The organism is Priestia sp. 10L35 (assembly GCF_056395685.1).
In genome coordinates this window covers 804551-919893 of the sequence record NZ_JBFTKA010000002.1, presented here as the reverse complement: position 1 = coordinate 919893, position 115343 = coordinate 804551, and the positions used below count along the sequence as shown (strand labels likewise).

The window sequence follows — 115343 nt, the reverse complement described above, 5'->3', positions numbered from 1 at the left end:
TCCATTGCCTATTGAACAAATTGTCCGTTATTGTATGAAGCGTATAGAGGAGATCGTAATCGAAGTAGCAGAACAAAAAGAACAGTTATTTAATCCTTCCGTTTACTCTGCGGTATTTAATGAGAAAACAGAAAGTCATTTTTCGACTGAGCTTACGCGCGTAACCGCGAAGTTAAAACGGGTGATTGAAAATAAACTAACAAATGAAGAGGAACAAAAGAAGAGTCTTGAATTTGTGACGTTTATATCTGATGAATTACTGCAAAATGATACGGAGCCTCGCACATTTATTATTCAGAGCTCTCTTTTATCGCTAGAGAAAATCAATACTCTCGCACAGACCAAAGAGTTAGAGGAATATAAGGAAGTCGTAACTACTCTGACAAGACATGCTTCATAATTTAAAAAGCACATGAGCTAAACTAACAGTCAAGGCTCTGCGCCGTCTAAGAAAGAGAAGGTTACCTATAAAACATATAAGCAGCCAGTTGCCGTTATGATAGGTGACTGGCTGCATGGGATGAAAAAGGTGAGGGTGGAGACAGACATAATACTCTTGTTAAAACTGTTTAAATTCTTTCCCTTTGATAGAAAATAGCTCCTTCATTCTTAAAATCAAACGTGATATAGTTTACTAACCTTTGCATTCACTTAACTAACTTATAGGGGTAACACTTAAGAAAGAATCAACAACGATGGAAACAGCTCCTAAAGCAGGTGCATTTTTTCCTAACGAAGAAGGCAATAGTTCACATTTATTGTCTAAATGAGAATGGACTCTAGAAGAAACTTCGTTTTTAATTGTATTTAAAACAATGGGATGAGATTCAATTATATGATTTCTCAAGATAACAGCTTCTACATCAAATGTATTAAGAATATTGGTTAATCCAATCCCAATATAAAAGCCAAAGTTTTGAAGTGCATTTAACATTTCTACATCATTTTTATTTGCGCGTTCCACAATCTCTTTTCGAGAAATATTCTTATCTTTTTGAGAGAGCGAAGCCAGTAATGCTTTTTCAGAAGCATATAATTCCCAACAGCCTCGATTTCCACAGCTACATTTTGGGCCATTAAAATCTATCGTCATATGACCCATTTCCCCAGAAAAACCCTGAACACCTTTATACAATTCGTTGTTAATAACAAGTCCAGTTCCAATTCCGACATTAATACTGATGTAAACGATGTTTTCGTAGTTTTTTGTCATACCAAACACTTTTTCACCGTATGCTCCTGCATTAGCTTCATTTTCAACAAAAACCGGAACATTAAACTCACTCTCAATTAAAAACTGCAAATCTTTGATATTCCAATTTAAGTTAGGCATAAAAATAATTTGCTGATGACGATCTACAAGACCTGGAACACAAATCCCTATTCCCACTAGACCATAAGGGGACTCAGGCATATGGGTTACAAAACCATGAATAAGTGCAAATAAAATCTCTTTTACTTCACTAGCGGAAGAACTAGACAAGTCAGAAGTCTTCTCGAGAATAATATTTCCTTCTAAGTCGGTTAGAATTCCATTAAGATAGTCGACTCCTATATCGATACCGATCGAGTAGCCTGCATTTTTATTAAAAACAAGCATTACAGGTCTTCTGCCGCCTCTGGATTGCCCTGCCCCAATTTCAAAAATAAAATCTTTTTCAAGCAGTGTATTTACTTGAGAGGAGACAGTAGACTTGTTTAATCCTGTAATCTCAGAGAGAGTTGCCCTGGAGATAGGGGAGTTCTTTAAAATTTCATCTAATATTAATTTTTGATTCATTTTTTTTACTAAAGCTTGATCTGCAATTTGAATAATAACCACTCCTTTGTTTATCTATCGAACTAAGTTGGTGTTTTTTGAAGCTTAAATTAGATATTTAAAAGTATCATATCTAATATTATAACTAAATTTTCTAAAAAAAACATTGAAATAAACATTTATTTTGTATATGATGAAATAAAGTTAGTTTATTGGATAAACAAACTAACTGAATCAAGATAGTTAATGGATAAACTTGTTCACTTAAATCGAAGGGGGAAATGACAAATGGTCCAAACTAGTACTAATAAAATTAATTATTTTGAAAGCGTAAACAAAGTTTTATACGAAGGTAAAGATTCTAAAAATCCTTTAGCTTTTAAATACTATAATCCTGAAGAAGTAGTAGGCGGTAAAACAATGAAAGATCAGCTGCGTTTTTCTGTTGCTTACTGGCACACGTTTACAGCAGATGGTACGGATCCTTTTGGTGCAGCTACTATGCAAAGATCTTGGGATAGATATGATGGAATGGATTTAGCAAAAGCGAGAGTTGAGGCAGCTTTTCAACTTTTTGCAACATTAAATGTTCCATTCTTCGCATTTCATGATCGAGACATTGCTCCTGAGGGCAGTACGTTGCAAGAAACAAATAAAAATCTTGATGTTATCGTCACTATGATCAAAGAATATATGCAAACAAGTAACGTAAAGTTATTATGGAACACAGCGAATATGTTTACAAATCCCCGGTTCGTTCATGGTGCAGCTACTTCTTGTAATGCAGATGTATTTGCTTATGCGGCGGCTCAAGTAAAAAAGGGGCTTGAAACAGCAAAAGAATTAGGCGCAGAAAATTATGTATTCTGGGGCGGCCGTGAGGGATATGAAACACTGCTTAACACAAATTTACAGTTAGAGTTAGATAACTTAGCTAGATTTATGCATATGGCTGTAGATTACGCAACCGAAATTGGATATACGGGGCAGTTTTTAATTGAACCTAAACCTAAAGAGCCTATGACACATCAGTATGATACCGATGCAGCAACAACTATTTCATTTTTAAGACAATACGGATTAGATAAATACTTCAAACTTAATCTAGAAGCTAACCACGCAACGTTAGCTGGGCATACATTTGAACACGAATTACGAGTAGCTAGAGTACAAGGCTTCTTAGGATCAGTGGATGCAAACCAAGGTGACCCTCTTTTAGGCTGGGATACAGATGAATTCCCAACGGATTTATATTCTACAACGCTAGCAATGTATGAAATCCTGCAAAATGGAGGGCTGGGAAGCGGAGGATTAAACTTTGATGCCAAAGTACGCAGAGGTTCTTTTGAACAAGACGATTTACTCTATGCTCATGTAGCAGGAATGGATGCGTTTGCTCGAGGGTTAAAAGTAGCACATAAATTAGTAGAAGATCGTGTTTTCGAAAATGTTATCAACGAGCGCTACAGCAGCTTTAAAGAAGGAATTGGGCTTGAGATTGTGGAAGGAAAAGCTAACTTCCATACACTGGAGCAGTACGCGTTTAAAAATCCGAATATTGTGAATAAGTCAGGAAGACAAGAACGATTAAAGGCCATTTTAAATCAATATATTTTGGAAGTTTAAAGGACAAACGAGAGTAGAAACAATTCTACTCTCGTTTATAAACGCGGAGGTATCAAGATGAAATATGTAATTGGAATTGATCTAGGAACAAGCGCCGTAAAAACGATTTTAGTTGATACAAAAGGCAAGATTTGCGCTGTGGTTTCTAAGAATTATCCTCTCCTTCATGAAAAAACAGGGTATAGTGAACAGAATCCAGAAGAATGGGTTCAGCAGACGGCTAGTGCTTTAAGTGAATTAATTGCTAACGCTAATATAAAACCCGAAGATATAGAAGGAATTAGTTATTCTGGACAAATGCATGGCCTTGTGATGCTGGATGAAAACTATAACCTATTACGTAACGCCATTTTGTGGAATGACACAAGAACAACAGAACAATGTCATCATCTTTATAAAGTCATTGGAGAAAAACGTCTTTTAAAGATAACAAAAAACCAGGCTTTAGAAGGATTTACTCTTCCTAAGTTATTGTGGGTAAAAGAGTATGAACCGGCTATATTTGAAAAAACAGCTGTATTTATGCTGCCTAAAGATTATTTACGCTTTAAAATGACCGGCTTTATTCATAGTGAATATTCAGATGCTGCCGGTACATTATTATTAAACATCAGCAAGAAAAAATGGGATGATGAGCTTTGCCAATTAACAGGAATCAATATTAATCTTTGTCCGCCACTAGTTGAATCTAGTGAATGCATAGGCAATATTAGTGAAGCGTTCTCTCAAAAAACGGGATTAGCCACTTCAACGAAAGTATTTGCAGGTGGAGCTGATAATGCTTGCGGAGCAATTGGCGCCGGCATTTTATCATCAGGGGAAACACTATGTAGCATTGGGACATCAGGTGTTGTTCTTTCTTATGAGGAACGAAGCGATAGAGACTTTGATGGAAAAGTCCATTATTTTAATCATGGAAAAGAAAATGCCTTTTATACGATGGGTGTTACGCTATCTGCGGGGTACAGTTTAGGCTGGTTTAAGGACAATTTCGCAAAAAACGTCACGTTTGAAGAATTATTGGCTGACCTAAAAAATGTCCCAATCGGCTCAAACGGCCTTTTATTTACCCCTTACTTAGTCGGAGAACGTACACCGCATGCAGATGCTACGATTCGCGGAAGTTTTATAGGAATGGACGCCTCTCATAAAAAGAGAGACTTTACGCGAGCGGTTATTGAAGGTATTACGTTTTCTTTAAATGAGTCAATTGAAATCTTTCGAGAAAGCGGAAAGGAAATTACGTCTATTGTATCAATTGGCGGAGGAGCAAAAAATGATCATTGGCTTCAAATTCAAGCAGACGTTTTTAATGCAAAAATCGTAAAGTTGTCTACTGAACAAGGCCCAGCGTTAGGAGCAGCCATGCTAGCAGCTTATGGCTGTGGCTGGTATAACTCATTGGAAGAGTGTGCAAACGTATTTATTACCTCGTCGAAAACATATTATCCTAATGCAGAACATGTACAAGTCTATAAACAGCTTTATGAATTATATAAAGAAGTCTACCTTCAAACAAACGACTTAAGTAAAAAGCTAGGCGAATTTAAAAGGAAATAATAGGTTGCAAAATATGCAACCTTACTTTAAAAAGAAACTTCATATGAAAGTAGCTTGTATCAATTGATTATGGTTGTATATCGATATACCTGACACAAAAGGAAGTATAGAAAATGCTGTAGTAAGATTTGATTCACTAGAAAAATACGTACATTGGAGGGGAGGATAAGAGCAGTTAGTCGAATAGACGACGAAAATTTCTTTTGTGTTCCAAGAATTTGAAAACGTATTCAAATAAGTGCGAACTCAGTTAGAAATAGAACTTCTACTGTTACTTTTAACTAACTGCTTTTAACAACGCATGAAACAAAATCGAAACTCATTATATATTTTTTCTATTACCTTAGTTGCCGCTATCGGAGGGTTACTGTTTGGATATGATACAGCTGTAATATCTGGAGCTGAAGAATCATTAAAGGTGTATCTTATTGACAGCTTAGGGTTAGGATCTTTAGCACATGGTGTTACTGTATCAAGTGCTTTAATAGGATGTATTATTGGAGGATTGGTATCTGGTTATTTTGCGACGAAACTAGGACGCAAACAATCACTTATACTAGCAGCTATTCTTTTTATAGTCTCAGCGTTAGGCGCTTCTTATCCTGAGTTTTTATTTTTCACAAAAGGGGAACCGACACTCTCTTTGTTACTTGCTTTTAACTTCTACCGCATTATAGGTGGGATTGGTGTTGGCTTAGCATCAGCCATTTGTCCCATCTATATAGGAGAAATTGCACCGGCAGATATTCGCGGCAGATTGGTATCGTTCAATCAATTTATGATTATTTTTGGAATGTTAGTCGTTTACTTCGTGAATTGGGGTATTGCAAATGGGGAAACCTTAGAATGGATTAATGATGTAGGTTGGAGATACATGTTTGCTTCAGGAGCCATTCCAGCTTTACTCTTTGTAGCACTCTTGTTTTTAGTTCCTGAAACGCCTCGCTACTTAGCTATACAGAATCAAGATCAAAAAGCTTTAGCCATACTAACTAAAATTAATGGATCTTCAGAAGCGAAATCAATTTTAGAAGATATTAAACAAACAATTTCTACCAATGTTTCGTCTGAAAAATTATTGGCATATGGAAAATTAGTTATCGTTGTAGGTATACTGCTTTCTGTATTTCAACAGTTTGTAGGAATCAATGTAGCTCTATATTATGCTCCGCGTATTTTTGAAAGCATGGGAGCAGCTAAAGGTTCTTCTATGCTGCAAACTATTATTATGGGATTAGTAAACGTTATTTTTACAGTAATTGCAATTTTGACGGTTGATCGTTTGGGAAGAAAACCTTTATTAATAACAGGGTCTATCGGAATGGCCATTGGAATGTTCGGTGTAGCAAGCATGGCTTTTTCAAACATCATTGGTATAGGGACGCTTGTATTTATCATTATTTATACAGCTTCCTTTATGATGTCATGGGGACCAATTTGTTGGGTGCTCATTTCAGAGATTTTTCCTAATAAAATTAGAGGTCGTGCTGTAGCTATTGCCGTAGCTGCTCAGTGGGCGGCTAACTATTTTATTTCCTCTACATATCCCGTGATGATGGAATATAGCGGAGGATTAACATATGGTTTTTACGGTTTAATGAGTATACTTTCTGCTTTGTTTGTCTGGAAATTTGTTCCTGAAACAAAAGGTAAAACTCTCGAACAAATGGAAAATATGTGGAGAAAAAAACTAGGGGCTTCAAAGAGTAAGAAGGCCATATAACCATTGAGCTTTTACTTAGAGAATAGATGAATATAAAAATTTCAAAAACACCTAAACTATCTTTAGGTGTTTTTAATATGTAATCTTTATGAAGAAAGTGGATAGCTTTTTTAAAAAATATTGCTATAGTGATAAGTCTCTTTGAAAATAGAAATATAGTTTTCTTTATGAGGAGTGTTTCATCGTAAATATAAATAACGGTGCAATGAATTTACAAAAAATCTGGGGGTATCCGCTATATACGGAATATCCTAAAGAATTAAAGTATGATCATGCTTCCTGGGTTCCCGCGTATCAGAATCGGAAAATGATTGATTGGATGTTTCAGCAGGTCAAACAAGCAAATCAGTAAGTGTTAAAGCTCAATACTTCATCTAGTACTTATAAAAAACTCTTTCAGTTAATAAAAACTGGAAGAGTTTTTTCCTTTTATTAGGATAGTCACAAGGCACCTTTTATTCCCCACAATTACCCAAATATGTGACGAATTTATGGTAAAGCCATTTAAACTAGATAAAAAGCGCTTCAAGTGTGATGAATATCACACCTTTTAATGATACAACATGATAATTTTTTAGGAGTAAGCAATATGTCATGACAAACTTCAATATGTTAGGAGGTTATTAGCCTTTTGATCTGTTGAGATGCATCTCTAATATGAACGTTTATATACCATTATTATGTACAGAGGTTTAGAAGAAGGGAGCCTGAGCTTAGGTGAGAAAGCAAAAATCAATGCATATTGGCAAGTTAATCATTCTCTCCGTATTCATCACAATTTTTTTAGCAGGCTGTGATAGTCGTTATTTGATTTTAAATCCGCAGGGGGCGGTGGCTCAAAAAGAATACCAGTTAATTATTTTTTCTATAATTTTATGCACAATTGTTGTTATTCCTGTTTTAGGTCTGCTTGTGTATATCGTTTTACGCTACCGTGATAAGCCTGGAAACAAGGCTTCGTATCGGCCAGACTGGGACGATAGTAAGCGTCTTGAATTTATTTGGTGGGGCATCCCCATTATTATTATTAGTATTTTAGGTTTCGCTACGGCCAAGACGACGTATGACTTAGTAGATCCGCCGAAAAAAGATGTAAAGCCGCTAACAATTGAAGTAACATCCCTTGACTGGAAATGGTTATTTCAATATCCGGATCAAGATATTGCGACAGTGAACTATGTCAACATTCCAAAAGATGTGCCCGTTCAATTCGTGCTAACGTCAGATGCACCTATGAATTCTTTTTGGGTACCCGAGTTGGGAGGACAATTATATACCATGCCGGGAATGGCAATGGGGCTTTGGCTGCAAGCTGATCACAAGGGAGAATATTTTGGTTCGGGTGCTAATTTTACGGGTGAAGGGTTCGCTCATATGAACTTTAAAGTTAAATCTACATCGACAAAAGAATTTAATCAATGGGTAAAGCAAGTGAAAGAAACATCACCAGCTTTAACAAAAGCTGATTATAGCAACCTTGCCCAAAAAGGTCTTTCTCTAGAAAAATCGTATTCTACCATTCCTAAAGGCTTATTCCAAGAAATTGTCATTAAAAACGGTGGTCAATATTATAGTCAGCATCACCATATGAAAAATGAAGACATGAAGACTATGAATGTGGCTTCTGAAGAACAAGTACATGCACAGCATGAGCACCAGGAAGGAGGAAAATAAGTTGTTAGAAAAATTAAAAGATTTTTCATCTCATTTTTTTGTGACAGGAGAACCGATGATTTACGGAGCAGATGTCGCCATTTTATTAACATTAGCCGGTATTATTTTTGTTCTTACGTATCTTAAAAAATGGAAGTGGCTATGGCGTGAGTGGCTCACAACGGTGGATCATAAAAAAATTGGTATTATGTATATGCTTTCTTCATTATTAATGCTGTTTCGAGGCGGAGTAGATGCATTATTAATGCGTATGCAACTAGCATTCCCTCAGTGGCATTTTCTAGATTCTAATCATTACAACGAAATTTTTACTACGCACGGAACCATTATGATTCTATTTATGGCAATGCCGCTTATGTTTGCGTTCTTTAACATTGTTGTACCGCTTCAAATTGGAGCAAGGGATGTCGCCTATCCTTTTTTAAACGCGGTAAGCTTTTGGCTATTTTTCTTTGGCGCCATGCTTTTCAATTTGTCGTTTGTAATCGGCGGCTCGCCAGATGCAGGATGGTTGAGTTATCCTCCGCTTTCTGGCATGCAGTTCAGTCCTGGACCAGGTCAAGATTTTTATATTTGGGGCATTCAAATATCAGGTATTGGCAGCTTGGCTTCTGGAATTAATTTTATTATGACTATTTTAAAAATGCGTGCACCGGGCATGAAACTTATGCATATGCCCCTATTCACGTGGTCCGTTCTAGCAAGCTGTATTATTATCATTTTCGCGTTTCCTGTATTAACCGTAACGCTTGCTTTATTGTTTATTGACCGCTTCTTTGACGGACACTTATTTACTATGACCGGCGGAGGAAATCCGATGATGTACATTAACTTAATTTGGATGTGGGGACATCCTGAAGTGTATATCGTTGTACTTCCTGCATTCGGCATTTTTTCTGAAATCGTTGCAACGTTTTCTCAAAAGAAGATATTTGGCTATAAGTCTATGGTTTTTTCAATGATGATTATTAGCGTTCTATCGTATTTCACATGGGTACATCATTTCTTTACGATGGGTGCAGGTGCTAATGTGAATGTGTTTTTTGCTATTACGACGATGGCTATCGGAATTCCAACGGGTGTTAAAGTGTTCAACTGGTTATTTACGATGTTCCGCGGCCGTATTCAAATGACGCAGCCAATGCTATGGACAATTGCTTTTATCCCGTGTTTTGTTGTGGGAGGAGCAACGGGTGTTATGCTTTCAGCAGCTCCCGCAGACTATCAGTATCATAATAGCTACTTTTTAGTTGCACACTTTCACCAAGTGTTAATTGGAGGCGTTGTATTCGGCTTTTTTGCAGGTTTGTACTATTGGTGGCCAAAAATGTTTGGCTTTAAATTAAATGACCGTCTTGGTAAATGGGCGTTTTGGACATGGAACATTGGTTTTTATGTATGCTTCATGCCTCAATACGCATTAGGGTTTATGGGAATGACGCGCCGTATTTATACGTACGACTTTGACATGGGATGGGGACCGCTGAACGTTATCTCTACAGTCGGAGCTTTCTTTATGGGCATAGGGTTTATCTTTCAAGCATGGCAGATTCTTCATGGCATTAAGTACGGAGAACGAGATGTAACAGGGGATCCTTGGAATGGACGTACATTAGAATGGTCCATCCCTTCACCGCCGCCGCACTACAATTTTGCAGTGATTCCAACAGTAACGGGGCAAGATGCGTGGTGGACAATAAAAGAAGAAAGAAAAAAGAAAAAAGCGAAGGAAACAGCTGCTTTCTCTCCGATTCATATGCCTAAGAATTCAGGTATTCCATTTATCATGTCGGTTTTCTGGTTCATTGCTGGTTTTGGCTTAACGTTCCACTGGGTGTGGATGGCGATATTCGGTTTGACAGGAGTCGGAGCTTGTTTACTAGTTCGTTCTTTTCAATACAACTCGGACTATTATATTCCGGTGGATGAAATTCGACATACAGAAGATTCAGTAGGGAGGGTTGGCTGACATGGCTTATGCGACAGCGCACCACGAAGAACATCATGATGAACATGATGAAGGAATCAAAGTTATGGGTTTTTGGCTTTTCCTCGTAACGGACTGCATCTTATTTGGAGCATTATTTGCTACGTATGCCGTTCTTGTTAATCATACTGCGGGAGGCCTTACAGGAAAGGAATTTTTTGAAGTTCCAGGATTTGTTTCTGAAACGTTTATCTTATTAACGAGCAGCTTTACGAGCGGATTAGCTGTGCTGAGCATGCACAAGGGAAAAATAAAACCTTTAATTGGCTGGCTAATCGTAACTCTGCTTTTAGGTATGTGCTTTGTGGGCCTTGAAATTCATGAATTTCAAACAATGGTTCATGAAGGAGCAACCATTTCCACCAGCGCATTTTTTACAGCTTTCTATACGCTAGTTAGTACGCACGGGCTGCACGTTTCTGTCGGCATCATTTGGATGATTTCAATTACAATCCAATTAAAACGATATGGAATTACCTCTGTAACAAAGCGAAAAGTGACGATTATCAGCTTATACTGGCATTTTCTTGATGCTGTCTGGATCTTCCTTTACACGGTTGTGTATTTAATGGGGGTGATGTAGATGGAGAACCATGGATCGTTAAAAGCTTATACAATAGGATTTATTTTCTCGATTATTTTAACCGTTATTCCTCTGATGCTGGTATTAAACCAAGTATTTGCTAAAAATATATTACTAGCTAGCATTCTAGGAATGGCCGTGCTTCAATTTTTCATTCAACTGTTTTTCTTCATGCATATTAAAGACGGAGAGAAGCCCCGTTATAATGTGATGGCTTTAATACTTGGAATCGTTTTTGTTATTACGATTGTAGCAGGATCGATTTGGATAATGACTTTTAACTCTCAAGTTCAATAAAAATGGAGCAAGGAAAGTTCTTTATAAACGAAAGACAAAGGAGAGATTATGATGAATATGGCTTATCGTAACATCCTCGTAGCAGTAGACGGTTCTGTAGAAGCAGAGTGGGCATTCAAAAAAGCAGTTAACAGTGCGAAAAAAAATAACGCTCATTTAATAGTTTGTCACGTTATCGACATACAGGCGTTAAGTCCATCACCTTATGCATTCTATACAGATACACGCTTTCAAGATGCAGAGAAATTTGCTGAAGAACTTTTGACCAACTATAGTAACCTAGCTCTTAAGGCTGGAGTAACGAAAGTCGAGACATTAATTGAACACGGTTCTCCTAAAACAAAAATATCTAAAAAAATTGCTCCCGATAAGCACGTTGATTTAATTATATGCGGTGCGACGGGGCTAAACGCCGTAGAGCGCATTTTAATCGGAAGCGTATCTCAGCATATTTTACGCTAGCCAAATGTGATGTGTTAATTGTTCGCACTCCTAAAGAAGCCGAAGAAGAATCAAAGCCTTTACAAGTGGAACTAACAGAGTAGCAGAACAGAAGAAAAAGAACGCTTATTGTTCACAGTAAAATACAAAGCTCTCACCATTTATTTAAAGAGGGGGGGATAAATGTATCTTAGTTAAAAGAAGATCTGAACGAGGAATCGAGATTCTTAATAAAGAATTCGACTCGTTCGGATTTTTTTATTGTGATGGTAAACGTAGATTTCAGGTATGCAGCTGTTTTTAGCTGTTGATTGAAGGGGAAAGGTAATGAAAGAAAAGTGAGGATAATAGAGCACATCAAGCATGTTTACTAAAGAAGAGGACGGGAAGAACAAGTATATAGAAAACTTTTCCTTAGTTGGTTAAGGATTCATTCATAAAGGAGTCATAAAGGAGTGACGAATATGTCAAAACTAAATAATCCATTAACTCAATATTTCCATGAAGACTATCCAAAACAGTATCAAGAACCGCCCGGTGTACAAAAAGAAATGAACGTCATCCCGGACTGCGGGGAAAACAGTTACATAGGTGCAGGTAAATTAAAAGGCAGAAAAGCTCTTGTGACGGGCGGAGATTCAGGTATTGGCCGGGCAGCAGCGATCGCTTACGCAAGAGAAGGTGCAGACGTTGCGCTTAATTACTTGCCACAAGAGCAAGCAGATGCAGAAGAAGTACAAAAGCTTATTGAAGCAGAAGGAAGAAAAGCCGTTCTCATACCTGGTGATGTAGGCGAAGAATCTTTTTGCAAAGAGCTAGTAGAAAAAGCTTATAAAGAATTAGATGGTTTAGATGTTCTAGCGCTCGTAGCTGGCAAACAGCAGGCAGTAGAAGATATTGCTGATTTAGAAACGGACCAACTGCGCAAAACCTTTGAAGTAAATGTATTCTCTTTATATTGGACCGTAAAAGCAGCGCTGCCTTATTTACCGGCAGGTGCTTCTATTATTACAACAAGTTCTGTACAAGGCTATAGCCCAAGTCCTAATTTATTAGACTATGCAGCTACAAAGTTTGCCATTAACGGATTCACTCGCGGACTAGCCAAGCAATTAGCTCCAAAAGGTATTCGCGTCAACTCCGTTGCTCCAGGACCTATCTGGACGCCGCTGCAAATTTCTGGAGGGCAGCCAAGCGACGCTATTCCAGGCTTTGGACAAGATACACCGTTGCAGCGTGCTGGTCAGCCAGTAGAGTTGGCAAATGTATACGTATTTTTAGCTTCAACGGATGCAAGCTACGTAACAGCTCAAGTTTACGGGATTACAGGCGGAATAGAACTAGCTTAACTCAAAAAAACACGTGCAGTTATGAACTGCACGTGTTTTTTTGAGTTATGGTCTTTTACCTTTTAAAGTCTGTACACAAATGTAGCTAAGCGTAGCGAATAACGCTGTAATAAATGCTGAGTGAGACAGTGTAGCAAAGACATTTAAACGAGACATGACAACAAAGATACCGCTGAATACTTGAGCAATGGTTAAAGCAACCGCAATGATGGACGCGTAATAAATATCACGGCGGGTTTCTTTGTACTGTTTGATGGCAGATACCATAATCCAAATGATAAGAACAAACAGTACAAGAGCAGCAAATCGGTGGGCAAAATGAATACCTGTTGTTCCTGAAAGTTTTGGAATAAGCGTATTGCCATAACAAGCAGGAAAGCTTGTACATGCTAAGCTTGCACCTTTGTGACGCACATATGCACCTAAATAAATATCGCAATAGATAAATATAAGCGTAAACCATGCGAGCCCTTTAAATTTGCCTGTGACCGCTCCTTTAATAAAATGATCCGAACGGTCTTTTTGAATAACAAACATGGAAAGCAAAAATACGCCGGTAAACGCAATAAGCGAAAGACCGAAATGAAGCGCTAGCGCTTCAGCTGACTGAGGCCAGATAACTGCAGAAGCCCCGAGTAATGACTCAATAACGATAAATGCAATACTCATAATCGCTAAAATTTTCACTTCACGGTTTCTGCGGTAACGAATCCAAGCCCAAATAGAAAATGCCAAAACAAGAAGACCTGCAAATGCCGTAATCAGACGATGCGTATATTCAATCATTGTTGCTACCGCGTATTCGGGTATTAACTGCCCGTTACACAGCGGCCACTCGTTTCCGCACCCTAATCCAGATCCTGTGGTTGTGACCAGACTGCCGGCAATCATTAAAATAAACATAACAATCGTTGTAAATATAGCTGTTATTTTAAATAAATTTCTCATACGTTGACTCCCTTTGCTGAGTTACTAATTATGACTATAGATTTGATGAATACGATAGTCAAGTAGTAGAGCGTAATTAACAAATAACTGTCACAAACTCGCACATGTTTCCCTTAAAATTTATGTCAGAAAAGCTTTCTTCATTAAATTTTGTAATGGTTTTTTCCTTTTAAACGATGCAAATATGGTTCCATACATAAGATATAAAAAAATTATATTAGTGATTTTATACAATTTGCAAAAAAAACTTTAGAGAGAATGGAGATACAATCATATTCCAAAAGTGATAATATAAATATAAATTAAACGATGTTATAAAACCTATCATTTTATGTAAGGTATAAAATAAACTTTTATCACGGAGAAACTTTATTGAAAGGAGAGATAGCGATGAGCTTAGAAGCTTTAAATAAAAGAGTAGAAACCGATCTGTCTTACCTTTCCTTCAGGAAACCAACAGAAGCACAGCCAATCATCCCTAAGAGCGGACACGTATACGACGTAATCATTATTGGAGGAGGTCAAAGCGGTTTAGGAACGGCCTTTGGCTTGCTGCGAGAACGCGTGTCGAATATTCTTGTTATTGATGAAAATCGTTCGGGTTTAGAAGGTCCGTGGGAAACGTACGCGCGAATGATTACGCTAAGAACGCCCAAAAACTTAACGTCTGTCGATTTAGGAATTCCTTCACTTACGTTTCAAGCGTGGTGGGAAGCGAAATTCGGCTCAGAAGGCTGGGAAGCTCTTGACAAAATCCCAAGAGGAGAATGGATGAATTATTTGCGCTGGTACCGGAATATTCTTAACCTTCCTGTGGCAAATGGAATAAAATTAACGTTAATTGAGCCTGCAGAAACAGGTATCCATTGCTTGCATGTTGAAGGGAATGGAGCCGTGTGTCCTACACTGATGGCACGTAAAGTTATACTAGCTACAGGAATTCAAGGAGGAGGAGAATGGCATGTCCCGCCTATGATTTCTGAAAAATTGCCGCCTCATCTTTATTCTCACACTTCACAAACCATTGATTTTACTACGTTGAAGAACAAAAAAGTAGCTGTTTTAGGAGGAGGAGCATCCGCGTTTGATAACGCCAACTATGCGCTTTCCGAAGGGGTTGCTGAAGCTCATGTATTTGTTCGACGAAAAGAACTTCCCCGTATTAATCCAATCAGACAAATGGAAGCTTCAGGAATGATTGAACGTTTCCATGCTCTGTCAGATGCTGAAAAATATGAAGTGATGGCTCATTTTTTCGAATACAATCAGCCGCCTACGAATGATACATTTGGACGCGCTTCCTCATGGCCAGGTTTTCATTTGCACGTACATGCCCCATGGCTCGACGTCGAGGAAAAACACGACAAAGCAGTTGTAACCACTCCTCAGGGAACGTTTACGTTTGACTATTTAATTATTAGCACCGGACTTCTAACAGATCCGGCTCTGCGTCTAGAATTGCAACTTGTTGAAAAACACATCGCCCGCTGGAACGATCATTACAAAGCACCGCATGAAATCGCCAACCCAGTATTGGATGCCCACCCTTACCTTAGTAACGGCTTTGCTTTTTTAAGTCGTAATAGGGACGGTCAAAAAATGGTATATGGCCTTTTTGCTTTTAATTATTCCGCTTTAATTAGCTGTGGAATTTCTGCATCCGCTCTTTCAGGGCTGAAATATGCGATACCAAAGCTCGTCTCAGAAGTCGCCAATCAGCTTTTTATTGATAATCGCCATGAGAATTTAACTAATTTCTTTGACTATGATGAGCCTGAATTTGTCGGCAGCTGGTCAAAGGACAATAATCAAGTGAAAACAATATAGCAAAAACATATTTTTAACAATGAAAAAGGTGAAGCATATGGAGCCGATCTCTAAAAAGAAGATAGCTACTTTGTATACTCAAATTAGCCAAGAAATTTTTAATGTAGGTGTGAATACTCAAAAAATAGACATTATTGATAATAAAATTCTTATACTAGCTCAATCAAAAAGAATGCCGGCACTAGAAGCACTTAGTGAAGAATATAGAGAATTAGTGATGTCTCTTGATGCCGCTTTGTCGACTAAATATAAAAAAATGCTAAAGCAAAAAGTGGAGCTTTTATTTGATATCCAGGTCACTTCTTTATTTAGAGACTATGATCCTGTTACAGAGAATTCTTGTACGGTTATTTGCTTTAAATAACTTCTCTATATAAATTGCAAAACGTTCGATGAAATCGTTTGTTGTGCAAAACACGTAAAAAACGGATGCTTATCTTCTGTTTACAGAAGCAAAGAGCCGTGAAAACAGAAGGATTCCCTTCTGTTTTCACGGCTCTTTTTATAGATATTTTCATAAAAAAAGAGAGGGGGAATGGTTAAAAAAACACTGTTTTATAGAGGAGCTGTAAAAGCGAGTTAAAAGAAGATGAATCGAATATTAAAGGAGTGAAAAGCAAGTGGCGATAAATGAAAAAGTTGAAGCTCAGCATATGGAACTTATAAAAAAATCAGCACCTAATCCTTCATGGTTAGATAAGCTGTTTCATTTAACCGAACGCAAAACAGATGTAAAAACAGAAATTCTTGCTGGAATTACTACTTTTGTGACGATGAGCTATATTATCTTTGTTAATCCGACTATTTTAGCAGATGCAGGCATTCCAAAAGAAGCGGCAATTGCAGCGACGATTTTTGCCACTGTCTTTGCTACTCTTTTGTTTGCATTATGGGCGAACATACCTATTGCAGTAGCACCAGGAATGGGGCTGAACGCCTTTTTTACGTATACAGTGGTATTGGGTGAAGGGCTAACGTGGCAAACAGGTTTAGGAGCCGTATTTATTTCAGGGGTTGTATTTTTTATTTTAACGATAACAGGCTTACGCAAGAAGATTATTGAAGGGATACCCGCTATTTTAAAAAGTGCTATTTCAGTTGGAATCGGTCTATTTATTGCTTTTATCGGTTTTAAGCAAGCTGGCATTATTGTAAGCAACAAAGAAAATTTAGTAGCCCTTGGTCAGCTTACAAAACCGGGCCCATTCCTTGCTTTATTAGGTTTTATCGCGGTAACTGTATTAACTGCTCGAAAAATTAAAGGAGCTGCCCTGATTAGCATTTTGCTAGTATCAATTGCCGGGATGGGGCTGGGCATAGTAGAAGCACCTAAAAGCATCAGCAGCGTGGTGTCATTTTCAATGCCGAGCATGTCGGAAACTTTTTTACAAATGGATATTAAATCCGCTCTTCATTACGGTCTTTTTTCTATTATTTTTTCATTTACACTTGTGGAGCTGTTTGATAATTTAGGATCGATGATTGGATTATCTAAAAAAGCTGGATTAATGGATGAAAAAGGTGAAATTAAAGGGTTAGATAAAGCGCTTATGGCAGATTCTCTTGCGACAGTAGCCAGTGCTGCTATGGGATCTACCGCAATGAACGCGTATGTAGAAAATGCTGCGGGAATTGCAGAAGGAGGCAAGACGGGCCTTAAAGCACTGGTCGTTGCCATGTTGTTTTTAGTGAGTCTTTTATTTACGCCATTAATTAGCATTATTCCTGCTTTTGCTACAGCGCCTATTTTAATTATGGTTGGAGCTCTCATGTTAACGGAAATCAAAAACATCCCTTTAGACGAGATAACAGATGCTGTGCCTGCTTTTTGTACCATTATTTTGATGCCATTAACGTTTAGTATCGGAGAAGGCTTAGCGCTAGGGTTTTTATCTTATACATTCGTTAAATTGTTAGCCGGTAAGGCAAAGGAAATTCACTGGATTATGTATATCATTAGCGCCGCTTTTATTATCAACTTCGTCTGGGCTGCTTGAGGCATGTATTTACAGTAAAAAAGACTTCTCAGCTGAGAAGTCTTTTTTACTGTTCGCGTAGATTTTAATTTTTCTTCCCTTACATAAATAAAAGATAGCGAAGGAAGATATATAACGTTGAAATTAAAAGAGATACGAGCATGATTGGAGCTCCAATTTTCAAAAAATCCATGAACGAAAATTTATGTCCTTTTTTTACAGCCATGCCAGCTACAATTACATTAGCAGACGCTCCAATTAACGTACCGTTTCCGCCCAAACATGCTCCTAGTGCCAGTGACCACCATAGTACATTGATTTGAGCAGAATCAGGACTCATTCCCATTCCATGAGCCATATCTTGAATAAGTGGAATCATTGTAGCAACAAAAGGAATGTTGTCAATAACAGCTGAAGCAATTCCACTAATCCACAAAATGAGATAAGCTGACAGTGCGATGTTGCCGTCTGTAACGTTTAAAGCGCCAGCAGCCAGTTTTTTGATGATGCCTACATCGATTAAGCCTCCGACAAGAACAAACAAACCTGCAAAGAAAATAATGGTTGTCCATTCAACAGAATCAAACGCGCTTTCTACTTCATCATGAGTTCTTAATCCAATTACCAATAGTACAGCAGCACCTGTAATGGCTACCATAGCCGCATCAATATGCAAAACGGAATGCAGGGTAAAACCTAGAATCGTTAAGACTAGTACAGTTAACGATTTTTTCATTAAAACAGAATCTTGAATATAATCTTTTTCATTTAAACTCATTAGCTCTTGTTTTTTGCTATCTTCTACTTTTAATTTTTTGCGATAGATAAGAACAAGAATCCCCAGCGTAACAACACCGATAATTAGCACTGCAGGAGCTAAGTTTAATAAAAAAGCGTTAAAATCAAGATGAGGATTTGCTGCTCCAATCATGATATTAGGCGGGTCGCCTATTAAAGTAGCCGTTCCCCCAATATTTGAAAACAGCACTTCTGATATAAGAAACGGAAAAGGATTAATATTTAAAATAGTAGTAATTGAAAAAGTAACGGGAACAATTAATAAAACCGTCGTTACATTATCTAAAAAAGCAGATCCGACGCCTGTTAAAATTGATAAAATAACTAGAATTCGAACTGGATCACCTTTAGCGATTTTAGCAGACTTGATGGCTGCGTATTGAAACACGCCCGTTTTATTTGTAATGCCGACTAGAATCATCATACCCATAAGAAGGACAATCGTTTCCCACTGAATGTGTTCGGTAATAGCATTATTAAAATCAACAATGCCTAACAAAATCATTAATATAGCACCTAAAAGAGCTGCTGAAGCGCGATTGATCTTTTCAGTCATAATTAAAAAATATGTAATGATAAATATAATAATGGCTGCGTATACATGAAAATTTGTAATGTGTTGAATTGCATTGTGCATAACAGTAACCTGGCGATATGTCATCTAGACATCACGAAGTGTAGATGACAAAAACTTTGGATGTTTTCCAGGTTTTCACCTCATCTTTCATTGTTTAATTTACATCCAACTTTACGGTAAAACTTCTATAAAGCCCGTTTTTCTTTAACCGACCTCCTTTAAAAGCCTTGGTGTTCCTCAAAATTAAGACGATTCCTTCAGCATTATATCATATTTACATAAAAGCTTTCTCGCTAATTATTCAATGTGATTTTCAACCCACACACTTATTATGCACCTTAAATTCAGTTTACATAATTGATTCCTCTAAGATTGGACAAAGTTAGACAAAGTTGGAACAGTGTCCAATTTTGTCTAACTTTATGAGGCCAAATACAATAATAGATTGCTAGTATAAAGGGATTTTACTATTGGCACGGTACTTGCAATAGTAGTTAAGTGAAGTTTGATAATCAAATGAGGAGGCTTACCATAATGAAAACTGCTCAAAACAAAACAGAAAAGCTTACGAAAGAAAAAGCCAGCTGGATGTATCAGAAAATGGTAGAAATTCGAAAGTTTGAAGATGAAGTACATCAAATTTTCGCAAAAGGTGTACTGCCTGGTTTTGTTCATCTGTATGCAGGTGAAGAAGCGGTAGCGGTTGGAATGTGCGCTCATCTTAATGACAGTGACAGTATTACAAGCACTCATCGCGGACACGGCCATTGTATTGCTAAAGGCGGCGATTTAGATGGAATGATGGCTGAGCTTTTTGGAAAGGTAACCGGGTTAGGCAAAGGAAAAGGCGGATCCATGCATATCGCGGATTTAGATAAAGGAATTTTAGGGGCAAATGGAATTGTAGGAGGAGGCTTTCCGCTTGCATGCGGTTCTGCTTTAACTGCTAAGTATAAAAAGACAAAAGATGTAAGCGTTTGCTTTTTTGGAGACGGAGCGGGCAATGAAGGGACGTTTCATGAAGGAATTAACTTAGCAGCCATTTGGAAACTCCCGGTTGTTTTTGTTGCTGAAAATAATGGCTACGGAGAGGCAACTCCATTTTCTTATGCTTCGAGCTGCAGCGCGATTGCAGACCGTGCCGCATCTTATAACATTCCAGGGGTACGAGTGGATGGAAAAGACGTGATGGCAGTTTATGAAGCAGCTGCAGAAGCTATTCAACGAGCCCGCAGAGGGGAAGGGCCAACGTTAATTGAATGTGTAACGTATCGAAATTACGGACATTTTGAAGGCGACGCACAAACGTATAAATCAGGAAATGAAAAGAAAGAACATCTCCAGGAAAAAGATGCTATCGCTCTTTTTGAAAATTACTTGCTTTCAGAACAAGTAATAACAGAACAAGAGCTTAGAGAGATTGAAGGTGAAGTAGAAAAAGCAGTAAAACGCGCAGTTGAGCTAGCAGAAACAAGCGATTATCCTGATGCTTCGGAACTATTAACGGATGTTTATGTATCTTATTAATTAAAGGGGGAAAAGGAAATGACTAGAAAATTAAGCATGTCTGAAGCTATTAATGAAGCTATGAAACTAGCGATGCGAAAAGATGAGAATGTGATTCTTTTGGGAGAAGATGTAGCTGGCGGAGCGGAAATTGACCACTTGCAAGATGATGAGGCGTGGGGCGGGGTCCTTGGAGTGACAAAAGGGCTTGTGCAAGAATTTGGACGTGAACGAATTCTTGATACGCCGATTTCAGAAGCAGCTTATATAGGAGCTGCAATGGGAGCGGCAGCTACAGGGTTAAGACCGGTTGCAGAATTAATGTTTAATGACTTTATTGGCTGCTGTTTAGATCAAGTGCTGAATCAAGGCGCAAAATTTAGATACATGTTTGGAGGAAAAGCTGAAGTGCCCGTCACGATTCGAACGACTCATGGGGCAGGGTTTAGGGCTGCAGCTCAGCATTCTCAGAGCTTGTACGCTTTATTCACTAGCATTCCTGGCATTAAAGTAGTGGTGCCTTCTAACCCTTACGATGCAAAAGGATTATTGTTAGCAGCTATTGAAGACAATGATCCGGTTATCTTTTTTGAAGACAAAACATTGTACAACATGAAAGGAGAGGTTCCTGAAGGCTACTATACAATTCCGTTAGGGAAAGCTGACGTGAAACGCGAAGGAACAGATTTAACCATTGTAGCAATTGGAAAACAAGTAAATACTGCACTTACGGCAGCAGATCAATTGTCTCACAAGGGAATTGATGTAGAAGTAGTCGATCCGCGAAGTCTATCACCTTTTGATGAAGAGACCATTCTTTCTTCTGTAGAAAAAACGAATCGATTAATTGTCATTGACGAAGCCAATCCAAGATGCAGCATCGCAACGGATATTGCTGCGCTAGTTGCTGATAAAGGATTTGACATGCTTGATGCACCTATTAAACGAATTACAGCACCACATACACCTGTGCCGTTTTCGCCTCCATTAGAAGATATTTATCTGCCGACACCACAAAAAGTAATTGAAGTTGTATCGGAGTTACTAGGAGATAAATCGCTTCTAAGCGTGTAATTAAAGAAAAGGAGGAGGAAGCAAATGGCTGCAGAGGTTGTAATGCCAAAACTAGGTATGGCAATGAAAGAAGGAACTGTTTCGACGTGGAACAAAAAAGTTGGAGACTCCGTTTCAAAAGGAGATATGATTGCAAGCATTAATTCTGAAAAAATCGAAATGGATATTGAAGCGCCGCAGGACGGTGTGATTCTTGATATTCTTGTACAAGAAGATGTAGGAGTGCCTCCTGGAACGATTATCTGTTATGTTGGAAAGCCAAACGAGCAGCTCACTGAGCAAAACAGTTCAGCAAATGAGCTGCAAGCACCTAAAAACGAGGTAGCGGCTGCTATCTCTTTAGAAGAGCCACCAGCAAACGCAGCTCCATCAAAAAAGAGGAAAGAAACGGTGCTTATTTCACCAATTGCACGGAAAATAGCAGAATCTGAAAACCTTAATGTTGAAACGATTAAAGGCACAGGACCAAAAGGAAGAATCACCAAAGCAGATGTAGAGAAAGTGCTGGCGGAAAGAGCTTCAGAAGCGAGTCGTCCACCAGCAGAAATAGATAAAGCTATACAAAAAGAAACGCTTCCAGTAGCGGGCATGAGAAAAGTCATTGCAAGTCGAATGCATAGTAGTTTATTAAACAGTGCCCAATTAACAATTAATATGAAAGCTGACGTGACGGATTTGCTGTCTCTTCAACGGGAAATCAAAGATGTGATCCAACAACGCCATAAGGTGAAGATATCCCTAACTGATTTTATTGCTCGCGCTGTTGTTCTTTCACTTCAAGAACATAAACAAATGAACAGTGCCTATATAGATAACGAAATTCATCTCTATAACCATGTTCATCTTGGAATGGCCGTAGCTTTAGAAAATGGGTTAGTTGTCCCTGTTATGCAACATGCTGAAAAGATGTCGTTAGTTGAATTAGCTGCAGAGATCAAAACACGAGCAGCAGATGCTCGGCAAGGTCAGCTGGGCACTGATAGAATGCAAGGTTCTACATTCACTATTACTAATCTCGGTGCTTACGGAGTAGAGTATTTTACACCTGTATTAAACCCGCCTGAAACAGGAATTCTTGGTGTTGGAGCTACTGAAGATGTACCGATGTATAAAGGAGACGAATTACAAAAAAGAAACTTGCTGCCTTTAAGCCTGACGTTTGATCATCGCGTACTGGACGGAGCACCTGCAGCTAATTTCCTTGGAACTATTAAACAATACTTAGAACAGCCTATTTTACTACTCTTATAGAAAGGGGTGCATTCCGTGAAACCTTTAGTTGTGATTGGAGGCGGTCCAGCAGGATATGTGGCGGCAATCACTGCCGCCCGGCAAGGAAAACAAGTTACGTTAATCGAACAAAAAGATTTAGGTGGAACCTGTTTAAATGAGGGCTGTATGCCAACAAAGTCGCTATTAGCAAGCGCGGAAGCCTATGAGAAAATTAAGAAAGCTGAGCAATTCGGCATCAATCTTCCTTTAGAACAAGTGAAAATTAACTGGGATGGCGTTCAGCATCATAAAACAACCATTGTTAAAAACTTGGTCAGGGGAATCGGCTATTTGATGAAAAAGAACAGTATTAAAGTCATAAAAGGAGAAGCTTCTTTTTTGACAAATCATTGTCTAGCCGTGCGAAACGAAAATCACGTAGAAGAGATAGAGGCTGAACAGTTTATTATTGCTGCGGGTTCAGAACCTGCTAGCCTGCCATTTGCTCCTTTTGATGGAAAGTGGATCATTCACAGTAAACAAGCAATGTCGCTGCCTGCTATCCCTTCATCTCTTTTAATAGTAGGAGGAGGTGTAATTGGATGTGAATTTGCAAGCATTTACAGCCAAATGGGAACAAAAGTAACGATTGTGGAAGCGGCAGATCAGCTGCTTCCTGGTGAAGATGCCGACATCGCATTGACGTTACAGGAAGAATTAGAGAAAAAAGGCGTAGGGATTTATACATCCGCTTCGCTAACGGAAATGAAGCCAGAACATAAAACGGCTCTATTTAAACATAAAGAAGAGCTGCATGAACTGCAGGCTGAGTATGCATTAATTTCAATTGGCAGAAAACCTAGAGTGCTAGGTTTGGGTTTAGAACAGGTTGACGTACATTTTTCAAAACAAGGAATTGATGTTAATGAGCATATGCAAACGAATATACCTAATATCTATGCTTGTGGAGATGTAGTTGGCGGAATTCAGCTTGCTCATGTCGCCTTTCATGAAGGCACAGTTGCTGCTTTGCACGCATGCGGAAAAGATAAGAGCGTAAATTATCGAGCTGTACCCCGCTGCATTTATACTCACCCTGAAATTGCAAGTGTCGGTATGACAGAAAAGCAGGCTCGAAGCGAATACGGCGATATTCGCGTCGGAGAATTCTCGTTTACGGCAAATGGTAAAGCAATGATTGCAAATGAGTCCGTTGGAAAAGTGAAAGTAATCGTAGAACCGCAGTTTAATGAAATTATTGGGCTTTCCATTGTAGGTTCACATGCTACAGAATTAATTGGACAAGGAACCATTATGATGCACGGAGAGTTGACCACAGATATAATGGAAGACTTTATCGCTGCCCACCCTACATTATCTGAAGCCATTCACGAAGCTCTTTTGCAGTCGGCGGGTCAGGCCGTTCACTCCTGATTACGCAGGTGTCCAAGTTATTAAACTTTTTGAGGATAAAAAGTAAAAATGAATGATTCAAAAAGATAACTAGAGGATGAAGGAATCACGGAAGCGGTATAGTAGTTTTCCTGCATCCTCGTCTAGTTTCTTTATTAATTTTTACATAACGTGAGTTTAAAAATCTATCATTTGGTAATGATAACGTTTTCTTTGTGATTTATAATAATGGTAACAAGCCTTGATTTACTATATTCAATTAAGTTTATAGGGGAGAGGTAAAAAATGGAATCCACACTTTCTTTAAACACATGGAAACGTTTTGTAAACGAAGGAGCACTTGAACCTTCAAGGTTAAACGACATTATTGTAAAGTCGTGGCATCGTTGTAAAAGCGCAGATGTTAATCCTTACCTAGATAAAGGCAGATCGATTTTAAGAAATGAAGACTTTCATTCTCGAAAACAAATGAACTCTTTATTTCTTGAGACGGCTTTGCCGCACTTAGAAAGAATCAGACAATCAGCGGCGGACTTAGGAATGGTTGCTTTATTAATTGACCCAGAAGGCTATATTTTATCTATTACAGGAAATAGACTTACACTGAATGAAGCAAGGAAAATTAATTTTGTGGAAGGTGCCTGTTGGACAGAAAAAGAAGTAGGCACAAATGCAATCGGTACGGCTCTGCAAACGGAAGAGCCCATTATGATAACGGGTACAGAACATTATTCGATTGCTTCGCATCAATGGAGCTGTTCGGCAGCGCCTGTTCGAAATGACGACGGAAATTTAATTGGGATTATTAATATTTCTTGTCCTGTAAACAGAGCTCACCCTTATACACTTGGAATGGTTACGTCCATTGCGTATACAATTGAGCGGGAGTTAAGCATTCGAATGCACAAAGACGAAATTGAGTTGGTTCACGCTTCTATGAATTTTGTTGATAGCAAACAGCTCTTGCTGCTTTGCAATTACAAAGAAGTGATTGTGGGAGCAAGCAAAACCTTGCGAGAATGTATACCAAAATGGTCAGGTCTGCAGTTAAATACGATTGTACAACAGGGGTTTCGTATAGTGATGGAAGTGCCTGTAATTTCAAAAAGACACGGTCATTCTATTGGAAAGATTATTTATTTATCAGAAGAAGCGCACCACAACCAAACAACTACACAGATCCCTGCTCAATCATTTTCTTTTAAAGGGGAAGCAGGCATAAGCCGTTCCTTTCAGCAAACACTAGAAGAAATAAAGCATGCGGCTCCTACGGATACAACAGTCTATATTTTAGGGGAAACAGGTACCGGAAAAGAAGTAATAGCTCAAACAATTCATGAAAACAGCTCGCGTAAAAACGGGCCTTTTATTGCTCTTAATTGTGGTGCTATTCCGAAAGAACTTATGGAAAGTGAATTATTTGGCTATGTGGAAGGAGCATTTACAGGAGCACGGCGTCAAGGATATCAAGGAAAGTTTGAGCAGGCTAATCACGGTACGATTTTTCTTGATGAAATAGGTGAACTTCCTCATTCTATGCAAGTTTCTTTGTTAAGAGTATTGCAAGAGCGCAAGGTAACGCCTGTTGGAAGCAATCAGGAAATTCCGGTAGACATCCGTATTATTACCGCTACTCATCGAGATCTTCGTCAACTTGTCAGTGAAGGGAAGTTTCGAGAAGATTTATATTACCGGCTTCACGTGTATCCCGTGCATGTTCCGCCTTTGCGAGAAAGGAAAGAAGATATTCCACATCTGATGCGCTACTTTTGTCAAAAGAATGCTTGGAATATGAATTTCCCCAAGGAATTAGTAGATAAACTAATAGATTATCAGTGGCCCGGCAATATTCGAGAATTATTTAATGTACTTGAACGCTTGAAGATCTCGCTTAAAACAGAAGCAGAAAAAGAGAAGATATTGAATTATTTGAGTTCTTTAAGTCTTGGTGGCCAAAAGAACATCTCTAACTCTGATACTTCACAAGAAATAGAAGACAATGATTTTACGTCCCCCCCCGTACTCACATTTCGTGAAAAAGTTCAAAAAGACTTAATGATGGATGCTTTACGTAAAACACAGGGAAATGTGTCACTTGCCGCTAAGCTGTTAGATATACCAAGAAGTACATTTTATAACAGATTAAAAAAATTCAATTTGTAAGCTGAGAGTTCGTAGCTGTTTTAAATTTTTAAATAAGGATAGGAGCTGAGTAGAATGAAAGCATTAAGATGGCATGGCGTTAAAGATGTAAGGTTAGAATATATTGCAGAACCTACTGTCTCTCAAGGAAAAGTGAAAATTAAAGTAGAATGGTGTGGAATTTGCGGAAGTGATTTGCATGAGTACACGGCAGGACCTATTTTTATTCCTACAGAAGAACCCCATCCATTAAGTAAAGATAAAGCGCCGGTTGTGCTGCGACATGAATTTTCTGGACAAGTTGTAGAAATCGGAGAAGGTATTACGAATGTAAAAGTCGGAGACAGAGTAGTGGTAGAACCTATCTATGCATGCGGAGAGTGTGAAAACTGTAAACAAGGAAAGTATAATCTTTGTAATAAAATGGGGTTTTATGGTCTTGCCGGAGGTGGCGGAGGTTTTTCTGAGTATGCCTCTATACCGGTAGAAATGATTCATAAAATACCAGAAGTGGTGTCTTACGAGCAAGGAGCTCTCGTAGAGCCTTCAGCTGTGGCTCTTCATGCTGTGCGTCAAAGCAAACTAAAGGTAGGAGATAAAGCCGCCGTATTTGGGACGGGGCCAATCGGTTTGCTAGTTATTGAAGCGTTAAAAGCATCGGGTGCATCTGAAATTTATGCGATCGAACTATCGGAACAGCGCAGACAGAATGCTGAAGAACTTGGGGCGATTGTGATTAACCCGCAAGAATACGATCCCGTAGCAGAAGTACATAAGCGCACAGGCGGAGGTGTAGACGTTTCCTATGAAGTGACAAGTGTTCCCTTAGTTTTAACTCAAGCCATTAATTCTACCAAAAGTGGCGGGGAGACAATGATTGTTAGCATATTTGAAAAAGAAGCGTCCATTCATCCCCAAACAATCGTTTTACAAGAGCGTACAGTAACAGGTATTATTGGCTACCGCGATGTATTTCCAGCGGTTATTAGTTTAATGGCAAAAGGCTATTTTTCGGCTGATAAACTGGTGACAAAACGTATCAAGCTAGAGAATGTAATTGAAGAAGGTTTTGAGACATTGTTAAAAGAAAAGGAACAGGTGAAAATTTTGGTGAAAGCTGAATAAAAAAAGAGGCTGGGACAAAAGTATTTTAGGCGAAGTAAAAAACGAACCATTGATCAAAATTTTTGATTAGTGGTTCGTTTTTTTGTTAGCGTGAGCGTATGTTCGGTTTGTTTAGGCCCTTCTAGCAGTCGATTGCAGGGCAAGACGAGGACTCCTGCGGGAAAAGCGGAAATCAACTGCCGTGTCATAAGCGGTTCAGCTCATCTATCCTATTTGTTCGTCTTTAGATTGGATTCATTTCGTTATGTCTCAACCTCTTTAAATTGAATAAGGTAAGTATGGTTATTTTATTATCAGATTATTCTGTACTATATACAGTATATTGTATACAATATATAATCTAATCATTATCTAATTAATAAAATCAGAGGTGATGAGTGAATGACAGACAAACAGTTTAAAAATGTACAAGACGGAACCAAAGCGGTATGGGCGGGAGAAAAAGAATCCCTTGCTTACAATGCCACTCAAGTTCCTGTCGTCTTCAGCGTAGCTTACAATTATGATGATGTAGACGAATGGCAAGAAGTTGCGTTAGGAAACAAACCAGGCTATACGTATAATCGCATGAGTAATCCTACAGTTAAAGCTTTTGAAGAAAAAGTAAGGATACTTGAAGAAGCAGAAGAAGCGGTCGCATTTTCCTCCGGCATGGCGGCTATTAGCAGCACTTTATACACGTTTTTAAAACCTGGAGACCGCGTCGTATCGGTAAAAGATACATATGGAGGAACAAATAAAATCTTCACTGAGTTCCTTCCTAACATCGGAGTGGATGTAACCTTATGCAATACGGGGAATCATGAAGAAATTGAAGCGGAAGTAAATAAAGGATGTAAAGTGCTATATTTAGAGTCACCTACAAATCCTACGATGAAAATTATTGATATTGAAAGAATAGCAAAAGCAGGAAAAGCAGTAGGGGCAGTCGTCATTATTGACAATACGTTTGCGACACCTATTAATCAAAACCCTCTTCAATTAGGGGTGGATCTTGTCATTCACAGCGCAACAAAATTTTTAAGCGGACATGCGGATGCCTTAGGAGGAGCAGTATGCGGCTCTAAAGAATTAATGAAGCATGTGTATCACTACCGTGAGATCAATGGCGCGACCATGGATCCCATGTCAGCGTATCTTATTTTAAGAGGAATGAAAACGTTAAAATTACGTATACGTCAACAAGAGCGAAGCGCTTTGGAAATTGCTAAATTTCTTCAAAAGAAAGAAGCGGTTGAGGCCGTCTATTATCCTGGATTGGAAACACACCCTCATCATCATATTGCCAAAAAACAAATGAAAGGCTTTGGCGGGATATTAAGCTTTGTTTTAAAAGGAGAAATGGAAGCTATTAAAATTTTGCTGCCAAAGTTAACGTATGCAAATAAAGCCGGCAATTTAGGAGCGGTTGAAACAATTTATGGACCAGCAAGAACGACTAGCCACGTAGAATGTACGCTTGAAGAACGTAAAGCTCTTGGAATATCCGAAGGACTGGTTCGCATATCTGTAGGAATTGAAGATACGGAAGATTTAATTGCAGACTTAGCACAAGCATTTACTCACTTGGAATCCGCATCATCTATTAGTAATTAAAAAGACGCGCATTACTTTTTTTAATAAAAATAAAGTAAGTACCTCTTTTTAGTTGGTAGACACGTCTTCAGAATTATAGAAATTTTGTGGAATAAAGCTGATAAATTAAACTGTACGTGTATTTTTTCGTCTGATTTTGTAGGTATACTGATAAATTAGATGAAATAAAAATGTTTTTACGCGTTTTAAAAATAAACTAACTTACAACAGCCTACAAATAAGGAATGATAGTATGTCGAAACAAGAACAAGAAAGTGAATACACAATAAAAGATGCATCATTGTTTGGATTAAAATTAATGCAGGTAAGTAAAGCCATCTGGAGAGCTGCGGAAGATGACTGGGAGCAATGGGTGAAACCTTATGGACTAAACGTAAATGAGCATCATATTTTATGTTTAGCTAGTAACACGGGAGAAATCTCTATGTCAGAGTTAGCTAATTTAGGAGCTATGCATATCTCTACAGCGTTTAATTTTTCAAAAAAATTAGAAAATCAGGGATATCTGCATTTGTCCAAAAGAGAAAATGATAAAAGAAACACCTACATCAAATTGACTGAAAATGGCGAACAATTATTGCTTGATACGCTCAAAGGGTATGAACCACATAACAGTAAGATATGTAAAGGCGCACTTCCTTTAAAAACGTTATACGGCAAATTCCCCGCTTTTCCAGAGCTAGTAACCGTTGTTCGCCATGTTTGCGGCGGCGAGCTTGTGACCGTTGCTGATCAACCTTTTGTGAATATAAAAGAAGCGGGAATAGAAGAAAATGAAGATAAGAAAGAAGTCCAGCTAACTAGTAATTGAACGCAGTGAATAATATGCAGACAATAGGGCTTCATGAAAATAAGTGAATAACAGGCGAGCTGTTTTATACGTGAGAAATACGACGTATAAAACAGCTCTTTTTTATTTTTCGAATAATGATTCTCCATTATATTATGAGAAATTTAGGATAAGCTACCAGTAGTAAATTTTCTGAAGAGAAGGAGTGATTACCATGAATAAGTCAGACTCGATTTCTGTTTTTCAATTGATCCTTCTTTCAATGATGTTTATTGGCTTAAAAACTCATGTGATGCTCATATCTCCATTAATTAAAACGGCAGGACGAGATGCTTGGATCACCGTTCTTCTTACTTGTCTTTTAACACTCATATGGGTTCCTTTACTCGTATATGTAAATAAAAAAACAAAAGGCGAACATCTTTTTCAATGGATGAAAAAGCATGTGAATAAGTCATTTACCAATGTCGTTATTTTTCTTACAATCGTTTATTTGACCCTTATGGAGATCGTCACTTTACGAGAGACGATTACGTGGATTAATATTATTTTTCTTCAGCGAACACCTTTAATTATTCTCGTTTTACTATTTGGTTTTACCTGTTGCTTACTTGCCGCTACGAGTATTAGAACGATTAGTATTGTAAACGTATTTCTTTTATTTTTTATTGTAATATTAGGTTTCTTTGTTTCTTTTACAAACTTTCAATTTAAAGATTATTCTTTATTGCAGCCTGTTTTAGAAAATGGCTATTTTCCTGTTATTAAAAGTATTGTATTTCAAGGATCAGGGATGGTAGAGCTGCTGCTGCTGCTCTTTTTGCAGCACAAAGTACCGCAGCCTATACGCTATAAGCATTTAGCGGTGGCTGCAATTCTCTTAACAGGCCTTACGATTGGACCTCTCATTGGAGCAATTACTGAATTTGGCCCTGTAGAAGCCTCTAAGCAACGTTTCCCTCCCTATGAAGAATGGGGAATTGCATCGCTTGGAAAGTTTATAGAACATATCGACTTTCTATCTATTTATCAGTGGTTGTCGGGTACCTTTATCCGCATTTCGACCTTTCTTTTTATTATGAAAGAATTAGTTTCGTTTCAAAAAGGCCAAAAAAGGTTTCTTTTACTCATTCTAGTGGTTATTACTGTATGTACGCTGGCTCCTATAACGGACTTTGCTTTTTCAAATCTTTTATTTTTTACAATCATACCGGCTACTTTCTGGTTATTTGTTGCTTTCTCTCTTTTCTTAGTAGTCATAGTCTTTCTATTTTCTCATAAAACAAGGAGGGATAAGAGTGGAATTTTTTAAGAAGAAAAAAGACTACAGCTCTAAAAAACAAGAGGCGGAAAGTCTTTTAAAAGAAAGTTCTTCTCGCGCTCAGATAATCAATGAGTGTACGTTAAGAGATTTATTTGGAAAATGCAGCGATATTAACTTCGAGACCGTTTATTTTTATAACAAACGAGTGCTTATGATTTATTGTACCGGTCTAGTTAGTACGGAAATGCTATATGAAATGATTCCTAAAAAATTAGAGGAATGCTGTGCTAAGTTAGAGGGTGAAGTAGAAGGAGACAAGATCATAAAATTATTAAATCTTCCCTCAGTTTCCATCGTTCAAGATGAAGAACAGGCAGTTTCAGAAATTTTTTCCGGGAAATTATTCATTGATTTTGGATCACCACAATCAGTTGTTTCTATCGATATTTCGGACCGTCCTCAAAGAAGCCCAGAAGAAACGAAAAATGAAGTAACCATATTGGGTCCTAGAGATAATTTTATTGAAGACTTACCTGTCAATATTGCTTTAATTCGCAAGCGTCTTAAATCAGTTTCCTTGTTAACAAACTCTTTAGAGATTGGAAAACGAACAAAAACAAAAGTAAGCATTTTATACATGGAAGATGTAGCTGACAAGAAGATACTTGACGAAATTATGGAAAAGTTAGGAGATATCGATATCGACGGTATTTTCAGCGGAACACAGTTAGAAGAGCTCATTAATAAAAATCCGTATAGCTTTTTTCCTCGCCACGCTTATACAGGGAGACCTGATTTTGCGGTTCAATCTCTGTTAAATGGCCGGTTTATTATATTAATTGATGGAACTTCATATGCGTATGTTACACCCATTAACCTTTTTTACTTATTAAAGGGATCTGAGGATAAAGAAAATACATATTTATACAGCTCTTTTGAGCGTATTCTTCGAATCTTCGGGCTTTCTATCGCTGCTTTTTTGCCGGGTTTTTGGGTTGCAATGACGGCTTTTCATCAAAATCAGCTTCCGCTCAGCCTGTTAGCTACGATTGTTGAAGCAAGAAGAGGTGTTCCGTTTCCTACCTCTCTTGAGGCAATATTAATGCTTCTTTTATTTGAATTGTTTCGAGAGGCAGGGTTTAGACTGCCGACTTCTGTCGGGCAGACCCTCAGTGTAATTGGAGGGCTTATTATCGGTGATGCAGCCATTAGAGCCGGTTTAACCAGTCCTGCCATGCTTGTTGTCATTGCAGGTTCTACAATTGCTACGTTTACGCTAGCGAATCAGTCTCTTATAGGAACAATTTCACTAATCCGCTTTTTTTGTATTATCTGTGTCAGCATCTTAGGTTTCTTTGGATTTTTTATTTCCATCTTTTTAGTCATGATCTATATTACAAACATCAGAACGTTTGGTGTGCCATATTTTGAGTTAGCAACCCGTTTAGACGTGAAAAATATTTTAAAATCTCTCTTCCGTCTTCCCGAAAGTAAAAAAGCAACAAGAGCTAGTATGCTTAACCCAAGCGATTCCACACGCGAAAAAGGAGAAAGTTAGTGAAAGGGAATATAAGGAATTTACTTATACTTATTATGAGCTCTTTTTTATTGTTTCTTTCGGGATGCTGGGATACGAATGAACCGGAACAAATGGTATATGCACAAGGAATGGGGGTAGATTTTAAAGATAACCGTTACGTTCTTTACCTGCAGACCATCAATTTAAGTTTGTTAGCAAAATCCGAGGCAAGCGGTGCTGGCGCGGGTCAAGTCAAAGTAGAAGTTGGTTATGCAACAGGGAAAACCATTGATGAAGCTATTTTTAGATATTATCAAATTTCTCAGCGCAGAATCTTTTTTGGGCACTTAGCTTTCCTTGTTTTAACGGACGATGCGTTAAAGCATGGCGCTGTCAAATCGGCAGTAGATTTTTTAGATCGTTATCGGGAAACGAGATACAACATCTGGATGTATGCTACGAAAAGTCCTTTGAAAAAAACGTTGTTAGCTACGCCTATGTTCGAAGTATCGAACGCTCTTTCTCGCTTGAGCGATCCTAAAGTGATTTTTAAGCAAAACTCGTTTATTCCACCAATCGATTTAAGAGAGCTCATTATCCATCTTAATGAACCTAGTCACGAAGTAAATATTCCTCTCGTTCAGACTAAAGAACATTTAACAACGGATCAAAAAAAAGAAACAGCTATTCAAGTAAACGGAGCAGTGGCTATTACATCATCTGAATTAAAAGGAGTTTTTTCAGAGAATAAAATCAAAGGACTTAGATGGATAACGGATGAATTTGTACGAGCTGGTTTACGGGTAAGGCTCCCTGATCATTCCGATATTGATCTTGTGGTAGACAAGAAAAAAGTAAAAATTGAACCTGTTATAAACGGTAGTAATTTAACATTTAATATAAAAGTTCGTGCAAAAACAACGATTTTAGTTATGCCGCAGCACGAAAAACTATCGACTATAAAAAAAGAAGCTGAACAGAAAATTAAGAAACAAATTATGGAAACGTACGCGCAAGGCTTAAGTATAAACAGCGATGTTTACAGGCTTTCTCATGTTCTTTATAAAAAAGAACTGCGTAAATGGAAGGCTGTTCAAAGCAACGGGGCAATTCCTTTAACAAAAGACTCAATAAATGTGAAGGTCAACGTACAGGTTAAGCATGGAAACAAACAGCGAATAGGTCCGACTATAGATTAACATACTGAAAACCTGCACACCTCACCTGATAATGTTAACTCATTAAACAAAGGACAAAAGTGGAGGAATAGATAAAATAGAAAAGACCAACCTAAGAACAAATCGAATTAGGAGATTATAGATGGAAACAATCAAACCAATTAAAATAGGTTCAAAAAAAACAAGCGTGCAAGAGAAATTAACAGCCCCCGAAATGGGCAAACTTTGGGCAACCTATATGGGCAACAGCATGTCTTCGTATATTTTAAGTTATTTTCTTGAACACGTTGAAGATCCAGATATAAAAAAGCTGTTACAGCATGCAAAAGGTTTAACGGAAGAATTTCAAAGTAACGTAAAAGACATTTTTACAAAAGAGAATGTGCCAATTCCATACGGATTTACGCAAGAAGATGTGAACCTAGGCGCTCCAAAGCTGTTTGAAGATGAATTTTACGTGCATTATTTAAAATATGCTGCTAAAGCTGGATTAAGCATTTACAGTATCGCACTGCCTCTAATGTATAGAGAAGATGTAAAGACATTTTTAACGTATTGTATGAAAGCAACAATGGAACTGATGGAGCAAATAAAGGCAATCTTAATGGATAAAGGATTTATTATTAAGCCGCCACTTATTCCTGCACCAGAAAAAGTGAACATCGCTAATACTCATTATTTAAGCGGTTTTATAGGAGATGTTCGACCTTTGCATGCATTAGAAATTGCTCATCTGTATGATAACATCGAAAATAATGTGACAAGCAAAGCCTTAATTTTGGCATTTAGTCAAGTTGTTAAAAGTGAAAAAATCCGTACGTTATTTGTAAAAGGTGAAGATCTGACAAATAAAGCGGTAGAACGCTATATTGAAAAGCTTCATCGAGATAATTTACCAGCGCCATCCTTTCTTGATCATTTAATTACTACTTCGACTTTTTCACCGTTTTCGGATAAATTGATGCTGTTCCATAAAATGGATATGTTCTCGATGAAAATGAGGGCTTTTGGAAATTCAGTAGCCGTCAATGGAAGACATGATTTGGCGCTGTTATATGGAAAATCAATGACAAATATCTCGAAGTTTGTAAAAGATGCAGCGGATATTATGATGGAAAATGGATGGATGGAAACACCACCGGAAGCGGTAGATAGAAATCATTTAAACTCCAACTAATTAAATAATTTGCCTTTATAGCTCTAATGAATAAAAAACACACAAAATAGATGTCAGATTTTGTGTGTTTTTTTATTTGAAGAGAGAAAAAGCTGTTAATCCTGCCTTTATATTTGATAGTCATTAAACTAACCCAACTTATGATTACAATTTGTATAGGAGCTTAATGTCTCCATGTATAAAAAATATTATTTATTTGCTGCTCATTATTTTATAGAAATTACTAGACATTTATAAGACATTAAAAAGAAATTAAAGAAATTATAAACATTGCTAAAACTTATATGGGTAAAAGCCTTCTGCTGACTGAGGTTAAAGGGAATAAAGCAATCAAAAAAACTGCAGTTTACTACAAGAATTTTCACGAAAAAATATAGGATTTTTTTATAACGGCCATATTTTCTACGCAGTAGTTCGGAAAATAACGTTTATTTATTGTGTTTTTTGTTCATTTAGTTGATTTTTTTCACGAAAATGAAAATCATTATCATTTAAAGGGATTTATCGTAGCTCACAGACGTGTATGTTTGAGTAAGTTAAAGAGAAAGAAAGAATGGAAGGAAAATAGAGTAGAAATGAGTAAAAAAAGGCATAACAAAAAAGAGTATTATAGAGCGTTAATTTTTGCCTGATAATACCCGTTGGCAATTTTGCGGATATACGTAAAGAAGTTTGACTCCATTTCATGCACAAGAGGTCGAAATGCATCCATACTTTCTTCTATGTAAGTTTGTTGTAAGTGACGCTGAACGGACGTTAATGATTTTTCGATTATATCTAAACCAAACTCATGTACAATGGAATGAATATCTTCTTTTTTAATTGAATAATGGCCAAAAGATTTAAAGAAATTCTTAAACTGAGCAAATGTATGCTCTCCACGAATTTTTTCGATTTCTTTTTGTTTTTTACTATCATGAGCACCAGTTAAATTAAAGCTTAAAATAAAACCATCCTTGATTTTTTCAATAATTGATTTTCTTGGCTGCTTTTCTTCTAATAATGTTTTGACACAATCATCTTTTTCTAGCACATCGATACGGAAAATTGTACTCAATTTACTAGCCATTTCTTTAATAGCAGCTTTATAGCCAATGTATTTTGGAAGAATGTGTTTTACCTCAGTGTAAGATAGAAGCGCTTCTGAATCTTTCTTTACGTTTACATCAGATTCGTATACGTACAACGCACGTAAAGCCAGACGCAGCATGTTGATATTTTTAATAGCCAGCAATTGATAAATCACTTCCATCGAAACAGAAGTATAACCACCTTTTGAAGTATATGTATTGTTATCTTCATCAAGCATTTCAGGATTATATGATATGTTTTGAACATCAGCAGCTTCTTTTATATGTAAATCTAAAAAATCCTCTAAATAGTTGTTTAAAGAAACTTGAATATAGTCTCCCCATAAACGATCCCAGCGAATGATGTCATAGTCTTCTAAAAGCTTATTATTATTTTGAACGGTCCGAACGGAACATTGGATTGTATTAGCCAGTTCTTGCTCAGAAATAATTGAAATATGACCCTGGCTGTTACATTTGGCTACGTAAGCTAAAATTTGCTTCATCAGAGAACCCGTCCACTTTATATCTACAAAGTTTTTCGCAAGACCAAATGAATGTTTTTCATAGTAATAGCTATTGCCTCGTTTCGTGTTTCTATTTAAGCCGCTCATGACAATCAGCAGTTTATTTGCTACAAGGGTGTGCCGTTTTAGTGCCAGCTTTTGTATACTCATGTAGTGACCTCCTTTCCAAAACTATATACGTCGTCTTTTACAGTATAGACACAGTCATATAGGCTGTAAAATGACATATTTGCACGGGGAAATGGTGCATTTTTTTAAAAGACTAGTGATAGCAAGGGACGAGACATCTATTTAAAAGGTGACATATTTGCACGGAGATGTGGAGCAAAAATAGCGTTATATTTCATAAACGTTGATAAAACAGCATTCTTAAGCTAAATGTCGTATTATGACGGATGAAATACACAAAATGCGACAAATTCAAAAAAAATTTGATGTAAAAATGACATATTTGCACGGAGAATAGGAGCAAAAATGATAAAAGTAAAGATTCAGGCAAGGAAGTGACACATTTGCACGGAAAATAGGAACAAAAAAAAGAAAAATGCCCTTTTTGAGACACAAAAAGTTCACATTTTCAAAGTGGAAAAACAAACATTTGCAGCAAAAATAGTGTTTTTTTAAGAAAGTGGCATGTTTGCACGGAAATCTGGAGCAAAAAACACTTTTGCACGGAGATGTGGAGCAAAAATTGAAGGAAACGAAGAGGGAAAGTCGCTATCACAAGAAAATTTATGTAAAAGTGGCATATTTGCACGGAAGATTGGAGCCAAACTTATAGTAAATGCAGTATAGAAAGAAAAACGACACTTTTGTACGGAAATCTGGAGCAAAAAACAATTATAAATACTTTTTTAGACATAAAAAGTTCACAAAAAGATAAGAAAGGTGAAGTTTAATAGCTATATTAGCAGGGGAAACAATATGTTTACATGGAGAATTGGAGCAAAAAAACACTTTTGCACGGAAATGTGGAGCAAAAAATGCAGTGATTAATAGTACATAGATAAAAAGAATGCCCTTATAAAGATTATAAGGGCATTCTTTTTTAGCCTATAGAACTTGTTACGTTTTGATAAATAGAAAGGGGAGCATATTCGTAATCGCCAGCTAGTAAGTCTTTTACTTCACTTTCTCCCACAGGAATAAAGGTAATCTGAAACACTTGGCCCACTCTTTTATAGGATTGGACAGCTAGTTTTTGTTCGACTAGCTCATCTAAGGCTGTTTCTATTTCGACAAGGTTTTCTTTTTTTCGTCTTTTTCGAAAGCGGACTCTTGTCGAAAAATATAAATAATCTCTTGTGACATTGTATGAAGATTTTGTTTCATAGCAAATGAGACGCTCTTTTTGCATAACGAATAGCAAATGATAAGCGGCGTCTAAACTTAATTTTTCTACTTTGTTTTTATAAATACGCACCGTTTGGCGTTGAATATAGTCTCTATATATCACTTCATTGACGTGAATTTCAGCAATTCGCGTTCCGTTTGGCATCGTAGTAATATCCACAAAGTCAAAAATACCGTAGGCAATTTTCTTATTATGCTGTACTTTTGTCATGCTGTAGTGCTTCATTTTTGTAATTCTTTCTTCTATCATCTGATAGTTGCGCTTACTGTCTGTTTTATAGAGTGCTTTCACAAGATCACCAATTTTTACGTTAATAATTTTTTGTGTAGCGAACAATTCGTCGCGCTGGCTCATGATCTCTAAAAACACTTTATAATCAAACCGATCTAAATCACTAATTTTATTTCCATTTTCTTCAGCGTATTCTTTTTCTATTAACAATTCGTAATCTGTCCCGTCTTCAGAGTTATAAGTACTTAAGAAATATTCTTTTCCTTCTTTCTCTAATAGGGGTTGCTCGACGAGAAGCTTTGCTCTTGAGTTAGAGAAAAAAGGATTCTCTACAGTTGAAAAAGGGCTCTCAATAATACTATGATTTCCGTTTTGGAAGCTTGGGTCCAGTATAGTAAGCCCAATAATAATAGATATATCCGTATGGATTGCTTTTTCTCGCTGGGTCTTGGTTTTTTGATGAATATAAGGATAATCCGTTAAGAAGAAGCTATCTTCTTGACTCCATTCACGTAGGATACCAATTCGTTTATCAATGACTTCTTCCGGAGATGATACGTTTTCAAACTGTTTGCAAAAGAGTTCTTTTCCATTCGTTTTATAATAAGCTGTTAGCGCTTTGTATTCGCCAATCAGCTCTTTATTCTTCTTAGGCTTTTTTTGCTCATAGTCGCGTATAGCAGCATCTAACCATCTGCGTTTCGTACGATTGAGAAAGTCTTTTTTTAAAATCCTCAACGCTTCGTTTACATCTTTATTTTCAAAGTGCTGCTGATAAAGAGGGAGGATGGTGCTTTCTAAATCACCTTTTATACTTTCATTATAAACAGATAAGAGGCGTAATTTAGATACTCTATCAATGACTTCGCGTATGAGTAAAGATGAATAATCCATACACATCTAACCTCCTTAACCTTAAGTTATTCATTTTAATTCTTAGCTGGATAGTGGCTTTAAATCTATTGTAATGCACGAAAGTTCGATGCTACAAACAAAAAAAGGCTACTATCTATAGTCTATTTTTCATTATACACGTGCAAAGCAGAGGAAGGGGGAGATTTTCTTATTTTCTTTTTTAGTAATCTACATTTGGTCATGTAGCATATATATTTGCCGTGTAGCTTATGTATGGAGGATAACCGTGTCTGCAAGACCGCTAATTCTGCCACCGAGTTTAATGGACTGATAGAAAGTATCTCAAAATAAAAGGATATCAGCGATTAAAAGAGAATACGTTGTAAAACTACTAAACCCATACCGGAGGTCATAAATGAACCCTATATTAAATGAAGTAGGCACGGTTTTTATTCCTGTAAAGGACATAAAAAAAGCACGAGATTGGTATTGTGACATACTAGGTTTGATAGCAGATGGAGACATTTTATATGATCATTTATATGTGATACCTATGAATGGAACAGGGATTGTATTAGATAGCAAAACTTATTCAAAAAATACGCTTTTGAAAACGCCAGCTTTTCATTTGAATACAAATGATATCAAAGAAGCTTATGAATATATGAAGCAGAAAAAAGTAGAGCTAACGACAGGAATTCAACACAATCATTGGTTTACATTTAAAGATCCGGATGGAAATCACCTGATGGTGTGTCAGTGCTGAACCCATGGGAAGATAAAAGACATTAGGACATAAAGAAATTACCCCAATCTAAAGACGAACAAATGAGATAGAGGAGCTGAACCGCTTGTGACACCGCTGTTGAGTTCCGTTGAAGACTTCCGCTTTTCACGCAGAAGTCTTCACCTTGCCCTCCAATCAACAGCTAGAAGCAGCTGCACAAACCCTATGTTCAATATGACAACAAAAAATCCGAACTATTAATCAGATTAATAGTTCGGATTTAACTTCAACTAAAATGCTTTTTTATCAGCTTCTATTGGATTGCCTCGGCATTTTATAATTTGACAGATTTGTTTCTGAATTGAATCATTCTTACAATATTTATCACAATTGTTTTTGTTACAGCATAAGCCGGAATCGCTAAGATCATTCCGAGTATTCCTGCAATATTACCAGCAACAAGCAATAAAATAATAATTGTTAAAGGATGAGTGTTTAATTTCTTTCCAATTACCAGCGGAGAAATAATGTTCCCATCTAGCTGTTGAACGATTACGACGACGATAATTACTAATATCGCTTTTGTAGGAGAGTATAATAAACCTACGATTAAAGCAGGTGCTACGCCAATAAAAGGGCCGACGTACGGGATAATATTAGTAAGGGCTCCTATTAGTGCGAGTATCAATGCATAGGGTAACCCGATGATGAGGTAACCAATGAATGTACTAATACCGACAAATAAACAAACGAGCATTTGGCCTTGAATATAAGTAGCTAGCGTATTTGTTGTTTCTTTCATTGTACGTAACGTTTCTTTTCGGTAAGAAGCAGGAACTATACGCAGCGTATTTTTACGAAGTTTATGGCTGTCTTTAAGCATATAAAAAAGAATGAAAGGAACGGTTACAACCGTAAGTGTAATATTTGTTACGACGCTTAAAACAGATGAAATACTGTTTGTGAGATTCGTAGGTAAAGTAGACGCGTAGTTTAAAAGTGACTCTTCAATATGATCGAGGGACACATATTTTTGTTCAACGAGCCAGTTAAACCATCTTGAGTTAGATAAATCATTTATGTACTCTCTCGTTTCTACAATATAAGACGGAATATTTTTAGCCAAATCAGTTAATTGTTTAGATAAAGTAGGTCCCACACCGCCTATAATAGAAGCAATTACGCCGATAAAAACAACGTATAATAATAAGATGGCCAGTGTTTTTGGCACTTTTTTTCTTGTGAGAAATGACACAATTGGTTCGAATAAAAAGAAAAGAAAACCAGCTACGAGAATAGGGAAAAACAAAGTGGAGATAAACACACCGATTGGTAGAAAAACAAACGAAATATGTTTACAAATGTAAATCAGTAAAGCAATCATTAATAGTTCTAATGTCCAAAAATGCAGTTTCGATTTAAACAAAAAGTTACCCTCTTTCTTTACTATTTTTTACTATCATACATCAAAAAAGAAACCCACTGCACGTGAAAAGTGGGCTTTTTAGTCTGTATAACTTTTATTTACATAAAAATTAGGATTTTTCCTCTTTATTTTCAGTGGTATCCTCTGGAGTTTTTTTGTCGTCATCCTGTATAATTCCTTCCGCTGCATTTTTAAATTCTCGCAGGGAATGTCCAAATGCTCGTCCTATGTCCGGCAATTTACTCGGTCCAAATACAATTAAGGCAGTAATTCCGATTACGACCATGCTTGTTGCTCCTGGCATGATATCCTCTCCTTTAAAAGCAATGAATATATGAAAATTAAAAAGAGATAATAAATAAAGTGTATGTTTATACTATTCACTTTTCTCTTTAAAATTCCTTTATTTTAAATGATACGAAAATAAGGTGCAGCGGCTATGTATGATTTAAATGCTAGTAGTGATATTTTGCATACGAAAGTTATTATAGCATTAAAGACAGCCGTTCGCCTTATTACCCTTGTATAAGCCCTATGTAAGTGTGAAGAGCTTTGTATAAATGGAAGCTGCATGAACACAAACCGGTAAAAGGTGTGTTTATAATCAGCTGCAAGTAAAAGGCGGAACAAAAATATTTTAGCCCAAGAAGTATCCGCACAATTAATCGAGATTATTGATTAATTGTGCGGTCTTTTTTTGTTGGGATGGTGAACGTAGGTTTAATGTGTTAATAATGGTAAAAACCTGCTCTGTAATTTTTACTATTTTATAGATAGGTCAAATGATTCTTACTAATTGATAGATAACATGGATGAAAGAAATAACTTTTGACGCTTGTTTTCCAAGCAATTTATTACCTAAATGTGGATGTGGAAAGTGTGAGGGAAGATATATATAAGAATTATAAAAACATTTGTCTTTGTAAGCGTTTTATTCTTTATTTTAATAAAGAGCAAAAAAAGGATGTTTTTCTCTAAATTTTTACCATTGAATATTTTGAATAAAGTTCATAAAATAAACTTGTAAGCGTTTTAAAAGATTAGGAAGTATGTATCTTGAAAGTTGAATAGAAATTTATTTATGAAGAAAATAAATATGATTTTTTTGCTTTTGATCACCGTTTCCGAGTAGAGCTTAACAAGTAGCAGCAAATCGTTCATTTAATGAAATAAAGAAATAGATAGGAGTAGAGAAAAATGTACATCGGTGTCGATTATTACCCTGAACATTGGCCAGAGAATATGATAGAAGAAGATATCCAAGACATTAAAGAGCTAGGATCAAACATGGTAAGAATAGGAGAGTTTGCTTGGCATCTAATGGAGCCTAAAGAAGGTGAATATGACTTTTCCTTTTTTGATAGCGTTATCAATAAGCTTAAAAAACAGAATATTGATGTTATGTTTGGTACGCCTACTGCCACTTTTCCGGCTTGGCTTGCGAAGCAGCATCCTTCTATTTTATCGAAAGATGAAAACGGGGCGGTCAGAGCCTTTGGAGGAAGACGTCAATATTGTTTTAATTCGCCTCTTTATCGGAAGTATAGCGCTCAGATTACAGAACAACTCGTAAAGCACTACTGCTCAGAAGAAGCAATCGTAGCATGGCAAGTTGACAATGAATTTGGCCATGAAGGCAGTGACATGTGTTACTGCGAACAATGTCATAAAGAGTTTCAGCAGTTTTTGGAAAGAAAATATAAAGATATCAATGAGCTAAATGAAAAGTATGGCACTATTTTCTGGGGACAAACATATAACGAGTTTACTGAAGTGCCTATGCCCGTAAAAACAATTACGACACACAGCCCTTCGCTAAAGCTTGACTGGGCGCGCTTTCGTTCTTTTTCGTTAAACAGATACGCTCACGAACAAACGGCGATTGTGAAGAAATATAAAGGTGATCACCAGCTGTTGACAACGAACGTATCAGGGGGCTTTTTTGATAAATGGTTTGATCATGAAGAAAATCTAGAAGTAATGGACTTTGTATCTTATGACAATTATCCGGTATGGGGCGGTCAAACAGAGCCCATTACCCCGGCTCATATTGCACTAGGGCATGATTTTAATAGAGGTTTGCTACATAAAAACTTCTGGATTGTAGAGGAATTAATGGGCGCCCAAGGTCATGATATCATCGGTTATCTTCCGCGACCTAACCAAGCAAAAATGTGGTCTTATCAGGCGTTTGCTCATGGATGTACGAATATGCTGTATTTCCGTTGGCGCGGAATGACAAGAGGAGCCGAGCAGTACTGCTATGGAGTTGTAGGTCACGATAATCATTATGGAAGACGCTACAAAGAAGTTCAGTCGTTATTTAGTGAAATCGTTCATTACGAACATGTACTGAAGTCTGATATTAAATCGGATATTGCCGTTTTATATGACTATGAAAATATATGGTCATGGCGCTTTCAGCAGCAAAGTGAAGGATTTGACTTTACGCAAGAGCTGCTTCGAGGATATACACCGTTTTATAAGTTGAATACACCTATTGATGTTATTCCTGCTTCGAGAGATTTTTCAAGCTATAAAGTACTGGTTGTTCCGGCTTTGCAGATCATTGATGAAGAACTAGGTAAAAGATTTACTGAATTTACTGAAAACGGCGGCGTCATCATTTTTACGTTTAGAACCGGCATTAAAGACAAACAAAATAATATTCACTTTAAACAGACGCTGCCCGGATATGTAAAAGAAATAACGGGAATTGAAATTCAGGAAGTGGAAGCACTGTCTTCTACTCAAAAAGCAGCTATTAAAGGGGTAGGACCGTATGAAGGAGAGCAGTCAAGTGCGTCCGTGTGGAGAGACATTGTCACACCTGTAACAGCTGAAGTGCTGTATGAGTATGATGATCCATTTTATAGTCAAGCCGCTGTAACAAAAAATCAGTTTGGTCGCGGAACGGTTTATTATGTAGGCTGTGGAATTGAAGGGCAAACGTTTGAAAAAATTGCGCTTGATATTGTAAAACAGCAGCATATTGAGCATACGGAAAGTGAAGAGGGGATTGAAGTATATCCTCGCAAGCTTGGAGAGAAAAGTTATTACTTCCTTATGAACCATACGCCAGAAGTAAAAGTATTTAAAGATATTGTTCTGCAGCCTTACGAAAGTCGAGTTGTGGAAAATATGCAGCCGTAATAGAAGACTAGAATCTCATATAGTAATGAGATTCTAGTCACCAATGATATGAAAGCGTTTTATAGGAGAAGGGAGTTAAGTTATATGAGCATGGGGGTACAGTCAAAAGTTTCTCTAAAAACCGTATTATCATACGGAATGGGGAGTTTTGGAAACAATATTATTTATGCATTAACAAGTACATATTTAATGATTTTTTATACGGACAGCGTAGGATTAAATGCCGCAGCTGTAGGAACTTTATTTCTTATTGCGAGGATATGGGATGGGATTGCAGACATTATTATCGGAATGATTGTTGATAACACAGAAACGAGATTTGGTAAGTTTAGGCCTTATCTTTTAATAGGGGGATTTTTTGCAGCCGTTGCTACAGTCGCGTGTTTTATTAGTCCTGATCTTTCTCATACAGGAAAATTAATTTACGCTTATATCACCTATATTGCGTGGGGAACAAGTTTTGCCATCATGGATATTCCCTATTGGTCGCTTTCAGCAACGATTACACAAGATGTAAAAGAACGAAATAAAGTAGTAGCTTTTCCTAGAACCATTGCAGCAGTAGGGTCTTTATTTGCTAGTTTATTAACTCTTCCACTAGCTCATTATTTTGGAAACTGGTTTATGCTTAGTCTTATTTATGCGTGTATCTTAATGATTACAATGATTATTACATTTTCAGGAGTAAAAGAAAACTATACCGTAAAAAGACAGGAAAAGCAGACGCCAAAAGCAGTTTGGAACTTATTTATTCAAAATAAACCGTTGCGTTATCTAATTTTCTCGATGCTTTTAGTTGAAACGATTTTAACAATTCGAACTACGTTTTCTATTTACTATTTTAAATACAATTTAAATGCAGAGAATATCGCGTCTCTTTATTTAACCTTATTTTTTACAGCACAAATTGTAGGAGCGATCGCGTCTCCTTTCATTTCAAATAAATTTGGAAAGAAACGTGCAGCAATAGGGGGAATTGTGCTAAATGCTGTAGCCACTCTTACAATGTTTGTAACCGGTTTTCACGTTATGCCGGTAATGATTTTAAGCTTTTTAGCTTCTTTCGGCGGTGGAGTTAGCAACATTGCTCAAACATCTATGCTCGCTGACTGTGTAGAATACGGCGAGTGGAAAACGGGGAACCGAGCGGAAGGAATGGTGTTTTCTACGAATATTTTCAAAACAAAGGTTGCTTCAGCAGTGGGTGGAGCAGTAGGCGGGTACATCCTTTCAGCGGTGGGCTATGTGCCAAATCAAATTCAGTCACACAGCACACTCATTTGGATTGCTTTAATCTTTACGATCATTCCAGGCATCCTTTGCTTGTTGTCACTTGTTCCACTCGCAAAATATGAGTTGACGGAAAAGAGATATCTAGAAATTTTACAGGATATGAAAAAACGTTCGAGCCGCATAAAAGAAAAACCGGCTATGAAGGTGTCTAGCTAATTAAATTTAGCATAAATATTGTACACAAAAACAACAAGAAAAAAAGACTGCATTTTCTCAGCTCCTCTTGCTATCATGTCAGGTAGACAGATATCAATGTAAAGAGGAGTTTTGTTTATGTTTATTAATTTTTCAAAAGAAGATAAAGATAAAATGCTGAATGAAATTCAAACGTTTTTTTATAACGAACGAGATGAAGAAATCAGTGAATTTGCTGCAGAAAATGTATTAGAGTTTATTAAAGAACATATCGGTCCTCACTTTTATAACCAAGCAATTAAAGATGCAGAAGATATTATGAACCAAGTCATGCTTTCTGCAGAAGAAAATTTACATGCATTAAAAAAACCAATCGAAAAGTAGGTCAAAAAAGAAAATATGAAGTAGAACAAAAGCGTTTTATGTACAAAAACATAAAGCGCTTTTGTTTGTCTATGAAACAAATTATTTGTTCGCCCAAGTGATATATGATACATTCGTTTCAAGATATTATTAACGTTAACGTAAAGGTTATATTTGAGGTGTTTTGATTTAACTCGATGAGGGCATAACTTCAGCAAGCAGGGACATAATGAGGTAATTATAAGAGGAAAGAAGGGACTATACGTGAGCAACATTACGAAAGATCAGCTAACAAAATCTATTGTGAAAGCAAATGAAAATCGTGTAACGGATAATAGTGATTTTGATATCTATCAAGAGCTGGAAAATGTGCTTCAAGCGGTCGGTTTATCAGCAAAAGACAGCGGAGGAAGCATTACGTTTTACGGAGAAGATCCGGTTGTTCCTAGTACGCTGCGCCTTGCCTCAGCAGCAGCCATTGCACTAGTTGCTAAATCAGTAGCTGTCTCAAAAATTTGGAGAATACGCGGAGGAAAAGGTCAAGATATTCATATGGATTTACGAAAAGCGATCCGAAGATTATCACCTTTTTACGATAAAAAATGGGAAAAGCTTAATGGGTACGCACCAAGTAAAGCAAATGATCCATATAACCCATTAGGCTTTCGCTTTTATCAAACAAAAGATGACAAATGGGTGATGCCGCTGAATCCATATCCACGCTCTAAGCATGAAACGCTAAAGTTGTTAAATTGTATAGAAGACCCTGATGCAGTGGCAAAAGCAATTCGCGGTTGGAATGCAGAAGAATTAGAGAAAGCTGCAGCGGAGCGAGGAGTTATCATGCCTGTTGTGCGGACAATTGAAGAGTTTATGAATGAGTCCGTGTATGAAGAAATAGCGCAGCTTCCTTTAATTGAAATTGAAAAGATTGGAGAAAGTGAGCCGATTCCTTTTTCAAAGAATCCTAAAACGCCGCTAGATGGTGTTCGAGCATTAGGCCTTGGTCATGTTATTGCAGGAGCAGGATTTGGTAGAGCACTCGCTTTACACGGTGCGGACGTGTTAAATATTTGGAAGCCAACGGACTGGGAGCATGATACGATTTACGCTACGTCTAATGTCGGTATGCGCTCTTCAACGCTGGATATTGGTGAAAAAGAAGGAAAAGAAAAAATGGTTGAACTTCTACAAGGAGCAGATATCTTTTTTGCGAACCGTCGATACGGATTCCTAGAGAGATACGGTCTAACCGCTGAAGAGTGTGCAAAATTAAAACCAGGAATCGTCCACTGCACCGTTAACCTGCATGGAACGCAAGGAGAGTGGGCAAAAAGAAATGGATTTGACCAAACAGCGGGAAGCGTAACGGGAGTCATGGCGTTAGAAGGATCGCCAGAAAATCCTAAGCTGCCTCCTATTGTAGTTGTCAATGATTATGCGGTTTCTTGGCTGCTTGAAGTCGGTGCTTTAATGGCACTGGAAAGAAGAGCAAAAGAAGGAGGCAGCTACCGCGTGCGTGTATCATTGGATCGCGTATCTTTATGGATTTTATCAATGGGCATCTATGACAAAGCGTACGTTCATCAAACAGCTGGTTCATCAGAAAAGCACGAGTACATTGCACCGGATCTCTTTACAGCCCCAACACCTTTAGGGTTGTACCAAGGGCTTACAGAACAAATCGAAATGTCGGAAACTCCAGGGGAATATAAGACGGTTCTGGTTCCTCGAGGTTCTTCACGTCCAGAGTGGTTGTGATATCAAGAGGCTGAGACAAAAGTATTTTAGTTGAAGGACAATCCGAACGATGAATCGAGATTCTTGATAAAGGATCCAACTCGTTCGGATTTTTTCATGGTGATGGTGAACGTGGATTTTGTATCTTCTGTTGCTTCTAGCTGTTGATTGGAGGGCAAGGCGAAGACTCCTGCGGGAAAAGCGAAACAGGTGAGACCCCGCAGGAGTGTAAGCGATGAGGAGGCTCACCGGACGCCCGCGGAAAGCGAAGCCCTGCACGGAAATCAATTCAATTCGCTCGCCTTTGGATTAAAATGATTTGGGCATGTCCAAACCTCATTTTTAGAGGCACATTTAAAATGAAAAATAAGAAAAAATATTTGAATAATTATATGATTTCTTATATAATAGCGAAAAGGATGAGGAGTTGACTTGTAATGGAAAACTATACGTCCCGCAAAATGACACAAGAAGAAGTAAAAGTATCAGACGCTACAGCAGCTCAACTAGTGCTAAACAAATCTCTTCGTGACTTTAAAAAAGCACAGCTTTTACTGCAAATTGATCAGTCTTTAGAAAAAAGAGATAAAGAAACTTTTTTACGTTTAACTGAAGAGTTAAAAGAAGTTTGTTAAATAACCTACTAACATAAACAATCAGCCTTTGCTTCTAGTGAGCAAAGGCTTTTTATATGGAAAAAAACGGATAAATGTTTTGTTTTTCTGAAAGCGGTAAAAGTATAGTATGGGTGATAAAGCAAAAATCAAGAAGTCTCTTACTTTATTATTTTTTGCTTTATCATCTAAAGCATCTAGATGACATCGCATCACGAAAGAACAAAAAGAGAGAGGGTTCTTTATATGTATAACAAAATTTTAGTCGCCTTTGACGGTTCGGCACCTTCTATTCGTGCTATTCAACATGCAAGTAAACTAGCTAAAAGCGTAAATGCTAATAAGCTGACAATTGTACATATTAAGGAAAGAATTCACTTGCAGCAGCCTGTTTTTAGCGTTGACTTAGACGCACTGATAGAAGAAGAAAACCGCGATATTTTATCTGAAGCTCATAATCATTTAACTCAATCAGGTATTCCATATGAGGCATACGGTTTAGAGGGCACCGCTTCAAAGAAAATTATCGAATACGCACATGGCAATCAACAAGACGTCATTGTAATAGGAAGTCAAGGAAAGGGCTTTGTGAAAGAGACATTTTTAGGAAGTGTAAGTCACGAAGTTGCTCAATCTGCAGAATGTCCTGTTATCATTGTTAAATAAAAAGAGACTGGGACAAAAATATTTTAGTTAAAGGAAAATCCGAACGATGAAGTGAGATTCTTGATGGAGAATCCAACTCGTTCGGATTTTTTGTGGATTTTATTGATATGGTGAACGTAGGTTTCCTGTATATAGGTGCTTCTAACTGTGGATTGGAGGGATTTCGTTATGTCTCCACTTTTTTTGCGTTTGGATTATGTAGTGCTGCGTGCTTAGTGAGCTCGAAATTTACGGTATGATAAACGTACTTTATACGCTAAGCTGTCAGATACCTGTGGTAAACTGTCAGAGAATAATAGTTATTCAATCATATATGCTTTATTCTGCACAGTTTCTTCAATTATTACTTTTATAATGAAAGCAAAGGATGTGAATAAATGAATCGAATTTCTATTAAGCTTGGACTCTTATTTTTAATGTTCATTTTACTAATTGAAGCGGCTCTCTTTTTTTACTTATATAGCGGTCTTGCCAACACACGAATTTCGGAGGAATTAGAAAGTTTGCGTTTAAGAGGAAATAGTCACCGGGAAGTATTAGAGAAGCATCATGATTCGGCTACGCTTAACCATGTTGCACTGATGGAATCTGAAGCAGAAACTGATGTTGTCATAACAGATAAAACAGGAAAAATTATCAGTTCGTCTAGGCCTTTAATTCAAGGTGCAAGAAAAGCAGTAGAGAAATGGAAAGGGAAGTCTCTTACATACAAAGGTGAAATTATGCAAGGCGACTGGAAAAGAAAACCTTATATCGCCACAGCATCACCTATTGAAAAAGGCCGTCAGCAGTTCGGAACGGTTTATATGTTCAAAAACACAAATGATATTCACGAAATGATTGCGAGACTACAGCATCATTTTTACGTAGCGGGAGCTGTTTCCATTTTATTTTCGATTGTGACTATTTTTGCTCTGTCTAAATTTATAACCGCTCCTTTAATCAAGATGAAAAAAGCAACAGAGAAGCTGAGTCAAGGGGATTTGTCTGTAAAGCTTGGTGCTCATTCAAGAGATGAACTTGGACAATTGGGAATGTCCATTCAGTCGCTAGCAAATGAGCTACAGCGGTTACGAAAAGAGAGAAATGAATTTTTAAGCAGCATTTCACATGAACTTCAGACTCCTTTGATGTATTTAAAGGGATATGCAGACGTTGCGAGAAGGCCTGCTAATACACCGCAAGAACGTGATAAATATCTTGCTATTGTGGAAGAAGAAGCGGAAAGAATTTCACAGTTAGTCAAAGATTTGTTTCAGCTGGCGCAGCTGGATCAGCACACGTTTTTTATTCAAAAACAAAAAGTAGAACTGGCTACGTATTTGCACACCATATGCGCGCATTTTCATTTAGCTTTAAAAGAAAAAGAGATGGAGCTTGACATAAGCTGCCCTCAAAGTCTTTACATTTCACTAGATCCTGAAAGATTTCAGCAAGTGATTATCAATTTACTTGATAACGCAATGAAATATTCAAAAGAAGGAACTAAAATTGAGGTAATTGTAAAAAAATCAGTTGAATCATTGACAATAACCCTTAAAGATCAAGGAATAGGCATTCCAGAACAAGATCTGCCTTACGTATTTGACAAGCTGTATCGAGTAGAAAAATCTCGCTCGAGAAAAAGCGGAGGATACGGATTAGGCTTATCAATTGTAAAAGAGATTGTAGAAGCTCATGGAGGAGAAATAACAATCATAAGCGAGAGGGGAAAAGGAACGGCTGTAGAGATTGCATTAAGAGAGGATGGATAGGATGGCCACTATTTTATTAGTTGATGATGAAGCAAGGATGCTGGATTTACTAGAGCTTTATCTGCTGCCAAACGGATTTACATGTATAAAATTTGAAAAAGGCACAGAAGCGCTGCGCTATCTTTATGAAGGTAACAAAGCAGATTTGATGTTATTAGATATTATGATGCCAAGCGAAGATGGGTGGGAGATTTGTCAAAAAGTAAGAAAAATGTCTGATCTACCGGTCATTATGCTCACAGCCCGCAGCCAAACGTTAGATGTAGTAAAAGGATTAAATATAGGAGCAGACGACTATATTACTAAACCGTTTAGCGAAGAAGAATTGGTTGCACGCATCGGCGCGGTTCTTAGACGTTCCTTAAAAGAAAAGAATGAAATCACCTATAAAGGCTTAGTATGGAGCAAGGAAGACCACGTATTACAATATAAAAATCATTACATTCAAGTGACCCCTAAAGAGTTTGAATTAGTGGGATTACTTCTTCAGCATTTAAATCGTGTGTTCAGCCGAGACGACTTGCTTGTGTTAGTGTGGGGATATGAGGCTGAGATTGGAGATCGTACTATTGACTCCCATGTGCGAAATGTTCGGGATAAGCTTAGAAAAGCGGGTTTTCCTGTAGACGAATACCTGCAAACCGTATGGGGAATAGGCTATAAGTGGGTTGATGTTAGTTGAAAATGATATGAGCATAGCTATCGGAATTGGTGGAAAGATAAAGTAAGCGACCTTTTCCCTTTACATAGGGTAGGGGGGTATAGTATGATGAAGTCATGAAGGGAGGATGTTAGATGGTCGAAGCGAATCACATGAACAGTGAAGAAAAATGTTGTATGATAAATAGTGAAAGAAAAAGTCACCATTCTCCAGAAGTGAAAAAAAATCTAACAAGCCGATTAAATCGAATTGAAGGACAAATTCGAGGAATTAAAGGATTAATCGAGAAAGATACGTATTGTGACGACGTGATTACTCAAATCGCAGCTGCGCAGTCTGCCTTAAATAGTGTAAGTAAAATTTTGCTTGAAGGTCACTTGAAGCATTGCATTGTAGAACGTGTGCAAGATGGTGATGAAGAAGTAGTAGATGAATTATTAACAACCATTAAACGATTAATGAAATAAAGGAGATGCTAGAAATGGAAAACGTAACATTATCAGTACAAGGAATGTCTTGCGGTCATTGCGTCAAAGCTGTTGAAGGCGGTGTAGGCGAACTTAATGGCGTTAAAAGCGTAGAAGTAAGCTTAGAAGATGCAAAAGTAACAGTTGCATTTGATCCAAGTCAAGTAACGGTCGAAGATATTAAAGAGGCTATTGATGACCAAGGTTATGACGTAGCATAAACAGCATCGCGTGCGAATACCTTCGCACGCTTGATTTAGGAGAAAAATATACCCCTTGTAGGTATATAATAGGAGGCGAAACGCGGTGAGTGACAAACAAAAAGAATCCACCTTGCAAATTACGGGTATGACATGTGCAGCGTGTTCAAATCGAATTGAAAAAGGATTAAAAAAAATAGAAGGTGTAAAAGAAGCAAACGTGAATTTGGCTTTAGAAAGATCTACTATCATATTTGATCCGTCTAAAACAAGTCCACAGGCCTTTGAAGAAAAAATCGAAAAGCTTGGATACGGAGTTGTAAATGAAAAAGCCGAATTTGCTATTACTGGTATGACGTGCGCCGCTTGTTCGACTCGTATTGAAAAAGGGTTAAACAAATTAGAAGGCGTGACAAAGGCAAGTGTTAACCTTGCTTTAGAAACGGCTTCTGTTGAATACAGCCCTTCTCAAATAGCTCCGCAAGATATAACGCAGCGAGTTGAAAAACTTGGATACGGAGCAAAGCTAAAGTCGGAAGAAAGAGAAGAAGAGCAAAGCTACCGAGAAAAAGAACTGAGTAAACAAAGAGGAAAGTTTTGGTTTTCGTTTATTTTAAGCGTACCGTTATTATGGGCAATGGTTAGTCATTTTACGTTTACGTCGTTTATTCCTTTACCTCATATGCTGATGAATCCATGGGTTCAGCTCGCTTTAGCTACGCCTGTTCAATTCGTGGTAGGGAAACAATTTTATGTAGGTGCATTTAAAGCTCTGCGTAACAAAAGTGCCAACATGGATGTTTTAGTAGCACTAGGCACAAGCGCAGCTTATTTCTATAGTTTATACTCTTCTCTTAAATCGCTTGGCTCATCTGTTCATACAGCTCAGCTTTACTATGAAACGAGCGCTATATTAATTACGCTGATTCTTTTAGGGAAATTATTTGAAGCCAATGCCAAAGGCCGTTCTTCAGAAGCGATTAAAAAGATGATGGGCTTACAGGCTAAAACGGCCGTTGTCATAAGAGACGGAGCGGAAGTTGAAATTCCAGTGGAAGAAGTCCAAAAAGGCGAAGTTATTTTTATTAAGCCTGGTGAAAAAGTGCCTGTAGACGGAGAGATTATTGAAGGGCAATCGGCCTTAGATGAGTCCATGCTGACAGGTGAAAGCGTACCGGTAGATAAAAACATTGGAGATAAAGTCATTGGGGCCACACTTAATAAAAATGGTTTTCTAAAAATAAAAGCTACAAACGTTGGCAGGGAGACGGCGCTTGCGCAAATTATTAAAGTAGTAGAAGAAGCGCAGGGTTCTAAAGCGCCTATTCAGCGATTAGCTGATTATATCTCAGGTATATTCGTGCCAATTGTAGTCGGAATTGCACTTCTTACTTTCTTTGTTTGGTATATTTGGATTGCGCCTGGCGAATTTGCACCGGCTTTAGAAAAGCTCATTGCCGTACTAGTGATTGCATGTCCATGCGCGTTAGGCTTAGCTACTCCAACTTCCATTATGGCGGGGTCGGGCCGCGCAGCAGAATTTGGTATTTTGTTTAAAGGCGGGGAGCATTTAGAAGCAACGCATAAAATCGATACGATTCTTTTAGATAAAACGGGAACTGTTACAAATGGAACTCCCGAGTTAACCGATGTACGTATTGCACAAGACTACGAAGAAAATGAGCTATTGCAGTTAGTTGCATCGGCTGAGCGTTTGTCGGAGCATCCTCTCGCTCAAGCACTCGTAGCAGGTATAAAAAATAAAGGTATAGAGATTCAAGATCCGTTATCTTTTGAAGCTATTCCAGGGTATGGAGTGAAAGCAACTGTACAAGAGCGAGAGCTGTTAGTGGGAACAAGAAAGCTTATGAACCAACATAAAGTGAATATTGATACAGCCTTAGAAGAAATGACAAATTTAGAACGAGAAGGAAAAACGGTTATGCTCGTTGCTCTTGACGGAAAATATGCCGGCATGCTTGCTGTTGCAGATACCATTAAAGTGACTTCTAAAGAAGCAGTTTCCAGGTTAAAAGAAATGGGTTTAGAAGTGATGATGATTACAGGTGATAATCGTCAAACAGCTCAGGCTATTGCGATGCAAGCGGGTATTGAGCACGTTATAGCAGAAGTGTTGCCAGAAGGCAAAGCAGAAGAAGTAAAAAAGCTTCAGCAGCAAGGTAAAAAAGTCGCAATGGTAGGAGACGGTATTAATGATGCTCCTGCACTTGCGTTAGCTGATATTGGAATGGCCATCGGAACAGGAACGGATGTAGCGATGGAAGCCGCTGATATTACGCTGATGCGAGGAGACTTGATGAGCATTGCAGATGCGATTGAAATGAGTAGAAAAACGATTTCTAATATTAAGCAAAATTTATTCTGGGCAATGGGCTACAACACGCTTGGTATTCCAATTGCAGCAGTTGGGCTGTTAGCCCCTTGGGTCGCTGGAGCCGCGATGGCCTTTAGTTCTGTATCGGTTGTATTAAATGCACTGCGATTGCAGAGAGTGAGGCTATAAGATATGAAAAAGTGGATCGTCTCAGCTATTTTGTACGTGCTCGCAGTCATAGCAGTATATGCTATGTGGGCAATATAAACTAAAAAATATTAGAGTCATCGAGTCATTCTCGGTGAAAGTGATCTAAAAGCAAAGCTGCTAAAGAATATTCTTTAGCAGCTTTGTTAGGTGCAAGGAATTTTTTTGATTCAATTCATACCCTTTAAGATGAAGGTCTTCTGGGTGTTTTTGCTGAGCAATTAGCACATCACGTCCATCATCCATAATCCAAATGAAATAATGACGGCTAGAACCATTTCCATAGGTAATGGTCATTTTGCAATCGATGCTCCCAGCAGATTCTTCATCTAAGAGAAGTTTCATATGCTGCGCTTTTTTAATACTGTTAGTGAATGCATTCATATCTTGTTCATCGATAAATGTTTTGAGCGTTTTCATTTTAATGGACGTTACTTCTATTTTTTGTACGCTAGATGAGAGAGTGGAGTGTGCGGAAGCAAAAGGGGCTCCAATCACCAAGCTAAACGCAAGTAACAGTGAGGACAGAGCAAAGCGTATTTTTAGCATGTTTCTTTCCTCCTTTTATTTTTATATTTTTTCCTTGTGGTAAGTGATTCATACGAGGGCCTTTTTTAGGCACAGGAATTATTCGTGCCCAATTACCTTCATCTTCACAAAATCTGCACAAATTCTGGCTACAATAAAGAAAAGAAGAAGAGTAGGCAAAGATAAGTTGTTTCTAATGATTAAATGATTTTTATTTTAAAGTTTATTATGTGGAAAAGAGGGACTGTTATGAAAAAACAGCTATTTATTCTTGGGGCATCTGTCATTATTGGACTAAGCGGATGCGGAAACGATTCTAGTCATGAAAAGCCTTCAGCTGACAAAAACGAATCCATGCACGATCACTCAGAGATGAATCACTCTAGTTCAGGAGAGGTTCCAAAAGGATTAAAAAAAGCAGAGAATCCAACATATAAAGTTGGAGATAAAGCCGTTATAAAAGCAGATCATATGAAAGGCATGAACGGGGCTGAAGCAACGATTGCTGGTGCTTACGACACTACGGCCTATACCGTTTCGTATACGCCAAAGACTGGCGGGAAAAAAGTAAAAAATCATAAGTGGGTTATTCAAGAAGAAATAAAAGGTGCGGGTAACGAGCAGTTAAAGCCAGGTAGCGAAGTAACGCTTGAAGCAGATCATATGAAAGGTATGAAAGGGGCAAAAGGAACGATTGATTCAGCCGAAAAAACAACGGTATACATGGTAGACTACGCACCGACTACAGGCGGAGAGAAAGTAAAAAATCACAAGTGGGTAACCGAAAGTGAACTTTCAGCCAAATAGACTGTTAGCGAAAAAAGAGGCTGGTACAAAAGTATTTTAGGTGAAGGAAGATCCGAACGATGAATCGAGATTCTTGATTGAGAATCTCGATTCATCGTTCGGATTTTTTCATTGTTATGGTGAATGTAGGTGGTTGCTTCTAGCTGTAGTTTGGATTGATTTAGTTATGACTTAATCTCTTTTTGTTTACTTCTTGTTTTATGTTTTATCATGAGGGATTTCTTGCATGATGGATGAAGAAAACGTATGTTTCTTTCAAAAGAAGTTGTGGTATTAAGTAGAATGCTACGGTAATAAAACGAACAAACTACTGATGAAAGGAGCTAGCTATGAGTGAACATACAGTAAAGCGAACAGGACGCACACGATGGTTCATTTCATCTTTGTTAAGCAGTATGATTATTTTAAATTATTTTGATCGTGTAGCGGTGTCAGTGGCCGCTCCTGCAATACAAGATGCATTTCACTTAACGGGAACAGAGCTCGGAATTGTCTTTTCTATTTATACGTATTCTTATACGATCATGCAAATACCTGCCGGAAGCTTGCTTGATCGGTTCGGAGTAGCATGGGTAACAAGAGTGGGTATGGTGATTTGGAGTTTATTAACGATGTCGATGGCATTTTTGCAAGGAAAACTTCTTCTCTATATCGTTCGATTTTTAATAGGAATAATGAGTGCTTCAGCTTTTCCAGCAGCGTCAAAAGCTACATCTCTATGGTTTCCTCCAAACGAAAGAAGCTTGCCAAATTCTTTGTTTGATTCAGCAGCCAAATTTTCAAATGTACTTGGCGCGCCTCTTGTAGCATTTCTCATCACTAAATTTGATTGGCGCACAGCATTTTTATCCATTGGAATTATAAACGTGCTGTTTACGCTGCTGTTTTGGTTTTATTACGAAAAACCAGAAAAGCATAGACGCATATCAGATGATGAGCTGAAGTATATTCAAGAAAATAATTTAAATGCGAACGATGAACAAACATCAAAATTTTTACATACCTTAAAAGTATTATTTACGAATCGAAAAGTTTGGGGGCTAATGATTGGGTTTACAGGCTATGGATATACGTTTAATTTACTGTTAACGTGGCTGCCAACTTTTTTAAAAGAGAAATACGGTATGGATATCATGTCATCGGGTCTGCTTACGGCAGTCCCTTGGCTAATTGCTACATTTGCTGGCATTTTAGTTGGTGGTTGGCTTGTTGATTACCTCATAAAAAAAGGATATAACAGTCAAAAAGTATATCGCACGATCATTGTTGTAGGATTATGCTTAGGGTTTGTTTTTTTAGGTTCTATTTTCACCAATAGTGTTGTAGTAGCGATGATTTGTATCTCGATTGGACTGGCAGGTATATCTGCAACGGCACCAATCGGCTGGTCAATTTCTGCTGAAATTGCGCCTGCAGGCTCCATTTCTCTTCTCAGTTCTATTGTTAATTTAGCTAATAATTTGTTTGGTGGAATTATAGCTACAGCTTTAACGGGATATCTTTTGGATAAAACCGGTTCTTTTAATCTAAGCTTTATTGTAGCGGGAATTGTATTGTTGCTAGGCTTAATTTTTTATATTTATGTGTTGGGAGATATTAAACAAATTAAAATTCCAAAAAACCAACGTACGAAGTAAAACCCCATGACTCGCTATGGGGTTTTACTTTTGATTATAAATAACGACCTTGCTCATGCACTTAGTGATGTGAAAAATCTAGTCTTCTGATCTGACGCTATTAAAAGGAGAAACAAGATGAATTTGTTTATTTGAAACATGTGCTAGGGGCTTGTTTTAAAATAGCATTGTTGGTATAGCATGTTCTTAAAAAGGTTAAGATGGTTTTTATGAAGAAATTCTGTGTCTATTTTTGTGATTTCAGCAGAAGTAGATATGAACCGCACTATAAAAAATAGAAAGGCAGAGGAACATGAATCATAAAGAAAGTGAAAACAATACTGAGTTAAATCAAAGTCATTTGTTAAAGGAGCCTCAACGTATAGAATTATCTAAGTATCAAATTTTAAAAGCACTGATACCTGTTATTATACTTGGGATTGTCGTTTTAGTTGCCGTATTACAAAATGATGGTCTTCTTAATTGGATTTAGGCATGTAAAAGGGGTCTGTAACGTACAAACAGACATCGCAATCAGTAGAAATAATGGATTGCAACTTAGGCATGCAACAAAAAAACTGCATAGAGTGTAATTCAAATCGCTTGGATACAGTAGAGGGAAAGAGGGAGATATATGCCAAGAGTAACCGTTTTAGGATACGGAAGTTTTGAAGTGGCAAAAGGAAAAAAGCTTGTCTTGGCACTTGAAGACAACGGTATAAATATTCTTCATCGGTGCGGCGGGAAAGCCAAATGCACGACTTGCAGGGTAGAAGTGCTCGAAGGTGAATATTGTGATTTAACACACGCGGAGAAAAATGCATACTCAGAAAGTTCAATTGAAGATCATTTGCGCTTATCGTGCCAAATTCGTGTAAATGAAGATGTCACCGTTCGGCCAATACTAACGGTAGAAAGCTCAGGACGAGAAGCAGGACCTCGACCCGCAGAGTAGTCATGTAATTGCAAAAAGCAGCGTGTGGAATGTTTACATGCTGCTTTTTGTATGTTTACTTAAAAAAATAACAAGAACAGCTACGGGGAGTAGCAGCTGTTCTTGTTCAAGTAAAATACCTACGGAATGATTCCTTTAAATTTTAGCATTCTGTAAGGCGGGCAGTAAATCACTCAAAAGAGTGATTATAAAGGCTTTTTTCGAACGGTTATCTGCAAATAGATTTAATTGGATTCTTCAATCACATCTCCACTTTTGTAAATATGATACCAGCCTATGGTACCTGATCCCCCTTGATCCATCCAGTCTTTATTTTTTGCTACGAATCTATAGTAAGCTTTATCGTTGTTATCTTTCCGTAAGCGGTCGTCTGTACTGAAGACAATGTTGTCACCTAGTTCTTTTTTACCGAATGCAATAGCCGTGCTGACAGGAAATTGCTTTCTTTCTACCTTGTTCTCATCTAAAGCTGCCCATGTTAAGGGGCCAACAATACCATCTGGAGACAAGCGGTGATCGGTTTGAAATTCTTTTACTACATTTTGCGTTCGCGTACCGAAAATTCCATCAACTGATGTGTTATACTTCACATCCTTTAAACTTTGCTGTAAGTCTCTTACGTAGCTAGAGTGGGAACCTTTACGAAGCGTAGGCCTCGTTTCTGCTTTAGCTTCAATTTTTTGTGAGTAGGCATCTTTAGCAGCTGCTTCAGTAGTTGGAGTGCTGAATGCTACGCATGTTGTTGCAAGCGTAAGAGTAGAAAGCATGACAAGTGTTTTTTTCGTTAACATGAAATAACCTCCTTGTTTTTAGCAACTATTTGTCGCTTTTCATGAGCTTTATAACTAATTAGTAGCTATAAATTCAACTTATTATAGCGCAGCCAGTTTTCTATTTGTTTTTATATTCCTATGATTATATAAGATAGTCATAAAAAACTAGTGAAGTAGATAAATCGTTCTATGTTTTCACTATAATTTCATTTTTCTCTGATACAGTACGGAATGAAAAATAGCAGGTGGAGTGTCTTGCATGATCATAGTGTGTTTTGCTGTATAGCACCCATAATAAATAAACGAATGAAGAGACTGCAAAGTGTCTTAGATCTCTTTGCAGTCTCTTCATGTTCAAGAGCTCTGCGTTCAAATAATAACTAGAAAGGAATTATGTGATGTCACCTCTGTATTCCCAGCATATAAGGAATCTTTTTTCGAAGCAAAAGTTTAATAAATTATCGCGTAAACAAATCTTTCTCTATATACTAGGAATTTGCTGTTTGTGTATAGCGCTAATAGTAACAAACCACAATTATTCGCTTTATAAAAAACCGATAGCGGAGGTAGTGAAGACGAATGTTGTAGAACAAAATAAATCTACTGATTTAAATCACAACAAAGATACCGTATATTCTCAAAAAATTGTTGCTAAAATCATGAACGGAAAATACAAAGGGAAGCTTATTCATTTAGAGAATACGTACTCATACTCAGGTGCTTATGATCAAAAGTACACTGTCGGAACAGATCTTTTTGTCTCCTTAGAAAAGAATTCACAGCATGCTTTAAGTGGCACGATTGAAGGAGTGAAGCGGGACACGCAGGTTACCGCTGTCGCGGGTTTATTTATATTAATTTTGCTGGCGATTGGAAAAAAACAAGGTTTTTATTCAATCATTAGCTTATTTATTAATATTGTACTTTTAATCGGGGCTCTCAATGTATATTTAGCACTAGGGAATGTGAGCTTGCTAGCTGTATGTATTGTTGCGGTCGTTCTTTTTACAGTTATTTCTTTATTATTAGTAAGCGGTAATCAAGAAAAAACGCATGTAGCAATTATTTCAACTTTAATAGGTACGTTTGTTTCTCTATTAATTGCGTACATCGTCATGCAGCTAACAGATTCGAACGGTCTTCATTATGAAGGAATGGAGTTTGTGACGATTCCTCCTCAAAAAATATTTATGAGTGAGGTACTAATAGGATCATTAGGAGCTGTGATGGATGTAGCTATTACGATTACTTCTTCTGTTTATGAACTATATGAAAAGAATAAAGAGATAGCGCACAAAGACTTACTAAAATCGGGCAAGGAAATTGGCGGAGACATTATGGGAGCCATGACGAATATTTTATTTTTTTCATATATAAGTGGAACAATTCCAATGGTCCTTCTTTATTTAAAAAACGGTTCTCCTTTAGGATACACGTTTTCAATGAATTTCTCGTTAGAGTTAATCCGTGCTCTTACTGGCAGCATTGGCATTGTGCTAACGATTCCAATTACACTCTATCTTTCGATTCTTTTTATTTTTAGGAAGGGGTACAGAAAGTGAACGTTTTACTGTTGCTTGCTCTTATTTTATTTATTTTGATGAGTATGGTGGGCGGAAAAAAAGGAATTAGATCTTTCCTTGCTTTGTTCTTGAATTTTGGCGTTATTTTTCTAACCATTCTCTTTATGCTGTCTATAAAAAATACGATTATTGTTACGTTGATCGCTTGTACAATCATTAGCTGTATTAATTTATTTTATATTAATAAATTCAATCATAAAACGCTTGCTGCGTTTGTTTCAACGATTATTACCTTAGCCGTTTTAGTACTCTTTATTTTTATCATTGAACATCATGCCATGATTCAAGGGTTTGGAGAAGAACAAGAAGAAGAAATTAACGCTTTTTCACTTTACGTTGGAATTGACTTTGCTAAAATAGCCATTTGTACAATTATTATGGGAGCCATAGGAGCGATCATTGATATTTCGCTATCTATTTCATCTTCTATGAATGAATTATTTGTTCATGACCCGTCCGTAACTAAAAAAAATCTATTCAATTCAGGACTGAAAATTGGAAGAGATATTTTAGGCACTACAACCAATACACTGTATTTTGCATTTGTAGGGGGATATTTGACTTTAATTATATGGTTTAAGAGATTGTCGTATTCGTTTGGAGATATTATCAATTCAAAAACCTTTTGTGCAGAAGTCATTTCTATCTTAAGCGGAGGCATTGGTGTAGCCATTATTATTCCAATTACTTCATGGATTAGTGCCTCTATTTTTTTACAAAAAAGAGAAAAAGCGAACCATATGTACAAATAAAAAAAGAAAAAATTTAAGAAAATGCCCATCCAACTGGTAGTCAGTAATATTTGGATGGGCATTCACATTATTGGTGGAATGTTGAAAAGAAACTTCATGTAGGCTGGAAGTTATAGTTGAACGAAGGATTATTCTCTATTTTTCTCACTGATAGATAATACGAAAAGGCCAGGAAGCAGAATTTACAGGAGAAGCAGCTTTTACAAGGACGGTCTCACCGTTTGCTGGAAGCAGATTTTTAAACACATAAATTCTACGCTCACCTCTTGGAGATCCAGGTCCTCTGGAGGTTTTTTGGTGTATAATATTTCGTTCATTTTTTGGATCGAGTACCCAATGTGCGTACCAAACCTGCCGTAAAAATTGTCTATTTGTACTTTGCGAACGTTCATCAATTAAACGATTAAGAAATCTTGTTTGAGTAGTATTAAGCATAGAAGGGTGGCTGAGGAATACAGGGATTTTAAAAGCTCTGTCGGCTGTATTTTTCAAAGGAATTTTAGGGGAAGCAGAGGGCGATACTTTATTGTCTCTAAGAGAGTAAGGCTTGTCTACATAATATTTACCATCTTGAGGGTTATAATAGGAATAATGTTTTTTTATCATAATCATCCTTTCTTATTTTTCTCTATATTTTATGCGGATCGACAAAATAAGTATGTATGTTTGTCCAAGGACATTAGGAGCATTTTTAGGAGAAAATATACCTATAGTATTATGTGCTAGATTTTGTTTAGATTAGTAGGGGAAAAATAACTTCTTTAAATCCTTAGACAACTACTAAATCACTTTTAGTTTACTAAAAAATTGTAAAACATTTAGAAATCAATTATAGTAATGAGCATTAATACATAAGCACATTATTATCTATTAACTGAAAGGGAGTAGGAGGTATTCATTAATGAGCACAAAATCTATAGATAGTATTGAAAAGGCAGCCCAAATCTTAAAATTATTGGGAGATAAAACAAGGCTTTCGATGGTTAAATTAATAGAGAACAATGAATGCTGTGTTTGTGAGTTCGTAGATATCTATCAAGCTAGCCAACCTTCAATTAGTCAGCATTTACGAAAATTAAGAGATGCTGAACTTGTGAAGGAAAGAAGAAAAGGGCAATGGGTTTTTTATTCTCTTAATAAAGAAAGCCAGTACTATGAGTTTGTTCTGGGCATACTTGAATCTGTACCAAGTCAGGACGAACGTTTAAAAGAGCTGGAAAAACAAGGACTGCGTATTAGTTGTTGTGAATAATTGGAGGTTTAAAAAGTGGCATCAGTTGTACTAGCATCATTGATTTTTTTAGTAACATTAATTTTTGTCATTTGGCAGCCGAAAAATTTATCAATCGGCTGGTCGGCTTGCGGGGGAGCTATGATTGCTTTACTGGCAGGCGTTGTTGATTTTCAAGACGTTCTTGAGGTAACCAGCATTGTGTGGAATGCGACTCTTACGTTTATTGCTATTATTATTATTTCTTTAATTTTAGATGAAATTGGTTTCTTTGAATGGGCAGCGCTTCATATGGCTAGAGCTGCAGGAGGGAACGGCGTGCGTATGTTTGTGTACGTGTCTCTTCTTGGAGCCGTTGTAGCAGCGCTATTTGCTAATGACGGAGCAGCGTTGATTTTAACACCCATTGTACTAGCCATGGTTCGGGCATTAAAGTTCGACGATAAAATGGTTTTTCCGTTTATTATCGCAAGTGGATTTATTGCAGATACAACGTCGCTGCCCCTTGTTGTTAGTAATTTAGTAAATATCGTATCAGCCGACTTCTTCGGTATTAGCTTTTCTGAATTTGCATCACGCATGATTGTTCCAGATTTGGTTTCTCTGTTTGCAAGTATTATGGTCTTATATCTGTATTTCCGCAAAAGAATTCCTAAGAAATACAATGTAGCAGATTTGCAGAAGCCAGTGGATGCCATCAAAGATGAAAAGATGTTTCGGTTATCTGGAATTGTCTTAGTTTTATTAGTGCTAGGCTATTTAATTGGAGAATTCTTTAGCGTCCCTGTTTCGATTATTGCAGGTCTTATTGCTATTCTGTTTTTGATGATGGCTAAAAAAAGCCGAGCGGTTCATACAAAAAAAGTGTTACGGGGAGCTCCATGGGCGATTGTCTTTTTCTCTATCGGCATGTATGTTGTTGTATACGGCTTGCGTAATGCTGGTTTAACAGAAATTCTGGCTGACGTGATCCAAGCAACGGCCAGCCATGGACTGTTTGCAGCAACAATCGGTATGGGATTCACTGCGGCTATTCTTTCATCGATTATGAACAATATGCCAACCGTGATGATTGATGCACTAGCAATCGATGCCACGCACGCAGCAGGAACAATCAAGGAAGCGCTCGTTTATGCAAATGTTATTGGATCGGATTTAGGGCCGAAAATTACCCCGATTGGCTCTTTAGCGACGCTTTTATGGCTTCATGTTCTGTCAACAAAAGGCGTGAAAATTTCCTGGGGAACGTATCTTAAAACGGGTATTATCTTAACGATTCCGACATTGTTTATTACGCTTGTTGGTTTGTATGTTTGGTTATTGATTATTTCATAACACGTCCAGATTTGTTTTAGTCGATATGATAATGGCTGTTGCCAGAAAAATTCAGATATGTATCAAAGCTGTAGAAAATAATCTACAGCTTTTTTGTTGAAAAATTATAACGGACACTGACACGCTTTTAAAATGGAATATGTATTTCTCATTGAAACTACTTTTCTCCTCATTCATACTCCAACAGCTCTTTCTATGATAAAATAATAAAACTGACTAAGTTTCACATGGAAATTTGAAATGTAAGGTGATTAAATACATGAAGTTAATTATTGCAGAAAAGCCGGATCAAGGGTCGACGCTCGCTTCACAGTTTAAGCCGAAGCGTCACGACGGCTATTTAGAGATTCCACCGAATGAAGTGTTTACAGACGGAGCATATGTGACGTGGGCAGTGGGGCATTTATGTCAGCTTGTAAGTCCGGAAGATTATAAGCCGGAGTGGAAAAAGTGGTCAATTGACACGCTGCCGATGATTCCAGACCGCTTTCAATATGAAGTGACGCGCTCAAAAGCGAAGCAGTTTCAAGTGGTAAAAAAACTGCTTAAAAAGCCGACGGTCACAGAAATTATACATGCGGGAGATGCGGGGCGAGAGGGAGAATTAATCGTTCGCAATATCATTCAGCTGTCAGGCGTGCATAAGCCGATGAAACGATTGTGGATTTCTTCTTTAACGCCAAAGGCCATTTATGATGGGTTTCAACAGTTAAAAGACGAAAGCGATACGCGTAACCTTTATTATGAAGCCTATACAAGAGCATGTGCGGATTGGGTCGTTGGGATGAATGCTTCACGGGTGTATAGCATTTTGTTAAAAAAGCACGGCATGTCAGATGTTTTTTCAGCGGGGCGCGTGCAGACGCCAACGCTTGCTTTGATCGTAAAGCGTGAAAAGGAAATTGATAACTTTAAATCAGAGCCTTTTTGGGAAGTGCTTGCTAAGTTTGATATTGAAGGAAAGAAGTATGAAGGCAAATGGCAACAAGACGGAGAATCACGTCTCAAAGAAAAAGAGATGGCATATAAAATTGCTCAGTTTTGCGAAGGAAAAGACGCGGAAGTTCATGAACTCGTAACGGAGCGAAAAGAGTTCCAGCCGCCTTTATTATTTAACTTATCATCACTTCAAGCAACGGCGAATAAAGCGTTTAAGTTTTCTCCTAAAAAGACGCTTGATGTGCTGCAAGGGCTGTACCAGAAAGGAATTGTTTCTTATCCAAGATCGGACTCAAACTACGTAACAGAAGGAGAAGCCGAAACGTTTCCTGAGATTTTAGAAAAGCTGAGTGCTTTTTCTGAATACGAACATTTATTTCCGCTTCCTTACTCTTCAGTCCTGGGAAATAAACGCTATGTAAATGCAAAAAAAGTAAGCGATCACTATGCGATTATTCCAACGGAACAAGTGAAGGACCCTAGCAAACTGTCAGGAGACGAACAGAAAATTTACGACTTAGTCGTAAGGCGTCTAATTGCGGCACACTATGAAAAAGCGATTTTCGACTATACAACGATTACCACACTCGTGGAAAAGAGAGCAGCTTTTATTTCAAAAGGAAAGCAGCAAATTCAAGAAGGCTGGCGTAAAGTAATTTTTCAAAACGAGAAAGACGACGACGTTATTCTTCCGAATGTCCAAGAAGGGGAAGAAGGAAAAGTTGTTAAAGTAGACGTAAAAGAAGGTAAAACACAGCCTCCAAAACGCTACACGGAAGGTCAGTTGATTACGCTGATGAAGACAGCGGGTAAGCATTTGGATAATGATGAGCTGGAGAAAATTTTAGCAAAGTCAGAAGGGTTAGGGACTGAAGCTACGCGTGCGGGAATCATTACAATGCTTAAAGACCGTAAATATATTGATGTGAAAAAAAACCAAGTGTTTGCGACTGATAAAGGAAAGGTATTGATTGACGCGATTGGCGATAAAATTTTAGCTTCACCAGAAATGACGGCTAAGTGGGAGCAGCGTTTAGCTGAAATTGGAGAAGGAGCAGCATCGGCCGCTGCTTTTATGGAACAAACAAAAAAGCTGTCAGCTAAAATTATCGAAGACGCTGTCGAAGCAGAAAGTAAGTGGAACTTCAGCGGATACGACACTGAATCCATTCAGCGAAAAGGAAAAGGTAAAGGTAAAAGCTTCTCTTCTAAATCGTTTGGTTCGTGTAAGCTTTGCGACGGAAAAGTAGTGGATAAAGGCTCCTTTTACGGATGCTCAAACTATGCAAAAACAAAATGCACGTTTACCGTATCGAAAAAGATTTTAGGTAAAACAGTCACTCAAGCTAATTTAAAAAAACTGTTAAGCGAAGGACAGACAGATTTGATTGAAGGCTTTAAAAAAGGCGATAAAACCTTTAATGCCAAGTTAGAATGGAAAGAAAATAAAGTACAGTTTTTATTTGAAAAATAGAGGGATAAAAAGCGTTTGCTAAAGAGCAAGCGCTTTTTGCATGCGAAGAAACAGGATTTCTCCAGCTTTTCTAGAAGTTCTTACATAGTTTATTTATGTAAAGGATGAGATTGATGAAGCGAACGAATAAAGGAATGATTCCGTTTTGGGATTATATTGGTATTGAGGAAACGCTGCTTGAAAAAGGATATGCGGAGTTAAAAATCACGATTCAGCCGCAGCTTCTGCAGGGAAGAGGAACGGTTCATGGAGGCGTTATTGCCACGCTTATTGACGCGGCAGTTGGTTCAGCTGTCCGGTCTTCTCTTTCTGAGGAAGAAAGTGCCAGTACAGTTGAATTAAAAGTAAATTACACAAGGCCGGGTATAGGTGAGTATTTAGTTGCTAAATCCACACTGTCTCACCACGGTAAAACGCTAGCTGTCGGAGAAGTGAAAATTGAAGACAGCAGCGGCAAGCTTGTTGCACTTGGCAGTGCAACATATATGATTTTTTCAGCAGAAAAAGCTTAGGATTCTAAGCTTTTTCTGCTGAATGCAGCTGCTGGCTAATGAATGCAATGATCGTTTTATAGTAAGCTTTGGGATGAGGAGCAAATTCACTTTTATGTGCTGTACGGTGAATAGGCTCTTTTTTATTTGTTATCCCTTCAATGATCAGTTCTGTTTGATTTCCAAGCCAGAGTTCGCAAAAGTGAGAAAACGGCGCTTTTACAAGCCCTGATACTTCTTCTTGCTGCAACGTAAAAGCAGTGAGCGGATGAGAGCTGTAATATAAAAATATGTGTGCGAATTCTTTGTCAATATAGTGCGGCTGAGATACTTCATATTTAAATACATCTAAAGGAAGCAATTCATCAAATGAAATGTTGACGCCGAGCTCTTCGTGAATTTCTCTTACACCGTCCACAGCGGTTTCTGTATGAAGCAAATGTCCGGCAGCTGTAATATCGAGCGCACCCGGATAATCTTGTTTTTGTTCGCTGCGAATTTGAAAATAAATATAGTCTGTATCATTTTCGCGGCTGACAAACCAGCAGTGAAATGCTTCATGCCAATAGCCTTTTTCGTGAACTTCTTTGCGAGACGCTGTTCCTATGCGCTCCTGTTGGTCGTTAAATACGGTTAGCACTTCATCGTTCATCATAAAACCCCCATTTGTTTCCTACTTCTTTCTACTCTAACCCGCCGTGAAAGGTATGTAAATAATGGAAGATGAAAATCTGCTTTGATCCATATAAATATGCACAAAATAAAAGATACATCAATTTTAGTAAAGAAGGTGCATATGGTGAATCATTGGATGGAAGTGGTACTTCGTTCAGTGCTGATTTTACTTGGCTTGTTTTTTATTACAAAGCTGTTGGGGAAAAAACAGTTATCCAAACTTTCTTTTTTTGAATATATCGTTGGCATTACAATTGGAGATATTGCAGGAACAATTTCAATGGATGTAGATTTACAGGCAAGTCACGGGGTAGTCGCGATTTTAGTGTGGGCATCCTTTCTTATTTTTGTATCAAACGTATCGTTAAAAAGTATAAGCTTTCGAAACGCGGTGGAAGGGACGACAACGATCCTCATTAAAGAAGGAAAAATTCTTGAGGGAAATGTAAAAAAAGAAAAATATACAGTAGATGAGCTCATGGAGCAGCTTCGGAAAAAAGACATCTTTTACGTAGAAGACGTAGCTTTTGCTATGCTCGAAACCAACGGGGAATTAAGCGTGCTGTTAAAAAAAGAAAAGCAAAACGTTACGAGAGAAGATTTATTAATAAAAGGAGAGGAGACACGATTACCTCAAACGATTATCATGGACGGAAATATAATGAAAGAAGCCGTTCATGAGCTAGGGTATAGCGTAGCGTGGGTTAAAGAGCAGCTCAAAAAGAAAGATGCTGCAGCCGATAAGGTATTTTTAGGCCAAGCAGACTCAGCAGGTCATTTATATCTTGATTATTATGAAGACTAAGGCTGAGAGAAAAGTATTTTAGCCCAAGTGAAAAACGAACCATTAATCAACATGTTTGATTAGTGGTTCGTTTTTTGTGATGGTGAATATAGTTTTATTTGTTTCGTTCCTTCTAGCAGTTGCATGGAAATCAACTGCGGTGTAATAAGCAGTCCAGCTCATGTATCTCATTGATTTGTCTTTAGGTTGGATTCATTTAGTTATGTCTCAACCTCAGCGAGGATCTACTTCTTGCCCAGATTTTATGTCGATTACTTTAAGGTTATTTTGAGGTGCTTTAATATCTTTACTTGCAGGCGCTGCTTTTTTATTTTCCACCCAGTCTACTAACAAATCAAAAGATTGATGAGCATATGGAAGCAGAGGCTGAAGCTCTTGATTTGGATCCGTTTGTTTATTCCATACTAAGCTGTCAACGTGATTTCCGTTTTTAACGGTATAGAGACGATGAAGATTTGCTTTGCCAGCTTTTTTAACGAGTTTTTCATAGCCTTCCGCGTGAATAGACGGGAAGATAAGTGAATCGAGAGAGCCAGCCATACTGATAAGAGGTACATCGATATCGCCCGTATTTTCTACTTTTGCTACATTTTCTTTTACGCTTTTTGGACGGGTTTGATAGCGATAATTTTCAAAGATATAATCCCATGAGCGATCACGTAGACCTGCTGAAGTAAAGTTTAAATAGTTGTGCCAGTTTGTTCTTCCTGGAGCAGTTGGATCAAAGTGATCACGGTAAATGTTTAATGTGACCGCCCAGTACACTTGATCATGATAATTCCACAATTTTTCAGATCCTTTTGGAAGACCTGCTTTATACATTTGTTTCATGGCTTTTTTCTGTTCTTTTCCCGTTCCGTACAGCGCTTCTTCTGCGTTGTTGACAACAGGTGTTAGTGAGCTAATTAAATTTGGTGCTTTCGAACTCCATAATACGCCTTCCCAATCGACGCCTCCATCAAATAAACGAGGCTCTTTTGTTTGTTTTGGATCATCGTGTTCAAGTGCGTATCTGACGACGTATCCACCGTTTGAAATGCCAATTGCATACGTTGGTACTTTATGATCGTTTCGAATCAAATCGCTTGCAGGATTTTTTTGATTGGACGGGTTGATTAGCTTGTCTGAATAATGAGTAGTCAAGTATTGCTGGGCAGCTTTTGTCAGCTGACGATAGCGCATATTCCATTCTGCTACGCTGTCGTCATCGTTAGCGAGTGCATTTTTTACTTTAGCAAAAGGATCGTTAGGATCACTTTCTCCTTGTGTTCCTTTATCGGTGGCTGCAAACGCATAGCCTTTTTTAAGAACGTAATCGCTGAATAATAAATCGGTGGACGTTTCGTTGCGCGTGGCAGGAATGCCGGCTACCACCAGTTTTCCGTTCCAGTTATCAGGAACACGGATAACGAACTGAGCGTCTTCAAAAATGCCATTTACTTGGGTTCCTTTGACCGCAGCGGGCTGATTGATTCGATACCAGCCCGATCCATCTTCAGGTTTCCCCCAGTTATAAGGAGTAAGCCCAATATTGCCATAGAGCGTAGCCTGCTGATATTGAGCGGTGTTTTTAGTGGTGAGCCAATTCCCGTTCGCTCCGTCAAAATAGGTTTCTGCTGACTGATCAGCATTTGGGATTACATCTGTGTTGGTAGAAGCTTCAGCAAGAGATCCTGAAGCTGAAAAACAAAGAGCAGCAGAAAAAGTAAGCGCTATCATTTTTCGTTTCACATTTCTTCCTCCTCATAAAAATACTCATACCTTTTAAGTAAATTCCATAAAAAAGAAAAATGTCCTGTTTTAAAATTAGTTTGGAGGAAAGTTTTTTCATTTGTTTCTAAGCTGTTTTTGTCTAACAAACAGGTAAACTGCATCCAATTCTCTAGTTTCTTTTTAGGCTGCTTATATTATAATGAAACAAGGATTAAAAAAGACAGGGTAAAACAATCGATTAAATAAGTATAAAAGAGGGCAAGGGAGTAGGTCTATGAGCAGCTTTAACAGTCAGTTTTTGTATTCCGTTACAATTATTCTATTAGGATACATACTAAAACGAACAAACCTCCTTCAGCAAAAAGACGGGGAAGCTTTAGCCAGAATTATTTTTAATATTACAATGCCTTGCTTGATTATTGTCACATTCAGCAGTATTAAAATTGATGGATCGCTTATCTTACTATTAGTTATTGGGATTGTCTATGGCTTGCTGTTAGCTGCTGTAGGGGTTTTTGTTTTTCGAAAAGATGAGCGAAAAGTGAAAGGCATGCTGACGATGATGATTCCAGGATTTAATATTGGAATGTTTGCTTATCCACTAGTAGAAGGTATCTGGGGAAAAGAAGGACTTAAATACTTTGGTATGTTTGATGTCGGAAATGCCTTTGTTATTTTTGTTTTATGCTATGTGATTGGCAGCTACTACTCTGGGGATGATATTGACATTGAATTTAAAAAGATTTTATATAAAGTATTAAAATCAATGCCGCTTCTTACCTATGTAATCATTTGTCTTCTTGCGATTATAGGCATTCATTTACCATCATACGTATTAGACGTTTCAGGCATTATCTCGAAAGCGAATATGCCGCTTTCTCTTTTGCTTTTAGGCGTATACTTAAATTTTTCATTCCAAAAAAGCTATTTAAAAAAAATTATCATGTTTTTAAGCATCCGCTACGTGATTGGACTTGGCGTAGGGATTGCGCTGTTTTTCTTACTTCCATTTGAAGATATGTTTCGTTATACAATTTTAGTTTGTTTCATTCTACCAGTAGCGGGGTCAGTTTTACCTTACGCAGTAGAATTCAAATACGATCAAAAATTTGTCGGCACCGTGTCAAATATGACGATTCTGCTGAGCTTTTTACTGCTGTGGGGAATGACAAACATTTTAATGTAAATAACTGAGGACGCTCACACTTTTGAGCGTCCTTTTTGATGAAAAAAGGATATTCCCAAATAAACAGAGGTAAGCTAGGAGAAGAGAAAATCCATCATACATACAACCTGACGGGAGGAAAAAAAGTGGAGTCCTTAACTTTTGTTTTATTTGGCGCAACGGGTGATTTAGCAAAAAGAAAAATCTTTCCTGCTCTTTATAATTTATTTACAGACAAAAAGCTCCCTGATACTATTTCTATTATTGGATCGGGGTACGAGCAGATGTCTCATGAGGATTTTAAAGAGCGCGTAAAGCAATCTATAAACGATTTTTCGAGACGGAAAATGGAAAGTAACGAAGAAGATTTTTTGTCTCTGTTTCATTATCAAGCAGTAGACGCAAGCAAAACAGAAGATTATAAACAGCTGCTAAAACTTGTGAATGAGCAAGAAACAACTCATGTAAGTAAAGGGAATCGTTTGTTTTATTTGTCGGTAGCACCCGAATACTTCGATGTAATTGCTCTGCATATAAAAAAAAGCGGCTTGGATCAAACCAGCGGCTGGAAGCGTCTTATGATTGAAAAGCCGTTTGGACATGATCTTGTTTCAGCAAGAGAGCTTAATGAAAAGCTAAGCAGTACGTTTAAAGAAGAAGAAATTTATCGAATTGATCATTATTTAGGTAAACCGATGGTGCAAAATTTAGAAGCGCTTGAATTTACGAACCCCGTGCTGCAATCGCTGTGGAATAACAAACACATTGCAAATGTCCAAATTACGGCAAGTGAAACAGTCGGTGTTGAAAATCGTGCAGGGTATTATGATCATACGGGGGCCATACGCGACATGATTCAAAATCATATGCTGCAGGTTCTCATGATGACAGCTATGCATCTTCCAAAACGAATTTGCTCAGAAAACATTTTAGAAGAAAAGCAAAAAGTAATGGAGTCACTGAGGAAAATTCAAGCGGAAGAAGTAGCTCGCGATGTTGTACGAGGGCAATACGGAAGCGGAGAAATCGATCACAAATCTGTTAGAGGATACAAAGAAGAGCCTGGCGTAGAAGCAGACTCTAAAAATGATACGTTTGTGGCAGCGCGTTTATGGATTGATAATCCATTTTGGAAAGGCGTTCCTTTTTATATTCGAACGGGCAAACGAATGAAAGAAAAATCAACTCGCATCGTCGTAGAATTTAAAGATTCTTTAAAAGGTCTGTATGAAACTCCTTATGACAAAGTAGCACCAAACTTATTTATTATTGAAATTAGTCCAAGCGAAAACGTCGCTTTGCAGCTTAACAGCAAAAATCCATTAAAAAATGGTGTTATTGAACCGGTTCGTATTACGTTTTCAAGAGAAGAAGGAAATGTACCGGAAGCATATGAACGAATTATTTACGACGCATTAATCGGGGACTCCACATTTTTTGCTCATTGGAAAGAAGTAGAGCTGTCTTGGCAATGGGTGCAGCCCGTATTAGATGCATTTGAAGCTGATATGCTGCCGCTTTATGAATATCCATCCGGCTCACAAGGTCCTGAAGAAGCACAAAAATTAGTTGCACAAGAAGGCTTTAAGTGGTGGCTCGATGACGATGAACATGGGGAAGCACCTGGAGTGTTTTTGCCTATTTAAAAAAAGAGGCTAGGACAAAATTTTTTTCGTTGAAGAAAGATCCGAACGATGAATTGAGATTCTTGATGGAGGCTCTCAATTCATCGTTCGGATCTTTTTATTTATGTATCTCATTTGTTCGTCTTTGGATTGAATGAGTTTAGTTATGTCTCAATCGCTTTTGGTGTTTAATCGTTTTTGTAAATGAACAAGATCATGATGTAAATGTTTTTGCATATGTTCAACAGCTTTTAAACTGCGTTTTTTCATAAAGGTGAACACTTGCTGATGCTCATCTAAAATCTCAGCAGCGCGTCTTTTACCTTTAAAATTAAGCACCCGACAAAAATAAATCAATACATTTACGCTATCGAGCTGTTTTTTTAAATGTTTATTGTGACTGTATTGAAGAATCAGCTGATGAAAATGTTCATTTAGCTCAATAAGTCGAGAATCCTCGGCTCCTTGCTTTATTTCCTCAGCGGTTCTATCTAACAGCTGCTCAATGAAAAGAAGCTCTTTATCAGAAGCGCGAGTAATACACAGCTCAATGGCTAAAGACTCTAAAGCCGTACGAATTTGATAAATTTCTTCTACGTCTTCAGGAGACAGGGAATAAACAATAAAGCCTGTTTTTTGATCTGCAACTAAAAGGCCGTCTTTTTCTAATAAACGCATTGCTTCTCTTATGGGAGAGCGGCTAACCCCAAATGCTTTAGCTAGCTGGGTTTCATTGATTCGCTGGCCCGGTTTATATTCACCGTTCACAATCATTTGCTTAATTTTTTCATAAAATTGAAGATAGTATGGTAACGGCTTATGTAAATCAAAATTGTTCATTGATATACCTCGTTTATTTATAATCATTTATTTCCTAATTATAATACGCTTGTTCATAAGAGTCATAATAATTTTGAATTTTTGAAGAAAATGAATATATTCAGAATTTTCTTGATGAAAGCGTTCTTTTTACGTATAATCAAATAGATAATATCAGTCGACGGTCGACCGATAGGTTTTTTACATAAAAGACGCAGGGGGATTTTTGATGAAAACGTTAAAAATAGCGAACATACCAGGAGATGGAGTAGGAAAAGAAGTTGTGCCGGAGGCGGTTAGGGTCCTTCATACGATTGCAGATCTTCACGGGGGATTAAAATTTGAATTTACAGAATTTCCTTGGAGCTGTGATTATTATTTGAAATACGGACAGATGATGCCGGAAGATGGGCTAAAGCAGCTTCAACACTTTGACGGAATTTTTTTAGGGGCTGTAGGAAATTTAAATCTTGTGCCAGATCACGTGTCTCTATGGGGTCTGCTCATTAAGATTCGTCGAGAATTTCAGCAGGTAATTAATATTCGTCCAGCCAAGAGGTTAAAAGGCATCGCATCTCCACTAACGAACCCAAAAGATTTTGATTTAATTGTTGTTCGTGAAAATAGTGAAGGAGAATACAGTGAAGTAGGAGGCCGGATTTATCAAGGAGAAGATCAAATTTCTATTCAAAATGCGGTTTTTTCTCGAAAAGGAACAGAACGAGCAATGCGCTACGCCTTTGAATTAGCTTCTAAAAGAAAAGCAAAAGTTACAAGCGCAACGAAGTCAAATGGAATTGTTCATTCCATGCCGTTTTGGGACGAAGTGTTTCAAGATGTTGCCAAGAGTTATTCTCATATTGAAACAGACTCACAGCACATCGATGCGCTGGCGGCTTTTTTCGTTACAAATCCAAGTCGTTTTGATGTAATTGTGGCAAGCAATTTATTTGGAGATATTTTAACAGATATCGGAGCTGCTATTATGGGAAGTATTGGCGTTGCTCCCGCTGCAAATATTAATGTGAACGGAAAATATCCTTCGATGTTTGAACCGGTACACGGGTCTGCTCCTGATATTGTCGGAAAAGGAATTGCAAACCCAATGGGACAGATTTGGACGGCTAAAATGATGTTGGATCATTTTGGTGAACAAGAATTAGGCAGTCATTTATTAGAGGTTATCGAGCAAGTGACAGAATCGGGCATCATTACACCAGATGTTGGAGGCAGCGCAACTACTAGTGAAGTAACGGATCAAATTATTTCTCATTTAAAGAAGTGAAGGTTCTAAAAGAGGCTAGGACAAAAGAATATTAGACGAAGTGAAAAACGAACCATTGATCAAAGTGTTTGATTCATGGTTTGTTTTTTTTATGGTAAACGTAGGTTTCATGTGTGTAGGTCTTTCTAGCAGTTGGTTAGAGGGCAAGGCAAAGATTCCCGCGAAAAGCGAAGCCTTGGACGGAAATCAAAATCGATAAATACATGTTGACACTTACATATATGAACCCTATAATAGTTTGAGTTGAGATAATTCGTATACATATTATTTCTAGACTATGATTTAGTTTGTTTTAATAAATAGATACGAATAAACAAATAAAAGGAGGAAAATCATGCAGAAATCGAAATTATGGACAAAAGATTTTTTAGCGGTTTCATTGACCAGCTTTTTTGTTTTTGTCATTTTTTATATGTTAACTGTCACATTGCCGCTGTTTGCAACAGATGAACTTCATGCAAGTAAACAAAGCCTAGGGCTAATTGTGACAATCTTTTTAGTGTCCGGTATTGTGTTCAGACCGCTAGCCGGTAAGTGGATGACAACATTAGGACAAAAGAAAGTACTATTAATAGGTGTCTTTATCTTTTTAATTGGTTCTATTTTATATATGAATATTCACTCATTATCTGCGCTGCTGTTGCTGCGTGTGCTTCATGGTATTGGTTTTGGAATGAGCACAACTGCTACAGGAGCAATTGTTGCAAATGTAATCCCAGAACAGAGAAAAGGCGAAGGGATGGGGTACTATGCGACGTTTATGAACTTAGCAATGGTAGTAGGTCCGTTTGTAGGCTTAACGTTAACAAATACTTTAAGTCATACAGCGGTTTTTACCGTTGCGGTTGTATCTTCTGTTTTAGCAGTATTATCCAGTCTAGTACTTCGTGTACCTGAGGTGCAAGCTTCCTCTGCAACAAATGAAATACAGCCAGCTAAAGGTCTTGCGGCGTTTTTTGAATACCGTTCGCTGCCTATTTCTGTTGCTGGCCTTGTGGTAGCTTTTTCATATGCAAGTGTTATTTCGTTTGTGTCTATTTATGCAAAAGAAATGGGCTTTACGCAAGCTTCAAGCTTTTTCTTTGTTGTATACGCGGTGTGCTTATTAGCTTCTAGACCTTTTACTGGAAAATGGTTTGATCAATACGGAGAAAACAGCGTGGTATATCCGTCCATTTTATCTTTAGCTATCGGTATCTTTTTACTTAGCCAAGCGACAACAAGCTGGGTGTTTTTATTAGCTGGAGCATTGATTGGATTAGGCTTTGGAACGATTACATCAAGTTTTCAATCCATTGCTGTAAAAAAAGCTTCTCCTCATCGCCGAGGTGTCGCCACAGCTACGTTTTTTGTGTTTTTTGACTCCGGAATGGGCTTAGGGTCCTTTTTATTAGGCATTTTATCCACAGCAGCCGGGTATAAAGGAATGTATGTATTCTGTTCCATTGTTGCTCTTTTAGCTATAGCAGTATACCTTGTATTGCACGGTCGAAAAAGTCAGAAACAGCGCATTATTTCTCAAAATGAATCATTAGGAAAATAACATAAATAAAAAAAGGCGTGCTCAAGGGGAGCATGCCTTTTTTATTTATGGAGCTCTAAAGAAAACGAAAACGGCTGTGAGCATATCGATATAGAAGCCTCCTGATTTCTTTAGAGATTTCTTTTATTCCACTTCTTCTTTTGTAATCCACTCACTGGACCATGTCTGAATTTCCTGAATTACCGGCGCTAGTGCTAATCCTTTGTCGGATAATGAATACTCGATTCGAACAGGAGTTTCTGGAATAACCGTACGAATGACGATTCCTTCCTGCTCTAATTCTTTTAAGCGCTCGGACAAGAGCCTTCCGCTTACTGGAAGTGCTTCTTGCATTTGAGAAAACCGCTGTGAGCCGGAAAGCAGCTGAAAAATGATCAAACTCGTCCAACGTTTCGTTAGTATAGTAACAGCCTTTTCAAAACGTGGGCAGAGTGCTAAACCGTCCATGTTATTACCTCCATTCTCTTCCTATATTATAAAACAAAGTCAGCATTTTATCTAGTGTTATGTAATTTAATTACTTAAAGATTATAAATTACTTTACGTATTTATATTTTGATTATATAATTTATATAATTATAGAAGTTAATTACTAAAAGTAACAAAAAGAGCATAAAAGCTTTACAAGATAAATGTATCGTCATATAATACTTTAAGCAAGTAAAGTTACTTACTTTTAGTAAGCTGATACATCAATTAAAAAAGATAAATGTAGTGAAGTGCTAAAAAAAACAGTTGTTCATGTGAGAGATTGAACACAATGTGAAAATAGTAGATAAGTGAGAAGACGCATAAGAGGAGGAAATGACTGTGATTAACCAAAAAGTTGTTTCAATTTTAAAAGATAAAATTAACGTAGTAAAAAATGATGATCATTTTATTTATATAGTAGGACCTATCACGCTTCCTGTGAATCTGGATGGCGAGACACAAGTATTTAGTTGGTATTCATGGTTGCGTTCTGATAATGTAAAAGAAGGATCTTTAAGTACGGAAGAGCTTATTGAAAAAATGCAAGGAGCTAATTTAGCTGACATGCAGCAATCTAGTGTTCTTGTGTACGGAGATTTTCAAGAATCGCATGAGGCACTCATTCGTATGCACAGTATCTGCCATACGGGAGATATATTCGGAAGCAAACGCTGCGACTGCGGTTTTCAATTAAAACAATCAATGAAAATGATCGTCGAAAATGGGAGCGGGGCGCTATTTTATTTAGCAAATCATGAAGGACGCGGCATTGGCCTATTCAGCAAAGCAATGGCATACGTTCTTCAAGAAAACGGATTTGATACGGTAGAAGCGAATGAAGGGTTAGGATTTGAAGATGATACTCGCAGCTATAGTGATGCCATCAGCGTGTTAAAAGTGCTGCGCCAAAAACCGGTTACGCTGATTACCAATAATCCGAAAAAGCTAATCGCGCTTGAGAAAAACGGCGCACTTTTATCAGGGCGTGTTCCACTTTGGGGAGATGTATCGCAGTTTAATGAAAAGTATTTGGATACTAAAGTTAAACGTTCAGGACATTTAAAAGAGGAGGTTCTTCTTTGATCAATCACGAATTTTATATGAATATAGCTTTACAAAACGCAAAATCAACAAAAGGACAAACAGAGCCAAATCCGCTTGTAGGATCGGTCATTGTAAACGATAATCGAATCGTTGGAATTGGTACGCATTTAAAAGCTGGCGAACCGCACGCTGAAATTCACGCGCTGCGAATGGCTGGCGAACAAGCAAAAGGAGCGACTGCTTACGTAACGCTAGAGCCTTGTTCACACCACGGACGTACAGGTCCTTGTGCTGAAGCGCTAGTTGAAGCCGGTGTAAAAAAAGTGGTCATAGCAACTTTAGACCCGAATCCTTTAGTAGCAGGTAATGGAGTCGAAATTTTAGAAAACGCAGGCATTGAAGTTATAACAGGTGTATGTGAAGAAGAGTCACGTCAAATGAATGAAGTCTTCAATAAGTATATTGTAACGAAGAAGCCGTTTGTTTCATTAAAGTCAGCGATTACGTTAGACGGTAAAATAGCAACTGCTTCTTCTCACAGCAAGTGGATTACGTCTGAGGAAGCTCGTTTGGATGTACATCACCTGCGTCATGAAACAGCGGGTATCTTAGTAGGGGTGAATACGGTCATTAAGGACAACCCTGAGCTGACAACTCGCATTGAAGGCGGCCGCAGTCCAATTCGTATTGTGATGGATTCAAAGCTGCGCATGCCGCTTGAATCTAAGCTAGCAACGGATTCTTTAGCTCCAACGTGGATATTTACAAGTCAGGGCTATTCAAAAGAAAAAAAAGAACAGCTCGAAAAGCAAGGCGTCGAAGTATTTGTTACAAGCGGTGAGGACAAAGTAAATCTTGAAGATATGCTTTCTATACTAGGTGAGAAATTTGTGTCGTCTCTTTTAATTGAAGGAGGGGGCGAAGTGAATGCCGCATTCCTAGAAAATCGTTTAATTGATAAATTGGTGCTGTATATGGCTCCAAAGCTTTCAGGAGGAAAAGAAGCTCCTACTTTCCTAGAAGGAAAAGGCGTAGAAAAGATGTGGGATGCAGTGGACGTGGAGCGTCTTTCTGTGACGTCAATCGGTAAAGACTTTAAATTTGTTGGATACCCTGTTTATAAATAAAAAATGTAAATGAGGCTGGAACAAAAACATGTTAGCTGAAGGAAGATCCGAACGATTTATCGTTCGGATTTTTTGCTGTTATGGTGAACATAGCTTTCATGTATGCAGGTGCTTCCAGCAGTTGATTGGAGGGCAAGGCGAAGACTCCTTCGGGAAAAGCGGAACAGGTGAGACCACGCAGGAGCGTAAGCGACGAGGAGGCTCACCGGCCGCCCGCGGAAAGCGAAGTCTTGCACGGAAATCAACGGAGGTGTAAAAAGTAGTCCAGATCATTTATCCCATTTGTTCGTCTTTAGATTGGATTGATGTAGCTATGTCTAAATATTATTTTTTTTGCAGGATTTTTTAGAGAAGATGAATAATACACTATTTTACTCTTATAGATTAATTTGCTATTATAGGGAATGGTCAATTTCGAAACAGTGTATAAATTTTTAACATGTTTACAGTTGACTATCTAAATAAAAGCACTATATGTTTATAGAGAGAATATATTATGTGAAAGTAAGGGTGAGAAAAGAGATGAGAGAGTATAGAATTGGGAGTGTTATGAGAGACCTTCGCAAAATGGCAGGGTTGACACAACAAGAATTATCAAGAGACATTTGTACACAAGCGCAAATCAGCAAAATTGAAAATGGTGAAGAATATCCATCAAGCATTACCCTCTATAAAATTTCTAAGCGCCTTGGCGTAGATGTTAACTACTTTTTTGATAGTGTAGAATCACCTCGACTTGATTACGTAGATGCGGTTCAATCGTTAATTCGTCAATATATTCGTCAGAGAGATTATGATGCTATTCATAATATCATTGTAAAAGAAAAAGAAAGTCCCCTGTTTCAAAATCCGCTGAACAAGCAATTTTTAATGTGGCACGAAGGTATTTGCGTGTATTACATTCATCATAATAAAGAAGATGCGCTGTCTAAAATGTACCAAGCGATCGAGCTTACTAAGCAATCGGCAACGTTTTATAAAGAAAGAGAAATTGAAATTTTAAATAGCATTGGAATTATTCTTTATGAAGAGAAAGAGTATGAACAGGCTCTAGATACATATCAAACAGCACTCAAAAGCTTAAATGAGCTGCCCCAAACAAAAGACGAAAATATAAAAATTAGAATTTTAAATGCACTTGCCAAAACGCTTGGAGATATGAGTAACTATGATGAATCATTAATATATAGCAACCGAGGAATCGATTTGTGCATTAGTAATGAATCAATGTATTTATTTGGAGAACTTCATTACCAAGCAGGAGAGAGCTTAATCAAATTAGGTAAAATTGAACAAGGTAAAGAATATATGGAAAAGTCTATGACCATTTTCACCTTGCAGCGAAACGAGCGATTCGTCAAGCTAGTAGAAAAAGAACTTGAAGCTCTATTTGTTTAAAATATTCCTATCATTATAATTTTTGAGAAATTTCTATCAAAATGGAGGAAATCCATGGTTTTAAGGTGATAAATGCTGATAGAAAGGAATTCATCTACTTTTATCCTGTGATACACTAGAGTCAAATCAAAGAAAGAGGAGGAAATAATTATGAAAAAAGTATTAGTCGGTATGGCATTAGCGTTTACATTAGTAGCAGGTGTTGCTTCAGTTGGAACAAGCGTAGCAACAGGAGATTTTTCAACATTAGGTCTTCCAAGCCAACATTAATAAAAAAAGCCGTGCTAAAAAGCACGGCTTTTTTTATTGTGTTTTACTTGACTGATCTTTGTTGCGTTTGTTTCCTTTTGAATTATCCCCGCTTGAAATTTCTTCACCCATTTCTACAAGGTGGTGCTGCGTTTTTGGATTACTTTGATTAGCGCTTCCTTTGTTGTTCTTTTTAGTCATCTTCATTCTCCTTTAAAACGATGGCAATGCATCGAGATTATTTGTTTTGTCATGATCAGGAATGCTGCGAATATACGTACCCCCGTCTTTCCCTACAAAGGTACTAACATGCTCAACGTCCCCTGCTTCTACTTTCTTTAAGGCTTCTTCATAGGTTAAAACGTCTCCTGAAGCTGTTTGGAATTCTAAGAGGTCACCGTCTGCATTTTTACGTACTGCAACGAAACGTTCTTTCATACAAATAAACACCTTCCTTTACATCTATATGGTTGCTGAAATAGTCGTTTTTATTCATTGCAAAAAGTGATAAGGTAAAGAAAAGAGTGCAAAGGGGATAAAAAATGACAACATTTAATTGGCATGATCAAGCTCAAGACGAGTGGAACCAAAAAGTATCATTTTGGAATAGCCGAAGTGAAGAGATGTGGAAAAACGGAAGTCGGAAAACAGTGATTCCATTTATTCAAAAACATCTTAAATCAGGTGGTATGGTGGCAGACGTGGGCTGTGGTGATGGGGTTGGGACATCTCTTCTAGCTGCTTCTGGCTATAAAGCAATCGGTCTTGATTTATCGGAAGAAATGATTCAAAAAGCATCCCAGCTGCATAAAAGTGAAAATTTGTCGTTCGCTCAAGCTGACATAATGGAGCTGCCGCTTTCTTCTGAATCAGTAGAAGGGGTTATGGTAATCAATGCGTTAGAATGGACTGAGCATCCTCGATTAGCTTTGAAGGAATTGTACCGAGTTGTAAAACCAGGAGGATATGCATGCGTAGGTATTCTTGGGCCAACTGCTCAGCCTCGTACCAATAGTTATCAAAGACTATATGGGGAAGACGTTATTTGCAATACGATGATGCCATGGGAGTTTGAACAGCTTGCAAAAGAAAATGGATGGGAAGTAATCGATGGCGAAGGTGTATATAAGCGAAATGTTACTGATAAGCTGATTGGACAGCTCCCAAATGAATTAAAGCAAGCCTTAACGTTTCTATGGCTATTTATGCTCAAGAAACAATAAAAACAGCACACCTCTCCTTATATGTAGCTGTACAAAGGGTACACTACAAATTGGAGGTGAGTGACATGAGTAAAATTAAAAAAGACCGCTCAAAATCAGAGCTAGGTTCACCAAATGTAGAAGGACAAGGGACGACCACTTCTGAACAAGGTGTTCAAAGCAGTTCAGCTAACAAAAAGCAGAAGCGTTCATAACAAAAATAAAACGAACTTGCAGTGAGAACAACGAGCTCACTGCAAGTTCGTTTTATTTATGGTGTCATCTTTATAAGTAAGAAGGTGTTGTGTGCAAGATTATAGATAGCTTATAATAAAATCTGAGCCAATAATTGTAATTTTATACAAGTTTGGTTTACAGTCGATGTAAAGTGGAGGTGTAATAAATGGTAAATAAAAGATGTTTACCGGATACTGCAGCGTCTCATGCAAAGCCTGATATTAGAGAGGCGATACTTTGCATGGGGTGGACGGTTTAGTAATAGACATCGCCTAACCGCGCATATCTCATTTCTAATATATACGGCTTTGCCCCTTATTGTATAAGTAAAACCACATAAGGAGCTGGCAGAAATGACGTATGTAAAAGCAACAAATATTTTACCTGAAGAGCTGATTAGTGAAATTCAAAAATACATTCAAGGAGAAACCATTTATATTCCAAAGCCGCAGAAGGCAAAAAGAAAATGGGGAACTTGCTCTGGTGGAAGAAAGTTGATTGACGAGCGAAACGAACGGATAAAGAATTTGTTTAAAAAAGGAACTTCAATTGAAGAACTAGCCTGTGAATACTTTTTATCAACCGAAACCATCAAAAAAATTGTATATAAAAAGCAACGGTAAAAATCAAGCGCTGGCGACTGAATGCCCGCGCTTTTTTAGGTAGAGTTTATTTCTGATTTATTTTTTACATTTCGTAAAAGGAATCCATACGGTAAAGTAAAAAGTAGCTGATTAAATAAAGAAGGAGTGAAGAACGTGGAAGCGTTTATAAGAAATGATCAATATAACTTTATCAAAAGCCAAACGCAAATCCTTATCAATGGGCATGGAACAGTGAACAATTCCGATGTGCTGCAGGCTTTAAAAGCTCTTGCAAAAGAAAAAGTATTAAATGTGTTTGATGTTCTTAACGAGGAACAGGAAGAATTACTGCTGTCAGTTGCTGAAGTTAAAAATAAAGAACAAGCAGAGGTGTTTTTAGAAACGATAAAGCCTTACGTGATTCCATTTAAATCTTTTACAGAAGCTGGCGTGAAAAAATTGTTTCCAAAAGTGAAAAAGTTAAAGATCCCTTCTGCTGATAGCATTGATCTAGGGAGCATTTCATATGTCAGCTGGATCGATAAAGGCTCAAACAAAAAGTTTATCGTAGCGCAGGATCCCTATACGGAGAAGCTAAAAGGTATTCAAGGAACGTTTAAACCTATTAACCAGAAGGGAGTATGCACACTTTGCCACAGCTACGAGGAAGTCGGTATGTTCACTGCTGAAATCAAAGGAACTGTTCAAGGGACATTTACACAACGCGGAAATTATATTTGTCAAGATAGCGAAGCATGTAATCAAAATTTGCTTACCTTAGAGCGGCTTCATGATTTTATGTTAAGGCTCAGCAAATAACATGCGGCTAATAAGAAGAATACAAAAAAAGAAGGTTCAGTCCCTATACTTTTGGTGAGACTGAGCCTTCTTTGTCTATCTGTTTTTCTCGATTGGATTGTCACGATAGCTAATCCAATCGCTCCAGCTGCCGGCATATAATTTTACATTTGGAAAACCTGCTGATTTTAAAGCTAAAACGTTAGGGCAAGCAGATACACCCGATCCGCAGTATACAATGATTTCAGCGTGAGAATCAATAGCAGAAAACATCTCCTTCCACTCTTTATCTGTTTTCCATAAACCTTCTGAAGTTAACACATCTTGCCAAAAAGAATGAATGGCGCCTGGAATATGTCCTGCTACAAAATCAATGGGTTCTTCTAAGCCGAGATATCTCTTTTTTTCACGAGAGTCGACAAGAACAACATTAGGGTTATGAAGATTCTCTTTTACGTATTCAACTCCTGCAAGTCCCCAATCTTGTTGAACGAAAGGTACAAAAGTTTGAGGAGAAGCTGCTGGAACGCTCTTAGTTATTTCATATCCCGATTGTTTCCAGTTAGTAAAACCTCCATTTAAAATTTGTACGTATTCAATTCCTATATATCGCAGTAGCCACCATGCTCTTGAAGCCATCATCCCGTTTTGTTCATCATAAACGACGACTCTGGAATCAGCATTAATTCCTAAGCTGCCGAGCTTCTGAGCTAGCTTTTGAACATCGGGCAGCGGGTGTCTGCCTCCGTGGGAAGTAGCCACAGAGGACAAATCTTTTTCTAAATCCAAATAATGAGCATCCGGGAGGTGCTCATTTTGATAAGCATCTGCGCCTGCCTCAGGCTTTCCAAGAGTAAATCGGCAGTCGAGCAAAACAATGGAGTGTTGGGGTTGCTGTAATGCAGTATGTAAGTCAGCCGGTGAAATAATAGTGTTCATAACATTCACATCCTTTTACCAAAATTCTAGTTGAAATAAATAAAAATGAAAAGCGTTAAATATAAATTACGGCAAAGGTATGCTGCTTTCCTTCAATTATTCCCCATAGAATAATTGACCATTTTAGCGCTTATCTGATGCAGAGTGAAATGCTCCTGTGCTACAGTTATAGTAAGAGTTACATAGTATAAGCCAAATGCTCAGCGTAATGTCATACTTACTATTGATGAGAAGGAGAGAGAAAGATGCAAACAAATGAAAAGAAAGAATTTAAACTGATTGCACTAGATATGGATGGAACCCTGCTGAACAATCAGCAAGAAATTTCTGAAGAAAATCGTGCGGCCATTGCTAAAGCTCAAGAACAAGGTGTTCATGTGGTATTAAGCACGGGGCGATCTCTTTTAACATGCCGTGAATATGCGCAATCTCTTCAGCTGTCTTCTTACCTTATTACAGTAAACGGAAGTGAAATTTGGGATGAATCTGGACAGCTTGTAGAACGAAAGTTAATTGATGCTTCACACATCGAGAAAATGTGGAATTTAACGCAAGAGCATAAGCTTAACTTTTGGGCTGTGACTACGGATAAAGTATGGAGAGATGAATTTCCAGAAGATATTGCTTCACAGGAATGGCTGAAGTTTGGCTACGATATTCCAGATGATGCTTTACGAGAAGAAGTGCTGAAACAAATAGCAGGCATTTCAGATTTTGAAATCAGCAACTCTAGTTTAACGAATCTAGAAATTAATGCACTTGGTATTAACAAAGCAAAAGGGATCATGACTGTATGTGAACGTTTGGGCATTTCAATGGATGAAGTCATTGCAATGGGAGACAGCTTAAATGATATGGCTATGATTGAAGCGGCAGGTTGTGGAATCGCCATGGGAAATGCTCAGGAAGCTGTAAAAGAAGCAGCGGACTGGGTGACAGATACAAATGTCAATAACGGAGTAGCGAAGGCTATCAGTCACTGGGTACTGAAATAACAGCAGCTCTACATGTTGCACAACTTGACTACTTCCCGCATAAACTGATACTGGATGCCTCCCTTAGAGTTCGTCTTATACGTATATATAAGGAGAAGCCATCTAGTTAAGGAGTGGGGAGTATGAGTGATTTATCATTAGACAAGCTGTTACAAAAAGCAGAAAATAAGTTGCAGAATGTACATGAAATAGTGCAAGAAAAATCGTACGAGCTCATTAGGCAAGCATATAAAGAAAGCATATTTGTTGTGATCACTGAAGGATTTAGATCGATAGAGCATCAGCAAAGACTATATTCACAAGGCCGAACAACACCAGGAAGTATTGTCACTAATGCCAAAGACGGCTATTCTTATCATAATTATGGACTAGCTTTTGACATTGCGCTGCTTGATAACGACGGAAAAGTTGACTGGACCATTGATCGAAGATGGAACAAAGCGGGAGAGATAGGAAAAAGGATTGGGTTGGAATGGGGAGGAGATTGGACAAGCTTAAAAGATTACCCTCATTTTCAATATACATTCGGTTTATCTTTGTCGGAGCTTCGAAGTGGAAAAGTACCTAAAAAACAGACGCCAAAGGCTTCAAGCATGTTAATTAAATACGGAGATCGAGGAAATCACGTACAGTTAATCCAGCGTATGCTTATTCACTTAGGCTATTCTCTTTTTGGAGGCGCAGACGGTATATTCGGGTCTTCCACTTTCAAAGGGGTAAAAGCTTTTCAACAAACACTTTATCTGCAGGTAGATGGAATAGTTGGACCGAAGACACTCGAAAAACTCTATAGCAATTTTAATAAAACTATGTTCTAAATAAACATAAAAATATGAGAACGAGAAAAGGAAGAAAAGAGATGGATGGAAATCGTCTCTTTTCTTCCTTTTCTGTAGTTATAGTAGAAAAACTGAAATTTATAAAGAAATAAAAAGGATTTTCTAAGCGTAAGAAACGTTCACGTGATCTAACTGGATAACATTGCTCAACAACACGATATCTTTATATATTTCACTTTTTACAGAGGCGTTTGAACAGTTTTGATAGTCTTTCAACAAGCGGCCAAGTTCTTTAATAAATAACAACGTCTCTTGTTCATTAATCATAGTCAAAACTCCTTGTTTAGAAATGAATCCAGGTCATTATATAGGAATTCTATCATATCTATACGCACCTGTTGACAAAAAAAGTTCGTCAATTTTTTTGTGAGAAGAAGAAATTTAGGGATATGTGGAATGCGTTCGACTCTCTCATTTTATACATATGCAGCTTGTCTAAAAATATGAGAGTAGTTATAGTAATATTTACTCCTAATCATGCAACTTAAAACCTATTTTAGAGGTTATCCGTAAATTCCCTCTATTGTAGAGCGATGGAACAAAAAAAGAATGCCTCATTTTGTATCTTTAGTATGATAACGTTTTGAAGAAATAAGGCATATTTTTGAGTTTTAAGATGGATTTGAATTAGATCTTTTGACACGCTCTTTTTGTAGGAGGGGCATATTAACTTTCTATTAAGGGAAATCGTAAAGCTCCAACGAGTTTCTGATTTAGAAACTCGTTGGAGCTTAATTTTTTGGATAAGGGATGTGCAAAAGTTCTGGGACGGTCACAAAATGATATCCTTCTTGTTTAAGTCTAGGAATGATGGTATCCAGCGACTTTGCGGTGTTGGAAAGGTCCATGGTCCAATGGCCTCCGTCGTGCATCAAAACAATTGTTCCGGCGTGCATGTTCTTAAATACATTCTTGGTGATTTCTGCTTCTGGGATTTGCTTCCAGTCTAATGAATCAGAAGACCAGTTAATCGCATAGACATTTTCATTTGGCAGCTCGCTGATCATTTCTTGCGTTAAATTTCCATATGGAGGACGAAACAGCTGTGTTTCAAAACCGGTAATGTTTTTAATAATAGCCTGAGTTTTGGCAATTTCCCAGTGAAACTTTTCAGTCGATTCTTTTAGTAAATTGGGGTGCCAATAGGTATGAATCCCAACAGCATGACCTTCAGCTACCATTCTCTTCACCAGCTCAGGATGTTCGTGAGCTTTTGCTCCAATAAGAAAAAAGGTTGCTTTAATACCATGCTTTTTCAATTGATCCAATACATGTGGAGTAAAGCGCGGATCCGGTCCATCATCAAATGTTAGGGCGGTTTGCTTTAGGTGGTTATTACCTTGATAAAGCAAACGGTCACGCACAGCTACATTTTTTACTTGTTCCGCTTTACATAGTGCAGGAAGAGCTCCATTAAATAAGAAGCACAGTGTGAAAAGCAGTATACTAATTCTTCGTATCATGTACATGCACGCTCCTTTCTAGGGCAAAGTATAACGTTATGATACCCGATTAAAAATTTTGTATGAAGCTGAATTTCCCTTTTGTGTCAAAGCGTATGATATGCATGAAACAGCGCACTATAATAAACAGTTACTATTAGGTGAAGAAAGGAAAAAGCAGATGAAAAAAATAATGATTGCCGTAGCATTGATTTTTTCGCTAAGTTTATCTCCCTTAGCTGAATATATTTCCTATCACGACGACTATAACGTAAGTGCAAGGTCGTATCGTTCGGGGAAGCGGTCGTTTAATAGACAGCCAAGCGTTAGACAAAATGAGTCGAGATCTAATTTTTCAAATCGCAGAAATGGAACTGTAAATCGAGGCGTTACCCGTTCAAAACGAGGAGGATTCGCCCGTGGACTTCTGTATGGCGGTCTGGCAGGGATGTTATTTGGCGGTTTGCTTGGTCATATGGGTGCACTGGGCGGGATTTTCGGGTTATTAATTAACATTTTGGCTATTGTACTTGTCATTAATTTAATTCTGCGTTTATTCCGCCCTTCTCGTCGCGACAATAATTGGAGATAGACCGTAATTGCTGTCATAAACTAATAAGAAAGCTCCATATAAATAAGAAAACGCTTTCTATGGTTAATCGAAAGGATGAAACGTATGTCAGCAAACAGACAGCGCAGCAAATACCTGGCGTTTTGCACAGAATGCGGTCTCCCAAACAGGTTAACATTGTTTCTTTTAAGACAGTACGTTGCGACAGACGAATATAGCGGATTTTATTGTGGGAATTGCGGAATTCGAAACGAATTTCCAGATTCGGTCATTGAATATATTAAAGAGCTATAAAACACAATCTCTTAAAAGATTGTGTTTTATTTTTTAGTAAAACTATGTTCTAAATAAAAATTAAAAAGAAAAACATAGCTGTGTACAAAAAAGAAACGATGACTAAATACTTTTCTTTATCCAGGATAATCGAGAAATTCCCCATTTCAAGCTTGCTAATTAGGGGTAGTGCAAAACGGCTTATGAGAAGAACATATAAAATTAGTGACTGTAGAAATGACTAACATTTTTAACTGCAGAAAATCGATTGAACCATACTTTAAAAGGACGCATATACTACATTAAAATTTTAGAAAACGGAGGAATTAACTAATGCCTGTTTCCGTCATTTTCAACCAAATAAACGTGGTCAGTATGGTTTCCAATTCAGTAATTGCTTCGGGTCAAAATAGCCAGCCAGATTGGAATTCCCAAGGGAAATTTAACTTAGGAAACGGATTTGCTGTAAATTCAGCTATACTAGGCAGTACAAATATCATTAATGATCAAGATGTTTGTGACACGCCAATTACCCAGCCGGAAAATATTAATCCTCAACCAGTCTCTCAGTTCTAGGGAAAAAGAAGATGAAAGAAGATGAAAAACATTGATTATAAAATTTACTAATCTTAATGTTACGTCTATCTCTACTAATTCAGGTATTTTTACTGGAGAAAACACCCAATCAGATTGGTAAGTCAATTGGAAAAGTAACACGGGGTTCGGTGAAATAATCGGCTATCATAACTTTGCTTCTCAAATGGTAAACATCATTAATGATAACGACGTCGTTGATTCCTATTTTTCTGAACATATAGATTTCAACAATGCTCCTGTTACACAAAGTTAAAGAAGTAAACCAAACTAGGTATTCTATCTATTAATTATTTTGTCAGAGTGGCAAGGATATATTGGTAATATATTTAAACCATCTTTTATACAGATGGTTTTTTGCTAGCTTATTTTAGAGAGGTAGCTGTTAATATAGATTAAAAGGTAATGACAGGAATACTTTTATAGTAAATGGAGTAAGTATCATAGAAAAGACGTAAAAGCTTAAATGATTAAAGAGACGTTCGATTTGAGGCAAACAGATAAGAATTTGAAAAAAATGGGTAATGTATTTTCAGTTTTATATTGAACTAGATGAAGTAAACTTCTGTCTGTGAGGTGTTATTTATGGTCAATATTCACTATCATTCGATTAATGTAAATAAAATTCAAAACAGTTCAGGCCTATTTTATGGCATTAATATTCAATATAAATGGAATCATAAAAGTCGTATTTCTGATGGTTTCGGAAAAATAGTTGGTGATTCTAATAGAATTTCAAATAACACCACCATTGCGAAAATCCCTAAAAAGAATGATGAATAGAAGCGTAGAGTCAAGCTTCCTTTGTGACTTGCTCAAAAGAATCATTTACATCATCTTCACCAAGAACGAGGTGTGTGTTATAGGATATTTGATTATCATCTCCCGCAATTGTGCCGAAACCTGAATTACAGCTGCTGATTGTAGTTTCCCAATTTTGTTGAACATTTTTTCCTATAAAAACTCCCGCGTTGTTTTTAACCGCATTTACGGTGAGATCATCAAAAATGATTTGAGGAGAACTGAGATCTATTTTCATAATTCCTCCCTATACACATGAGACATTAATAAAAATCATCTAATACACTATTATATGTTGTAGATGGGCTAAAAGTGTTAAATCAAATAAGGGGTCAAACTCTATGGATGAAAAGGTGCTGAATATACTCCAAAATATTGAAAAAAGGCTCACAAGTTTAGAAAAAAACGTAAATGAACTTTCCGATAAAACGGTACATTCCCTGCATTTAGATATAAGGAACGTTCAAACACTAAACTTGGACGAACTATCTTATTATTTAGAACATATTGATGTAAAGGAACTCAGTGGAACGTTGAATATTGGTAATACTTTTCCTTCGCAAACGAATCAATATCAAGAGCCGAGAAAGAAAGGAAAAACAACAACAAATGGCTCTAAGGGCAATCAAAAATCGGGTAGCCAAAATAATAAAGCAAAAGATAAAGAAAAGGGTCCTTCTGAAATTTCAGTTAAAATTAATGAAAGAATCGTTCCTTACAGACTAATCCATACGGAAGAAATGAGGGAGCCTAGTCAAGCTCTACAGTCAACTTTTAGCATAGGGGACATTCATATTGGCACAATTGAAGATGCTTCAGCTGTGAATTTTGGAAATAACTTTCCGACCAATTTCAGAAGTCATAAAAAAGTGAATCAAGGGTTTGGAAATATCTTAGGTAATCAAAATGATATTCACGACATCTTATCCTCTTTGGAGGAAAAAGATTCTTCAGAAATATACAATGAAAGCAAAGATGAAAAGCCGCCTGAATGGCTGGACACGATGATAGAAGAACAAAAGAAAGAAGATAAAAAGGGAGAATAAGCAATAATCTAAAAATGTTCGATTTCAAAAGCAATATGGTTGATGCTAAATTTCTAAAAGAAAGCTTTCCTTACGGATTAAAGAAGAGTGAACAATAGAAAACCTGCTGCTCATTTAGAGAAGCAGGTTTTTTAGTTTGTTTCTTGCTCGCTGCAGTTTCAATATGAAAAAGAGCAAGCGTTATTTAATTAAGGACTGGGACAAATCGGTTCTTTCATTCCCACAGATAAGGAGTCTCTTGATAAACATAATAGTTTAACCAATTCATAAACAGCAGGTTGGCATGAGAACGCCATGTTTTTAAAGGGTTTTTGTCAGGATCATTGTTTGGGAAATAGTGTTCCGGAAGCTTTGGTTCTAGCCCTCTTTCTGTATCTCGAAGAAATTCTTCTTGCAGTGTTTGAACGTCGTACTCTGGGTGACCTGTAACGAAAACAAACTTTTCGTCTTTAGACATAGCCATATAAACACCAGCTTCTTCAGAGTAGGAAAGAAGCTCAAGGTCAGGATGATTTTTTACTTCATTCATGTCTACATCAGTGTGACGGGAATGAGGAGAATAAAAGACATCATCAAATCCTCGCAGCAGCTTAATCGGTTCTTCACTCGATACAACATGTGTAAATACACCCGTGCATTTATCAGAAAGAGGTCGCTTGTCAATGCCAAAGTGGTGATAAAGTCCGGCTTGAGCTCCCCAACAGATATGAAGGGTAGAAGTCACATTTGTTTTACACCAATCCATAATTTCTTGAAGTTCTTTCCAGTAGTTTACTTCTTCAAATGGTATATGTTCTACAGGTGCTCCTGTAATAATCATTCCGTCATATTTTCGTTCTTTAATTTGTTCAAACGTTTTATAAAACTGATCTAGGTGATTTTTACTCGTTGTTTTTGCTTTATGGCTTGCCGTGTAAAGAAGTGTAATATGCACTTGCAGCGGTGAGTTCCCGAGTAAACGTAATAATTGCGTTTCAGCTTTTTCTTTTTCCGGCATTAAGTTTAGGATAACAATATTAAGCGGGCGAATTTCTTGGTTAACCGCGCGCACGTCGTCCATGATGAAAATTCTCTCTTTTTCTAAAATTTCTTTTGCCGGAAGATCACGTGGAATATTAATAGGCAATAAAATTCCTCCTATTCGATTTCGAAGTAATGACGCGTATAAATGTTCTTTCTCACGTGAAGATGAGGTTCAACATTTATGTACAATATACTATTATAGGAATATACAGAATATTAAGCAATTGAATTTTGAAAAAAAAGAGCATTAATATGCGTAATGGCTAAAATGAAATGGTACAATAAGGTTAAACTGGAGCGTTGCTATGCTTTTTTAGCGTGACTGAAACTCAGTAAAATTTATAGAGCAGTCGTTCCTGTATTTATTAAACTTCATATCTCCCCCAGAAAACGGATTTTATCCTTTTTTGATGAAGTGTTTAAAAAGAATTCTCAGCATAAAAGGGGTTTTTATATGACAACTAAGAAGCAAATAAAAAGTGATTTGCAAATTGCACAAGAGGCAACGATTAAACCGATTAAAGAGATTGCCGAGCAGCTAGATATTTTAGAGGCCGAGTTAGAGCCGTATGGACATTATAAAGCCAAGCTTTCTTTGTCCGTTATGGAACGTTTACACACAAAACAAGATGGAAAAGTGATTTTAGTTACAGCTATTAATCCAACTCCAGCAGGAGAAGGGAAGTCGACAGTGACGGTTGGCTTAGCTCAGGCATTACATAGATTAGGTAAAAAAGCGATTGTAGCCATGCGCGAACCATCTCTTGGTCCGGTAATGGGAATTAAAGGAGGTGCCGCTGGAGGCGGTTATGCTCAAGTGCTTCCAATGGAGGATATTAACTTGCACTTTACTGGAGACCTGCATGCCATCACAACAGCTAACAACGCGCTGGCGGCTATTTTGGATAACCATATACATCAAGGCAATGAACTGCGCATTGATACACGTAAAATCACGTGGAAACGAGTGGTTGATTTAAACGACCGCGCGTTGCGTCAGGTTGTCATTGGATTAGGTGGTCCGATGCAAGGTGTTCCTCGAGAAGATGGTTTTGATATTACGGTTGCGTCAGAAATTATGGCTATTTTCTGCTTAGCGTCAGATTTACAAGACTTAAAACGTCGCTTAGCGTCTATTGTTGTAGCTTACAACATGGATAATGAGCCTGTAACGGTTGCGGACTTAGGTGCACAAGGAGCGCTTACTCTTCTTTTAAAAGACGCGATTAAGCCAAACCTTGTACAGACGTTGGAACATACTCCAGCTCTCATTCACGGAGGTCCTTTTGCTAATATTGCCCACGGCTGCAATAGCGTCATTGCCACAAAAATGGCTGCAAAATTAGGCGACTATGTAGTAACAGAAGCGGGATTTGGGGCAGATTTAGGCGCAGAAAAATTCCTAAATATTAAAGCTCGTATGGCAGATATTAAACCAGAAACGGTGGTAATCGTTGCGACAATTCGCGCTCTGAAAATGCATGGAGGCGTTCCTAAAGAGCGGTTAAATGAAGAAAACATTGAGGCATTAGAAGCGGGAATTGAAAACCTTGAAAAACATATTGAAACGATTCAAGCATTCGGCGTTCCTTATGTTGTAGCCGTGAACCGTTTTGTAACGGATTCAAAAGGCGAAGTAGAAGCGCTTATGAATTGGTGTACTTCAAAGAAAGTTCCAGTTGCTTTAACAGAAGTTTGGGAAAAAGGCGGAGAAGGCGGCGTCATGCTTGCTGAAAAAATTCTTGAAGTCATGAACGAGACAGAAAGTCAATTTTCTCCTCTTTACGATGTGTCAGCTTCGATTCCAGAAAAAGTAGAAGCTATTGCTAAAACCGTATACGGAGCACAAGGCGTAGATTTTGCTCCAAAAGCGTTAAAGCAAATACAGCAATTTGAAGCAAACGGTTGGGATCATCTGCCGATCTGTATGGCCAAAACGCAGTATTCGTTAAGTGATGATCAGACGAAGCTTGGGCGACCAACTGATTTTAAGATTACGGTAAGGGAATTCCGTCCTTCACTCGGAGCTGGGTTTCTCGTGGCGCTAACAGGTTCAATTATGACAATGCCTGGACTTCCAAAAAAACCTGCTGCGCTCAATATGGATATTGACGAGAATGGACATGCACTAGGTATTTTTTAAGAGAAGAGGCTAGGGTAAGAGTATTTTAGTTGAAGGAAAATCCGAACGATGAATCAAGATTCTTGATGGAGAATCAACCTCGTTCGGATTTTTTCATAGTTATGGTGAAAGTAGGTTTCATGGGTGTAGTGGCTTCTAGCTGTTGATTGAAGGGCAAGGCGAAGACACTCCTGCGGAAAGCGACGTCTTGCACGGAAATCAAAAGCGGTAGAATACGTGATCCATACTAGCTCATGTATCCCATTTGTTCGTCTTTAGATTGTATTTATTTAATTGTGTCTCAACCTCTTCTTATAATACAAAACAAAATAACAGGTATGTTATGAATTAATTTGGCAAGAAAGAAGAAGAGCTGGCTGTTCGTATTTTATAAAAAAGGAAGTAGTTGAAATGTTTGATCCAATTGTATTTGATAATTTAAAAGTGGTTGTAGAAGGAGAGATCTATGATCTTGACTTATCTGGGCAAGTATCTGTTACGAATCGCGAAGATTTTGTAGACTTAGCTCAGTTTACTCGAACGTACCGCATTTCTTTTCAACAGCATTTTTGCTGTACCGCGTCGCTAACTTTATCAACCGACTTAGATAACATTCATGCGGAATTAACGCCTTCCCGTTTAGAAAAACCAGGTTGTACAGTTTATATTCATTTTCAGCTGAAAAAACAAAAACCGTTTGAAGAAGCTGAGTTTAGAAATATACAGGAAATGTGTGAGAGGATCTGGGGAACAACAAGAGTTGTTAAGCAGCGTATTACTCATGAAGTTGGAGGAAGCGAATATGAAAACAATATTGCGGTAACCTTTAACCGATTTATTTACGAAGATCAAGTAGGAGATTTAATCGAGATGATTGATTATATGCTGCAAACGACTGATCAGCTAAAGGTTCTTTACGACAAATCATAAGAGCGTTTCAGTTGTACTTCCGAAATAAAGTGAATTACAATAGGGAAAAGGAGGCGTTTTGATGAGCGTGTATGAATACTCTGCAAAAACAATTAAAGACGAAGACGTATCGCTATCTAACTATCAAGGTGACGTACTGTTGATTGTGAATACAGCTAGCAAATGTGGCTTCACCCCTCAATATAAAGATTTACAGGCGCTGTATGAAGAAGAAAAAGAAAACGGCCTAACGGTTCTAGGTTTTCCTTGCAATCAGTTCGGTGGTCAAGAGCCAGGAAGTTCAAATGATATTGAACAATTTTGCGAGTTAAACTACGGCGTTTCGTTTCCAATGTTTGCAAAAGTAGATGTAAAAGGTGAGCATGCACATCCGTTATTTACATACTTAACGGAACAAGCACCGGGCCTGCTAGGTTCTAAAGCGATAAAGTGGAATTTCACAAAGTTTTTAGTGAACCGTCAAGGTGAAGTCGTGAAGCGATACGCACCTCAAACTGCACCAAAAGATATTCAAAAAGATATAAAAGAATTGCTGTAAAAGCAGGTGGATCTCCATCTGTTTTTTGTTTTTCAGCCAGGGTTTTCAAAGGGTGCTCCGCTGTCAGTGAGACGAGCGCCTTACTTTGTGCTAAAATAATGGTGAATATAATTGAGGTGAGCAAATGAACAAAATAGAAAAGACGGAAAAGTGGGTTCAAGCAAAGCTTGCGCATGACACGACGGGACATGACTGGCAGCATATCGATCGCGTGCGTCGAAATGCAGTGCTTTTATATAAAAAAGAAGGCGGCAATCGGGAAGTCATCGAACTAGCCGCGCTTTTACACGACGTTGTAGATGATAAGCTAGTGGAAGATGTTGAAAAGGCGTACGAAGAAGTGTGGGAGTGGCTGAAGAGTCAGCAGGTAGAAGAAGAGAACTGCAAGCATATCGTGCACATTTTACAAACGATGTCATTTAAAGGCGGAAACCGTCCGGCTATGGCTACGCTTGAAGGCGAAATTGTTCAAGATGCAGATCGTTTAGATGCGATCGGTGCAATTGGTATCGCACGTACGTTTATGTATGCAGGTGCTAAAGGCACGGCTTTGTATGATGAAAACATTGCTGTACGAAATGAGATGACGGAAGAAGAATACAGACACGGGAAATCAACGGCTATTGCACATTTTTATGAAAAGTTGTTAAAGCTAACTGCGTTAATGAATACTCAAACAGCACGGTCTCTAGCGCAAGAGCGACATACATATATGAAAGAATTTTTAGGTCAATTTAAGAAAGAGTGGAATTATCATTATGAAAATGCTGACTGTTGAAAACTTAACAAAAACATATGGAGAAAAAGAGCTGTTTCATCAGCTAACGTTTACCATTACGGAAAATGAGCGAATCGGCTTAATTGGTGTAAACGGAACAGGAAAATCGACGCTTCTTAAAATTATCGCAGGTTTAGAGCTTGGGGACGAAGGAGATATTGTTCATGCTAAAGACTACAGCGTGACATATTTACCTCAGCATCCGGATTTTGATGAAGACTTAACGGTTTTAGAGCAAGTTTTCAGCGGAGATACGCCTCTTCTTAATTTATTAAAAAACTATGAGTTAGCTCTATATGCGTTAGAGCAAGATTCTGCAAACGAGAAAAACCAGCAAACATTGTATGATTTACAGCAGAAAATGGATGCGATGAACGCGTGGGAAGCCAATTCTAACGCACAGTCGATCTTAACGAAGCTTGGAATTTCAAATATGAGTGCAAAAATTGGTGAGCTTTCAGGTGGACAGAAAAAGCGCGTCTCCATTGCGCAAAGTCTAATTCAAACACCTGATTTACTGATCTTAGATGAGCCGACTAACCACTTAGATTATGAGACCGTTAAATGGCTCGAAGAATATTTATCCAAATATCAAGGAGCCGTGCTGCTTGTTACTCATGATCGCTATTTTTTGGATGCTGTTACAAACCGAATTTTTGAATTAGACGGTGGAAATTTATATAGCTATAAAGGAAACTATGCTGCTTTTCTAGAAGGAAAAGCGATTCGAGAAGATCAGGAAAAAGCAACTCAAGCAAAATTAAGCAACTTATACCGCAATGAGTTGGCTTGGATTCGCAGAGGAGCAAAAGCACGTACGACTAAGCAAAAAGCGCGTATTCAGCGATTTGATGAATTAGAAGGGAAAATCGATTCCTCTGAAAAAGAATCACTGGATTTAAGTTTAGCAGGCAGTCGCCTTGGGAAAAAAGTGTTTGAATTAAAAGATGTGTCTAAGACGTATGAAAATAAAATCATTCTTTCAGACTTTACGCACATCGTGAAAAAACAAGATCGAATTGGAATTGTCGGAAAAAATGGAAGCGGAAAGTCCACCCTGTTGAATATGATTGCAGGACGCATTGAGCCGGACAGCGGTGAAATTGACAGAGGACAAACGGTTAAAGTTGCTTACTATACCCAAGAAAGCGATGATATGGACTTGAATCAACGCATGCTTGATTATATTAAAGAATCGGCAGAAGTTGTGCATACGACGGATGGGAAAATGATCTCTGCCTCGCAAATGCTTGAGAGATTTCTATTTCCTTCACATACGCACGGAACACCCATTCAAAAGTTGTCCGGAGGAGAGCGCCGTCGTTTATACTTGTTGAAATTATTAATGACATCGCCGAATGTTTTGCTTCTAGATGAGCCGACTAATGATTTGGATACTCAAACGCTAACGGTGCTTGAAGACTATCTCGAAGAATTTCCAGGTGTTGTGATCACCGTATCGCATGATCGCTATTTCTTAGATAAAGTAGCAGATTACTTACTAGTTTTTGAAGGAGAAGGAAACATTTCGATTTATTTTGGCGCTTATACAGATCAATTGGAAGAAGCGATGAAGAAGAAGCAGGCAATGGTTCAGCAGGCTAAAGTGAAAGAAGAAAAGCCAAAACAGCCGGAGAAAACGAAAAAGCGTCGCTTAACGTATAAAGAACAAAAAGAATGGGAAGAAATCGAAGATAATATTGCAGCAAAAGAAGAAGAAATTGAACGCTTAACAAGTGAAATTGAACAGGTGGGCAGCGATTATACAAAAGCGCATAACCTATCGTTAGAACAAGAGAAAGCAAACGAAGAATTAAGTGCACTGCTTGATCGCTGGGCAGAGCTTTCAGAGCTGATTGAAGAAATTGAAAACGCGTAAACAAGTCGTTAGACTGAGTATAAGGCACATGCTACAATTTTAATGAGAGGAGTACGATACGATATGAACATTAAATCAATTGAGCCAACGCCAAGTCCGAATACAATGAAAATTAATTTAGACGAAGTGCTATCAGGCGGAAAAAGCAATAACTATACGGAAAAAAATGCTGAAGCAGCTCCTGAAGTTGTTCAAGACATCTTGAAAGTAGAAGGGGTAAAAGGAGTCTACCACGTAGCGGACTTCTTAGCAGTAGAGCGAAATGCCAAATATGACTGGAAGCAAATTTTGCCGCAAGTTCGTGCAGCGTTTGGTGAAGATTTGCAAAGCAGCAGTGAACAGCACAAAATGAATGAGCATTTTGGTGAAGTCAATGTGTCAGTTCAAATGTTCAAAAATGTACCGATGCAAGTCAAGCTAACGGACGGAAATGAAGAAAAGCGCTTTGGTCTGCCCGAGCGATTTGCAAAAGCGGTAGCAGAACTTCAACGTTTTTCAGATAATGTGGTATTAGAACGAAAATGGAAAGAACAAGGCGTTCGTTATGGAGAGTTAGCTGCTATCGGAGACGAAGTTGTAGAAGAGTTAGCAGCAGCATATCCGCAAGAAAGATTAACTCGCCTTGTGGCTAATGCACAAGAAGAAAAAGAAGGCGGAAAAGTTGTACAGCCGCGTAAAACCTATAAAGTTACAGAAGAAATGCTAGAAGACAACGATTGGTCAGTGCGCTATGCCCATTTAGAACAAATGGATCCAACAGAAGCTGATTTAGACGTTTTAAATAAAGCGCTTGATGATGAAAAAGCATCTATTCGCCGCTTAGCTACGGTCTACTTAGGAATGATTGAATCAAAAGCGGTACTGCCTTATTTATACAAAGCATTAAAAGATAAATCAGTCACTGTGCGCCGTACTGCTGGAGACTGCATGTCAGATTTAGGTTTTGAAGAGGGTATTCCGGCAATGTGTGAAGCTCTTGGTGATAAAAACAAGCTTGTTCGCTGGCGTGCAGCTATGTATTTATACGAGGTAGGGGACGAGACGGCTCTTTCTGCATTAAAAGCAGCAGAGAATGATAAAGAATTTGAGGTAGATTTACAAATCAAGCTAGCAATTGAACGTATCGAAGGCGGAGAAGAAGCAAAAGGTTCTGTTTGGAAACAAATGACAGAAAGCAGAAAAGCATAAAAAAAAGATCATTCACTTGAATGATCTTTTTTTACGACTGTTTTGCAGCGGGAGTTGGAAACTGCATAGGCTGCATGGTGTTATCAATTTTAATAGGCTGATAGCCCGACTGCTTTAAGTAAGTCAAAATAGCAGGAAGGGATTGTGCCGTAAAGGATTTATCATGAAATAAAATGACTGGTGTTCTTCCATTGGAGTTAACCCCTTGAATATGAGGTTCAAGCCCCTGAATAATTCTAGGTGCAGAACGAAGTGCCCAGTCTTCGCTGTCTACATTCCAGTCCCATAATTTAAAGTGGCTTAGCAACTCTGTACGGTGGGGCTCTTTTAAATAAGGAACGCTGCCGTAAGGAACGCGGATTAACTTACTGTCAACACCGGTTACTTTCTTAACTGTCGCTTGACACTCCTGCATTTCTTTTAACGCGGCGCCGTCTTCACTATACATGACATCAATATCATGAGAGACGCCGTGACAGCCGATGGCATGTCCTTCCTGTGCTACTTTTTTAGCAATTTCAGGATGAGCGTCAATTTGATGCTTTAACATAAAAAAAGTTGCTTTTACGTTATATTGACGCAAAGCATCTAAAATATGAAGAGTATCAGGTGTTGGGCCATCGTCAAACGTAAGGTAAACAGGCTGTGTAAGAGCTTGATTTTGATCGTTCACCGTATTTACTACATACATATTATGATGAAGTGTATTAAGCAGCTTCTCAGGCTGTGCTGAAGATGCAGTTTCTTTCAGCGGTAACGCAGTAGATGCTAATACTTGCTGAGACGCAGCGGATTCACTTCCTTTGGCTTCTGTAATAAAAAACAAAGAAGCGACGATCACTAACACTAAAGACAAAAATGCATAAAATCGTTTGTTTGGCTTAAATCGTTTGTTCGGTTTAAATCGCTGGTTCAATTTGAAAATCCTTTCTACTAAACTACTATTTACTACTATAGTACAAAAAATGGAATATTAATAGTAAAAATCGACATTTTTATAGGAAAAAATTAGATGATATGACCCGGTTTTAATCTTCTTTTTGTCAAATGGAGAAGAAGAATGGGACAACGATAAGGATTTGAAGAGTGAGTAGCTAGATTTTTCCTGGTTTTTATAGTATGCTTTTAGCGTGAATGATTGTTAGGAGGAATGTTAATATGTCAATGGCATATGAAGAATATATGCGTCAGTTAGTTAAACCAATGCGTCAAGAATTAACTCAAGCTGGTTATGAAGAATTAACAACAGAGGAAGCCGTAGTTGATTTTATGGAAAACGTAGAAGGAACAACTTTTGTTGTCGTTAATTCAGTTTGTGGATGCGCTGCCGGTTTAGCACGTCCTGCAGCAACGCAAGCGTACTTACAGTCTGAGCAAAAACCAGATCAAGTGGTAACTGTTTTTGCCGGCCAAGATAAGGAAGCAACAGCTAAAATGCGTGAATATTTTGGTGACATTGAGCCTTCATCACCGTCTATGGCGCTTTTAAAAGGAAAAGAAGTCGTTCATTTTATTCCTCGACATGAAATTGAAGGTCAGCCTTTAGAAGTTATTTTTGAAAACATTTTAAATGGCTTTAAGCAGCACTGTTCATAAAATGTCCTGCTTTTGTCACATCTAGTATATAGATTTTTAGAGAAAAATCGCATATACTTTATAAGAAAAAGGATGTCTATCGGCATCCTTTTTCTTTATGTAAATAGCCAAACAGTGTAGGGGGAGTTATGAAAGTGATTGTTACGACTGCTGGTCGAACAAATGAACAGATGATTGTAAAAGCCAAACAAGTAGCCGCTGATTTAAGTATACCTTTTGTAGTAAGAGAGAAGAAATCCGTTGCAGATCTTCAGAATCTTCAAGCTGCAGACGTGCTGGTTGTCGGTAAGAATAGAGTAGAATTGCATGTCCAAAATGAAGAGGAACCTATTTTTTTTCATCCAAATTCCGCTATGTTTAGAGTGAAGAGATGGCTGCGAGGAGAACCTGATCCGTTTATTGAAGCTGCTAGTTTGGAAAAAGGAATGAGCGTGCTTGACTGTACACTTGGTCTTGCATCGGATAGTATGATGGCGAGCGCAGCGGTAGGGAAAAGCGGGAAAGTTGTCGGACTAGAAGGCAACCGCTATGTAGCTTATTTAGTCAAACAAGGACTTTTAAATTGGGAAAGTGACGTACAAGAGTTGAACGATGCAATGAAGCGTATAAACGTGGTTCATCAAAATTTCGAATCGTTTTTGGCGTGTTGTGAAGATAATTCTTTTGATGTTGTCTACTTTGATCCTATGTTTCAAGAGCAAATTGATGAATCGAATGGAATTAACGGTATTAAAGCAATAGCACTGTATACTACGCTAACGCCAATGGCTATACAAGAAGCAAAAAGAGTAGCCAAACAAAAGATCGTGCTAAAAGATCATTGGAAAAGCAGTCGTTTTGAAGAACATGGATTTATCGTACAAAAACGAAAAACATCAAAATTTCATTACGGGACAATTGATATACAATAATAAACAAAAAAGTAAAACGAATCCTGATCATAAAAAAGACTTCCAAAACCTTTTAGGAATTAAAAAGTTTTGGAAGTTTTTTTTATGAATTTCATCTAAAGTTCATAAAAGTATGATATATTTTTGAACATAAAAATACTTTTGTGTTTAAGCATCCAGCAAAAAAGGAATATCTTGTATAGGTTTCCGCTCGGTGTGACAACCTCAAACAGAAGAAGGAAGGTGCTAACTAAAAAGTCTTCGAATGCCCGTAGGCAGCATAAATGAATAAGCAAATATAGGTAAAAAATTAATAAGTATGTTACAATACCTAGTGAGTTATAACAATGAATTTTACGATATGAAAAGACCATATGGGAAAAGATGAGAAAGGAAAGATACGAATGCCTAGATGGATAAAAAGAATGCTAGTTGTATTTATTACAGTATTTACATTTGGGCTTGTCACTCCACCAGAATATTTATACGTTGATGATGCAAAAGCGGACAAGCAACATAAAGCAGGGTATGTAAGAGAAACAACTCCTGTCACAGCTGTTATAGAAGATATTCATTTGCCATATGAAGAACCAAAATATGAAGACGTTTCATCATTTGTTACGTATGCAATGGAATCAGCTGAAAAACAGTCAGTGGAAAAATTCGGAACAAAAATTGGGCCTGTCATTGAAGATGAATTTCGTCAAGCAGTGTTACCTAAAATTGAAGAAGTGCTGACCGACATTGGCACTGAACGTGAACAGTCAATTCAGAATCTCGAGATAAGCGAGCATCCTGCTGCTGGCTACGGTGAAAAGATTTTCCATGTATATGACCGGGAAACCGGTCAGGACTTAATACGGTTTCATGTACGGCGCGAAAATCCTCCAAAAGATGGATACTGGTTTAATTTTCACTATCATGCGGCTGCAGATAATTTTCAAAAGCATTATGATTTAGGGAAAATTTATTGGAACCGAAACATGCCGCCTAAATGGTTTAGCTGATAATAGACACAACATTCTGCGATTTCGAAATGTTAGCTTTTTTAAGCTAGCATTTTTTTACGTCTAAAACCGTTATGGTCTAAATAAGCTGAAACATTAGCACAACGATAAAAAAATCGTTTATAATGAAGTCAGACTTCTTACCATAGAATAGTGAGAAGGAACGAATAGATGCTGGAGGTAACACAATGAAACAATTTACGGAAGAAAAACAATTTCGCGAACAAATTAAGAACGAAACACTAAGCGTTGGGATTTTTACGACAACGTGGTGTCCTGATTGCAAACGTTTGGATATGTTCATTGATGAAATCGTTGATGAAAACACAGATAAAGCATGGTTTAAAATTGACAAGGATGAGTTTGAAGAACTTTCTGCTGAAAACAATGTAATGGGTATTCCTTCTCTTCTTGTATATAAAAACGGTGAAAAAATTGCACACTTGCACAGTGCAAATGCTAAAACGCCTGAAGCGGTCCGTGAATTTTTAGCAACTCTTTAATCCCTTAAGCTGCGAGAGCATTCTCGCAGCTTTTTTTGTGAGAATGGCTATTTCCATTTTTCCATGAGTGGGGTATACTAGGACAAGTGAATAATCGTAAAGCAATAAGGTCTCAATTTAAAGATTGAGTGAAAAGGGAAGTCTGGTGAAAAACCAGCGCGGTCCCGCCACTGTAAGCGCTTTGTGCGTAAGTCAGGAGACCTGCCTTATTGTTAGCTGTGAAACCTTCGAGGAAGGGTGAAGCAGGGTAATGAACATACATATCAAGTATAGTGAACGGATTCTTTTCCTGCTTATCTTGACGTTACCTGCTTTGCTTTCAATTGAAAGTAAAGCTTTTTTATTTTGAAGCTGCCGGCGAGCAGTATACATAGTCAAAGCGGAAAAACGGGATAGCGCTGCTTTTTGCATGATCATTTGCTTTTTCTTTAACGTGGAGGTTTCGTATTCACAATGAACAATATATAGGGGGAGTATTTAGATGAAAAAATGGCTTTCGTATTCCATTATTGCACTGTTAGTCATCGTACTTGCTGCATGCGGTGCAGGCAGCCAAAGCAACAGTGATAAAAAAACGAAGCAAGATACGGCACAAACGTCACAAGCTGCATTTCCAGTGAAGGTAAAAGACGCGCGTGATAAAGAAATTACGTTGAAAAAACAGCCTAAGAAAATTGTTTCCTTAATGCCAAGTAATACGGAGATTGTATATGCCCTTGGCCTTGAAAAAGAATTAGTCGGTGTTACAAGCAACGATGATTATCCTAAAAGCGTAAAGAAAAAAGCGCAGGTAGGAGATATGAACGTTAATGCGGAAAAAGTTATTGCTTTAAATCCTGATTTAGTGCTGGCACACGCTTCAAGTATGGGCGTTTCGGATGAAGTATTTAAACAAATTGAAAGTGCGGGTATTCCGGTATTTGTTGTAAAAGATTCAACAACGTTTGATACGGTTTATGATTCTATTACGCAAATCGGTAAATTAACAGGTAAAACAAAAGAAGCTAATCAAACAATTAAAGACATGAAAGAAAAAGTAGCTTCAATTGAGAAAAAAGCAAAAACGATTTCAAAAGAAGATCGTAAAAAAGTATGGATAGAGGTATCAGGAGCTCCTGAGATTTATACAACAGGAAAAGGTACGTTCATGAACGAAATGCTTACTATGATCGGTGCTGATAACGTAGCAGCTAGTGAAAAAGGTTGGGTTAAGTTTTCTGAAGAGCAAGTTGTTAAGTTAAACCCTGACGTTATTATCGCAACGTATGATGCAGACAAAAATGAGATTATGAAGCGTCCCGCTTGGAGCAGCATGACTGCTGTAAAAGAGGGTAACATCGAGAAGGTTGATCAAAACAAAATCAATCGCTTAGGACCTCGTATTGTAGATGGCTTAGAGGACTTAGCAAAAGCAGTATACCCTGAGGTGTACAATAAATAAGAAGAGGGACCATATTCCAGTTCGAATTGAAAAGGGGATTGGTCCCTTTTCACATCTTAAAATTGAAGAAAGGCCTGAGCTTTTAATCATGAAAACCGAGACTTCTTATAAAACATACAGCTCAGGGGTTTTAGGAACAGGCATTACGGAAACGGACACCTTTTACAATCGATTTGTTCACAAAGACTATTATTCAGATACTCCTTCTTTGGAGTATGAGCAATATTTGATGAAAGAAAATGTGCGCCATGAGCAAATCGTAGGGTTGATGACAGCCGTGTGGTTAAAAGAAAGAGCGGTTTACTGTTATGAAGGCTACGGAGTAAGAGTAGCTTCCGTGATAACGGCTGGAGTAGGAAACGCAGTAGATATTACAGCTGACGAAGCTGTCCCGTTCTATTCCTCTCCTGGTACAATTAATATGTTTTTTTTCGTGGAAGGTACGCTTACGGATGCAGCGTTTTTACAGCTTTTTATTGCGGCCACAGAAGCTAAAACAAAAACGCTGTCACAGCTGGGTGTCATAGATCCGGCTACAAAGACGATTGCTACGGGAACATCTACGGACAGCATTTCAGTTGCAGCGTCTCAGCAAGGACCATTATATGAATATGCAGGCTCTATGACCGCTTTAGGGCAAGCGGTAGCTAAGCTGGTGAAAATAAGCTTAGAGCAGGGACTTAAGGGAAAGAGGTGAAGAAATGAGTATTACACAAGCGATAATTGCACACATGACGGCCATGACGATTGCTTTACTAATTGACCGAATTATAGGCGATCCCGAAAATTGGCCGCATCCCGTTCGCTGGTTTGGTAAATGGATTTATTGGATAGATTCTAGATTAAATAAAGGTGCAGGAAAACGATTCAAAGGATTGCTTCTTGTGATAAGTATGGCTGTGCTCGCAGGAGTTGTTCCCTTTTTGTTCCTCCATGCTTTGTACGGAGTTCATCTTATAGCAGGTGTTTTAGTAGAGAGCGTAATGATTGCGACTACTATATCCACTCGTTCTTTAAGCGAAGCTGCTTATAAGGTACAAAGGCCGCTTCAGCTAGGAGATATGGAGAAAGCTAGATATGAAGTAAGTATGATTGTGGGACGAGATACAGATCGTTTGTCAGAAGGAGAAATTGCCAGAGCGACGGTAGAGACCGTGGCTGAAAATACAAGTGATGGTATTACAGCTCCGCTTTTTTATGCATTTATAGGAGGAGGAGCCCTAGCCTTTTTTTACCGAGCTATTAACACATGTGATTCGATGGTTGGGTACAAAAATGACCGCTACTTTCTGTTCGGCTACTTTAGTGCAAAAACCGATGACGTATTAAACTATATTCCAAGTCGGTTAACTGCAGTGGTGATGACGGCTGTTAATGTAGCAAAAAGCCAGTATTCTCTTGGGCATGTAACGAGTTTGATTAAGCGTGATGCTAAGAAGCATCCCAGCCCAAATAGCGGATACGGGGAATGCGCAGTGGCTGCTCTGTTAGGTATTCAACTCGGCGGGCTTAATACATATAAAGGCATAGAATCTAATCGTGCAAAAATGGGTGAACCACTCATTCCTCTGCAAGCCGGTCATATTGAACAAGCTGTTTTCATTATGAAAAGGACGGTCTATGCTACGTGGTTATTATATCTTTTGTTAGGAGGAGTTATTAGTGCTATTACCTACACATGGAGCTAATCCTAATGTCTTTTTAAAAGCAATAGGGGCCGAGAATTTGTCGCATATAAAAGACTTTAGCGTGAATACAAATCCTTTAGGGGCTCCCCTTGTGCTTCACGAAAAGTGGAACGAATTCAAGGGTGCAGCGTTTAGTTATCCTGACCCTCAAGTAACGGAGCTGAAAAATAAACTTGCAGCTCATCATCATGTTTCAGGTGCTCAAGTGCTGCCTACAAATGGCGCCGCTGAAGCGTTTTTCCTTATTGCTTCGTTATTTTCAGGAGAGAAAGCAGGGATTGTACAGCCGACTTTCGTTGAATATGAACAGGCAAGTAAAGCTTATGGATGTGAAGTGACATACGTTCCTTTATCTGAAGAAAATGGCTGGAGCTGGGATATAGAGTTGATTATGAGCATTCTTCCGGACATAAAAGTACTGTGGATTTGTCATCCAAATAATCCAACGGGCGTTATGTATAGTCATGAGGAATGGATGAAAGTAGTAAAAGCTGCTGCTCATCATGGTACATACTTAATGATTGATGAGGCATTTATTGATTTTGTCGAACATCAGCCTTCATTTGATTCTCTTATTCTGGATTATGAGCATATCATTGTTGTGCGTTCCATGACAAAGATGTTTAATATTGCCGGGCTTCGTCTTGGCTATATTTTGGCAAATGAAAAAATCATTAGCAAGATGGCTAAAAAGCAGCCTCCTTGGAGTGTAAATGGATTGTCGCAGCAAATAGGTATGATATGTGTGGATGAAAAAGATTTTGTAAAAGAAACCGTACATTATATTAAACAAGAACGGGAACGAATCTTGAGTCAACTAAAGGAATGGGGGCTTTTGGTTTCTCCTTCTCAAACAAACTATTATCTTTGCAGCGTTCCGTCTTCTATTAAAACGCGCGAATGGCTTGTCTATTTAGCAAGCCATGGCGTGGTAGCTCGTCATACTGAAAACTTTCCATTTTTAAATGGACGCTATATCCGTTTGGCTGTGAAAACGAAAGAAGAAAATGACTATTTACTTAACGTAATCAAACAAGGACTTGATGAAATATGATCATCTTTATTAGCGGAGGCGTTCGAAGCGGAAAATCAAGTGCAGCGGAGAACATGGTTCAAACTTTTTGTACAAAGCGCGCTGTTTATATTGCCACAAGCAGGCAAACAGATAAGGAAATGCAAAAACGCATCCAGCTTCATCAAAAAGAACGCCAAGCAGCGAACACGCCTTGGGTAACGATTGAGCAGTCTGTAGATTTACAACAAATTCTGCCAAATCTTCAAAGTGATGATGCTATACTTTTGGATTGTGTCACGAACTGGCTTGCCAATGAGCTTTTTTCAACAGAAAAAAGGTGGCAAACAAAAGAAGGGAAACAAGCGGTTTTTCGTCATATGACAGAAACGCTCGATAAGCTGTTTGCGCAGTCTCAGACGGTTGTGCTAGTATCTAATGAACTGTTTGAAGCGGGCGTGTTAGAAGAGCCCACATATAGCTATATGAAGATGTTAGGGAAATTACATCAGTATATTGTAGAAAAAGCAGATGTGGCTATTTGTGTAGAAGCGGGAATCTATCGTTTTAAAAAAGGAAAGGAATGTGTAGATATATGAAAGAATGGATAGCCATACTACGAATTTCTCTCCAGTTTTTTACGATCTTACCACTGGCTAAAACCGTTCAATGGACTGAAAAAAGAACGGCACGCTCACTTTTTGTGCTGCCTTGGATTGGTATGTTACTAGGCTTGATGTTTTATAGCTTTTTACAGTTGCTTCAATCTTCACCTATCACTACGATTGTTGATAGTATTTTAGTTTTGCTTTTACCGCTTATCTTAACGGGTGGACTTCATTTAGACGGCTGGATGGACGTAAGCGATGCCTATTTTTCTCATCAGTCAAAGGAAAAAAAACTGCAGATTTTAAGTGATCCGCACGTTGGGTCTTTTGCTATTCTTTCTCTTATGGTTCTGCTGCTGCTGCGTTTTAGTGCGATCTATGAATTAGTGTCTCTTTCTTCTTTATCAATTTGGGCATGCTTAATTGTCTTTACCCTTCCAAGAATTGGAGCAGCCTTTTTATTGATGAGAGATAAGCCCGCTAAAGATACGGGTCTGGCTGCTTATTTTCAACAAGGAGTCACCAAACGGTCTATTTACGGATTTATCATTATGAGCCTATTCTTAGTTGCTATTTTCGTTATTTTTATGGACAATAAATTCATTATTCTTTTCTTTGCCGGTTTTTTATGGCTCTGGATACGATTTTATCGTTCGCAGTTTGGTGGCGTAACAGGAGATGTTATAGGGGCAACCATTGAAGGAGGAGAAACATTTTTATGGATAATTCTTTGGTTATCACATGTATTCGTCACGGCATGACGATTGAAAATCAACAGAAAAAATATATAGGGTGGAGTGATCCGCCTTTAAGTATAGAAGGGAAAAATGAATTGAAAGAGCTTTTTCTAGAACCTCAGCTCGTTATTTCCAGTGACTTAAAAAGAGCGCTAGAAACAAGTGCAGTTGTTTTTCCAAAATCTCAGGTGGTTAAAAGTAAAAATTGGCGTGAACTGCATTTTGGAGATTGGGAAGAGAAGACGTATGAAGATTTGAAAAACATACGGACGTATAGAAATTGGATTGATCACTGGACAGAACATACGCCTCCGAATGGTGAAAGCTTCTCAAGCTTTTCAAACCGAGTTTGGGCAGCGTGGGAAGAAGCGGTCGATTTGGCGGCCAGTCAGCAATTGCGTCACATTGCTATTGTTTCGCACGGCGGACCACTACGTTTACTTGCATCCCATTTTAAACAGACAGCGTCGCTTTGGGATGTTTCTTTTTCTTATGGAGAAGGTTTTTCAGTAGCGTGTACATACAAACAGGCAAAGGAGAGAAGAGCATGCATTTCGTATTCGGCGGTGCATTTACCGGCAAAAGAAAATGGGTGAAGCAGCATTATACCGGTGAGTCGGTAAAATGGCATTGTTTGTATGAAGACCCTGTTTTACCAGCGCTTGAGTTCGAAGAAAGTTACATAGTGCTAGAAGGATTTGAGCACTATGTTAAGGAATTAATACATAGCGAGCTGGAGTCTCCGCACCTTGTTGTTAAAAAGTTAATACAGAAGTGGAGAGACAGCGGTGTATGGGAAAAGTTAATAGTGATTGGAACTGAAGTCGGCAAAGGGATTGTTCCTTTAGATCCAACAGAACGGCAGTGGAGAGATGAATGCGGGTATGCGTATCAGCATTTAGCGGCACATGCCCGGAAAGTAGATCACATTTGGTACGGAATTGCTAATCGATTGAAGGAGGAAATACAATGAACATTTACACAAAAACAGGGGACAAAGGGCAGACAAGCTTAATTGGAGGACGAGTAAATAAAGATGATATTCGAGTGGAAGCATACGGTACGATTGATGAGCTAAATGGCTTTGTAGGTCAAGCGATTTATCAGCTGGATGAAACAACATTAAAAGATGTAAAAGAAGAGCTAATTACGATTCAACATGAGCTTTTTGACTGTGGAAGTGATTTAGCATTTGCAAAAGATGATCATCCGTACAAAGTAACAAACGACATGATATCAGTACTTGAAAAGCGCATTGATGTCTATATGTCAGAAGCGCCGGCCATTGAGCGTTTTATTTTACCTGGAGGCACACCTGCAGCGACAACGCTTCATATTTGCCGGACGATTACACGCCGCGCAGAACGGCTTGTTGTTGGCGTGCAGCGTGAGTATAAAATTAATGCGGCGGTGCTTCAGTATTTAAATCGTTTATCCGATTATTTCTTTGCTGCGGCTCGAATCGCTAACGCGCGAGAAAATGTACAAGATGTAGAGTATATTCGCAGTGCCAAAGTATTTAAACAGCCTAAAAAATAAGGTATAAAAAACGGTCGAGCTAAAGGCGATCGTTTTTTTTTATGAGTTATTTCGATAGGTAAAATAAAGCTATAAAAAAGAGGTAAATGCATCTATAATGATAAGAGACAGAGAGATAAAGAAAAGAGGTTGAGAAATGAATCAAGATTCTAAACGAGCAGGTATTGTTTATACAGCCAGCGCTTACGTTATGTGGGGGCTTTTTCCGCTTTACTGGAAGCTTCTTGGCGAGGTGAATGCGAATGAAATACTCGCTCACCGTGTCATATGGTCATTTGTTTTTATGCTTTTACTTTTGCTTGTGACAAAGCAAATGAGTGCTTTAAAAAAGACGCTTGGTTTATTATTTCGTAATACGAAACAAGCGGTCATTTTATTTGTGGCTTCAGTGCTGATCAGCATCAACTGGTTCGTTTACATTTGGGCGGTTAACCATAATCATATTATTGAAACAAGTTTAGGTTACTACATCAACCCGCTCGTTAGTATTTTACTTGGTATAGTCGTTTTAAAAGAGAAGCTTAATTTTTGGCAGGGTGCTTCTGTTGGATTAGCTGCTATAGGTGTTATCGTTATGACAGTTACATACGGGCATATCCCATGGGTATCATTAAGCTTAGCGTTTAGCTTTGGTTTGTACGGACTTGTAAAAAAGACTATTCAATTAGAAGCAAAAGTAGGATTAACGATTGAAACGATGATGGTTGCACCTATTGCAGTTATTTATTTTATTTTTCTTTTAGTGAAAGGATCTTCAAGTTTTTCTCTTCAATCGCTTGATCTGAGTGCTCTTTTAATTGGAGGCGGTGTTGCTACAGCTATGCCACTACTATATTTCGCTAAAGGGGCCCCTCTTATTCCGCTATCGATGGTCGGTTTTTTACAGTACATTGCTCCTACCATGACGCTTTTATTAGGGGTATTCGTGTATCATGAACCGTTTTCTAGCGTAGAGATGATTGCCTTTTTGTTCATTTGGGGCGGATCGGTTATGTTCATTTTATCTAAAACTAAGTTCATGAATTCTCATCAGCCGAAATTTTTTAAAGGGCGCTCAGCTTAACGGACAAAAAAGCGGATATCTTTAGATATGCGCTTTTTTGTCTGCCGTGAAGAAATAAAAACGGAGACGGGAAAGTCACCGTATGTATACTTTATAGCTTCCGCTTGAAATGAGCGTTCAACTGACCTTGAAGCATTTGGTTTTTTACTTCTTTCATTTTTCTCGCTTCATCTTTTTTGGCCAATTCTGTGCGTATTTCACTCGTTTGAACTCCTTCTTCTATGCGATCGGCAATATCCATTAATCGTTCGACGTCTGAAAACGAATATTTCCGGATACCCGTATTGGTTCGGTCCGGAAAGAGCAGGCTTCTTTTCTCGTAGTAGCGAATTTGCCTTTCTGATAAACCGGTTAATTCTTTTACAATCCCAATAGACATGACTTTTTTATCTCGATATGACGCTTCATTCGTAGACAATCTCCCTCACCCCTGAGTACGTAGTAGTATGTTATTATCATAAAGGAAAAAAATACAAAAAATTATAACATGTAATACATTCTAACATATATATGTTAGAATTTTGAATTACTATGTGAGAAAAAGTGACATAAATAATGAAATAGGGAAAAGAGTCCTATAAACTAATGATTAACTCGATCCCAAGTGGTTAACCATACAGGATAAAGCCTTGTGGTTAATCACTTGCTTTCAAAATAATGAATAGAAAACAAATGTGAGAATATACATAAATTCTAAAAGGGAAGGGCGTTTTAAATGGCTGTGCAACAATTGAAAAAAGAAGAGATTATTGAGCTGGCAAAAGAAATTATTGAACTTGATTTGAAAAGAGATGAAAAATTTGAAGAGTTGACAGAGTTAGCCGGAAATCGTGCATATGAAATTTTGCGCAGAGTACAAAATGCCTGTTTATAAGTAATAAAAAAAATCCCGCTCTAGGCGGGATTTTTAATTGGACTGCTGTTCAAGATTAAATAATTCTTGTTTCATCTTAGTGTGGTCGAGGTTTTCCCCTATAAAGACAAGAGTGGTGGGCAGCTTCATCATTTCTTTCATATATAGAGGCATGCCGTATGAATATTGAAACGAATACGTATCATCCGAATGAGTAAAGCGCATATAGCCTTTAATACGATAGATGGTATCTGGCATTTGGCGCAGCCAATTTTCAAATAATTCAAGATCCACTTTTTTTGTAAACTCATATACAAATGTTTTCAAATGAAGATGATCTTCCACATGAGCCTTATGGTGCGGCTGTTTTTGAGACAGCTGAGCTCTTTGAATCAGGTCAAGCTTCACGCGGGAAAATGTCGTTAATAATGTTATTGCACGAGCGTTAATTGATTGAACCTCAAAAAGCAGGGAAGACTTTTCTGCCTCAGACAGCATGTCCGTTTTATTTAATAAAATTACATCCCCATGTTTTACTTGTTCTTGAAGAAGTTTTTGAAGTTGAATGCTTAAGGACCCACGTTCTTTCCACCTTGTTGCATCGAGTGTGGTGATAATACTTTTAATCGTGACTTGATGCGCAAAAAGAGGAGACATACAGGCATCCAACACTTCAATGGGATGTGCAACTCCGGTTGTTTCTATATAGATAGCATCCAATGTGTTCTCCTGTAGAAGTGAATGAAGCTGAGTTTCAAATTGACCTTGAATCGTACAGCACACGCAGCCGTTTAGCAATTCTTTTAACGGCGTGTCTTTTTCTACTTCATTTGAGTCAATCGAAACTTGGCCAAGCTCATTCATCACAACAGCAATGTTGCGATTACGATCTTTTTCTTGCTGAAGCAGCTGTTTAAGCAACGTTGTTTTTCCGCTGCCTAAAAATCCAGATAAAATGTAGATTTCTGTTTTCATTTCAGTCTCTCCTATGTAAATAACATTGTTTAAATCGAAACTTTTCCGATTGCGGATTGGTAAATAGTATATCCAAGAGGGGATAAATGTCTAAGCGTAAATTTTTATGCTTTTTTTGTATTCATTATAACAACTTTAAAAGCACTATGGCTATCTTTTGTAAAAAACTCAAAATACAATGAAATAAGAATATTATAAAATTTCAAACTAGCTGTGCTACAATAAAAGAAAAAGAAAAAGGGGAGCAAAAGTTATGCGAATATTAGTTTTAGGCGCAGGCGGCGTTGGAGGTTACTTTGGAGGCAGGCTTGTGGAAAAAGGAGAGGATGTGACTTTTCTTGTCAGAGATCGCAGAAAAAAAGAGCTGGAACAAAATGGACTTGTTATCAAGAGCATACACGGTGACTTCACTTCACCTGTACAAGCTATTACAAAATCTGAGATGAAAGAGCCTTATGATGTTATTTTGTTCACAACTAAGGCTTATCATCTTAAACAAGCAATTGAGGATGTGCGTCCTTTTGTAGGGAATCAGACAGTTGTCGTACCTTTGCTAAACGGTATGGCTCACGTGGGTCCTTTACAAGAAGCTTTTGGGGAAGAAAAAGTTATTGGAGGACTGTGCTTTATTGAAACAACTTTAAACAAAGATGGAGATGTCGTCCAGACGAGTCCTGCTCACAGACTTGTATTTGGTGAATTTAAGCAGAAGGAAACAGAAAGATTACAACTGATTGAGCAAGCGTTCAGCGGTACAAAAGCTTCGTTTGTAAAAAGTTCATATATTGAACAGGATATGTGGCATAAGTATTTATTTATTACGGTTATGTCAGGCATGACCACTCTTATGCGCGCACCTGTTGGCCCAGTGCTAGCGGCAAAAGGAGGGCGTCAATTCGTACAAGAGCTTTTTAAAGAAGTTGAAAATATTATGATGGCATACGATGCACCATTAGCTGAAGGGATTATTGAACAGCATATGAATACGATGGACAAAATGACGTATGACATGAAGTCATCGATGCAGCGTGATATGGAAAAAAGTTTTCAAATTGAAGGAGACCACCTTCAAGGATATTTGCTGACATTAGCTGAAAAGTCGTCTATACACGTACCGCTTCTTCAAACTGTGTATACGCATCTAAAAGTGTATGAAGAAATGTTAAAAGGTTATCAAAAATAATGACAGCGAAAATTGATTTAGCAGTCATGCAGGTACTGCAGAAGCTGCTAAGTACAGCAGAAATAGGACAATTGCCTTCCGCTCCCGGCATTTATTTTTTCTTTGATAAACCGGGCAGGCTTTTGTATATCGGAGCAACGACGGGCTCTCTATTAGAAAGAGTAAGA

115 protein-coding genes, 1 pseudogene and 1 riboswitch (2 of these 117 running past the window's edge) are annotated in these 115343 nt (G+C 37.9%); of the genes and pseudogenes, 91 read left to right on the top strand and 25 right to left on the bottom strand.

Annotated features, from left to right (window positions below):
* Window positions 1–400: the final stretch of a TetR/AcrR family transcriptional regulator gene (locus AC1DEF_RS10650; RefSeq protein ID WP_318331270.1), read on the top strand. It extends 497 nt beyond the left edge of the window; the window shows 400 of its 897 coding nt (coding positions 498–897); its start codon lies beyond the left edge, outside the window; it ends in the stop codon at window positions 398–400.
* Window positions 401–655: 255 nt separating this feature from the next.
* Here AC1DEF_RS10650 and xylR read toward each other — a convergent pair whose 3' ends face one another.
* Complete coding sequence (gene xylR, locus AC1DEF_RS10645) at window positions 656–1813, bottom strand: transcriptional repressor XylR (RefSeq protein WP_255255756.1); 1158 nt, start codon at window positions 1811–1813, stop codon at window positions 656–658.
* A gap of 234 nt (window positions 1814–2047) precedes the next feature.
* On the opposite strand from xylR, the gene xylA reads away from it, so the two are divergent.
* From xylA to AC1DEF_RS10595, 10 genes and pseudogenes are all read left to right on the top strand, one after another.
* Window positions 2048–3385, top strand: a complete 1338-nt coding sequence (xylA, locus tag AC1DEF_RS10640) for a xylose isomerase (RefSeq protein ID WP_097823688.1) — start codon at window positions 2048–2050, stop codon at window positions 3383–3385.
* A gap of 57 nt (window positions 3386–3442) precedes the next feature.
* Window positions 3443–4945, top strand: coding sequence for a xylulokinase (gene xylB, locus AC1DEF_RS10635; protein ID WP_097823687.1), 1503 nt, complete (start codon window positions 3443–3445; stop codon window positions 4943–4945).
* Between the two features lie 301 nt (window positions 4946–5246).
* Window positions 5247–6668, top strand: a complete 1422-nt coding sequence (xylE, locus tag AC1DEF_RS10630) for a D-xylose transporter XylE (RefSeq protein ID WP_477727363.1) — start codon at window positions 5247–5249, stop codon at window positions 6666–6668.
* 205 nt (window positions 6669–6873) lie between these two features.
* Window positions 6874–7020, top strand: a complete 147-nt coding sequence (locus AC1DEF_RS10625) for a hypothetical protein (protein WP_157842273.1) — start codon at window positions 6874–6876, stop codon at window positions 7018–7020.
* A gap of 383 nt (window positions 7021–7403) precedes the next feature.
* Window positions 7404–8342: a cytochrome c oxidase subunit II gene (locus AC1DEF_RS10620; RefSeq protein ID WP_097824366.1), complete on the top strand. Its 939-nt coding sequence runs from the start codon at window positions 7404–7406 to the stop codon at window positions 8340–8342.
* A 1-nt stretch (window position 8343) separates the two neighbouring features.
* Window positions 8344–10311: a cytochrome aa3 quinol oxidase subunit I gene (gene qoxB / locus AC1DEF_RS10615; RefSeq protein WP_043981921.1), complete on the top strand. Its 1968-nt coding sequence runs from the start codon at window positions 8344–8346 to the stop codon at window positions 10309–10311.
* Between the two features lies 1 nt (window position 10312).
* Window positions 10313–10912: a cytochrome o ubiquinol oxidase subunit III gene (gene cyoC / locus AC1DEF_RS10610; RefSeq protein WP_043981922.1), complete on the top strand. Its 600-nt coding sequence runs from the start codon at window positions 10313–10315 to the stop codon at window positions 10910–10912.
* Window positions 10913–11209 (top strand): cytochrome o ubiquinol oxidase subunit IV, encoded by a 297-nt coding sequence (gene cyoD / locus AC1DEF_RS10605; RefSeq protein WP_097823686.1) that lies wholly within the window; start codon window positions 10913–10915, stop codon window positions 11207–11209.
* Window positions 11210–11260: 51 nt separating this feature from the next.
* Window positions 11261–11754 (top strand): annotated as a pseudogene (locus AC1DEF_RS10600) (universal stress protein).
* A 360-nt stretch (window positions 11755–12114) separates the two neighbouring features.
* Window positions 12115–12999: an SDR family oxidoreductase gene (locus AC1DEF_RS10595; RefSeq protein WP_013056577.1), complete on the top strand. Its 885-nt coding sequence runs from the start codon at window positions 12115–12117 to the stop codon at window positions 12997–12999.
* A gap of 45 nt (window positions 13000–13044) precedes the next feature.
* Here AC1DEF_RS10595 and AC1DEF_RS10590 read toward each other — a convergent pair whose 3' ends face one another.
* On the bottom strand, window positions 13045–13947 hold the full coding sequence (locus AC1DEF_RS10590; RefSeq protein WP_097823685.1) for a COX15/CtaA family protein: 903 nt from the start codon (window positions 13945–13947) through the stop codon (window positions 13045–13047).
* 390 nt (window positions 13948–14337) lie between these two features.
* Here AC1DEF_RS10590 and AC1DEF_RS10585 point away from each other — a divergent pair, with 390 nt between their 5' ends.
* The 3 genes from AC1DEF_RS10585 (at window position 14338) to AC1DEF_RS10575 (ending at window position 17771) form a co-directional block, all read left to right on the top strand.
* Window positions 14338–15774 (top strand): NAD(P)-binding domain-containing protein, encoded by a 1437-nt coding sequence (locus AC1DEF_RS10585; RefSeq protein ID WP_097823684.1) that lies wholly within the window; start codon window positions 14338–14340, stop codon window positions 15772–15774.
* Window positions 15775–15811: 37 nt separating this feature from the next.
* Entirely contained in the window at window positions 15812–16138 is a 327-nt protein-coding gene (locus tag AC1DEF_RS10580; RefSeq protein ID WP_013056580.1) for a Na-translocating system protein MpsC family protein, read from the top strand.
* A 256-nt stretch (window positions 16139–16394) separates the two neighbouring features.
* Complete coding sequence (locus AC1DEF_RS10575) at window positions 16395–17771, top strand: NCS2 family permease (protein WP_097823683.1); 1377 nt, start codon at window positions 16395–16397, stop codon at window positions 17769–17771.
* Between the two features lie 79 nt (window positions 17772–17850).
* On the opposite strand, the gene AC1DEF_RS10570 is transcribed toward AC1DEF_RS10575, so the two are convergent.
* Complete coding sequence (locus tag AC1DEF_RS10570) at window positions 17851–19185, bottom strand: ArsB/NhaD family transporter (protein ID WP_097823682.1); 1335 nt, start codon at window positions 19183–19185, stop codon at window positions 17851–17853.
* 474 nt (window positions 19186–19659) lie between these two features.
* Between AC1DEF_RS10570 and AC1DEF_RS10565 the strand changes: the two genes are divergently transcribed.
* The 12 genes from AC1DEF_RS10565 to AC1DEF_RS10510 all read left to right on the top strand — a co-directional run bounded on the left by AC1DEF_RS10565 (window position 19660) and on the right by AC1DEF_RS10510 (window position 35121).
* Entirely contained in the window at window positions 19660–20652 is a 993-nt protein-coding gene (locus AC1DEF_RS10565) for a thiamine pyrophosphate-dependent dehydrogenase E1 component subunit alpha (protein WP_141425871.1), read from the top strand.
* Between the two features lie 18 nt (window positions 20653–20670).
* Window positions 20671–21705, top strand: a complete 1035-nt coding sequence (locus AC1DEF_RS10560) for an alpha-ketoacid dehydrogenase subunit beta (RefSeq protein ID WP_013082775.1) — start codon at window positions 20671–20673, stop codon at window positions 21703–21705.
* 24 nt (window positions 21706–21729) lie between these two features.
* A complete protein-coding gene (locus AC1DEF_RS10555) occupies window positions 21730–22956 on the top strand; it encodes a dihydrolipoamide acetyltransferase family protein (RefSeq protein WP_097823681.1) in 1227 nt (408 codons plus the stop codon).
* Window positions 22957–22971: 15 nt separating this feature from the next.
* Window positions 22972–24351, top strand: a complete 1380-nt coding sequence (lpdA, locus tag AC1DEF_RS10550) for a dihydrolipoyl dehydrogenase (protein WP_097823680.1) — start codon at window positions 22972–22974, stop codon at window positions 24349–24351.
* A 264-nt stretch (window positions 24352–24615) separates the two neighbouring features.
* On the top strand, window positions 24616–26493 hold the full coding sequence (locus AC1DEF_RS10545) for a sigma-54-dependent Fis family transcriptional regulator (protein WP_097823679.1): 1878 nt from the start codon (window positions 24616–24618) through the stop codon (window positions 26491–26493).
* Between the two features lie 54 nt (window positions 26494–26547).
* The gene (locus AC1DEF_RS10540; protein ID WP_097823678.1) at window positions 26548–27597 is read left to right on the top strand and encodes a 2,3-butanediol dehydrogenase; all 1050 of its coding nucleotides are present in this window, start codon (window positions 26548–26550) and stop codon (window positions 27595–27597) included.
* Between the two features lie 381 nt (window positions 27598–27978).
* Window positions 27979–29193 carry a cystathionine gamma-synthase family protein gene (locus AC1DEF_RS10535; RefSeq protein ID WP_043981938.1) on the top strand — a complete coding sequence of 405 codons (1215 nt, stop codon included), beginning with the start codon at window positions 27979–27981 and terminating at the stop codon, window positions 29191–29193.
* A 232-nt stretch (window positions 29194–29425) separates the two neighbouring features.
* Window positions 29426–30004 carry an HTH-type transcriptional regulator Hpr gene (locus tag AC1DEF_RS10530; protein WP_043981939.1) on the top strand — a complete coding sequence of 193 codons (579 nt, stop codon included), beginning with the start codon at window positions 29426–29428 and terminating at the stop codon, window positions 30002–30004.
* A gap of 193 nt (window positions 30005–30197) precedes the next feature.
* The gene (locus AC1DEF_RS10525) at window positions 30198–31295 is read left to right on the top strand and encodes a GerAB/ArcD/ProY family transporter (RefSeq protein ID WP_255255719.1); all 1098 of its coding nucleotides are present in this window, start codon (window positions 30198–30200) and stop codon (window positions 31293–31295) included.
* The gene (locus AC1DEF_RS10520; protein ID WP_052500347.1) at window positions 31282–32805 is read left to right on the top strand and encodes a spore germination protein; all 1524 of its coding nucleotides are present in this window, start codon (window positions 31282–31284) and stop codon (window positions 32803–32805) included. The genes AC1DEF_RS10525 and AC1DEF_RS10520 overlap by 14 nt, the downstream gene beginning before the upstream one ends.
* Window positions 32805–33965, top strand: coding sequence for a Ger(x)C family spore germination protein (locus tag AC1DEF_RS10515; RefSeq protein ID WP_230184721.1), 1161 nt, complete (start codon window positions 32805–32807; stop codon window positions 33963–33965). The genes AC1DEF_RS10520 and AC1DEF_RS10515 overlap by 1 nt, the downstream gene beginning before the upstream one ends.
* Window positions 33966–34086: 121 nt before the next feature.
* Window positions 34087–35121: a DUF3231 family protein gene (locus AC1DEF_RS10510; protein ID WP_097823675.1), complete on the top strand. Its 1035-nt coding sequence runs from the start codon at window positions 34087–34089 to the stop codon at window positions 35119–35121.
* A gap of 607 nt (window positions 35122–35728) precedes the next feature.
* On the opposite strand, the gene AC1DEF_RS10505 is transcribed toward AC1DEF_RS10510, so the two are convergent.
* Both AC1DEF_RS10505 and AC1DEF_RS10500 read right to left on the bottom strand, forming a co-directional pair.
* Complete coding sequence (locus AC1DEF_RS10505) at window positions 35729–36868, bottom strand: hypothetical protein (RefSeq protein ID WP_097823674.1); 1140 nt, start codon at window positions 36866–36868, stop codon at window positions 35729–35731.
* Window positions 36869–37766: 898 nt separating this feature from the next.
* Window positions 37767–39197 carry a hypothetical protein gene (locus tag AC1DEF_RS10500; RefSeq protein ID WP_013082784.1) on the bottom strand — a complete coding sequence of 477 codons (1431 nt, stop codon included), beginning with the start codon at window positions 39195–39197 and terminating at the stop codon, window positions 37767–37769.
* Window positions 39198–39573: 376 nt separating this feature from the next.
* On the opposite strand from AC1DEF_RS10500, the gene AC1DEF_RS10495 reads away from it, so the two are divergent.
* Complete coding sequence (locus AC1DEF_RS10495) at window positions 39574–39924, top strand: VOC family protein (protein WP_097823673.1); 351 nt, start codon at window positions 39574–39576, stop codon at window positions 39922–39924.
* Between the two features lie 22 nt (window positions 39925–39946).
* Here the strand turns inward: AC1DEF_RS10495 and AC1DEF_RS10490 are convergent, their stop codons facing one another.
* The 3 genes from AC1DEF_RS10490 to AC1DEF_RS10480 form a co-directional block, all read right to left on the bottom strand.
* Window positions 39947–40084 carry a hypothetical protein gene (locus AC1DEF_RS10490; RefSeq protein WP_427076292.1) on the bottom strand — a complete coding sequence of 46 codons (138 nt, stop codon included), beginning with the start codon at window positions 40082–40084 and terminating at the stop codon, window positions 39947–39949.
* A gap of 135 nt (window positions 40085–40219) precedes the next feature.
* On the bottom strand, window positions 40220–41311 hold the full coding sequence (locus AC1DEF_RS10485; protein ID WP_097823672.1) for an AI-2E family transporter: 1092 nt from the start codon (window positions 41309–41311) through the stop codon (window positions 40220–40222).
* Window positions 41312–41420: 109 nt separating this feature from the next.
* Window positions 41421–41615 carry a twin-arginine translocase TatA/TatE family subunit gene (locus AC1DEF_RS10480; protein ID WP_043981948.1) on the bottom strand — a complete coding sequence of 65 codons (195 nt, stop codon included), beginning with the start codon at window positions 41613–41615 and terminating at the stop codon, window positions 41421–41423.
* Window positions 41616–42508: 893 nt separating this feature from the next.
* On the opposite strand from AC1DEF_RS10480, the gene AC1DEF_RS10475 reads away from it, so the two are divergent.
* The 11 genes from AC1DEF_RS10475 to AC1DEF_RS10425 all read left to right on the top strand — a co-directional run bounded on the left by AC1DEF_RS10475 (window position 42509) and on the right by AC1DEF_RS10425 (window position 54881).
* The gene (locus AC1DEF_RS10475; protein ID WP_477727362.1) at window positions 42509–44464 is read left to right on the top strand and encodes a beta-galactosidase; all 1956 of its coding nucleotides are present in this window, start codon (window positions 42509–42511) and stop codon (window positions 44462–44464) included.
* A gap of 84 nt (window positions 44465–44548) precedes the next feature.
* Entirely contained in the window at window positions 44549–45913 is a 1365-nt protein-coding gene (locus AC1DEF_RS10470) for a glycoside-pentoside-hexuronide (GPH):cation symporter (protein ID WP_097823670.1), read from the top strand.
* Window positions 45914–46030: 117 nt separating this feature from the next.
* Window positions 46031–46276 (top strand): DUF2164 domain-containing protein, encoded by a 246-nt coding sequence (locus tag AC1DEF_RS10465; RefSeq protein WP_013082790.1) that lies wholly within the window; start codon window positions 46031–46033, stop codon window positions 46274–46276.
* 243 nt (window positions 46277–46519) lie between these two features.
* On the top strand, window positions 46520–48016 hold the full coding sequence (locus AC1DEF_RS10460) for a CoA transferase (protein ID WP_097823669.1): 1497 nt from the start codon (window positions 46520–46522) through the stop codon (window positions 48014–48016).
* Between the two features lie 416 nt (window positions 48017–48432).
* Window positions 48433–48630 (top strand): IDEAL domain-containing protein, encoded by a 198-nt coding sequence (locus tag AC1DEF_RS10455; protein WP_013056608.1) that lies wholly within the window; start codon window positions 48433–48435, stop codon window positions 48628–48630.
* A 225-nt stretch (window positions 48631–48855) separates the two neighbouring features.
* On the top strand, window positions 48856–49275 hold the full coding sequence (locus tag AC1DEF_RS10450) for a universal stress protein (protein ID WP_097823668.1): 420 nt from the start codon (window positions 48856–48858) through the stop codon (window positions 49273–49275).
* A gap of 377 nt (window positions 49276–49652) precedes the next feature.
* Entirely contained in the window at window positions 49653–51029 is a 1377-nt protein-coding gene (locus AC1DEF_RS10445) for a sensor histidine kinase (RefSeq protein ID WP_097823667.1), read from the top strand.
* 1 nt (window position 51030) lies between these two features.
* Window positions 51031–51711 carry a response regulator transcription factor gene (locus AC1DEF_RS10440; protein ID WP_097823666.1) on the top strand — a complete coding sequence of 227 codons (681 nt, stop codon included), beginning with the start codon at window positions 51031–51033 and terminating at the stop codon, window positions 51709–51711.
* Between the two features lie 113 nt (window positions 51712–51824).
* Entirely contained in the window at window positions 51825–52157 is a 333-nt protein-coding gene (locus AC1DEF_RS10435; protein WP_097823665.1) for a metal-sensitive transcriptional regulator, read from the top strand.
* Between the two features lie 14 nt (window positions 52158–52171).
* The gene (gene copZ, locus AC1DEF_RS10430; RefSeq protein WP_013082796.1) at window positions 52172–52378 is read left to right on the top strand and encodes a copper chaperone CopZ; all 207 of its coding nucleotides are present in this window, start codon (window positions 52172–52174) and stop codon (window positions 52376–52378) included.
* An 85-nt stretch (window positions 52379–52463) separates the two neighbouring features.
* Window positions 52464–54881 (top strand): heavy metal translocating P-type ATPase, encoded by a 2418-nt coding sequence (locus AC1DEF_RS10425; RefSeq protein ID WP_097823664.1) that lies wholly within the window; start codon window positions 52464–52466, stop codon window positions 54879–54881.
* A gap of 138 nt (window positions 54882–55019) precedes the next feature.
* On the opposite strand, the gene AC1DEF_RS10420 is transcribed toward AC1DEF_RS10425, so the two are convergent.
* Window positions 55020–55448, bottom strand: coding sequence for a hypothetical protein (locus tag AC1DEF_RS10420; RefSeq protein WP_097823663.1), 429 nt, complete (start codon window positions 55446–55448; stop codon window positions 55020–55022).
* A 228-nt stretch (window positions 55449–55676) separates the two neighbouring features.
* On the opposite strand from AC1DEF_RS10420, the gene AC1DEF_RS10415 reads away from it, so the two are divergent.
* From AC1DEF_RS10415 to AC1DEF_RS10400, 4 genes are all read left to right on the top strand, one after another.
* Window positions 55677–56234, top strand: a complete 558-nt coding sequence (locus tag AC1DEF_RS10415) for a YdhK family protein (RefSeq protein ID WP_097823662.1) — start codon at window positions 55677–55679, stop codon at window positions 56232–56234.
* Window positions 56235–56563: 329 nt separating this feature from the next.
* Entirely contained in the window at window positions 56564–57871 is a 1308-nt protein-coding gene (locus AC1DEF_RS10410; RefSeq protein ID WP_097823661.1) for an MFS transporter, read from the top strand.
* Between the two features lie 292 nt (window positions 57872–58163).
* A complete protein-coding gene (locus AC1DEF_RS10405) occupies window positions 58164–58343 on the top strand; it encodes a hypothetical protein (RefSeq protein WP_013082801.1) in 180 nt (59 codons plus the stop codon).
* 141 nt (window positions 58344–58484) lie between these two features.
* Window positions 58485–58805, top strand: coding sequence for a 2Fe-2S iron-sulfur cluster-binding protein (locus tag AC1DEF_RS10400; RefSeq protein ID WP_034264498.1), 321 nt, complete (start codon window positions 58485–58487; stop codon window positions 58803–58805).
* A gap of 224 nt (window positions 58806–59029) precedes the next feature.
* On the opposite strand, the gene AC1DEF_RS10395 is transcribed toward AC1DEF_RS10400, so the two are convergent.
* Window positions 59030–59596, bottom strand: coding sequence for a peptidoglycan-binding domain-containing protein (locus tag AC1DEF_RS10395; RefSeq protein WP_033578741.1), 567 nt, complete (start codon window positions 59594–59596; stop codon window positions 59030–59032).
* A gap of 551 nt (window positions 59597–60147) precedes the next feature.
* Here AC1DEF_RS10395 and AC1DEF_RS10390 point away from each other — a divergent pair.
* Both AC1DEF_RS10390 and AC1DEF_RS10385 read left to right on the top strand, forming a co-directional pair.
* Window positions 60148–61140, top strand: coding sequence for a YibE/F family protein (locus AC1DEF_RS10390; RefSeq protein ID WP_097823660.1), 993 nt, complete (start codon window positions 60148–60150; stop codon window positions 61138–61140).
* A complete protein-coding gene (locus AC1DEF_RS10385) occupies window positions 61137–61913 on the top strand; it encodes a YibE/F family protein (RefSeq protein WP_043981974.1) in 777 nt (258 codons plus the stop codon). The genes AC1DEF_RS10390 and AC1DEF_RS10385 overlap by 4 nt, the downstream gene beginning before the upstream one ends.
* 144 nt (window positions 61914–62057) lie before the next feature.
* Here the strand turns inward: AC1DEF_RS10385 and AC1DEF_RS10380 are convergent, their stop codons facing one another.
* The gene (locus AC1DEF_RS10380; protein ID WP_477727361.1) at window positions 62058–62525 is read right to left on the bottom strand and encodes a hypothetical protein; all 468 of its coding nucleotides are present in this window, start codon (window positions 62523–62525) and stop codon (window positions 62058–62060) included.
* Window positions 62526–62814: 289 nt separating this feature from the next.
* Between AC1DEF_RS10380 and AC1DEF_RS10375 the strand changes: the two genes are divergently transcribed.
* From AC1DEF_RS10375 to AC1DEF_RS10360, 4 genes are all read left to right on the top strand, one after another.
* Entirely contained in the window at window positions 62815–63165 is a 351-nt protein-coding gene (locus AC1DEF_RS10375; RefSeq protein WP_013056623.1) for an ArsR/SmtB family transcription factor, read from the top strand.
* 15 nt (window positions 63166–63180) lie between these two features.
* On the top strand, window positions 63181–64479 hold the full coding sequence (locus AC1DEF_RS10370) for an arsenic transporter (RefSeq protein WP_097823658.1): 1299 nt from the start codon (window positions 63181–63183) through the stop codon (window positions 64477–64479).
* A gap of 259 nt (window positions 64480–64738) precedes the next feature.
* Window positions 64739–66892, top strand: a complete 2154-nt coding sequence (locus AC1DEF_RS10365; RefSeq protein ID WP_097823657.1) for a DNA topoisomerase III — start codon at window positions 64739–64741, stop codon at window positions 66890–66892.
* A 113-nt stretch (window positions 66893–67005) separates the two neighbouring features.
* Window positions 67006–67404, top strand: coding sequence for a PaaI family thioesterase (locus AC1DEF_RS10360; RefSeq protein ID WP_097823656.1), 399 nt, complete (start codon window positions 67006–67008; stop codon window positions 67402–67404).
* Window positions 67405–67408: 4 nt separating this feature from the next.
* Here the strand turns inward: AC1DEF_RS10360 and AC1DEF_RS10355 are convergent, their stop codons facing one another.
* The gene (locus AC1DEF_RS10355) at window positions 67409–68038 is read right to left on the bottom strand and encodes an NUDIX hydrolase (RefSeq protein WP_097823655.1); all 630 of its coding nucleotides are present in this window, start codon (window positions 68036–68038) and stop codon (window positions 67409–67411) included.
* A 141-nt stretch (window positions 68039–68179) separates the two neighbouring features.
* Here AC1DEF_RS10355 and AC1DEF_RS10350 point away from each other — a divergent pair, with 141 nt between their 5' ends.
* The gene (locus AC1DEF_RS10350; protein ID WP_255255718.1) at window positions 68180–68863 is read left to right on the top strand and encodes a DUF421 domain-containing protein; all 684 of its coding nucleotides are present in this window, start codon (window positions 68180–68182) and stop codon (window positions 68861–68863) included.
* A gap of 213 nt (window positions 68864–69076) precedes the next feature.
* Here the strand turns inward: AC1DEF_RS10350 and AC1DEF_RS10345 are convergent, their stop codons facing one another.
* On the bottom strand, window positions 69077–70594 hold the full coding sequence (locus AC1DEF_RS10345; RefSeq protein ID WP_097823653.1) for a tannase/feruloyl esterase family alpha/beta hydrolase: 1518 nt from the start codon (window positions 70592–70594) through the stop codon (window positions 69077–69079).
* A gap of 256 nt (window positions 70595–70850) precedes the next feature.
* On the opposite strand from AC1DEF_RS10345, the gene AC1DEF_RS10340 reads away from it, so the two are divergent.
* Both AC1DEF_RS10340 and zwf read left to right on the top strand, forming a co-directional pair.
* Entirely contained in the window at window positions 70851–71762 is a 912-nt protein-coding gene (locus AC1DEF_RS10340; RefSeq protein WP_043981988.1) for an AEC family transporter, read from the top strand.
* Between the two features lie 125 nt (window positions 71763–71887).
* Window positions 71888–73387 carry a glucose-6-phosphate dehydrogenase gene (gene zwf / locus AC1DEF_RS10335; protein ID WP_176521231.1) on the top strand — a complete coding sequence of 500 codons (1500 nt, stop codon included), beginning with the start codon at window positions 71888–71890 and terminating at the stop codon, window positions 73385–73387.
* Between the two features lie 150 nt (window positions 73388–73537).
* Here zwf and AC1DEF_RS10330 read toward each other — a convergent pair whose 3' ends face one another.
* Window positions 73538–74206 (bottom strand): GntR family transcriptional regulator, encoded by a 669-nt coding sequence (locus AC1DEF_RS10330; protein ID WP_097823651.1) that lies wholly within the window; start codon window positions 74204–74206, stop codon window positions 73538–73540.
* A gap of 208 nt (window positions 74207–74414) precedes the next feature.
* On the opposite strand from AC1DEF_RS10330, the gene AC1DEF_RS10325 reads away from it, so the two are divergent.
* The gene (locus AC1DEF_RS10325; protein ID WP_097823650.1) at window positions 74415–75470 is read left to right on the top strand and encodes a tartrate dehydrogenase; all 1056 of its coding nucleotides are present in this window, start codon (window positions 74415–74417) and stop codon (window positions 75468–75470) included.
* 334 nt (window positions 75471–75804) lie between these two features.
* On the top strand, window positions 75805–77013 hold the full coding sequence (locus AC1DEF_RS10320; protein WP_097823649.1) for an MFS transporter: 1209 nt from the start codon (window positions 75805–75807) through the stop codon (window positions 77011–77013).
* Window positions 77014–77136: 123 nt separating this feature from the next.
* Here the strand turns inward: AC1DEF_RS10320 and AC1DEF_RS10315 are convergent, their stop codons facing one another.
* On the bottom strand, window positions 77137–77460 hold the full coding sequence (locus AC1DEF_RS10315; protein WP_097823648.1) for a winged helix-turn-helix transcriptional regulator: 324 nt from the start codon (window positions 77458–77460) through the stop codon (window positions 77137–77139).
* Window positions 77461–77823: 363 nt separating this feature from the next.
* Between AC1DEF_RS10315 and AC1DEF_RS10310 the strand changes: the two genes are divergently transcribed.
* The 4 genes from AC1DEF_RS10310 (at window position 77824) to AC1DEF_RS10295 (ending at window position 81053) form a co-directional block, all read left to right on the top strand.
* Window positions 77824–78567: a GTP cyclohydrolase II gene (locus AC1DEF_RS10310; RefSeq protein ID WP_097823647.1), complete on the top strand. Its 744-nt coding sequence runs from the start codon at window positions 77824–77826 to the stop codon at window positions 78565–78567.
* Window positions 78564–79655 (top strand): bifunctional diaminohydroxyphosphoribosylaminopyrimidine deaminase/5-amino-6-(5-phosphoribosylamino)uracil reductase RibD, encoded by a 1092-nt coding sequence (gene ribD, locus AC1DEF_RS10305; RefSeq protein WP_097823646.1) that lies wholly within the window; start codon window positions 78564–78566, stop codon window positions 79653–79655. Before AC1DEF_RS10310 ends, ribD begins: the two co-directional genes overlap by 4 nt.
* A gap of 121 nt (window positions 79656–79776) precedes the next feature.
* A complete protein-coding gene (locus tag AC1DEF_RS10300) occupies window positions 79777–79911 on the top strand; it encodes a hypothetical protein (RefSeq protein WP_318331278.1) in 135 nt (44 codons plus the stop codon).
* A 266-nt stretch (window positions 79912–80177) separates the two neighbouring features.
* Entirely contained in the window at window positions 80178–81053 is an 876-nt protein-coding gene (locus tag AC1DEF_RS10295; RefSeq protein WP_014460489.1) for a helix-turn-helix domain-containing protein, read from the top strand.
* A 303-nt stretch (window positions 81054–81356) separates the two neighbouring features.
* On the opposite strand, the gene AC1DEF_RS10290 is transcribed toward AC1DEF_RS10295, so the two are convergent.
* Both AC1DEF_RS10290 and AC1DEF_RS10285 read right to left on the bottom strand, forming a co-directional pair.
* Complete coding sequence (locus AC1DEF_RS10290; protein WP_013056671.1) at window positions 81357–81503, bottom strand: hypothetical protein; 147 nt, start codon at window positions 81501–81503, stop codon at window positions 81357–81359.
* A 12-nt stretch (window positions 81504–81515) separates the two neighbouring features.
* Entirely contained in the window at window positions 81516–81740 is a 225-nt protein-coding gene (locus AC1DEF_RS10285) for a DUF3892 domain-containing protein (protein WP_013056672.1), read from the bottom strand.
* Between the two features lie 104 nt (window positions 81741–81844).
* Between AC1DEF_RS10285 and AC1DEF_RS10280 the strand changes: the two genes are divergently transcribed.
* From AC1DEF_RS10280 to AC1DEF_RS10265, 4 genes are all read left to right on the top strand, one after another.
* Entirely contained in the window at window positions 81845–82525 is a 681-nt protein-coding gene (locus AC1DEF_RS10280) for a class I SAM-dependent methyltransferase (RefSeq protein WP_097823645.1), read from the top strand.
* Between the two features lie 65 nt (window positions 82526–82590).
* On the top strand, window positions 82591–82719 hold the full coding sequence (locus AC1DEF_RS10275; protein ID WP_013056674.1) for a YuzL family protein: 129 nt from the start codon (window positions 82591–82593) through the stop codon (window positions 82717–82719).
* 375 nt (window positions 82720–83094) lie between these two features.
* Entirely contained in the window at window positions 83095–83364 is a 270-nt protein-coding gene (locus AC1DEF_RS10270; protein ID WP_097823644.1) for a CD3324 family protein, read from the top strand.
* Window positions 83365–83499: 135 nt separating this feature from the next.
* Complete coding sequence (locus AC1DEF_RS10265; protein WP_097823643.1) at window positions 83500–84144, top strand: FusB/FusC family EF-G-binding protein; 645 nt, start codon at window positions 83500–83502, stop codon at window positions 84142–84144.
* Between the two features lie 75 nt (window positions 84145–84219).
* Here the strand turns inward: AC1DEF_RS10265 and AC1DEF_RS10260 are convergent, their stop codons facing one another.
* Window positions 84220–85062 carry a sulfurtransferase gene (locus AC1DEF_RS10260; protein WP_097823642.1) on the bottom strand — a complete coding sequence of 281 codons (843 nt, stop codon included), beginning with the start codon at window positions 85060–85062 and terminating at the stop codon, window positions 84220–84222.
* Window positions 85063–85307: 245 nt separating this feature from the next.
* Here AC1DEF_RS10260 and AC1DEF_RS10255 point away from each other — a divergent pair, with 245 nt between their 5' ends.
* Both AC1DEF_RS10255 and AC1DEF_RS10250 read left to right on the top strand, forming a co-directional pair.
* A complete protein-coding gene (locus tag AC1DEF_RS10255; protein WP_033578756.1) occupies window positions 85308–86057 on the top strand; it encodes a Cof-type HAD-IIB family hydrolase in 750 nt (249 codons plus the stop codon).
* Between the two features lie 122 nt (window positions 86058–86179).
* The gene (locus tag AC1DEF_RS10250) at window positions 86180–86875 is read left to right on the top strand and encodes a peptidoglycan-binding protein (protein WP_097823641.1); all 696 of its coding nucleotides are present in this window, start codon (window positions 86180–86182) and stop codon (window positions 86873–86875) included.
* Between the two features lie 123 nt (window positions 86876–86998).
* Here AC1DEF_RS10250 and AC1DEF_RS10245 read toward each other — a convergent pair whose 3' ends face one another.
* Window positions 86999–87163, bottom strand: coding sequence for a hypothetical protein (locus tag AC1DEF_RS10245; protein ID WP_013056680.1), 165 nt, complete (start codon window positions 87161–87163; stop codon window positions 86999–87001).
* A gap of 464 nt (window positions 87164–87627) precedes the next feature.
* Entirely contained in the window at window positions 87628–88359 is a 732-nt protein-coding gene (locus AC1DEF_RS10240; RefSeq protein ID WP_097823640.1) for a polysaccharide deacetylase family protein, read from the bottom strand.
* Window positions 88360–88519: 160 nt separating this feature from the next.
* On the opposite strand from AC1DEF_RS10240, the gene AC1DEF_RS10235 reads away from it, so the two are divergent.
* The 4 genes from AC1DEF_RS10235 (at window position 88520) to AC1DEF_RS10220 (ending at window position 90559) form a co-directional block, all read left to right on the top strand.
* Window positions 88520–88930 carry a hypothetical protein gene (locus AC1DEF_RS10235; RefSeq protein WP_097824364.1) on the top strand — a complete coding sequence of 137 codons (411 nt, stop codon included), beginning with the start codon at window positions 88520–88522 and terminating at the stop codon, window positions 88928–88930.
* Between the two features lie 84 nt (window positions 88931–89014).
* A complete protein-coding gene (locus AC1DEF_RS10230) occupies window positions 89015–89203 on the top strand; it encodes a hypothetical protein (protein ID WP_014460480.1) in 189 nt (62 codons plus the stop codon).
* 354 nt (window positions 89204–89557) lie between these two features.
* Complete coding sequence (locus tag AC1DEF_RS10225) at window positions 89558–89758, top strand: hypothetical protein (RefSeq protein ID WP_374109842.1); 201 nt, start codon at window positions 89558–89560, stop codon at window positions 89756–89758.
* 603 nt (window positions 89759–90361) lie between these two features.
* Window positions 90362–90559 (top strand): hypothetical protein, encoded by a 198-nt coding sequence (locus tag AC1DEF_RS10220; RefSeq protein ID WP_097823639.1) that lies wholly within the window; start codon window positions 90362–90364, stop codon window positions 90557–90559.
* Window positions 90560–90569: 10 nt separating this feature from the next.
* On the opposite strand, the gene AC1DEF_RS10215 is transcribed toward AC1DEF_RS10220, so the two are convergent.
* Window positions 90570–90815 (bottom strand): hypothetical protein, encoded by a 246-nt coding sequence (locus tag AC1DEF_RS10215; RefSeq protein WP_097823638.1) that lies wholly within the window; start codon window positions 90813–90815, stop codon window positions 90570–90572.
* A 103-nt stretch (window positions 90816–90918) separates the two neighbouring features.
* Here AC1DEF_RS10215 and AC1DEF_RS10210 point away from each other — a divergent pair, with 103 nt between their 5' ends.
* The gene (locus tag AC1DEF_RS10210) at window positions 90919–91623 is read left to right on the top strand and encodes a hypothetical protein (protein WP_097823637.1); all 705 of its coding nucleotides are present in this window, start codon (window positions 90919–90921) and stop codon (window positions 91621–91623) included.
* Between the two features lie 214 nt (window positions 91624–91837).
* Here the strand turns inward: AC1DEF_RS10210 and metA are convergent, their stop codons facing one another.
* Window positions 91838–92749 (bottom strand): homoserine O-acetyltransferase MetA, encoded by a 912-nt coding sequence (gene metA, locus AC1DEF_RS10205; RefSeq protein WP_025752026.1) that lies wholly within the window; start codon window positions 92747–92749, stop codon window positions 91838–91840.
* A gap of 351 nt (window positions 92750–93100) precedes the next feature.
* On the opposite strand from metA, the gene AC1DEF_RS10200 reads away from it, so the two are divergent.
* The 6 genes from AC1DEF_RS10200 to AC1DEF_RS10175 all read left to right on the top strand — a co-directional run bounded on the left by AC1DEF_RS10200 (window position 93101) and on the right by AC1DEF_RS10175 (window position 100081).
* Window positions 93101–94789 carry a formate--tetrahydrofolate ligase gene (locus AC1DEF_RS10200; RefSeq protein WP_097823636.1) on the top strand — a complete coding sequence of 563 codons (1689 nt, stop codon included), beginning with the start codon at window positions 93101–93103 and terminating at the stop codon, window positions 94787–94789.
* Between the two features lie 390 nt (window positions 94790–95179).
* Complete coding sequence (locus AC1DEF_RS10195) at window positions 95180–95698, top strand: hypothetical protein (protein ID WP_097823635.1); 519 nt, start codon at window positions 95180–95182, stop codon at window positions 95696–95698.
* Window positions 95699–95759: 61 nt separating this feature from the next.
* The gene (locus AC1DEF_RS10190) at window positions 95760–96236 is read left to right on the top strand and encodes a glutathione peroxidase (protein WP_014460472.1); all 477 of its coding nucleotides are present in this window, start codon (window positions 95760–95762) and stop codon (window positions 96234–96236) included.
* A 124-nt stretch (window positions 96237–96360) separates the two neighbouring features.
* Window positions 96361–97014 (top strand): HD domain-containing protein, encoded by a 654-nt coding sequence (locus tag AC1DEF_RS10185; RefSeq protein ID WP_097823634.1) that lies wholly within the window; start codon window positions 96361–96363, stop codon window positions 97012–97014.
* Entirely contained in the window at window positions 96995–98893 is a 1899-nt protein-coding gene (locus AC1DEF_RS10180) for an ABC-F family ATP-binding cassette domain-containing protein (protein WP_097823633.1), read from the top strand. The genes AC1DEF_RS10185 and AC1DEF_RS10180 overlap by 20 nt, the downstream gene beginning before the upstream one ends.
* Before the next feature lie 63 nt (window positions 98894–98956).
* Window positions 98957–100081, top strand: coding sequence for a conserved virulence factor C family protein (locus AC1DEF_RS10175; RefSeq protein ID WP_097823632.1), 1125 nt, complete (start codon window positions 98957–98959; stop codon window positions 100079–100081).
* Window positions 100082–100112: 31 nt separating this feature from the next.
* On the opposite strand, the gene AC1DEF_RS10170 is transcribed toward AC1DEF_RS10175, so the two are convergent.
* Entirely contained in the window at window positions 100113–100997 is an 885-nt protein-coding gene (locus AC1DEF_RS10170) for a polysaccharide deacetylase family protein (protein ID WP_165575254.1), read from the bottom strand.
* A gap of 242 nt (window positions 100998–101239) precedes the next feature.
* On the opposite strand from AC1DEF_RS10170, the gene AC1DEF_RS10165 reads away from it, so the two are divergent.
* From AC1DEF_RS10165 to rarD, 14 genes are all read left to right on the top strand, one after another.
* Window positions 101240–101677, top strand: a complete 438-nt coding sequence (locus AC1DEF_RS10165) for a BrxA/BrxB family bacilliredoxin (RefSeq protein ID WP_013056693.1) — start codon at window positions 101240–101242, stop codon at window positions 101675–101677.
* Between the two features lie 134 nt (window positions 101678–101811).
* Window positions 101812–102588, top strand: coding sequence for a class I SAM-dependent methyltransferase (locus AC1DEF_RS10160; RefSeq protein ID WP_043982628.1), 777 nt, complete (start codon window positions 101812–101814; stop codon window positions 102586–102588).
* A gap of 383 nt (window positions 102589–102971) precedes the next feature.
* Entirely contained in the window at window positions 102972–103574 is a 603-nt protein-coding gene (locus tag AC1DEF_RS10155) for a YpjP family protein (RefSeq protein WP_025752035.1), read from the top strand.
* A gap of 188 nt (window positions 103575–103762) precedes the next feature.
* Window positions 103763–104077 carry a thioredoxin family protein gene (locus AC1DEF_RS10150; RefSeq protein ID WP_013056696.1) on the top strand — a complete coding sequence of 105 codons (315 nt, stop codon included), beginning with the start codon at window positions 103763–103765 and terminating at the stop codon, window positions 104075–104077.
* A 90-nt stretch (window positions 104078–104167) separates the two neighbouring features.
* Window positions 104168–104300, top strand: a riboswitch (cobalamin riboswitch).
* A gap of 258 nt (window positions 104301–104558) precedes the next feature.
* Window positions 104559–105518, top strand: coding sequence for an ABC transporter substrate-binding protein (locus AC1DEF_RS10145; protein ID WP_014460464.1), 960 nt, complete (start codon window positions 104559–104561; stop codon window positions 105516–105518).
* Window positions 105519–105606: 88 nt separating this feature from the next.
* Entirely contained in the window at window positions 105607–106215 is a 609-nt protein-coding gene (locus AC1DEF_RS10140; RefSeq protein ID WP_025752037.1) for an adenosylcobinamide amidohydrolase, read from the top strand.
* Between the two features lie 4 nt (window positions 106216–106219).
* On the top strand, window positions 106220–107206 hold the full coding sequence (gene cbiB, locus AC1DEF_RS10135; RefSeq protein ID WP_477727360.1) for an adenosylcobinamide-phosphate synthase CbiB: 987 nt from the start codon (window positions 106220–106222) through the stop codon (window positions 107204–107206).
* A complete protein-coding gene (gene cobD / locus AC1DEF_RS10130; RefSeq protein ID WP_043982036.1) occupies window positions 107181–108260 on the top strand; it encodes a threonine-phosphate decarboxylase CobD in 1080 nt (359 codons plus the stop codon). The genes cbiB and cobD overlap by 26 nt, the downstream gene beginning before the upstream one ends.
* Window positions 108257–108817: a bifunctional adenosylcobinamide kinase/adenosylcobinamide-phosphate guanylyltransferase gene (locus tag AC1DEF_RS10125; RefSeq protein WP_043982037.1), complete on the top strand. Its 561-nt coding sequence runs from the start codon at window positions 108257–108259 to the stop codon at window positions 108815–108817. Before cobD ends, AC1DEF_RS10125 begins: the two co-directional genes overlap by 4 nt.
* Window positions 108814–109587 (top strand): adenosylcobinamide-GDP ribazoletransferase, encoded by a 774-nt coding sequence (gene cobS, locus AC1DEF_RS10120; RefSeq protein WP_097823626.1) that lies wholly within the window; start codon window positions 108814–108816, stop codon window positions 109585–109587. Before AC1DEF_RS10125 ends, cobS begins: the two co-directional genes overlap by 4 nt.
* Window positions 109545–110159: a histidine phosphatase family protein gene (locus AC1DEF_RS10115; protein ID WP_477727359.1), complete on the top strand. Its 615-nt coding sequence runs from the start codon at window positions 109545–109547 to the stop codon at window positions 110157–110159. The genes cobS and AC1DEF_RS10115 overlap by 43 nt, the downstream gene beginning before the upstream one ends.
* Window positions 110111–110536: a bifunctional adenosylcobinamide kinase/adenosylcobinamide-phosphate guanylyltransferase gene (locus AC1DEF_RS10110; RefSeq protein WP_097823625.1), complete on the top strand. Its 426-nt coding sequence runs from the start codon at window positions 110111–110113 to the stop codon at window positions 110534–110536. The genes AC1DEF_RS10115 and AC1DEF_RS10110 overlap by 49 nt, the downstream gene beginning before the upstream one ends.
* Complete coding sequence (locus AC1DEF_RS10105) at window positions 110533–111102, top strand: cob(I)yrinic acid a,c-diamide adenosyltransferase (RefSeq protein WP_013056705.1); 570 nt, start codon at window positions 110533–110535, stop codon at window positions 111100–111102. The genes AC1DEF_RS10110 and AC1DEF_RS10105 overlap by 4 nt, the downstream gene beginning before the upstream one ends.
* A gap of 136 nt (window positions 111103–111238) precedes the next feature.
* The gene (gene rarD / locus AC1DEF_RS10100) at window positions 111239–112165 is read left to right on the top strand and encodes an EamA family transporter RarD (RefSeq protein ID WP_043982042.1); all 927 of its coding nucleotides are present in this window, start codon (window positions 111239–111241) and stop codon (window positions 112163–112165) included.
* Between the two features lie 91 nt (window positions 112166–112256).
* On the opposite strand, the gene AC1DEF_RS10095 is transcribed toward rarD, so the two are convergent.
* The gene (locus AC1DEF_RS10095; protein WP_013082852.1) at window positions 112257–112583 is read right to left on the bottom strand and encodes a MerR family transcriptional regulator; all 327 of its coding nucleotides are present in this window, start codon (window positions 112581–112583) and stop codon (window positions 112257–112259) included.
* A 297-nt stretch (window positions 112584–112880) separates the two neighbouring features.
* Here AC1DEF_RS10095 and AC1DEF_RS10090 point away from each other — a divergent pair, with 297 nt between their 5' ends.
* A complete protein-coding gene (locus AC1DEF_RS10090) occupies window positions 112881–113039 on the top strand; it encodes a hypothetical protein (protein WP_013056708.1) in 159 nt (52 codons plus the stop codon).
* A gap of 33 nt (window positions 113040–113072) precedes the next feature.
* On the opposite strand, the gene AC1DEF_RS10085 is transcribed toward AC1DEF_RS10090, so the two are convergent.
* Window positions 113073–113993, bottom strand: a complete 921-nt coding sequence (locus AC1DEF_RS10085) for a CobW family GTP-binding protein (RefSeq protein WP_025752045.1) — start codon at window positions 113991–113993, stop codon at window positions 113073–113075.
* Window positions 113994–114246: 253 nt separating this feature from the next.
* On the opposite strand from AC1DEF_RS10085, the gene panE reads away from it, so the two are divergent.
* Window positions 114247–115176 (top strand): 2-dehydropantoate 2-reductase, encoded by a 930-nt coding sequence (gene panE, locus AC1DEF_RS10080; protein WP_025752046.1) that lies wholly within the window; start codon window positions 114247–114249, stop codon window positions 115174–115176.
* Window positions 115176–115343, top strand: partial view of a GIY-YIG nuclease family protein gene (locus AC1DEF_RS10075; protein WP_043982045.1) — the 5' portion only. Its footprint extends 633 nt past the window's final position; the window shows 168 of its 801 coding nt (coding positions 1–168); its start codon is at window positions 115176–115178; its stop codon lies off the right edge, out of view. The genes panE and AC1DEF_RS10075 overlap by 1 nt, the downstream gene beginning before the upstream one ends.

Excerpts from the sequence above, each read along its gene's own strand:
- AC1DEF_RS10235 (WP_097824364.1), top strand. The coding sequence starts at position 88,520 with ATGAAAAAAATAATGATTGCCGTAGCATTGATTTTTTCGCTAAGTTTA.
- AC1DEF_RS10540 (WP_097823678.1), top strand. The coding sequence starts at position 26,548 with ATGAAAGCATTAAGATGGCATGGCGTTAAAGATGTAAGGTTAGAATAT.
- AC1DEF_RS10590 (WP_097823685.1), bottom strand. The coding sequence starts at position 13,947 with ATGAGAAATTTATTTAAAATAACAGCTATATTTACAACGATTGTTATG.
- AC1DEF_RS10470 (WP_097823670.1), top strand. The coding sequence starts at position 44,549 with ATGAGCATGGGGGTACAGTCAAAAGTTTCTCTAAAAACCGTATTATCA.
- xylA (WP_097823688.1), top strand. The coding sequence starts at position 2,048 with ATGGTCCAAACTAGTACTAATAAAATTAATTATTTTGAAAGCGTAAAC.
- AC1DEF_RS10500 (WP_013082784.1), bottom strand. The coding sequence starts at position 39,197 with ATGGATTATTCATCTTTACTCATACGCGAAGTCATTGATAGAGTATCT.
- AC1DEF_RS10255 (WP_033578756.1), top strand. The coding sequence starts at position 85,308 with ATGCAAACAAATGAAAAGAAAGAATTTAAACTGATTGCACTAGATATG.
- cyoC (WP_043981922.1), top strand. The coding sequence starts at position 10,313 with ATGGCTTATGCGACAGCGCACCACGAAGAACATCATGATGAACATGAT.
- AC1DEF_RS10350 (WP_255255718.1), top strand. The coding sequence starts at position 68,180 with ATGGTGAATCATTGGATGGAAGTGGTACTTCGTTCAGTGCTGATTTTA.
- AC1DEF_RS10360 (WP_097823656.1), top strand. The coding sequence starts at position 67,006 with ATGAAGCGAACGAATAAAGGAATGATTCCGTTTTGGGATTATATTGGT.
- AC1DEF_RS10290 (WP_013056671.1), bottom strand. The coding sequence starts at position 81,503 with ATGACTAAAAAGAACAACAAAGGAAGCGCTAATCAAAGTAATCCAAAA.
- AC1DEF_RS10090 (WP_013056708.1), top strand. The coding sequence starts at position 112,881 with ATGGCTGTGCAACAATTGAAAAAAGAAGAGATTATTGAGCTGGCAAAA.
- AC1DEF_RS10175 (WP_097823632.1), top strand. The coding sequence starts at position 98,957 with ATGAACATTAAATCAATTGAGCCAACGCCAAGTCCGAATACAATGAAA.
- cobS (WP_097823626.1), top strand. The coding sequence starts at position 108,814 with ATGAAAGAATGGATAGCCATACTACGAATTTCTCTCCAGTTTTTTACG.
- AC1DEF_RS10280 (WP_097823645.1), top strand. The coding sequence starts at position 81,845 with ATGACAACATTTAATTGGCATGATCAAGCTCAAGACGAGTGGAACCAA.
- AC1DEF_RS10565 (WP_141425871.1), top strand. The coding sequence starts at position 19,660 with ATGAAAACTGCTCAAAACAAAACAGAAAAGCTTACGAAAGAAAAAGCC.
- AC1DEF_RS10215 (WP_097823638.1), bottom strand. The coding sequence starts at position 90,815 with ATGAAAATAGATCTCAGTTCTCCTCAAATCATTTTTGATGATCTCACC.
- AC1DEF_RS10270 (WP_097823644.1), top strand. The coding sequence starts at position 83,095 with ATGACGTATGTAAAAGCAACAAATATTTTACCTGAAGAGCTGATTAGT.
- AC1DEF_RS10620 (WP_097824366.1), top strand. The coding sequence starts at position 7,404 with ATGCATATTGGCAAGTTAATCATTCTCTCCGTATTCATCACAATTTTT.
- AC1DEF_RS10495 (WP_097823673.1), top strand. The coding sequence starts at position 39,574 with ATGAACCCTATATTAAATGAAGTAGGCACGGTTTTTATTCCTGTAAAG.
- AC1DEF_RS10525 (WP_255255719.1), top strand. The coding sequence starts at position 30,198 with ATGAATAAGTCAGACTCGATTTCTGTTTTTCAATTGATCCTTCTTTCA.
- AC1DEF_RS10145 (WP_014460464.1), top strand. The coding sequence starts at position 104,559 with ATGAAAAAATGGCTTTCGTATTCCATTATTGCACTGTTAGTCATCGTA.
- AC1DEF_RS10200 (WP_097823636.1), top strand. The coding sequence starts at position 93,101 with ATGACAACTAAGAAGCAAATAAAAAGTGATTTGCAAATTGCACAAGAG.
- AC1DEF_RS10220 (WP_097823639.1), top strand. The coding sequence starts at position 90,362 with ATGGTCAATATTCACTATCATTCGATTAATGTAAATAAAATTCAAAAC.
- panE (WP_025752046.1), top strand. The coding sequence starts at position 114,247 with ATGCGAATATTAGTTTTAGGCGCAGGCGGCGTTGGAGGTTACTTTGGA.
- AC1DEF_RS10380 (WP_477727361.1), bottom strand. The coding sequence starts at position 62,525 with ATGATTATGATAAAAAAACATTATTCCTATTATAACCCTCAAGATGGT.
- AC1DEF_RS10455 (WP_013056608.1), top strand. The coding sequence starts at position 48,433 with ATGGAAAACTATACGTCCCGCAAAATGACACAAGAAGAAGTAAAAGTA.
- AC1DEF_RS10195 (WP_097823635.1), top strand. The coding sequence starts at position 95,180 with ATGTTTGATCCAATTGTATTTGATAATTTAAAAGTGGTTGTAGAAGGA.
- AC1DEF_RS10140 (WP_025752037.1), top strand. The coding sequence starts at position 105,607 with ATGAAAACCGAGACTTCTTATAAAACATACAGCTCAGGGGTTTTAGGA.
- AC1DEF_RS10230 (WP_014460480.1), top strand. The coding sequence starts at position 89,015 with ATGTCAGCAAACAGACAGCGCAGCAAATACCTGGCGTTTTGCACAGAA.
- AC1DEF_RS10190 (WP_014460472.1), top strand. The coding sequence starts at position 95,760 with ATGAGCGTGTATGAATACTCTGCAAAAACAATTAAAGACGAAGACGTA.
- AC1DEF_RS10110 (WP_097823625.1), top strand. The coding sequence starts at position 110,111 with ATGCATTTCGTATTCGGCGGTGCATTTACCGGCAAAAGAAAATGGGTG.
- AC1DEF_RS10180 (WP_097823633.1), top strand. The coding sequence starts at position 96,995 with ATGAAAATGCTGACTGTTGAAAACTTAACAAAAACATATGGAGAAAAA.
- AC1DEF_RS10250 (WP_097823641.1), top strand. The coding sequence starts at position 86,180 with ATGAGTGATTTATCATTAGACAAGCTGTTACAAAAAGCAGAAAATAAG.
- AC1DEF_RS10450 (WP_097823668.1), top strand. The coding sequence starts at position 48,856 with ATGTATAACAAAATTTTAGTCGCCTTTGACGGTTCGGCACCTTCTATT.
- AC1DEF_RS10580 (WP_013056580.1), top strand. The coding sequence starts at position 15,812 with ATGGAGCCGATCTCTAAAAAGAAGATAGCTACTTTGTATACTCAAATT.
- AC1DEF_RS10340 (WP_043981988.1), top strand. The coding sequence starts at position 70,851 with ATGAGCAGCTTTAACAGTCAGTTTTTGTATTCCGTTACAATTATTCTA.
- AC1DEF_RS10085 (WP_025752045.1), bottom strand. The coding sequence starts at position 113,993 with ATGAAAACAGAAATCTACATTTTATCTGGATTTTTAGGCAGCGGAAAA.
- AC1DEF_RS10210 (WP_097823637.1), top strand. The coding sequence starts at position 90,919 with ATGGATGAAAAGGTGCTGAATATACTCCAAAATATTGAAAAAAGGCTC.
- AC1DEF_RS10420 (WP_097823663.1), bottom strand. The coding sequence starts at position 55,448 with ATGCTAAAAATACGCTTTGCTCTGTCCTCACTGTTACTTGCGTTTAGC.
- AC1DEF_RS10560 (WP_013082775.1), top strand. The coding sequence starts at position 20,671 with ATGACTAGAAAATTAAGCATGTCTGAAGCTATTAATGAAGCTATGAAA.
- AC1DEF_RS10295 (WP_014460489.1), top strand. The coding sequence starts at position 80,178 with ATGAGAGAGTATAGAATTGGGAGTGTTATGAGAGACCTTCGCAAAATG.
- AC1DEF_RS10530 (WP_043981939.1), top strand. The coding sequence starts at position 29,426 with ATGTCGAAACAAGAACAAGAAAGTGAATACACAATAAAAGATGCATCA.
- AC1DEF_RS10245 (WP_013056680.1), bottom strand. The coding sequence starts at position 87,163 with ATGATTAATGAACAAGAGACGTTGTTATTTATTAAAGAACTTGGCCGC.
- AC1DEF_RS10440 (WP_097823666.1), top strand. The coding sequence starts at position 51,031 with ATGGCCACTATTTTATTAGTTGATGATGAAGCAAGGATGCTGGATTTA.
- AC1DEF_RS10410 (WP_097823661.1), top strand. The coding sequence starts at position 56,564 with ATGAGTGAACATACAGTAAAGCGAACAGGACGCACACGATGGTTCATT.
- AC1DEF_RS10555 (WP_097823681.1), top strand. The coding sequence starts at position 21,730 with ATGGCTGCAGAGGTTGTAATGCCAAAACTAGGTATGGCAATGAAAGAA.
- AC1DEF_RS10105 (WP_013056705.1), top strand. The coding sequence starts at position 110,533 with ATGAACATTTACACAAAAACAGGGGACAAAGGGCAGACAAGCTTAATT.
- AC1DEF_RS10260 (WP_097823642.1), bottom strand. The coding sequence starts at position 85,062 with ATGAACACTATTATTTCACCGGCTGACTTACATACTGCATTACAGCAA.
- cyoD (WP_097823686.1), top strand. The coding sequence starts at position 10,913 with ATGGAGAACCATGGATCGTTAAAAGCTTATACAATAGGATTTATTTTC.
- AC1DEF_RS10445 (WP_097823667.1), top strand. The coding sequence starts at position 49,653 with ATGAATCGAATTTCTATTAAGCTTGGACTCTTATTTTTAATGTTCATT.
- AC1DEF_RS10585 (WP_097823684.1), top strand. The coding sequence starts at position 14,338 with ATGAGCTTAGAAGCTTTAAATAAAAGAGTAGAAACCGATCTGTCTTAC.
- AC1DEF_RS10355 (WP_097823655.1), bottom strand. The coding sequence starts at position 68,038 with ATGATGAACGATGAAGTGCTAACCGTATTTAACGACCAACAGGAGCGC.
- AC1DEF_RS10125 (WP_043982037.1), top strand. The coding sequence starts at position 108,257 with ATGATCATCTTTATTAGCGGAGGCGTTCGAAGCGGAAAATCAAGTGCA.
- AC1DEF_RS10330 (WP_097823651.1), bottom strand. The coding sequence starts at position 74,206 with ATGAACAATTTTGATTTACATAAGCCGTTACCATACTATCTTCAATTT.
- AC1DEF_RS10415 (WP_097823662.1), top strand. The coding sequence starts at position 55,677 with ATGAAAAAACAGCTATTTATTCTTGGGGCATCTGTCATTATTGGACTA.
- AC1DEF_RS10510 (WP_097823675.1), top strand. The coding sequence starts at position 34,087 with ATGGAAACAATCAAACCAATTAAAATAGGTTCAAAAAAAACAAGCGTG.
- AC1DEF_RS10395 (WP_033578741.1), bottom strand. The coding sequence starts at position 59,596 with ATGTTAACGAAAAAAACACTTGTCATGCTTTCTACTCTTACGCTTGCA.
- AC1DEF_RS10285 (WP_013056672.1), bottom strand. The coding sequence starts at position 81,740 with ATGAAAGAACGTTTCGTTGCAGTACGTAAAAATGCAGACGGTGACCTC.
- AC1DEF_RS10315 (WP_097823648.1), bottom strand. The coding sequence starts at position 77,460 with ATGGACGGTTTAGCACTCTGCCCACGTTTTGAAAAGGCTGTTACTATA.
- AC1DEF_RS10240 (WP_097823640.1), bottom strand. The coding sequence starts at position 88,359 with ATGATACGAAGAATTAGTATACTGCTTTTCACACTGTGCTTCTTATTT.
- AC1DEF_RS10595 (WP_013056577.1), top strand. The coding sequence starts at position 12,115 with ATGTCAAAACTAAATAATCCATTAACTCAATATTTCCATGAAGACTAT.
- AC1DEF_RS10570 (WP_097823682.1), bottom strand. The coding sequence starts at position 19,185 with ATGCACAATGCAATTCAACACATTACAAATTTTCATGTATACGCAGCC.
- cbiB (WP_477727360.1), top strand. The coding sequence starts at position 106,220 with ATGAGTATTACACAAGCGATAATTGCACACATGACGGCCATGACGATT.
- AC1DEF_RS10375 (WP_013056623.1), top strand. The coding sequence starts at position 62,815 with ATGAGCACAAAATCTATAGATAGTATTGAAAAGGCAGCCCAAATCTTA.
- AC1DEF_RS10545 (WP_097823679.1), top strand. The coding sequence starts at position 24,616 with ATGGAATCCACACTTTCTTTAAACACATGGAAACGTTTTGTAAACGAA.
- AC1DEF_RS10475 (WP_477727362.1), top strand. The coding sequence starts at position 42,509 with ATGTACATCGGTGTCGATTATTACCCTGAACATTGGCCAGAGAATATG.
- AC1DEF_RS10320 (WP_097823649.1), top strand. The coding sequence starts at position 75,805 with ATGCAGAAATCGAAATTATGGACAAAAGATTTTTTAGCGGTTTCATTG.
- AC1DEF_RS10115 (WP_477727359.1), top strand. The coding sequence starts at position 109,545 with ATGGATAATTCTTTGGTTATCACATGTATTCGTCACGGCATGACGATT.
- xylE (WP_477727363.1), top strand. The coding sequence starts at position 5,247 with ATGAAACAAAATCGAAACTCATTATATATTTTTTCTATTACCTTAGTT.
- AC1DEF_RS10625 (WP_157842273.1), top strand. The coding sequence starts at position 6,874 with ATGAATTTACAAAAAATCTGGGGGTATCCGCTATATACGGAATATCCT.
- AC1DEF_RS10365 (WP_097823657.1), top strand. The coding sequence starts at position 64,739 with ATGAAGTTAATTATTGCAGAAAAGCCGGATCAAGGGTCGACGCTCGCT.
- AC1DEF_RS10155 (WP_025752035.1), top strand. The coding sequence starts at position 102,972 with ATGCCTAGATGGATAAAAAGAATGCTAGTTGTATTTATTACAGTATTT.
- AC1DEF_RS10465 (WP_013082790.1), top strand. The coding sequence starts at position 46,031 with ATGTTTATTAATTTTTCAAAAGAAGATAAAGATAAAATGCTGAATGAA.
- AC1DEF_RS10165 (WP_013056693.1), top strand. The coding sequence starts at position 101,240 with ATGTCAATGGCATATGAAGAATATATGCGTCAGTTAGTTAAACCAATG.
- copZ (WP_013082796.1), top strand. The coding sequence starts at position 52,172 with ATGGAAAACGTAACATTATCAGTACAAGGAATGTCTTGCGGTCATTGC.
- rarD (WP_043982042.1), top strand. The coding sequence starts at position 111,239 with ATGAATCAAGATTCTAAACGAGCAGGTATTGTTTATACAGCCAGCGCT.
- AC1DEF_RS10325 (WP_097823650.1), top strand. The coding sequence starts at position 74,415 with ATGAAAACGTTAAAAATAGCGAACATACCAGGAGATGGAGTAGGAAAA.
- AC1DEF_RS10400 (WP_034264498.1), top strand. The coding sequence starts at position 58,485 with ATGCCAAGAGTAACCGTTTTAGGATACGGAAGTTTTGAAGTGGCAAAA.
- AC1DEF_RS10480 (WP_043981948.1), bottom strand. The coding sequence starts at position 41,615 with ATGCCAGGAGCAACAAGCATGGTCGTAATCGGAATTACTGCCTTAATT.
- AC1DEF_RS10150 (WP_013056696.1), top strand. The coding sequence starts at position 103,763 with ATGAAACAATTTACGGAAGAAAAACAATTTCGCGAACAAATTAAGAAC.
- AC1DEF_RS10405 (WP_013082801.1), top strand. The coding sequence starts at position 58,164 with ATGAATCATAAAGAAAGTGAAAACAATACTGAGTTAAATCAAAGTCAT.
- AC1DEF_RS10505 (WP_097823674.1), bottom strand. The coding sequence starts at position 36,868 with ATGAGTATACAAAAGCTGGCACTAAAACGGCACACCCTTGTAGCAAAT.
- AC1DEF_RS10535 (WP_043981938.1), top strand. The coding sequence starts at position 27,979 with ATGACAGACAAACAGTTTAAAAATGTACAAGACGGAACCAAAGCGGTA.
- AC1DEF_RS10185 (WP_097823634.1), top strand. The coding sequence starts at position 96,361 with ATGAACAAAATAGAAAAGACGGAAAAGTGGGTTCAAGCAAAGCTTGCG.
- AC1DEF_RS10225 (WP_374109842.1), top strand. The coding sequence starts at position 89,558 with ATGGTTTCCAATTCAGTAATTGCTTCGGGTCAAAATAGCCAGCCAGAT.
- AC1DEF_RS10275 (WP_013056674.1), top strand. The coding sequence starts at position 82,591 with ATGAGTAAAATTAAAAAAGACCGCTCAAAATCAGAGCTAGGTTCACCA.
- AC1DEF_RS10435 (WP_097823665.1), top strand. The coding sequence starts at position 51,825 with ATGGTCGAAGCGAATCACATGAACAGTGAAGAAAAATGTTGTATGATA.
- xylB (WP_097823687.1), top strand. The coding sequence starts at position 3,443 with ATGAAATATGTAATTGGAATTGATCTAGGAACAAGCGCCGTAAAAACG.